Raw genomic sequence first — 115343 nt, 5'->3', positions numbered from 1 at the left:
CAAACCAAGGAAGCCACACACACCGTGAACCGAGATAGCACCAACTGGATCATCAATCTTGATCTTGTCCAAGCCAATAATGCTAAACACCACTAGCGCACCTGCGACCACACCGATAATAACTGAAGCCATTGGTGATGGAGATAGTGGGTCGGCGGTAATCGCGACCAGACCAGCCAGTGCACCGTTGAGGATCATGGTCAAGTCAGCCTTGCCCCATGTAGTCTTACACACAGCCAGTGCAGCAATTGCGCCAGCGGCAGCGGCAGCGTTGGTGTTCAGGAAGATCTGGCCAACAGCCGTAGCATTTTCAAAGTCAGACACCATCAACTGCGAACCACCGTTGAAGCCGAACCAGCCCAGCCACAGAATGAAGGTACCCAGAGTAGCCAACGGCATGTTTGAGCCCGGGATTGGGTGAATAGAGCCGTTTTTGCCATATTTACCCTTACGAGCACCCAGTAGCAAGACACCCGACAAAGCTGCTGCTGCACCGGCCATGTGGACGATACCTGAGCCAGCAAAGTCGCTGAAGCCCGCTTCAGCCAGGAAGCCGCCGCCCCAGGTCCAGTAACCTTCTAGCGGATAGATGAAGCCTGTCAAAATGACTGAGAAAATGAGGAATGACCACAGCTTCATACGCTCGGCAACTGCGCCGGAAACAACAGACATCGCCGTTGCCACAAATACCACCTGGAAGAAGAAATCAGATTCCAGTGAGTGATCAGCCCCTTCAGCCTGTGTACCAATCAGGGCACCAATGGAAGGGATCCAACCCCCTTCGCCGTTATCAACATACATAATGTTGTAACCGACAATCAGGTACATAGTACAAGCGATGGCATACAAGCAGAAGTTTTTGGTTAAAATTTCAGTGGTGTTCTTAGAGCGCACCAAACCTGCTTCCAGCATGGCAAAGCCCGCAGCCATCCACATGACCAGCGCACCAGAAATCAAGAAGTAAAAAGTGTCGAGTGCATAACGCAGTTCACTTACAGTTGTTGCTAGTTCCATAATCTTCGTCCCCTACGCTTAATTCTTATAAAGCTTCTAAATCCGTTTCACCGGTACGAATACGTACTGCATGGTCTAGGTCGTAAACAAAAATCTTTCCATCACCAATCTTGCCGGTCTGGGCTGCCTTTGAAATGGCATCGATAATAGCCTCTAGATTTTCTGCCTGAGTCGCAATTTCCAGCTTAACTTTTGGTAGGAAGTCCACTTGGTACTCTGCCCCACGGTACAACTCGGTGTGGCCTTTCTGGCGACCGAATCCCTTCACCTCAGAAACCGTCATTCCCTCAACCCCAACATCCGCTAGCGCTTCACGTACATCGTCCAACTTAAATGGTTTGATTATTGCGTTGATCACTTTCATTGCCTGCTCCTCAAAACGGAATTCCTTCTCAATCACAGTTCAATAATAAACAAGCAACGTGCCAACTTTTTTAACTCTTTATTTTCAACAGCTTATATAATAGTGTGACTTTGATACAAAAAAGGCCGCACCGTAATAGTGCAGCCTTTTCACCGAAATGAAGCAATAAGCCCCTCAGCCAAGCTGGTTGACTCAAAAACGGGTAACGAATCCGCGCCATGCCGTCAAAACCTGTGCAAAGTCCTCAAAACCGCATACCGCCACAGCCTCTTCATCATAAAAGTCCATGTTGTCTTCCAGCTCCGCATCATCTTCTGAAAACAAGTAATTAGCTTGAACCACAGCCTCATTGTCCTGCAAAGTCAGGGTTAACTCATCGCCAATAATGCGCCATTCCTGAGTGCTGTTTTTCAGTGCACCAAGCTGGGACATCACGGTGTCCATCTTGTCAAAGTCCTTGCCGATCTCTTCCAACAGCCAGCGCCCAAGAGCTTCATGCCCCATAGAGAAAACCGCATGATAGCTACCGTCCAGGGTATTCTTTTTAAAATCGTAATCCATAGCTATCCTCTGTGTGATGTCAGTGATCTAAAGTGCAATGATGGTAAACTCGACTGAAGCAGGGTAATAAACCCGCCTCTTCGCGCAAGAGCGCACATTTTCAGGATCTGACACAAAAATGCAACTCAATGCGACCATTGCCCGACAAATCGTCGAGCGGACGATGAAAATCATCCATTATTCGGTCAATGTGATGGACGAATATGGCCGGATCATTGGCTCTGGCGATCCCAGTCGCCTCAACCAGCGCCATGAAGGTGCTGTACTCGCTATCACTGACAACCGGGTAGTCGAAATTGATCCCGGTACCGCACTGCAACTCAAAGGGGTAAAGCCCGGTATTAACCTGCCTATCGTCTTCCGCGACCAAATTATAGGTGTGGTAGGGGTTTCCGGCACGCCAGATCAAGTGCGTAACTATGGCGAACTGGTCAAAATGACTGCCGAGCTGATCGTCGAACAAGAAGCCTTGATGTCTCAGGTGCAGTGGAACAAACGTCACCGCGAAGAGTTGGTATTGCAGCTGATCAAAGGCACCGAGCTCAATGATACCCAACTGCTCTCCATTGCCCAGAAGCTCGATCTGGATCTGGCCCAACCGCGCATAGCCGCCTTGGTCAAGGTACTCCCTGCAGAAGGCGAGTCACTATCACTCGAACACCTGCAAAAAATGGTGCATCTACTCGAATACCCTGAGCGCGACAACCTGGTCGGAATCCATTCGGTGTCGCTCAATGAGATAGTGGTGCTAAAACCCATCACCCTAGAAGATGCGGGATGGTCACGGGATATCGAGGAAAAACGGATCAACAAGCTGATGCGCCGGGTTGCCAAGGAAAGCCACTTCTCAATCCAGATCGCCCTTGGTGACTACTTTCCCGGTCTACCGGGGTTATCACGCTCGTTCCAAACGGCCCAGGCAACCCTCAACGCCGGTAAAAACGGCGGGGATGTCTTGTTCTACCAAGATCACCTGCTGCCTGTACTCCTCAGCGGGCTCAAAGACGACCCTTGGCGCTACGAGCAATTGGTCAAACCACTCGACGATCTCAAGGCTAATGATCCTAAAGGGACCCTGTTCAAGACCCTTAAGGTATTTTTTGCTCAGAATTGTGATTTAGCTCAAACATGCGAAATGCTCCATATTCACCGCAATACCCTGCGTTACCGGATTGATCGTATCGAGAAGATAACAAAGATAAATTTCAATAGCTTACCTGACAAAACCCGGTTGTATCTCGCCCTTTCATGCTAGTTTAAAAAACCACCAAACTGTGCAACCGCACAAAAAATCAAACCTGAGGTGATGATTTTTCGTCATCTCGCCTAAAGCCAAAAGCCGCTTGCCCGAGTACATTCCACCGCAGTTAGGAATTTTCTTTTTTTCTTTTTTAATTTTGACGTGGAATAGAACATGGTAGAAGTATCAACACTGGGTGCTCTGGCAGCACTGGTAGTGGCCATTAGCCTGATCCTGAAAAAAGTCCCACCCGCCTACGGCATGATCATCGGTGCCCTCGTCGGTGGTATTATCGGTGGTGTGTCACTGACCGATACTGTTAACCTGATGATCGGCGGTGCCCAGGGCATTGTTACCGCAGTACTGCGAATCTTAGCTGCCGGTGTCCTTGCCGGTGTGTTAATTGAGTCTGGTGCAGCGACTTCTATCGCTGAAACCATCGTCAAGAAAGTCGGCGAGACCCGTGCCCTGCTGGCACTGGCCGTCGCTACGATGATCCTGACCGCCGTCGGCGTATTCGTTGACGTCGCGGTTATCACTGTGGCCCCAATCGCACTGGCGATTGCACGCCGTGCCGATCTGTCGAAAATGGCTATCTTGCTGGCCATGGTCGGTGGCGGTAAAGCCGGTAACATCATGTCACCCAACCCCAATGCGATTGCCGCGGCCGATGCCTTCAATGTCCCGCTAACGTCAGTAATGGCAGCTGGCGTGATCCCTGGCCTGTGCGGTATGGCGTTCGCTTACTTCATTGCAAAAAAACTGGTTAACCGTGGCAGCAAAGTCGCCGAGCACGAAGTTGTCGCCGTCGACCATAGTCGCCTACCGAAATTCGGAGCAGCCATTGTCGCGCCACTTATCGCTATCGCCCTATTGGCGCTGCGCCCGATTGCCGGGATCAATGTTGACCCACTGATCGCCCTGCCGCTAGGTGGCTTGGCCGGTGCAGTGATCATGGGCCGCTTCCGTGATACCAACCACTTTGCCGTGTCCGGCCTGACCCGTATGGCACCGGTTGCCGTTATGCTTCTGGGTACCGGTACTCTGGCAGGCATCATTGCCAACTCTGGCCTGAAAGACGGTCTGATTGATCTACTCACAGCCTCTGGGCTGCCGTCTTATCTGCTCGCACCTATTTCAGGCTCGATGATGGCACTGGCAACGGCTTCCACTACTGCCGGTACGGCGGTTGCCTCTAGCGTATTTAGCCACACCATCCTTGAGCTGGGCGTACCTGCGCTGGCTGGTGCCGCGATGATCCACGCTGGCGCCACTGTTATGGATCACATGCCACACGGCAGCTTCTTCCATGCCACAGGTGGCGCCGTTCATATGGATATCAAAGAGCGCCTCAAGCTGATCCCTTACGAGTCAGCTGTCGGCCTGATGATTGCCGTCGTCTCTACCCTCATCTTCGGTGTTTTCGGTTTCTTCGTTTAAGGATTTATCGCCATGAAAATTATTATTGCCCCAGATTCATACAAAGAAAGTTTGACGGCCATGGAAGTGGCAACGGCTATCGAAGCGGGTTTCCGCCAAGTCCTACCGGAAGCCGAATACCACAAATTACCAATGGCTGACGGTGGCGAAGGCACCGTTCAATCTCTGGTTGATGCCACTAACGGCTCTATCATCGAGCAATCTGTAACTAGCCCGCTGGGCGAGCTGGTAGACGGTTTCTACGGTGTGATGGGCAATGGTCGCACAGCAATCATCGAAATGGCAGCGGCCTCAGGCCTGCACCTGGTCGCGCCAGAGCTGCGCAATCCGCTGAAAACCACCACTTTCGGGACCGGTGAGCTGATCAAAGCGGCGCTGGACAACGGCGTCGAGCACATCATCGTTGGTATCGGCGGCAGTGCCACCAACGACGGCGGTATCGGTATGGCACAAGCGCTGGGTATCCGTCTGCTGGACGAAAACAATGAAGAGATAGGTTTTGGCGGCGCTGAGCTGGCCCGTATTGCCACCATCGACAAAACCAACCTTGACCCTCGCCTAGCGACCGTAAAACTGGAAGTCGCCTGTGATGTCGACAACCCACTATGCGGCCCGAAAGGCGCATCGCATATCTTCGGCCCACAAAAAGGTGCAACACCACAAATGGTCGAGCAGCTTGATGCGAATCTGGCCCACTACGCTGGTATCATCAAATCCCAGCTAGGCCGTGATGTAAAAGACATGGCCGGTGCCGGTGCTGCCGGTGGTCTTGGTGCCGCCTTGCTTGGCCTGTTGGATGCGAGCCTGCGTCCAGGTATCGACATTGTGATGGATGCGGTAAACCTAGTGGATGTGTGCGCGGATGCTGATTTGGTGATCACCGGTGAAGGCCGCATCGACAGCCAGACGGTCCATGGCAAAACGCCAATCGGTGTTGCCCGTACCGCCAAGCGCTTCCATATCCCAGTGATCGGTATCGCTGGTTGTCTGGCCGACGATTGCGACGCGGTCTACGACCACGGTATCGATGCGGTATTCAGTGTTACGCCGCGCGCGATGGATCTTCAAACCGCCATGGATGAAGCGGCATTCAACGTCGAGATGACCGCTCGCAACGTTGCCGCCATGCTGACTGTAAGCAAACGCTAGTCCAATCAGAGTAGCAAACGAATATCAAAGGCCGGTACATCTGTATCGGCTTTTCTGTTTGTGCCTGCTTCCCGTACCAGATGGACGAGCCTTGTCGACTTTACGGGAGTTATATCTCCTCTAGCCTATCGCCCATCGCCACGTGCCTAACCCAAAGGTGTTAGCTTCCTCACAGAACCACACATTGATCCGTGTCATTCAGATTAGGGTCATCTCCCTCGTAGTCTAATAGGACAAGCTACTCTTTTTCTCATGAAGGATCCTGTCATGGACAAACTACTTGCTCTCCTATCCGGTCGAAACGGATCTCACCGTATCGAAGACCTGCTACTGCTGTTGCTCCGTTTGGCCATCGGCGGGGCGATGCTGACCCACGGCGTTGGCAAATTAATGAACTTCAGTGAGCTAGCCCCTACTTTTATCGACCCGTTCGGCATTGGCTCTGCCCCAAGCCTGGTGTTGGCAATGCTAGCCGAAGTGCTTGGTTCTATTGCACTGATGCTGGGTATACTCACCCGTATCAGCGCTTTGGTATTGCTATTTACTATGGGGACGGCAGCCTATGCGGTAGGTATGCTAAAAGGCTGGGCGGATGCAGAGCTAGCCTTTATCTATTCACTGGTTTACCTCACCCTGATGATACAAGGCGGTGGTCGTATCGGTCTTGAGCACTTGTGGCTCAGCAAGCGCCGTAAAGCCAAGGCATTGGCGAAAGAGTAAACGGCTTAAACCTTTATTCTTGATACCATAAAAAACGCCTCCAACTGGAGGCGTTTTTATTCGTAGCAGCTTACCCTTAAGCCGGTTGCTGGATGATCACATCATCGGCTTTCTTGGTGTACTGTTCCATACGGTGGAAATTGAGGTAACGGTAGGTATCCGCTGCCGTCGCATCAATTTGCTTGGCGTACTCAAGGTACTCTTCCTTGGTTGGAATACGGCCAAGAATAGCACCGACCGCTGCGAGTTCAGCAGAAGACAGGTAAACATTGGCACCAGTACCCAAACGGTTCGGGAAGTTACGGGTCGATGTCGACATCACCGTTGCCTTGTCAGCGACACGGGCCTGGTTACCCATACACAATGAACAACCTGGGGTTTCGATACGTACGCCAGCGCGACCGAAGATTCCGTAGTAGCCTTCTTCGGTAAGCTGATCTCTATCCATCTTGGTCGGCGGAGCCACCCACAGGCGGGTATCAAGCTGACCACCGAACTTCTCAAGCAGTTTACCTGCCGCACGGAAGTGACCGATGTTGGTCATACACGAACCGATGAACACTTCATCAATCGCTGTCCCCTGCACATCAGAAAGCAGACGTGCATCATCCGGATCGTTTGGTGCACACAAGATAGGCTGGTTGATCTCTGCCAGGTCGATTTCGATAACATGCGTGTACTCGGCATCGTTATCTGCTTCCATCAACTCAGGGTTCGCCAACCACGCTTCCATTGCCGTGATACGACGCTCGATAGTACGGCGGTCGCCGTAACCTTCGGCAATCATCCACTTAAGCATCACGATGTTAGAGTTCAAGTACTCAGCAATCGATTCTTGCGACAACTTCACCGTACAGCCTGCAGCACTGCGCTCGGCTGACGCATCAGAAAGCTCAAATGCCTGCTCTACCGTTAGGTGCTCAACACCTTCGATTTCCAGTACACGGCCAGAGAATTCGTTGATCTTACCGGCTTTCTCTACCGTCAACAGACCTTGCTGGATCGCGTAATAAGGGATGGCATGCACCAAGTCACGTAGGGTGATCCCTTCTTGCATCTCACCCTTGAAGCGCACCAAAATAGATTCTGGCATATCAAGCGGCATCACACCGGTTGCGGCAGCAAATGCGACCAGACCAGAGCCTGCCGGGAACGAAATACCCAGAGGGAAACGGGTGTGTGAGTCACCACCTGTACCCACGGTATCAGGCAGCAGCATACGGTTCAGCCATGAGTGAATAACACCGTCACCCGGGCGTAACGACACGCCACCGCGGTTCATGATGAAATCAGGCAAGGTATGGTGGGTGTTCACATCAATCGGCTTAGGGTAGGCCGAAGTGTGACAGAACGACTGCATGGTCAATTCAGCCGAAAAACCAAGACACGCCAGATCTTTTAGTTCATCACGGGTCATTGGGCCGGTGGTATCTTGTGAGCCTACCGTTGTCATTTTCGGCTCACAGTACGTCCCAGGACGAATACCCTCGACACCGCAGGCTTTACCCACCATCTTCTGGGCCAAGGTATACCCTTTGCCTGAATCTTCAACCGCAACAGGGCGGCGGAACACATCAGATGATGGTAGGCCCAGTGATTGGCGGGCCCGATCAGTCAGGCCGCGGCCAATGATCAGTGGAATACGGCCACCAGCACGCACTTCGTCAATCAGCACATCGGTTTTCAGCTCAAACGTCGATACAACATCATCACTACCATGGCGGCGTACTTCACCCTTGAACGGGTAGACATCAATCACATCGCCCATGTTCAGCGCGGTGACATCCACTTCAATCGGCAGCGCACCCGCATCTTCCATGGTATTGAAAAAGATTGGCGCAATCTTACCGCCCAGGACATAACCACCAGCACGCTTGTTAGGTACATTAGGGATATCGTCACCCATGAACCAAAGCACCGAGTTAGTCGCCGACTTACGTGATGAGCCGGTACCAACAACATCGCCGACATAAACCAGCTGATGACCTTTCGCTTTCAGTGCTTCGATCTGCTTGATAGGGCCAATCGAGCCCGGCTGATCAGGTTCGATACCTTCGCGTTCGTTCTTCAACATCGCCAAGGCATGTAGCGGGATATCAGGACGCGACCACGCATCCGGTGCCGGTGACAGATCATCGGTATTGGTTTCGCCAGTCACTTTGAATACGGTCAGGGTGATTTTTTCTGCCAGCTCAGGCTTGGACAGGAACCACTCGGCATCCGCCCAAGATTGGATCACCTGCTTGGCAAATGCATTGCCGGCTTTCGCTTTCTCTTCGACGTCATAGAAGGCATCGAACATCAGTAGAGTATGGGACAACGTCTTAACCGCAATCGGGGCCAGAGCATCATCGTCAAGCAGTGCAATCAGCGGCTCAATGTTGTAACCACCTTGCATCGTACCCAACAACTCTGCAGCTTTTTCCTTGCTGACGATTGGGGACTGCGCTTCACCTTTAGTCAATGCCGCAAGAAATCCAGCCTTAACGTAGGCCGCTTCATCAACACCAGGGGGAATACGATTTTCCAGCAGATCTAGCAGAAAGGCGTCCTCACCTGCCGGTGGGGTCTTCAGTAATTCAATCAAAGCGGCAACTTGCTCAGCATCGAGCGGCTTTGGAACAACTCCTTCTGCAGCACGTTCTTCGACGTGTTTACGGTAGGCTTCAAGCACGACATATTCCTCATTTTAGGTTTGGCCGCACTGGCCAAACATCCTTGGAAGTGATTGATCTGCCGTTAGCATCCTTGAAGGCAGTGTTACTCCTTCGGTCACATAGGAAATGTTACTATTTCAGCCAACGGAGACCAAAACCGTCTACCGAGCATACCAGATTTAACGTAATATTAAAATCCAGTCGTTTTTCACAACATTCAAAAGTTTTGAATAAATGTAAGGAAGTGTTGACCCAACCAGATTTTTTTCGCCCTTATTTCAGCTTATTACACTACAACGCCCCGCCAAAAAAGACATAAAACGCATGATTTGACTGTTCGGTACGGCCATAAGCCAAGATAAGCGGACCGACGGGCGTGGTGATCCCCGAGTACAGGCTGCCTGCAGTATAGAGCGGGACATCCTTGAAATTCAGATCGGAATTGTTATAGACCCCGCCGTATTCCACTGAGCCACCGAAGAAGACCGAGGATTTGAACAAGCCAAAGTCCTGCTCCGTCAGGTTATAGCGATAAATGGCAGCGGTGAATATTTTGTTGTTGCCCGATAAGCTGTTTTTCGGGATCCCGGACAAATTAAGGAAGCCGCCCAGCTCTTTAGGATCGAGCCGCAGGTCAAAGTCCGAACTCACCCGGCCGTATTCTGCCTTGCCCATGAAGGTATGGTCACCATAGGTCACCGCTCCCTTCCAGTTCATATCAAAATGCACAGAAAAATCATCAAACTCACTCCCATCGAAACGACTTTTGTCATCCGATGCGGCCAACTCGAGTTCAAGCAGGTTACCTTGCTTGGGCAGCATAAAGTCATCCAATGTATCTAGGCTGTAACGGATATAGCCAACCTGACTCTTACGCTTATCAACCCCGAAGTTTGGAAAACCCAATACCTCCGTTTCCCCGCTGATATAACGCATTCCCATCCTGAACTCTTGCCACAGCTTTGGTTGCCAACCGAACGAAGCATCAAAAATGGTATCGGTATAATTTGCAGGAATGAATATATCAATATCTTCTAAAGCAGGCTCTTCCCCAAATAAGGGAATATTGTAATCGGTATTTTTATACTCAGCCGTTATCAAGGAAAACCAGTCATGATCTTTGACAAAAGGCAGGTATAGCCCCGTCGCAATACGCTTGTCCGAGCCATATTCCAGCTCGGTGCGCCACTCAGCCCCAGCGCGGCTAAGCCCGGTGACATTGAACGCCATACCAAAGGAGTAATCAGTACTGTTTTCAAAATCATCTTCAAGGGCAAAACGGAAGTCGATGAAGTTTGGCCCCCAACTTTTCTCCTCCACATTGAGTAAAATGACATTCTCACCGTCAATTTTTTCAATGCGGTAATCGACCCGCTCAAAACGGTCGAGGGCATATAAACTACTTACACTCGCGTCCAACTCCTCCGAGCTAATTGCCTTGCCAGCTTCCAGCTCCAAGCGATCAAGCAGTACACCATCGGCATAGCTACTGTTATTTTCCAACCGGATTTCATCGACCACCCGTTCATCAAGCGGCACCAGATGGCGACGGCGCTTCTGTTTATTATCGACGTAATCCTGGAACCAAGTACTGCGGCCAAGGTGATTTAACTCATCAGCCATAGCCATCACCTCAACATAACCGCTCTCGAAAGCCAGCGGCATACGGGCAAAATCAGCAGTGTTAATGCCGCGGATATTAGGTCGAATAAGGAAGTCTTTATCTGATAACAAGGCAATCTGGCGGTCAGCGTTATAGCGAACCATAAAGTCCGTCAGCTGATCCATGACGGCAAAATAAGTATTCAGCTCATCGCGTTTTTTGAATTCGTTACTGATATCAACCGCAATAATGATATCCGCTCCCATGTTGCGGACCACCTCAATCGGCAGGTTATCGGTGATCCCACCATCAACCAATAGCTTGCCCTTTACCTCCTTGGGCGGCAGTAAACCGGGAATTGACATACTGGCCTGCATCACCTCGGCTAAGTCGCCTTTATCAAGTACCACTGGCTCAAGGTTCTCAATATCCGTAGCGACCGCACGGTAGGGGATCACCAACTGATCAAAACTATCAAATACCGGTAAATTGCCGGAGGTCGAGCGTAGAATCGCCCCCATGGTCTGCCCCTGGACAATCCCCCTCGGTGCTTTCAGCTCCCAAAACCCAAAACCCAGCTCACTCGTGATTTGATAACGATCTTCTTGCTGCTTTTCCCTAACCCGGCGATCACCGCGCATGACCCGATCTTGATAGCCCTGCTCCCAGTCAACACTGGTCAGCAACGCCTCAATCTCATCAGCGCTCATCCCGGTCGCATAAAGGCCACCGACATAGGCGCCCATACTGGTTCCGGCAATGTAATCGACCGGGATCTGCAGATCCTCCAGCGCCTTGAGCACCCCGATGTGCGCTGCGCCCTTGGCACCGCCACCGCCCAGCACGACACCGATCTTCGGCCGCTGCTCGGCAAATGCTATGGAAGCAAAAGGGACACTGAACACGCACAAAAGTGTGACGCTTAGCACTAAAGTTCTATAACAGTACTGCAGATAGCAAAACACACTGTGAGTTGCCACAAATGGCTGTTCTTGAGTCATGGCTACTTATTCCGTGAACGCACGCTAGGTTCACATTTTCAGACAAAACTATAAAGACTGTGACGTTAACCGATTCACAATCAAACAAAAGCTGATCCTGGCAACTGCCAAGCAATTGGCGACCAGCCACTTTGTTACCGACCTTTATCATGCTGGCAAAATGCAAGCAGATGAAAGCAAAATAATCCAGCGTCTGAATGATATCAAAAACCAGTATCAATTGTTCGATGCCTCTATTGCTGATCGTACCAGTAACACTGGTCAACGCCACGATCCAAAGTCACCAGCTGAGTTGCAACCGCTTCGACATAATGCTTCGCAAGATACAACTTCCACCCAATAGTTTTTCAATAATTTGCAAAACTGTACATTCCCATACTCTTCACCCCCGAAACAAACCCAAATAAAACAGTAGCTTGAAATTGTGGTATCAAAGTTGATTAGTGCTAATTAGCTAAGGGGGAAATTTAACAATGGATAAAAAATTTTTACTTTCGGTAGTGCCTTTTTTGTTATTGAGTCACAACGCCAACAGTGCAAGTGCAGCCTTCGATACCTGCCCATACACTGCATTTCTGATGCAGGACTCACAAACCAACATATACGGCGTAAACCTACTGACCGGTGCGTTTCAGACCCTGCAAACGGATGTTGGGCAAACAGGGAACCTCAATGCAGCGGGCTACAATGAAACCGACAACTTCATTTATGCCTTCAACACCACCCAGAAAAAAGTGGTACAGGTTGGCAATGACTTCAAGGCAACCACCCTGCCTGTCACCGGCTTGCCAGATTCGCCTTTTTATGTCGGCGATGTCGCCAATAACACCTACTATCTCTACCGATCGGGGCTGTACACAATTCCACTCGACGAAAACGACCCGAATTACCTCAAGGGCAGAAAAATAGAGGGCAGCGATGGCAGTATGAAGATAACCGACTTTGCCTTCCACCCGGACGACGGCAATATTTATGCGGTCGACAACAAGCAGGGGCATTTCTACCGCATCAACCCAAATGACGGTAGCAAAACCATTTTGGGTAATGCCGGGGTAACAGGAACATTCGGTGCCGCCTACTTCGAGGCCAGTGGCAATTTCTATTTCAGCCGCAATCAGGACGGGATCATTTTTACCATCGATGTCTCGGACCCAAACAATATCGATACAACGGCTGTTCAATTTGCTGCCGGGCCGAAGTCTGGTCTCAACGACGGGGTACGTTGCGCCTCAGCTCCTGTCGAAATTGAATCCATTGATTTAGGCGATGCCCCGGACAGTTATCAGACCTCTGTTGACAATAACGGTGCCCGCCACGATCTCAGCAACAATTCTCTCTTCCTTGGCGGCGTTGCGCCTGACAGTGAATCAGTCGTTGGCACGAGTGATGATGCAACAGGAGTCGACGATGAGGACGGCGTCATCATTACCCCGTTACAAAATGGTGAGCAAGCTATGATCACCGTTACAGCCAATCAAGCAGGCGGCTTTCTTAATGCCTGGATTGACTGGAATAAAGACGGTGATTTCAGTGACAACAATGAACAAATCAGTACAGGTCAGGCATTGTCTGCAGGCATGAACTCATTGGTGGTCAATGTACCTGATTTTGTTACTGCTGGTGAGACTTGGGCGAGATTCCGCCTTAGCAGTGCAGAAAACCTACCCGCGTTTGGTGGGGCGCCCGATGGCGAAGTGGAAGACTACCAAGTCACTTTAGAAAACGCTCAACTTAATATCTCCCGCTACGGACCTTTTACCGCCGCATTTGAAGACAGCTGGCCCCGTGAAGGCGACTACGATCTCAATGATGTAGTGATGCGCTATCAAATCGAGATCAAAACCGATCAAAACGATGATGCCCGCCAGATCAAGATCTCAGGGACGTTGCAGGCCCTTGGAGCCGACTATCGCAACGGCTTTGGTATTCATCTACCACGACTCAGCCGTAGCTCAGTCGATGAAGATAACATTATTTTCACTCGAAACGGGCGTGTGGTTGCCGACTCACCACTAGAAACAGGCCAAGGAAATGCTGTGATCATTATTTCGCAAGATCTCAGTGCTCACGCCCAGACCAGTTGTCGCTTCCATCGTACACGGGAAAACTGCCAAGAGATCGAGAAATTCAACTTCTCTGTCACTTTGCCCCTCATCGCTGGAGTGAAGTCTTGGACCCTGCCGGCAGCTCCATTTGATCCCTTCATTTTTGCAGTCGATGGCTTCAACCATGGCGAAGGTACGTCCGTTGGGCGCGGGCTTGAAATTCATCTGGATGACTACGAGCCAACCGATCTCGGTAATGCCAGCCTTGAGCTGATGGGTAACTACGATGATCGCAGTGACAATGGAATCGGCAGTCTATACCGCACCGAAAATGGCCTGCCATGGGGATTTATCGTCACTGAGACTTGGTCTCACCCACTGGAGCAAGTCGATATGTTATTGGCATACCCTCGGTTTTTCGATTACGCCACAACAGGTGCCCATGTCGACTGGTTTATTAAATCAAAAAGGGTTAGCCAACACCTCTATGGCCTCGAATAACAGCATGGCCCCTAAGAGCAATAGCTTGGAATAGCAATAATTGGAAGAACAGAGGAATTGATGATGAAACAATTTACGCTCTTAATTTGCAGTTGGATATTGGCCTTGGGACTGACCGGTTGTGGTGGTGGTGGAGGCGGTGATGACAGTTCGAATTCAAGCTCACCAGCTTCTTCTTCCGAAAACAGCACCAGCGAAGACGACACGGTGACCATGGCGAGTATCAAGGTAGCACCGGACTATGATTTCACCACTAGTCAGCAACTCGAGGTTAATATCGACCTACGGTCTCTCACCGACCAACGCGTTTATGTCGGCTTTTACCAGCAATGGAGTGGTGATGACAACTCTCCGGTCCCCAATCCAGACTCACAGTTACTGTTGCAGGTCATTGATGATGGCCTGCTTAACCAAACTCTGACGATTGGCAAGCAACAACAGTCATTGTTGATGGTAGTAATGTTCGCCGATACCGGTATCAGCCCTGTTACCGATGTGTTCGCGGTGGATGGCGGTGAGTATGCGTATCCGTAAGACGGCGATGGGCGATGGGCGATGTCCATCCAAACAACCGAATACCACTAACCGCTCTACCTTTTTGTCTAAAGCCGGTTGCCAATAGCCAATAGCCAATAGCCAATAGCCTAAGTAAAAACAAAAAAAGCGCCCTAGGGCGCTTTTTTCATAGTCGTTAGCAAAGTAGCAATTACTTACGCTTAACCGCTTTGGCATTTGGAAGGTCAGTGATTGAACCTTCGAATACTTCTGCAGCCAGGCCAACAGACTCGTGTAGCGTTGGGTGAGCGTGGATAGTTAGCGCGATATCTTCGGCGTCACAACCCATCTCGATCGCTAGACCAATTTCACCCAGTAGCTCACCACCGTTAGTACCAACGATAGCACCACCGATCACGCGGTGCGTGTCTTTGTCGAAGATCATCTTCGTCATACCGTCAGCACAGTCAGAGGCAATGGCACGACCAGAAGCAGCCCAAGGGAAAGTCGCAACTTCATAGTTGATACCTTCAGCTTTTGCTTCTTTCTCCGTCTTACCAACCCATGCGACTTCTGGCTCAGTGTACGCAATGGAAGGAATGACTTTAGGGTCGAAGTAGTGCTTCTTACCAGAGATAACTTCAGCGGCTACATGACCTTCATGCACACCTTTGTGAGCAAGCATTGGCTGGCCAACGATGTCACCGATAGCGTGGATGTGAGCAACGTTAGTACGCATCTGCTTATCAACGTTGATGAAGCCACGCTCGTCAACTTCGATCCCCGCTTTTTCAGCGTCGATTAGCTTACCGTTTGGTACACGGCCGATAGCAACAAGTACTGCATCGTAACGAACGGCTTCAGCTGGTGCTTTCTTGCCTTCCATTGACACGTAGATACCATCTTCACGCGCTTCTACAGCCGTTACTTTCGTCTCTAGCATCAGATTGAATTTCTTCTTGATGCGTTTAGTGAAGACTTTGATGATGTCTTTGTCAGCAGCAGGGATTACCTGGTCGAACATTTCAACAACGTCAACCTGAGAACCCAGCGCGTGGTAAACCGTACCCATTTCTAGGCCGATGATACCGCCACCCATCACAAGTAGCTTTTCTGGTACTTCTTTCAGCTCAAGCGCGTCAGTTGAATCCCAGATACGTGAATCTTCGTGCGGGATAAACGGTAGCTCGATAGGACGAGAACCTGCCGCAACGATAGCGTTATCGAAGTTAACAGTTGTTGGACCGTCTTCGCCTTCAACAACGATAGTGTTAGGACCCGTAAATTTACCGTAACCGTTAACTACGTTAACTTTACGCATCTTAGCCATACCGCCAAGACCGCCAGTAAGCTGGGTAATTACTTTTTCTTTCCAAACACGGATTTTGTTGATATCGGTTTGAGGTTCACCGAATACGACACCGTGCTCAGCCATTGCTTTTGCTTCTTCGATGACTTTAGCAACGTGAAGCAGTGCTTTAGATGGGATACAACCCACGTTCAGACATACACCACCAAGCGTGCTGTATTTTTCGATTAGAACCGTATCCAGACCTAAGTCGGCGCAACGGAATGCCGCAGAGTAACCTGCAGGGCCTGAACCCAACACCACTACCTGGGCTTTAATTTCTTTACTCATCATGACCTCGTTGTAAGTCTTTTATCCCTAACAGGCTAAGTATTCGTGTTCTATTTCTTGTTTCAGCTAGCTAACGATTTTACAGAGGTGTTAACAAACTGAAAAGAAAATTGCTATAGCCTGTGAGCTACACAACACTTCCATGCCCGCTTTTGCAGGCATGGAGGTTGGGCTAAGAAACCTTAAAGTACCAGACGGCGAATGTCAGACAGACACGCGTTCAGGTATGTAATGAAGCGAGCACCTTCCGCACCATCGATCACACGGTGGTCGTATGATAGTGACAGTGGAAGCTGTAGGCGTGGTTCGAACTCTTTACCGTTCCACACTGGCTTCATTTCAGACTTAGATACACCCAGGATACCAACTTCTGGTGCATTCACGATTGGTGTGAATGCAGTACCGCCGATACCGCCTAGGCTTGAGATAGTGAAACAACCGCCCTGCATATCAGAAGCCGTCAGCTTACCGGCACGTGCTTTCTTCGAAATCGCTTTCAGCTCATCAGATAGCTCGTAGATACCTTTCTTGTTCACGTCTTTGAAGACAGGAACAACAAGGCCGTTTGGCGTATCAACTGCGATACCTACGTTCACATACTTCTTCAGGATCAGGCTTTCACCGTCATCAGATAGAGAAGAGTTGAATGCAGGGAAGGCTTCAAGCGCTTTCGCTACCGCTTTCATGATGAACACAAGTGGCGTGATCTTCATGCCAGTATCTTTCTTCGCTTCAATCGCGTTCTGCTCTTTACGGAATGCTTCAAGCGCTGTGATATCTGCGTTGTCCCACTGTGTAACGTGAGGGATCATTACCCAGTTACGGTGCAGGTTAGCACCAGAGATCTTCTTGATACGAGAAAGCTTCTGAACTTCGGTCTCACCGAACTTGCTGAAGTCAACTTTCGGCCATGGCAGTAGACCTAGCGCAGAGCCGTCACCGCTGCCAGATGCCGCCGCACCAGACTCAAGACGCTTAAGCGCTTCTTTCACGAAGCTCTGAACGTCTTCTTTCAGGATACGATTCTTACGACCCGTACCTTTAACCTTGGAGAGGTTAACACCGAATTCACGCGCTAAACGACGAACAACTGGAGACGCGTGTGCGTACTCGTGGTTTTCCTGGAATTCACCCGTTGTAGCTGGAGTTGCTGGAGTAGCTGCCGCAGATGCTGCTGGAGCAGGTGCTGGCGTTGCTGCCGCAGGAGCCGCTGCAGGTGCTGGCGCTGCCGCCACCGGAGTGCCAGCCACTTCAAATACCATGATTAGCGAGCCAGTTGACACTTTGTCGCCTGCTGCAATCTTGATTTCTTTAACCGTACCCGCGAATGGTGCAGGAACTTCCATCGAAGCCTTGTCACCTTCAACAGTGATCAGAGATTGCTCTTCTTCCACTGTATCGCCAACTGCAACCATGATTTCAGTCACTTCGACTTCATCACCGCCGATATCTGGCACATTGACTTCTTTTGCAGCAGAGGCTGCAGGAGCCGCCGCTGGCGCTTCCGCTGGAGCTGCTGCCGCAGGTGCAGAACCTGCAGTTTCGAAGATCATGATAAGAGAGCCAGTCGATACTTTATCGCCTGCTGCTACTTTGATCTCTTTTAGCGTACCGGCAAATGGTGCTGGTACTTCCATTGATGCTTTGTCGCCTTCAACAGTAAGAAGAGACTGCTCTTCTTCGATGCTGTCGCCAACTGCAACCATGATTTCAGTTACTTCAACTTCGTCGCCACCGATATCCGGTACGTGAACTTCTTTAAGTTCTGAAGTCGCAGGAGCCGCTGCTGCTGGAGCAGCAGGCGCGGCTTCAGCCGCAGGAGCAGGTGCTGCAGCGGCAGCCTCTGCTTCGAAAATCATGATTAGTGAACCGGTAGAAACAGTGTCGCCTTCAGCCACTTTGATTTCTTTAACGATACCCGCCTGAGAAGCTGGAACTTCCATAGAAGCCTTGTCGCCTTCGACAGTGATCAGTGACTGCTCTTCTTCAACCTTGTCGCCAACGCTAACAAGAATCTCAGTAACTTCAACCTCATCTGCACCGATGTCAGGTACATTAATTTCGATTGCCATGTTTAATTTGCCTCTTACGCGTATAGCGGGTTGATCTTGTCTGCGTCGATGTCGAACTTAGCAATTGCTTGTGCAACTACTGATTTCTCAACATCACCACGCTTAGCCAGTTCAGTCAGTGCAGCAACAACTACGTAGCCAGCATTAACTTCGAAGTGGCGGCGTAGGTTCGCACGGCTGTCAGAGCGGCCGAAACCGTCAGTACCAAGTACTTTGAAAGACTCAGAAGGCATGAACGCACGAACTTGTTCTGCGTAGTTCTTCATGTAGTCAGTCGCAGCAATAGCGGGCTCAGTACCCATCACTTCAGTGATGTAAGGTACTTTCGCTTCTGCTTCTGGGTGAAGCATGTTGAAGCGCTCTGCATCCTGACCGTCACGTGTTAGCTCATTGAATGACGTCACGGAGTAAACATCAGAAGCAACGCCGTAGTCATCGCTCAAGATCTGTGCAGCTTTGCGTACTTCGTTCATGATAGTACCAGAGCTCATCAGCTGAACTTTGCGCTCTTTTGCAGACTCAGTGCCCGCGTAAGATTCTAGCTTGTAGATACCCTTACGGATGCCTTCTTCAGCGCCTTCCGGCATTGCTGGCATGGCGTAGTTTTCGTTCATTACCGTTAGGTAATAGAACACGTTCTCTTGGTTCTCACCGTACATGCGACGGATACCGTCTTGCATGATCACCGCTAGCTCGTAAGCAAACGTTGGGTCGTAAGAGATACAGTTAGGGATAGTGTTCGCCTGGATGTGCGAGTGACCATCTTCGTGCTGTAGACCTTCACCGTTCAGGGTTGTACGACCAGCTGTCGCACCTAGAAGGAAGCCACGAGCTTGTTGATCACCTGCTAGCCATGCCATGTCACCAATACGTTGGAAACCGAACATTGAGTAGTAGATGTAGAACGGGATCATAGGCAGGTCGTTGGTGCTGTATGACGTTGCAGCAGCAACCCAAGATGCCATTGAACCAAGTTCGTTGATACCTTCTTGTAGAACCTGACCAGAAGTCGCTTCTTTGTAGTAAGAGACTACACCGCGGTCTTCAGGTGTGTACTCTTGACCGTGTGGGTTGTAGATCCCCACCTGGCGGAATAGACCTTCCATACCAAAAGTACGCGCTTCATCACAGATGATCGGCACGATATTCTTACCGATGCTCTTATCTTTCAGAAGGATGTTTAGCGTACGTACGTAAGCCATTGTGGTAGAGATGTCACGCTTTTGCTCTACAAGTAGAGAAGAGAACGCGTCTAGCTCAGGCACTTTGAACTCTTGAGTAAACTTAGGCAGGCGTTTAGGCGTGTAACCATGCAGTGCGTTACGACGAGCATGCAAGTATTCGTACTCAGCCGACCCTTCTTCCAGTTTCAGGTATGGAAGATCTTTGATCTTCTCATCTGAAAGGATGTCTTGTAGGCCTAGACGGTCGCGCAGGTGCTGAACATGAGTCATGTCCATTTTCTTCACACCGTGAGCGATGTTTTTGCCTTCTGCCGCTTCACCCATGCCGTAACCTTTAACAGTCTTAGCGAGGATCACGGTTGGCTTGCCGCCTGTTTCTTTTGCATTGTTGAATGCAGCGAACAGTTTAGATGAATCATGACCACCACGCTTAAGCGCGAAGATTTCGTCATCAGTCATATCAGCAACAAGTGCCGCGGTTTCTGGGTACTTACCAAAGAAGTGCTCACGTACGTAGGCGCCATCTTTCGACTTGAATGTCTGGTAGTCACCGTCGATCGTTTCGTTCATTAGCTGAAGAAGCTTACCGGAAGTGTCTTTCGCTAGCAGAGAATCCCAGTTGCTACCCCAGATAACTTTAACAACATTCCAACCTGCGCCTTTAAATAGGCCTTCAAGCTCTTGGATGATGCTACCGTTACCCATAACAGGGCCATCTAGACGCTGCAGGTTACAGTTGATAAGGAAACATAGGTTGTCCAGCTTCTCACGTGCAGCGAAAGAGATCGCGCCGCGTGATTCTGGCTCATCCATCTCACCATCGCCCAGGAACGCGTAAACGCGTTGCGCTGAAGTCTCTTTCAGACCACGGCCTTCAAGGTACTTAAGGAAGCGCGCTTGGTAGATAGCAGAGATTGGGCCCAACCCCATAGAAACTGTCGGGAACTGCCAGAATTCAGGCATTAGTTTAGGGTGCGGGTATGATGGGATACCTTTACCGTCTACTTCTTGGCGGAAGTTGTCTAGCTGCTCTTCAGTCAGGCGGCCTTCAACAAATGCGCGAGAATAGATACCTGGAGAGATGTGACCCTGGTAGTAAACCAAATCGCCGCCATCAACGTCGTTTGGTGCACGGAAGAAGTGGTTGAAACATACTTCGTAGAATGCAGAGGCGGACTGGTAAGAAGCCATGTGGCCACCTAGGTCCAAATCTTTCTTAGAAGCACGCAGTACAATCATGATTGCGTTCCAACGAATAATGGAACGAATACGGCGCTCAAGTGTTGTATCACCTGGGTATGCAGGTTCCTGTGCCGCTGGGATCGTATTGATGTAGTTGGTTGTCATTCCTGTTGGCATATCTACGCCATCAAGACGAGCCTTGTCCAGTACTTGCTCAAGTAGGTACTGGGCGCGTTCTACACCTTCTTCACGAACCACTGACTCTAGGGCTGCTAGCCACTCTTGAGTTTCCAGTGCATCCACGTCATTTTTCATGACTTCAGACATGCGATCTATCCTTTCGTTGATAATCTACAAAACTAACAATGTCGCGACTGTTTACTAGCGCCCTCGGCTTATATGAGAGGTGCTCTAATCCAGCCCGTCCTTGCGTTGTTGAATGCGGCGAAGAGAGCGTTCTCGTCTACTGTCTTCTCGCGATAAATCCAACAAGGTTTCCTCGATATAAGCCAAATGTGCATGCGATGCTTCGCGGGCCTGTTCGGGCTCACCCGAAACAATCGCTTGGACAATGTTGGCTCGATGATTGCGCACCTTTTCCACCACATCGGGGCGACGGTTCAGGAGCTCAAAGTTTTGTAATACGTTTTGCTCCAGCAGAGGGGCAAGGCTACGGATGATATGGAGCAATACCACATTGTGAGCGGACTCGGTCACCGCTATCAGGTATTGCATCACAGCGGCGGCTTCGGCCGGCATATCACCTTGCTGCTGGGCTTCCTGTATCCGCGCATGGCAGTCACGGATACGGGTAAAATCTTCAGAGTTTCCGCGCAAGGCGGCATAGTAGGCAGCCAGGCCCTCGAGGGCGTGGCGCGACTCCAGTAGGTCTAGCTGGGTCTCTGGATGGGCGGAAAGTAGTTCCAACAGTGGCTCGGAAAAGCTCTGCCATAGCTTTTCGGTCACAAAGGTTCCGCCACCCTGACGGCGCGTGAGCAGTTTTTTTGCCTCTAGGCGCTGGATAGCTTCACGGACAGATGGGCGAGAAACATCGAATTGCTTGGCCAGCTCACGTTCAGGCGGCAGCTGCTGACCCGGGGATAGGATTCCCTCTAGGATCAGGTGCTCTAGTTCCTGCTCGATAGCATCGGAGAGCTTAGGTTGGCGAATTCGTTTATAAGTCATTAGTTATTGATTCTTAGTTGCACTTATTACGTTTCAAGGTAGTCCGGAATGCGGGTAATTGGTATTACCAATTAAACTGTAGTTGGAAATTTTACATAAATAATTGAAGATGTCTAGCAACAACTTGACTGAAATCATAGAACGAGGGGTTATTTAACAAAAATTTCAAATTATGAAAACTTGTTAAAACATGACAAACACTAGTATTCAACAGGGGTTAGAGCAAGATGAGGCGAAGAAACCAACAATGGTCAGACCATTTGTTTGTTACACTTCCTCGCCAATTTCTGCATCAGCCATGCGGCTAAGGGGCGATTATTTGAGCAAAATTGAAGACTTAAAAGCAAGCCAATCAAATGCCAACCCTGGGTCGGTTTTTCGCCCGGGTGCGATAAATTCATGACCAGTGATCCGGCTAGCGTTCATGCGGGGATAGTGATCAAGCAGCACTTGGGTCAGCGCAGCTAGGGTGTCATACTGGGTCTGGGTATATGGCAGGGTATCCGTACCTTCCAGTTCAATTCCGATTGAGTAGTCATTGCACTTGTCACGACCTGCAAATGTCGACACACCAGCATGCCAAGCCCGACAATCAAATGGAACAAATTGAATAATAACGCCATTTCGCATAATTAGACAATGGGCTGATACCCGAAAGCCAGAAATTAACTCGAAATAGGGATGTGCGTCAGGTTTTAGGGTTCCGGTAAACAGCTGTTCGATATAAGGGCCGCCAAATTGGCCTGGCGGCAAACTGATATTATGCACAACAAGCAGCGAAATATCGTCACAGTCCGGTCTGGCATCGTGAAACGGTGAAGGGACATGCTTGACCCCTTCCAGCCAATGCTCTTGGTTGATTGTTAGCATTTTATATCCTTTGGCTCTGGGCTATCTCAAACAGAGTTTAACAGTCCAACGGCGAGTCAAGCTATTGTTCTTGCTTTCGCCCTTCCCATCGCCTATGACGGCTCAGCCTAGGGCCTGATTATCCTAGGATCTCACCTCGCATCGCGGTATGATCAGTACCAGTAACCCGGGAGCGCCTCCCGCCCCGATTAAGCAGCCAAACCTTGCTACGGATTTGTCATGACTCAAATGGAAAAGAAGCACGACAGCGAATCGCGCTTGAATTACCTTAAACAGCAGCTTCCCATCGAAATTACCCGTGCCGTTGCCGACACCCTGCGTGAAGATCTTGGCGGTGAAATTGATGCCAGCCGCGATATTACCGCCAGCCTGATCCCAGAAGGTGCCCAAGGCGTCGCCACCATCATTACCCGTGAGCATGGTATTTTCTGCGGCCAACTGTGGGCCGAGGAAGTATTCCGCCAGCTGGGTGGCGAAGTCTGCATTGAGTGGCATGTTGCAGACGGCGACACGGTCGAGCCGAACCAAACCCTGTGTACCCTGAGCGGCCCGTCTCGTACCCTGCTGACCGGCGAGCGTAACGCGATGAACTTCATCCAGACCCTATCCGGCTGTGCTACAACAGTGGCCGGGTACGCCAAACAGCTAGAAGGTACTCACTGCCGTCTGCTGGATACCCGCAAGACTATCCCGGGCCTGCGCAGCGCACTGAAATATGCCGTCACCTGCGGCGGCGGCTACAACCACCGTATCGGCGTTTTCGATGCCTACCTAATCAAGGAAAACCACATCATCGCCTGTGGTGGCATTGAACAAGCGATCAGCACCGCTAAGCAGCTCAACCCTGGCAAGCCAGTAGAAGTGGAAACCGAATCACTGGCGGAGCTACAACAAGCCATTGATGCCGGCGCCGATATCATCATGCTGGATAACTTCACCACCGACATGATGCGTCAAGCCGTGGCCATCAACGCTGGCCGTGCCGCGCTGGAAAACTCCGGCAACGTCACGCTGGAAACGATTCGTGAATTCGCCCAAACGGGTGTGGACTACATCTCCGTCGGCGCGCTGACCAAGCACCTCAAGGCGATGGACTTGTCGATGCGGTTTAAATAAGCGTAGTCAGTCTTTACGCGAATATCAGAGCAGGCTCCGAATGGAGCCTGTTTTTGTTTGGGGTCACTGGCAGCAAAAACCTACATATTGACAATAAAATCAAAAACTTTCATTCATTACATCCTCTTTACCCTCTCCGTGCTAGCGCAAAGTCACTCGCATTGTTTACTGCAAAGATTGCAAGATCCCACTCATTTATTAGAACCATTTCCCGCAACCTTTCGCAGGCAATAAAACACCATGAATATCAAGCGTATGCTGGCTACACATAAACAGTGATGGTTACAAGACAAGGACAAAACAATGAAAGGACAAAAAGGCTTTACGCTGATTGAATTGATGATAGTGGTGGCGATTATTGGTGTATTGAGTGCGTTTGCTGTACCTGCTTATCAAAATTACACCAAGCGAGCTCATGCCAGTGAGATGCTAAGTGCTACTGCCGCATTTAAAACCGCTGTTGGAATCTGTCTTCTTGATGGTAAAAGTGACTGTTCAAGTGGTAATGGTGGTGTTCCAGCCCAACAACAATTTCAGAAAAGTGCTACAGACGATTTCACTATTGATTCAACAGTGGCCCAGGCAACACTTGGAGCATCAACTGGCACCGTAGTAGCAACAGCTGTAGCAAAAGGCTCTCTTCCTGTTGGAGCAACTGTTGTACTGACCCCTACTTTATCAACTAATGGCGTTGTATGGGAGACTACATGTACAGGTAATGGCAATACAGACTGGTGCCCAGCAAGCTAATGCACACCAACCTCGCTTCTATTCTGCACCAGGCTGAGCTAATCAGCCCGGTGCAGTTGCAACAGGTGATCGATCAGGTACAGGCAGAAAAACTGTCTGTACCTGCTGCCTTGATTGGACTGGGGATCATGACCAGTCAGGACCTAGCCCGTCAGCTGGAAGTGATTTTTGCTGTTGCGCTGGTTGATGCCCACCAGTACGACTATGCCGAGTGCTGCAAAACTCTCAACCTGCGTGACTTAATACTGCGCCACCGAGTACTGCCATTAAGTGCCACCGACAATACCCTGTTTATCGGCCTGTGCGATCCGACCTACCTCGATGCCCTCGATGAATTCCGTTTTGCCACCGGCAAGCATGTCGAACCAATGTTACTCGAACACAAACAGCTTGAAGCAGCCATACGCCGGGTCTACGGCAGCGAGCTCAAGGGCACCGAGCAGCACGCGCCACAACGCGGCATCAGCGACAGTGAGCTGACCGAGCTGGTCGATCTCAGTGATGGCGAGCTGATCGATGACACCACGGATCTCAGCAACGACAGCGCCCCGGTGACCCGTTATATCAACCAAACCCTGCTCGATGCACTGCGCAAACACGCCTCGGATATCCATTTCGAGCCCTACGAAAAGACTTTCCGGATCCGCTTTCGTTGCGATGGGATTTTGCACCAATATGCGACCCCACCAGCGAATCTGTCGCGCCGACTCTCAACCCGTCTCAAGGTAATGTCGCGGCTCGATATTGCCGAGCGGCGGATCCCGCAAGATGGCCGGATCAAGCTCAAACTATCAGAGGCGGTTTCGGTTGATCTACGGGTCTCGACCCTGCCCACCATGTGGGGTGAAAAAGTGGTATTGCGGATCCTCGATGCCAGCAGCAGCAAGCTCGACATTGATCTGCTTGGTTACAACGACGGTCAGAAAAAAGCCTACCTTGCTGCATTGAACCAGCCACAGGGCATGATCCTGATGACCGGCCCGACCGGTAGCGGCAAAACCGTATCACTGTATGCCGGGTTGCGGATCCTTAATACCGAAGCACGCAATATTTCCACCGCCGAAGATCCGGTCGAGATCAACCTGCCGGGGATTAACCAGGTACAGATCAACCCCGCAACCGGCTTGGGCTTTGCCGAAGCGCTGCGGGCCTTCCTACGCCAAGACCCGGATGTGGTCATGGTCGGCGAAATTCGTGATATCGAAACCGGTGGCATTGCGGTCAAAGCTGCCCAGACCGGCCACCTCGTACTCTCCACCTTGCATACTAACTCAGCCGCCGAAACCATCACCCGATTGACCAACATGGGGATCGAAGATTTCAACTTGGCCTCATCGCTCAGCCTGATCATTGCCCAGCGCCTCGCACGCAGGCTGTGCCCGCATTGCAAGGAGCCGGACGATATCGACCCGTTGCTGTGTGCCAAGCTCGACATACCGCCGAATGCCAAACTGTTCAAGGCTAGCTCAAACGGTTGTGATGACTGTAACAAAGGCTATTTGGGCCGAGTCGGCATTTACGAAATCATGCCCTTTTCCCGTCCGCTATCCCAAGCGCTGATGCAAGGTGCCAGCACGTTAGAACTCGAAGACATCGCCTGCCAGCAAGGCATGATCACCCTCAAACAGGCCGGTATCGAAAAACTATGCCAAGGTACCACCAGCTTGGCTGAGCTGCAGCGTGTGCTCCATTTCGTGTAAAGCCACCTGGCTTACACATGCTCACATAGCACCACCTTAAAAGAACACGGACACCTAGCTAAATAAGGACTCCCCATGGCTCAGGAAAGAAAAATACGCTATTACCGCTGGCGCGGGATCAACCCTACCGGTAAGCGCCTATCCGGCATCATGGTTGGCTACCAAGAGCAAGAAATCCGGGCCAAGCTCAATGAGCAACAAATCCAGGCTAAGAAAATCAAACGCTACAAGCCCTCGACGCTGAGCAAGCGGCGCAACCAGTTTACCTCTAAAGATGTCACCGCCATCACCCGCCAACTGGCAACTATCGTCAACTCTGGTGTCCCGGTGGTGCAGGCGCTCAAGCTGATTGCTCATAGCCACAACAAAGCCGAAGCCAGAGCCACGCTAACGATGGTCAGCAATCAGGTCGAAGCTGGCTTAAGTCTGGCCAGAGCCTTGAATACCAGCTCGCCGTTGTTCGATAACTTCTATTGCGATCTCGTCGCCACTGGCGAGCAAACTGGCCATTTAGCACAAGCCTTTGAACGTCTTGCGACCTACCGGGAAAAAAGCGAAGCCATGCGCAAAAAGGTCATCAAGGCGATGATTTACCCCATCATGGTCACGATTACCGCCATCCTTGTTACCTTGTTGATGCTGATCTTCGTGATCCCGCAATTTGCTAATATTTTCAAAGGATTTGGCGCTGAACTGCCGTGGCTCACCCAGAAAATCATTGATGTGTCTAACTTCTTGCTTAGCGACGGCCCCCTCCTTGCACTGGGCTTACTGGCCGTCTCCATACTTGCCGTCATGGCCTACCGTAGGTCAGACAAAAATAAACTTCGGGTCCATCGAGCCCTGCTCGTCTTTCCTATTGTCGGGCCTATCATGCTCAAAGCCGCAATTGCCCGTTTCGCCCGCACCCTTGCCACCACCTTCTCTTCGGGGATCCCGCTACTGTCAGGTATAGAGGCTGCCGGCAAGACCGCAGGCAACCGCTTTATCGAGCAAGCTATTGAAGGCGCGCACAGCAATACGGCTGCTGGTATGCCGCTTCACCTCGCCCTGCGCCACAGCGAAGTTTTTCCCGAGCTGATGCTACAAATGGTAATGATCGGCGAAGAGTCAGGCTCTATTGATGACATGCTTAACAAGATTGCCTTCACCTACGAAAGCGATGTCGACAATACGGTCGATAATCTGGGTAAAATTCTAGAGCCGCTGATTATCCTGTTCCTCGGCGGGGTCATCGGCGGGCTACTGGTTGCTATGTATATGCCAGTGTTCAAGCTGATGAGTGTGGTTGGCTAGACGTAAGGTGCGAGGGCCTAGGCCATGGTCTTCTTGGCTATGGTCTTCAAGGTTTTAGCAACCGCTTTTCCTAGGATCTGCCTTTATCCTCCGGCACGATTCCCCTACAATATCCCCATTGAGTAATATGAGAGTTTTTTCATGACGCTGCTGTCTGTATATCCTTGGTTATTTCCTGTTTTTGCGGCAATTTTCGGATTGCTAATTGGTAGTTTCCTCAACGTGGTGATCCACCGCCTGCCAATTATGATGGAACGCCAATGGAGAGCTGACTGCATCGAGTATTTTCCTGAGCTTGGCCCGCAGCAAGACACCAGTACCTTTAACCTCAGTGTCCCGCGTTCACGTTGCCCTCACTGCCAGCAACAGATCAGCATGTGGGATAACATTCCGGTGATCAGCTGGCTGCTGCTTAAAGGTAAGTGCCGCCACTGCAAAGCCAGTATCAGTGCCCGTTATCCGGCCATCGAAGTGTTGACCGCCGCCGTAAGTACCACTGTCGCTCTCTACCTACCACCTTCGACGTGGTCACTGGCGGTCATTTTATTCAGCTTTGCGCTTATCGCCCTGACCTTTATCGACATCGACAAGATGTTACTGCCGGATCAAATCACCCTGCCGCTAATGTGGGCTGGCTTGATGCTGTCGCTACTGGGGATCTCCCCGGTCAGCCTGCGAGATGCCATTATTGGTGCCATGGCTGGCTACCTATCACTATGGAGCTTGTACTGGGCCTTCAAGTTACTAACCGGTAAAGAAGGCATGGGATACGGTGACTTCAAACTTCTGGCTGCGCTCGGCGCTTGGCTGGGTTGGCAGTTACTGCCGTTTGTCGTGCTGTTTTCCTCTCTGGTCGGTGCTATCTGCGGCATTATCATGCTGCGCCGCCAACAGGCAGACGGCCAACAACCTTTTTCGTTCGGCCCTTATCTGGCGACTGCCGGCTGGGTGGCGATGCTGTGGGGCGAGCCGTTGCTCAATTGGTATCTAACCTCCTACCTAGGGCTTTAATGTATGTCTCTTGTAATCGGATTAACTGGCGGGATCGGTAGCGGCAAAACAACTATCGCTAATTTATTTGCCGCCCAGCACATTGATATCATCGATGCCGATATCGTTGCCCGCGAAGTGGTTGAGCCCGGCAGTGCTGGCTTGCAGGCCATTGTGGAGAGGTTGGGTTCTGACATCTTACTGACAGATGGGTCGCTCAATCGCAGTAAGCTGCGTGAAGCCATCTTCAGTGATAGTCAATTAAAAGAGTGGCTTAACCAATTATTGCATCCGATGATCAGGAAAAAGATGCAGCAGGATATCGCGGCCACCCAATCACCGTATTGCTTGCTGGTTGTCCCGCTTATGGTAGAAAATAACCTTCAGGCAATGACCGATCGCCTGTTGGTGGTCGATGTCGATGAAGCGATCCAGGTTGCCCGGACCCAGCAGCGGGACAATGTCCCTGCCGATCAGGTTCGCCGCATTCTTGCTTCTCAGGCCAGCCGTGAACAGCGCCTTGCTGCTGCCGACGATGTGATCTGCAATAATGGCAATGGTGACAACCTCGAGCAGCAAGTGGCCAAACTGCACCAAGAATACCTGGCGCTGAGCCGCCAGCAAAACAATACACCGCAGTGCTAACTAATTTGGGTAGGTTGATATGCAAGTAAACCGCTTTGAACACCCGTTAAACGAAAAGGTACGAATTTACCTTCGCTTGGAGTACCTGATCCGTCAGATGCACCATGCTAGCGATCTCACCGATCCATGGCAGCATCAGCTATTTTTTCGCGCTCTGTTTGATTTGCTGGAAATTCTCGACCAGATCCAGCTCAAGGCAGAGCTCGCTAAAGATCTGGACAAGCAACGCGGACGACTCAAGCACTGGCTCAACATTGACGGGGTGGATCAAACCGCCCTGCTGGCCCTGCTCGATCAATTGGAGCAGGCCCAACACCAGTTGTTGACCGCCAATCGCCTGGGCCAAGCCCTGCGCGAAGACCGCTTCCTCGGCGGGATCAAACAACGCCTGTCGATCCCGGGAGGCAGCTGCTGCTTTGATTTACCGGCCCTACACCACTGGCTGCATTTGCCGCTTGCTCACAAACAGAGCGATCTGGGCAACTGGCTCTTACAAATCAAAGAGCTAAGTATTGCCCTAAACCTTTGGCTCAAGCTGGTACGAGAAAGCGGCCAGTTCCAAAACCAGGTCGCACGTGGCGGTTTCTTCCAGCATGATACGGATGAAGCCAGCCTGATCCGACTTGATATTTGCCCTAGCCATGGTGTCTACCCTATGATATCGGGACATCGCAGCCGGTTTGCCATCCGCTTCATGCCATTTGAAGAAGGTGCCGGTATTGCCGAGACGATTGAATTTAAACTAGCGATTTGCTGAGGTAACAAGTGACGCAATCCAACACACCAGCCACACCGATCACCGTGGTGAAATGCCCGACCTGCCAAACTGATGTTGTGTGGGGAGAGCATAGCCCGTACCGCCCGTTCTGCTGCAAACGCTGCCAGCTGATCGACTTGGGCGAGTGGGCTGAAGAAGAGAAAGCGATCCCAGGTGCACCGGATATGTCTGATTCCGACGGTTGGTCGGAAGATATGGGATATTGATGTCTGGCGAGGGGCTATGGGCTAGAGGAAGAGCCTATAGAAGCATTACTCACTGATTAAAAAAGGGTGGCTTACTTTTGATAAGCCACCCTTTTATATAGAGCTCACTGGCCGATCGCCTTCAGCCACTAGCCTCGCAAAGTCCCATCAACTTCTCGAGCACGACGTCATTGGCTTCAGGGAAGGCATATTTGACCAACTCATCCAACCGAACCCATTCACTTGGCTGGCCTTCTTTGCCGAACGCCTTGCCTTCAAATGCACGTACCAAAAAGAAATCGAACTTCAACGACTTCTCCGGGTAGTCATGCACCAACGCCATGAAGTGTTCCAGCGTAGTCGCCTGTATGCCGACTTCCTCATACAGCTCCCTAACAACCGCCTGCTCGGCCGTTTCGCCTGCTTCGACCTTGCCGCCGGCAAACTCCCAAAAACCGCCCTTATGGGTCTTAGCAGCACGCTGGGTTATGAATACTTTATCTTGTTCGGCATTAAGAATGATCCCTGCCGATATCCACACCTGTTTCTTTTCCAAAGCCGTTTACTCTCTCATTGCCTGATCATCAGATCTCTTTATTAAGTGAAGCATAAGAAAAAGGCCGCAAAGCGGCCTTTTGTATGAGTTAAGCAACCCGGTTAGTTAATCTTACCGTGGCATTGCTTGTACTTCTTGCCAGAGCCACATGGACAAGACTCGTTACGGCCTACCTTGCGTTCTTCGCGTTGGTATGGTGCAGCTTCATCGCTTTCTTGGCTTTCGTCAGCAATTTGGTTTTCCGCATTCTGGTGCTGGAATTGCTGACGGCGAGCAAGCTCTTCAGCTTGGCGGCGGCGCTCTTCTTCAACACGCTCAACCTCTTCCTGCTGCTGAACACGTACCTTGCTCAGAATCGCAATAACGTCAGATTTCAGGCTTTCCAGCATACCTTCGAACAGTTCAAACGACTCACGCTTGTATTCCTGTTTTGGGTTTTTCTGGGCGTAGCCACGCAAGTGGATACCCTGGCGCAGGTGATCCATTGCCGCCAAGTGCTCTTTCCACAGCGTATCAAGGTTTTGCAGCATTACCGTCTTCTCGAAGTTACGCAGCACTTCCGCACCCACAACGTCTTCTTTATGACGGTAAATTTCAACAGCTTGCTCTACGATGCGCTCACGCAGCGCTTCTTCGTACAGTTTTTCTTCGCTGTCCAGCCACTCCTGGATAGGCAATTCCATATCGTAATCGGCTTTCAGACGCTCTTCTAGGCCTTGGATATCCCACATTTCTTCCAGGGATTGTGGCGGGATGTAGCCATCGATAACAGATTGGATCACGTCTTCGCGGTTCTGTTCGATCATCTCGCTGATATCTTCAGCGTTCATCAACTCGTCACGCAGCTCGTAAACCACCTTACGCTGGTCGTTGGCCACATCATCGAATTCAAGCAGCTGCTTACGGATATCGAAGTTACGGCCTTCAACCTTGCGCTGAGCGTTTTCAATCGCCTTGGTCACCCATGGGTGCTCAATCGCTTCGCCTTCTTCCATACCCAGCTTCTTCATCATGTTCGAAACACGATCCGAAGCGAAGATACGCATCAGGCCATCTTCCATCGATAGATAGAAGCGCGATGAACCGGCATCACCCTGACGACCTGAACGACCACGCAGCTGGTTATCAATACGGCGAGATTCATGGCGCTCGGTACCGATAATGTGCAGACCACCAGACGCCAGCACGGCATCGTGCAGCTGCTGCCAATCGGCTTTGATCTTGGCGATTTGATCGTCTGTTGGGTTATCCAGCTTCGCCACTTCGCTCTGCCATGAACCACCCAGTACGATATCCGTACCACGACCAGCCATGTTGGTTGCGATAGTCACCGCACGAGGCGCACCAGCCTGAGCAACGATATCGGCTTCACGCTCGTGGAACTTGGCATTCAAGACTTCGTGCTTGATACCTTGCTTCTTCAGCGCGTTAGAAAGCAATTCAGATTTTTCAATCGAAACAGTACCAACCAGCACCGGCTGACCTTTTTCGACACGCTCTTTGATGTCTTCACTGATCGCCGCAAATTTCTCTAGCTCGGTCATGTAAACCAAATCACCCATGTCATCACGGATCATCGGCTTGTTGGTTGGCAACACAACCGTTTCAAGACCATAGATAGACTGGAATTCGAATGCTTCGGTATCAGCGGTACCTGTCATGCCTGACAGCTTGGAGTAAAGACGGAAGTAGTTCTGGAACGTGATAGACGCCAGCGTCTGGTTCTCGTTTTGGATCTTCACCCCTTCTTTGGCTTCAACAGCCTGGTGCAGACCTTCAGACCAGCGGCGGCCCGGCATGGTACGACCGGTGTGCTCATCAACGATGATCACTTCATCATCTTTAACAATGTAGTCAACGTCACGCTCGAACAGCACATGGGCACGCAATGCGGCATTAACGTGGTGCAGCAGGCTGATGTTTGCTGGCGAGTAAAGCGTATCGCCCTCTTCCATCATGCCGTGTTGCTTAAGCAAGTCTTCGACAAACTCCTGACCGTTTTCGGTAAGGTGGGACTGCTTCGACTTCTCATCAACCGTGTAGTGGCCTTCACCGCGGTATTCTTCGCTGTCTTCTTGATCCTGCTTCACCAGCTGTGGGATCAGAGTATTGATCTTGGTGTATAGCTCCGAGCTATCTTCGGCTGGACCAGAAATGATAAGCGGGGTACGGGCTTCATCGATAAGGATGGAGTCGACTTCATCGACTACCGCGAAGAAACGCTCGCGCTGTACGCGGTCTTCTGGGCGGAACGCCATGTTGTCACGCAGGTAATCAAAACCAAATTCGTTGTTTGTGCCGTATAGGATGTCGGCTGCGTAGGCTTCTTTCTTCGCCTGAGGCGGCATGTTTGGCACATTAACGCCAACCGTCATACCTAGGAATTCAAATAAAGCGCGGTTGGTTTCAGCATCACGTGCAGCTAGGTAGTCATTCACCGTAACAATGTGCACGCCTTTACCGGTCAGGGCATTGAGGTAGGCTGGCAGGGTCGCTGTCAGGGTCTTACCTTCACCAGTACGCATCTCCGCGATCTGGCAAGCATTCAGTACCATACCACCGATCAGCTGAACGTCGAAGTGGCGCATACCAAACACACGATTGGATGCTTCACGTACGGTAGCAAAGGCTTCAGGTAGTAGCTCGTCAAGGCTTTCACCTTGCTCAATACGCTCGCGGAATTCAACCGTTTTGGCCTTTAGTTCTTCGTCCTGCAAGCTTTCGAATTGAGGTTCAAGCTTGTTGATCTGGTCAACAATTTTGCGCATACGACGCAGTGTGCGGTCGTTACGGCTACCGATAACTTTGGTCAGTAGTTTTGATAACATGGCGTTGCCGTTTTCTCTTAGTTAGTTCAGCCCATCAGGCTGAATTCTTAATTTGAATTTTTCAACCGGGATTATATCAACAAGACGCTAGACTTAGACTTGCGATTAATCATCCCTGTCCCGTCTAAATTCGCCACTGGTGTGACTACGGAAGCCGATACGAAAAACAATGGTTAATGATGATATTGTGGTACAAATTGACCATTTCAAGGGATAAATGAAAACAATACCAGAAATTGAACACCATCGGCTATCCATGGAGGGAAACCTCAGCAGACTTCAATCAGCCAAATACACTTGGTCCAACCCCCTCCCAAGCTAGATATAATAAGCCATATTGGCGATGTCGCCTATGGCAAATGCCCTGACGACGTTTTTCATATTCGAAATATTAGAACTTAACCGCCACTTTTATCCCATAAAGCAGAGTAATGCGTGCTCAACGCTCCAAATACCGTCAACCTACCAAAGCCGAGGCATAAAAAAACGCCGGACAAGGTCCGGCGTTTTTAAAATCTTTTCGCGAGTACAAGGCAATATTACGCCAGTACCATACCTGGTTGAGCAAAGGTAACAGGAACCTGCTGCTCGTCAGTGAAGGTCGCCCACTCATACGCTTCTTGATCAGCAAGTACTGCACGCAGCAGCATGTTGTTTAGCGCATGACCTGACTTATAAGCCACCATTTCACCAATGATGTTATGGCCACACATGTAAAGGTCACCAATGGCGTCCAGTACTTTGTGGGTCACAAGCTCGTTGTCGAAACGCAGCCCTTCATCATTAAGGATACGGTAATCATCAAGCACGATGGCATTATCAAAGCTACCACCCAGACACAGGTTTTGCGACTGAAGGTATTCGATATCACGCATGAAGCCGAAAGTACGGGCACGACTGATATCTTTGACAAATGACTGGCTGGAAAAATCCAGAACCAAACGCTGCTGCTCTGATTCAATCGCCGGGTGATTAAAATCGATAGCGAAATCCAGACGGAACCCGTTAAAAGGACGAAGTTCTGCCCATTTGTCACCATCTTCGACGCGAACAGTTTTTTTGATACGCAAGAAGCGCTTTGGCGTATTCAAGGTATCGATACCAGCAGACTGCAGCAGGTAGATGAACGGGCTTGCACTGCCATCCATAATAGGGATTTCAGGTGCATCAACCTCGATAATTACATTATCGATACCCATTCCTGCCAAGGCAGCGTTAAGGTGCTCAACGGTTGAGATACGTACGCCTTGTTCATTAACCAAGGCTGTACACAACATGGTGTCGCGAACCGAGTCTGCGTCTGCTGGAAAATCAACAGGCGGATTCAAATCGGTACGGCGATAAATCACACCAGTGTTTGCAGCAGCAGGACGAAGAATAAGCGTCACTTTACGGCCAGAGTGAAGTCCCACCCCAGTCGTTTGCACAATGCTTTTCAGTGTACGTTGTCTTATCATCTGCTTGTCTCAACTATTAAATTGCCATCATATCGGCCCTTACCCTTCGTTAAAAAAAAGGCAAGAGCGGATATTATATCACTTTTTAACCAGCTTCCCAAAATATTTGCGCGCTTAGTCAGCTTGCTTGCGCAAAAATGCTGGGATATCAAGGTAGTCGTGATCCGCCTGAGGCTTAGGATTTGCTGCCGTTGCCGCCTGCGGGTTGGCAGAATCAGCTGCCGCAGCAGGCTGGTTCAATGGCGCCGCTTTAGCTTCTTCCGCCGATGCAGGCGCTGCCGCAGGCTTCTCAGAAGCCACAGCCTGTACAGGCTTAGCCGTTCCCGTCACCAAGGTAATGTCAGGCTTGCATTCTTTGCCAATACCCGTCGCCACAACCGTTACTCGTAGCTCGTCAGACATTTCTGGATCCAGCGATGTACCGATAACAACGGTTGCGTTGTCAGAAGCAAACGCCTTCACTGTATTACCGACCGTTTCGAACTCATCCAAACGCATGTCCAGACCCGCTGTAATGTTAACAAGAACACCACGCGCGCCAGCCAAGTCGATATCTTCAAGAAGCGGGCTTGAAATAGCCATTTCCGCCGCTTCTTCAGCACGGTCATCACCAGTTGCAACACCGCTGCCCATCATGGCATGACCCATTTCAGACATAACAGTGCGTACGTCAGCAAAGTCGACGTTGATCATACCCGGGCGGGTGATCAGCTCGGCAATACCCTGTACCGCATTTTTCAATACGTCATTTGCTTTGGCAAAAGCATCCAATAACGTGATACCACGGCCAAGCACTTTGAGTAGTTTTTCGTTAGGGATAGTGATCAACGAGTCAACGTGTTTTGACAGCTCCTCAATACCCTGCTCGGCAAACGCCATGCGCTTTTTGCCTTCGAAGCTAAATGGCTTAGTCACCACCGCAACAGTCAGGATCCCTAGCTCTTTCGCCACTTCGGCAATGATCGGGGCTGCACCAGTACCGGTACCGCCACCCATGCCAGCTGCGATGAAAATCATGTCAGAGCCATCAAGCTCTGCCTTGATCGCTTCGCGATCTTCCAATGCCGAGTCACGGCCAACCTGTGGGTTAGCGCCCGCACCCAGACCTTTGGTGATTGCCCCACCGATCTGGATCACTGTACTTACATTGGTTTTACGAAGTGCCTGAGCATCAGTGTTTACACTGATAAACTCAACACCCTCGATTGATTCACGTACCATGTGATCGACTGCGTTACCACCGCCGCCGCCAACGCCTATGACTTTAATTACTGCTTCGTCAGACATTTCCATCATCGGTTCAAACATGTGTTCTCTCCGTCCATCCTGTTCGCATCAGGTTTAAAATTCTTTTCTTAACCAGCCACTAAGCTTAGAGAAAAAACCAGAAACAGAACGTTTCTGCTCAATTTCACTATCGTCAAATGTCTGACTATCCTTTCCGTAATGCAGTAAGCCTACTGCAGTCGCATAATGTGGGAATTGCACATGTTCGGTCAGTCCTACCATATTCAGTGGTAAGCCGACACGTACCTGGTTGCTGAATACGCGCTCAGCGCACTCCACCAAGCCTTCCATCTGAGCGGCACCGCCGGTCAGGACAATGCCTGCTGCCAGCTGATGCTTAACTCCTGCATTACGCAGTTGATCTTGTACTTCTATCAGCTTCTGATTAACCAACCCCAACAGCTCGCTGTAGCGGGGCTCTATCACTTCGGCCAACGTTTGACTCTGTAGGCTGCGCGACGGACGACCACCAACACTCGGTACATCGACCTTGGCATCTTTGCTAACCAGCTCGCTCAATGCACAGCCATATTTAACTTTAATTTCCTCGGCATCACCCAACGGGGTACCGAACGCATAGGCAATGTCACTGGTCACAACATTACCCGCATAAGGAATCACGGCCGCATGACGCAAAGCGCCACCGGTCCAGACAGCAATATCCATCGTACCGCCACCAATATCAACCACGCATACACCGAGCTCACGCTCATCAGGCGTCAATACTGCATGACTAGCTGCCAAACCGGAGAAAATAAGCTGATCGACTTTGAGTTCACAGCGCTCTACCGCCTTGACGATATTTCGCGCCATGTCGTTATGGCAGGTGATCAAATGAACACTGGCTTCCATGCGTACCCCAGATAAACCAACAGGATTTTTAATTCCCTCTTGATAATCAATAGCAAATTCTTGAGGAATTACATGTAAAACTTTATGTTCATCACTAATTTTTACCGATTTAGCGGTGTGAATGACATTATCAACATCATCCTGAGTGACTTCTTTGTCAGAAATCGGCACCATGCCTTCTTCCGTCTGGCAGCGGATATGCTTGCCTGACAGAGACAGAAATACCGAAGAGATCTGGCAATCTGCCATCAGCTCTGCTTTGTAGATCGCGCCCTGTACCGATTTGACTACAGACTCAAGATCATTCACTCCGCCCTTGTCCATCCCACTGGACGGACTGCTACCTTCTCCGATGACGTTAACTTCGCCATCCGGTAGCACTTCACCGACTAAAGCACTGACTTTGGACGTACCAATATCCAGGCCTACTATCAGTTTTTTATCTGCCGCCTTCGTCATAGCGCCTACTCTTATAGTTCTCTTAAGCCAAACAGGCTGCGGCCGAGCCGATCTATTTGGTTTTGCTTTGATCTGGATCGATGACCCAGCCTACAGCAGCCCCGGTATCATAGCGCAAATCTATGTACTCGATAGCCTGTCCTTGCTGTTCTAATTGCGGGGATAAGGCAATGAAACGTTCGATTCGCTCCATTCGCTCCTTACGCCCTAATTCAAGCCTGACGCCGTTGGTTAACCAAACTCGCCAAGCTCGACGTTCATTTAATGCCAGCGTAGCAATTTCAAAGCCCGCATGCTGTAACCTTGGTTGCATTTCGTGCAACGCAGACAATACTTCTAAACTGGTCCCTTCGGGTCCTGCTAAACCCACCAGCAATTGCCCAGCCTGATCAGGCGATGCCTCGAACACCTCACCGTCCTGATTGACCAAATTATGGCCATTCCAAGACGCTGCGGGATCTTGCTCACCAATAAATACCTTGAGGGTATCCGGCCACTGCTTGCGCACAGCAGCCCGAGCGACCCAGGGCATGGCCTCCAGGGCATGCTGAATGTCATCAACATCTTGGGTCATGAAACTGCCTAGCTGTTCAAGGTGCATTATACCTTCCCGGACATCACCGGGAGTGAGGTAGTGTAACTCACCTTGAATCACCAGCTGTGACAACGGCAGCCGGTTGGCATCTGTCATCCAGTTGATTGCCGCGCTGAAAAGCCAGGCAACAAACCCGATCACAAAGAGAAAAAAAGCCAATCCCCCGCGGTTTTGTAATGATGCCGCAGGAGAAAACGATATTCTTTTTAGGACACTATCAGCCATAAATAGTTTAATCCCGATGTCATAGCCGATAACTAACCAGCAAAAGCGGCAAAGACATTCCCTCACCCTTTCCGCTTTTCACGTAAAGTTGACAGATTATAGCGAGCAAGCTGCAGCTCTCCAACATCTGATAGCCGATTCCTCGCAGATCCTTGGCTATAAGCTTAAATCAAGGCAAAAAACAAGCCAAATATATATTTTTTATACAGCCAAAATTTATTGTTGGCTCATCTGCTCAATATTCAGTTGCATATCTGCTAACTGACGAGCGATTTTGCCAACATCGCCAGCTCCCTGTGTCAGAACCAAATCATCATTTTGTAGAATATTGGCCAAAGCAGATGGCAATGCATCGATATTAGGGACAAAAATCGGATCCAATTTACCACGACCACGAATAGTGCGACACAAAGCGCGGCCATCCGCGCCAGCAATCGGCACTTCACCGGCAGAATACACGTCCAGCATAACAAGTACATCAACTTGCTCGAGAACATGAGCAAAATCGTCATACAGATCACGGGTCCGACTATAGCGGTGTGGTTGGAACACCATGACCAGACGCTTTTCTTCCCAGCCTGCACGGGCGGCCTGAATCGTCACATCCACTTCACTCGGGTGGTGGCCGTAATCATCAACCAGCATCACTTTGCCGTTACCTGTCTCGAAATCGCCAAGATGGTCAAAACGTCGGCCTGTTCCTTCAAACCCAGCCAGAGCGTGAATGATCGCTTCATCGGCAACACCTTCTTCAGACGCAACAGCGACAGCTGCCGTCGCATTCAGGGCGTTGTGCTTACCTGGAATATTCAGTTTGATTTCCAAGGCTGGTTTGTCTTTACGTAGTATAGAGAAGTGTCCCTGCTGACCGCGCTGATCATAATCAACCAAACGCACATCAGCATCTTCAGAGAAGCCATAAGTAATAACCTGACGGCCAATTTTGGGAAGCAGCTCACGCACCACAGGATCATCAATGCACATCACCGCCAAACCATAAAACGGCAGGTTGTGAAGAAAATCGATAAATGTCTGTTTCAGCACTTCAAAGTCACCACCATAGGTATCCATGTGGTCAGCTTCAATATTCGTCACCACACATACCATCGGCTGCAGGTGCAGGAATGATGCATCACTCTCGTCAGCTTCAGCGATCAGGTAACGACTCGATCCCAGCCGGGCGTTAGTGCCTGCGCTCTTGACCAAACCACCATTGACGAACGTTGGATCCAACCCCGCTTCAGAATAGATCTGGGTAACCAGCGCGGTGGTTGTCGTTTTACCATGGGTGCCAGCAATCGCGATACCGTGGCGGTAGCGCATCAGCTCTGCCAGCATTTCCGCACGGCGAACCACAGGTATACGCAGCTCGCGGGCAGCAGTCAGTTCAGGGTTGCTCTGGTCAATGGCGGTCGAGGCCACCACTACACTGGATCCTTCGACATTGGTGGCAGCATGGCCAAAGAAAATCTCCGCCCCTTTTTCTGCCAACCGGTTGGTCACCGCATTTGGCGCCAAGTCTGAACCGCTAACGTGGTAGCCTTCGTTAACCAATACTTCCGCGATACCGCTCATGCCGGCACCACCGATTCCAACAAAGTGGATACGCTCTACGCGGCGCATCTCTGGCACCATGGTTCTAATTTTTGCTAATTGCTGGTTATCCAGTTTACTCATCACTTTGTCTCGTCTTATTATTTTGCCAGCGACTTGATCACTTCCGCCACCCGGCGGTCGGCATCAACAATCGCTGCGTCACGTGCTGCCTGTGCCATCTTGGCCAGCTGTGCACGATCTAATTGCTGTAAGGTGTCAGCCAGACCTTCTACGGTCAACTCGGGCTGCTCAATCATTTTCGCGGCACCGCACTGGACCAAATGGTCAGCATTTAGCGCCTGCTGGCGATCTTTGTGCATGAATGGCACAAACACGGCGCCAAGGCCAGCTGCCGATAGCTCAGAAACGGTTAGGGCACCCGAGCGACAAACAACGATATCGGCCCAAGCATAGGCTGCTGCCACATCATCGATAAATTCGGTGACTCGGATGTTGTTGGCCTGCTGGTTGGCATATTGGCTATAATCCTGCTCAGTTTGGGCCTGAGCACCTTTACCTGCCTGGTGCCACACTGTGACACGATCGCCCAGTAAACCCGCAACTTGAGGCAGAGTTTGATTAAGGATCCGCGCGCCTTGGCTGCCGCCCATTACCAAGATCCGGATAGGGCCATCACGCTCAGCAAAACGTTGCGCAGGCGATGCCAGTGACACCACGTCCTGACGTACAGGATTACCGACAACCTCACTATTCGGGAAGGCACCAGGGAACGCCTGCAGCACACGGGCTGCAATGCGGGACAGCCATTGGTTGGTCAAGCCTGCCACCGCGTTTTGCTCATGCAAGATCACAGGGACACCTGACAACCAAGCGGCAACACCGCCCGGACCACTGACATAGCCGCCCATGCCCAGCACGGCATCTGGTTGCCACGCCTTAATATATTTTCTTGCCTGCATAATCGCGCCGACAATTTTGAAAGGCGCCGCCAACAAGCGGGAAATACCTTGGCCTCGTAACCCTTTGACCTTGATAAAGTCAATATCAATACCGTGTTTCGGTACCAACTCGGCTTCCATACGATCAGCAGTACCTAGCCAGCGGATGTCCCAACCTTCTTGCTGTAACCGCTTGGCGACAGCTAGCCCCGGAAAGACATGTCCTCCGGTCCCGCCCGCCATAACCAGCAGGCGTTTATTCTTGTTCATTGTCATTTTCTTCTACTTCCGGATCCGGCATCGCTTTGGCAGCTATCCGCTGCTCATAATCAATTCGAATCAAAATGGCGACCGCAGTAGCCATAATAAATAAACTTGAGCCACCGTAACTGATCAGCGGCAGGGTCAGTCCCTTGGTCGGCACCATTCCCGCCGCGGCCCCCACATTGACCAAGGTTTGAAAAGCAAACCAGAAGCCAAAGCCAAAGGCGAGGAAGCCACCAAATAGCTGCTCGGTCTGCAGGCAACGGCGGCCAATCATCAGCGCTTTGAAAACCAATGCGAAGATAAGCAGTAAAACGACCGTAACACCGATCAAGCCGACTTCCTCGGCCAGCACTGCAAATACAAAGTCGGTATGCGCCTCTGGCAGGTATTCCAGTTTCTGGATTGAGTTACCAAGACCTTGCCCGAACCATTCCCCTCGTCCGAAGGCCATCAGAGATTGAGTCAACTGGTAGCCACTACCGAACGGATCTTCCCACGGATCCATAAACGAGGTCACCCGTCGCAAACGGTAGGGTTCGAAGACGATTAGCAGACCAATGCCAAAGCAAGCCGAACCAATCATCACAATAAACTGCCACAGTTTGGCGCCAGCAATAAACAACATGCCGACCGTAGTCACGAACATCACCACGAATGAGCCGAGATCAGGTTGTTCTAGCAGCAGAGCACCAAGTAACGCCAAGACCAGCAAGGGTTTAGCAAAACCGACAAACGACTGTCGAACCTGCTCGTACTGCCGAACCAGGTAGCCGGACATGAAGAGGAACAAGGAAAGCTTGGCCACTTCGGCTGGCTGAAGGTTGAAAATCCCCAGCGGGATCCAACGCGATGCACCATTGACCGAACGGCCAACCCCGAGCACCAGCACCAGCAAAACCATAGAGAGGATCAACATTGGCACGCTGTACTGACGCCACTTCTCAAGCGGGATCATCAAAACAAAGCTGGCCAATACCAGTGAGCAAAAAAGGAAAAAACCATGGCGTAGGGCAAAATAGAACGGCATATCCGTCAAGCGGGTCGCAATCGGGACCGAGGCAGATGTTACCATCACCAAGCCAGTCACCATCAAGGCCAACGCAATCCAGACCAACTGTCTGTCATACGGGCTCTGTGCCGCCGGCTTTGTCATCCAATCAAAAAACTGCCCCATCCCTTCCTTTACCGCTCCCGCCATCAGCTTTCCATGCCTACTTGGTGCTGTAATGATAGTGCCAATTCGACAAACGTATCACCACGTACCATAAAGTTAGCAAATTGATCGAGGCTCGCACAGGCCGGCGATAACAAGATCATATCTCCAGCACTGGCTGTTTGCGCAGCCTGTGACATGGCTTGCTCCATCGTCTCGACCACTACAGGCTGGGAGACTAGCGGGGCAAACTGATTTCCATCACGGCCAAAGCAATACAACTGGGTATCTAAGGCTGCCAAGACTGGCGCTAGCTCGGAAAAATCCGCCCCCTTGCCATCACCACCAACCAACAAGTGAAGCTTGCCGTTGAGCTGCAAACCATTAAGAGCTGCCAGGGTACTGGCCAGATTTGTCGCCTTGGAATCATTGACCCACTTCACGCCATGTTGCTCGGCAACGAGCTGACAGCGGTGGGCCAGACCATTATAACGGCGTAGCGCTCGGCAGGCGGCACCACGTTCGATACCAACGGCATCGGCCAACGCCAATGCGGCAAGGCTGTTGGCCACATTGTGGCGCCCTACCAAGGCGATATCGTTACTTGGCATAATAGGCTCACCAGCCACGGCCAGCCATTCTTCACCTTGAAGCATCACCAACCCATAGCGGTCGGTGTGATTTGTCTGACCGTCATTCAGGCCAAAGCTTACCAGATCACCGTTGAAGGCTTTCTGTTCAGAGACTAGATTGTCAGCACCCGGCTGAGTCGCCAGATCGTCGCGGTTGAACACTGCCAATTCGGCATAATCAAAAATACGCATCTTGGCGGCGCTGTACTGCGCCAAGCCACCTGGGTAGCGGTCCATATGATCTTCGGACAAATTCAGGTATGCCGCAGCTTTAAGAGATAGGTTAGAGGTGGTTTCGAGCTGGAAACTAGAAAGTTCAAGCACATATAGGTCATGAACTTGCGCTAGCATATCCAAGGCGGCAAAACCGATATTGCCGCCGACACCGACGTTAATACCGGCTTCTTTGGCCATTTCGCCAACCAAGCTAGTGACAGTGCTCTTGCCATTGGAGCCAGTGATCGCCACCACAGGTTTGTCGACCGCACGGGCAAACAGTTCGATATCACCGACAATCTCAATGCCGGCGGTAGCCGCTTGCTGCAGCTGCGGGGTGGCCAAAGCGATCCCCGGGCTTGAGACAATCAAATCGGCCGCCATCAGCCACTCCATCTGCCACTGGCCACTGCACAGCGCGACTGACTCGGGCAATTGCTCACGGCCAGGAGGGTGCTCGCGGGTATCAATGACCTTGATATCCAATGGCTGAGTCGACCTCAACAAATGGTTCACCACCGACAGGCCGGTCATACCCAGCCCGATCACCACAACCCGTTTAACACCTTCCAAGCCTTTCATTTTATCGTACCTTCAGGGTCGCCAGCGCGATCAGTACCAGCATCAGGGTAATGATCCAGAAACGCACGATCACACGAGGCTCCGGCCAACCTTTCAATTCATAGTGGTGGTGGATCGGTGCCATGCGGAAGATCCGCTGACCACGCAGCTTGTATGAACCAACCTGCAGGATCACCGATACGGTTTCCATCACGAATACACCGCCCATCACAACCAGCAGTAGTTCCTGGCGAACCAATACGGCGATGGTGCCCAGTGCACCGCCTAAGGCAAGCGAACCAACATCGCCCATAAAGACTTGTGCCGGATAGGTGTTGAACCACAAAAAGCCCAAACCAGCCCCGACAATTGCGGTACAAACGACAACCAATTCACTGGCATCTTTCAGGTATGGGATATGCAGGTAGTTAGCAAAATTAACGTTGCCGGTAGCCCAAGCAATAAAGGCCATACCACCCGCAACCATGACGGTCGGCATGATTGCCAAGCCATCAAGGCCATCGGTCAGATTTACCGCATTACTGGTACCAACAATCACGAAATAGGTAAAGACGATGTAGAACAAACCAAGCTGCGGCATAACATCCTTGAAGAATGGCACCACCAGCTGGGTTGCAACAGTATCTTGACCATGAATATACAGAGCAAAGGCCACGCCCAGCGCAATCACCGACTGCCAGAAATACTTCCAGCGCGCGATCAGACCATCGGTGTTCTTGCGAACGACCTTGCGGTAATCATCGACAAAGCCAACCGCACCGTAGCCCAACATGACGGTGAGTACCGCCCAGACATACGGGTTGCTCAGATCAGCCCACAGTAAGACGGTAATCGCAATCGCTGCCAGGATCATGATCCCGCCCATCGTTGGGGTACCACGTTTGCTAAAGTGCGACTCAGGGCCGTCGTGACGGACCACCTGGCCGATCTGCAGCATCTGCAGGCGGGCGATCAGGCGAGGCCCCATCCACAGCGAAATCATCAGTGCCGTCAAGATACTGATAATGGCGCGGAAAGTCAGGTATTCAAACAGGCGAAAAAATGGAAATGTCGATTCCAGTAAGTCAGCTAACCAGTAAATCATTATTTATATTCCTGCAGTGCAACAATCACATCTTCCATGCGGGAGCTACGCGCTCCTTTTGCCAGCACTGTCACTTGGGTGTTATCTTCATTGAGCAAAGGATCAAGCTGCTGCTGCAAAGTCTCGATCAGTGCTGTTTTATCGTTAAAATGTTGGCCGTTGTTCAGCGTACTGACTATTTGGCTGGCACTGCCAAAGGTCATAACCTTATCCAAGCGACGTTCAAGGGCATACTCTGCCACTTCTCGGTGCAGTGATACACTGTCATCGCCCAGCTCGGCCATATCCCCCAACACGAACCAACGCTGCCCTTCAAAGCCAGCCAATAGGTCGATAGCGGCCTTAACCGACGCGACACTGGCATTGTAGGTATCATCCACCAGCCTCAAATTAGGGCACGGTTCAGTAACATCAACACGGCCTTTCACATTGGCCACGCCGCCCAGACCAGCTTGTACCTGCTCCGGGGTTGCGCCCATCGCCATTGCCAACGCTGCGGCAGCAAGGGCATTGGCAACATTATGGCCACCAGCCAGTGTCAAACTAACCGGAAATGTTGCTGTGGGGGTGCGCATTGTAAAGCAAGCACGGCCCATACTGTTAATACTTATATCAACCGCATGAAAATCTGCTTCAGGCTGAGTAGCAGAAAACGTCTGTAACTGATGGTTTTCCAGCATTTGGTGCCACTTATCCTGGGCATTAGAGTCAAGGTTGATAATGGCAACGGCCTCTTTACCTCGCTCTTCTAAACCTTCGAATATTTCGCCCTTGGCTTTTGCCACACCGTCCAGCGAGCCAAACCCTTCGAGGTGAGCGGCAGCCAGGTTGTTGATCAACGCCACCTGCGGCTTGACCAAATTCGTGGTGTAGGCGATTTCTTTTTGGTGATTGGCGCCCAGCTCAATCACCGCAAACTCATGCTCAGGCTCAAGCCGAAGCAAGGTCAGCGGTACACCGATATCGTTATTGAAGTTACCACCTGTTGCCAGCACCTTGCCTTTGAGCGCCAAAATAGCAGCCGCCATTTCCTTCACCGTGGTTTTCCCGCAGCTGCCAGTCAGTGCTACCGTTTTCAAACCATGATGCAGTTCCATTTCAGCCTTAAGCCACGCACCCAGTTGGCCAAGTGCCTTATGGGTATCATCAACCACCAGCTGAGGTAGGTTAACCGGTAAGTGCTTACTCACCAACAAAGCTGCAGCCCCCTGCTCTTTGGCGTTGTGGCAGAAGTCATGGGCATCAAAGCGTTCGCCAATCAGGGCAATAAACAGGGTATTATCCGCGATTTGGCGGGTATCGGTGGATACCGCAGAAATAGTGATGTCATTACCGAACAGTTTTCCACCCAATACATCAGCCAATTGAGAGAGTTGTACCGGGATCATACCTTTGCCTCCAGCAGTTCGGCGACCGTCTCGCGGTCAGAGTAATGAATGGTGCGGCCTGCTAAAATTTGGTAGTCCTCGTGGCCTTTACCCGCCACCAACACGATATCGTCGGTACCCGCTTGGGTAAGTGCCCACTGACACGCTTCACGGCGATCGTGAATCGTTTGGGCCAGCTCCGGCTTTGCCAGTCCAGCCAGCATATCCGCCATAATGGCCGACGGTGACTCGCTGCGCGGGTTGTCATCGGTCAGGATAACCTTATCTGCCAAGTTTTCCGCTGCCAGCGCCATCAAGGGGCGCTTGCCGCGGTCGCGGTCGCCACCACAGCCGAAAATACACCAAAGTTGGCCGTGGCAATGCACGCGCAAAGCCTGCAAGGCTTTCTCCAGCGCATCGGGGGTGTGAGCATAATCAACAACCATCATAGGTTTGTCAGGCTTTTGAAAAACTTCCATCCGCCCTGTTACGGCCTGCAATTGCGGTGCAACAGCCAGCAACGCTGACATCTGATGACCTGTCGCCAGCAGCGTTGCCAGTGACAGTAGTAAGTTAGTGACATTAAACGCCCCGACTAGCGGCGCGGTAAATTGCCCGACTCCCCAGCTTGAATCAAAGGCCACGCTCACACCTTGGGCGCTGTACTCAACCGACTCCAGCCAAAGCTGCTTGCCGGTATGGCCAGCTAGGTGCTTCAGCTCCATGGCGACAGCAACCGCATGCGGTAGATCGGCCAGCCATTCACGACCAACCACATCATCAGCGTTAATCACCGCCACACCACACTGGTGCTCGGTAAACAAGGTTTTCTTGGCCTCGGCATAGCTGGCCATATCACCGTGATAATCAAGATGATCACGGCTTAGGTTGGTAAAGATACTGGCTTTGAATGCTAGCGCTTTTACTCGCCCCTGTACCAAACCATGAGAAGACACTTCCATTGCCGCAAAGCGAGCTCCCTGAGTCGCCATCTGCTGTAATACACAAGGGATTTCAAGTGCACTTCCGGTGGTGTTGGTCGCAGGTTGGATCTGATCTAACAGGCCATTACCCGTTGTTCCCATCACGCCAGCCGGCTGACCCAACAACATCGCCCATTGCGCCAGCAACTGGCTGATGGTGGTTTTGCCATTGGTGCCCGTAACGGCAACAACCTCGATTTGCTCATCAGGAGCCCCATAAAAACGCTTGGCAATGGCCGAGAGCAACTCTCCAAGAAGAGGAAGATAAATCACTGCACCTTCAGTGCTTTGTTCGATATACGGCTGCTCGGTATCGGCTTGTGCCAACACCAATGCCGCTCCGGCCTGTTGCGCCTTAGCAATAAACCGTCGGCCATCAACACTGTGGCCCTTAACGGCGACAAACATCTCACCTGGCTTGATCTGCCGGCTATCGAGGGTCATCCCCGAAATGGAGACCGCGGCCACTGATTCAGGTAGGCAAAGGCCCTCCAGCCATGGCGATAATAGCTCACCAACGGCGTGTAATACTTTAGGTTCCGGCATGGGTATTGCCTCTGTGGTTCACAACGTTTAAATCTTCAAGCGTTCCCGCATCCGGCGGGATATTCAAAATCTGCAATGCACTCTCCATCACTTCGGAGAAAATCGGCGCAGCAATGGCACCACCGTAGTAAGCATCACCCTGGGGTTCGTTGACCACCACGACCATCGCCAACCTTGGGTTACTGATCGGCGCCAGTCCAGCGGTCATCGCAACATATTCATCACTGTAGCCACCTGCAACCGCTTTTTTCGCCGTACCTGTTTTTGCGCCGACCCGGTATCCCGGTACCGCTGCACGGTGGGCACTGCCCCCTTTGTGGGTGACCAGTTCAAGCATATCGAGTAGCTCACGGGTGTTCTCGGCCGACACGACCTGGCGCCCAGGCACAACCGCTTCGGTCTTCAGGATAGAAAGCGGTCGGTTGACGCCCATCGCACCCAAAGTGGCGTAAGCGCGCACTAACTGGATTGGGGTCACCGAGATACCGTAGCCGAAGGAGAGAGTAGCCCGTTCAAAATCAGACCACCGACGGCGGTTGGGGAAAAAACCTTGTGCCTCGCCGATCAGGTTGATCCCCGAGGCGTCCCCCATCCCCACGCTGCTGTACATCCCCAGCACCGCATCGACCGGCATCGCCAACGAAAGCTTGCTCACCCCGATATTACTGGACTTTTGCAGAATTTTGGCGAGATTGGCTTTGCCAACCCGCGAAACATCTCGCACTCGGCTACCACCAATTTGCATCAGCCCGTTGCCGGTATCGATAACGGTATTTTCATCCGCAACACCATTTTCCATCGCAGCCAAGACTACAAATGGCTTGATGGTCGACCCCGGTTCCATGGCATCGGTAATGACCCGGTTACGCATCCTAAAGCTTTGCAACTGATCGCGGTTATTCGGGTTATAAGAAGGCGCGTTAACCATCGCCATTATTTCACCGGTTCGTACATCAACCATCACCACCGATGCGGATGTTGCCTGATAATCGGCGACCGCTTGTTTCACCGCACGATAAGCAACAGCTTGAAGTCGCTGATCGATACTCAGGCTAAGTGACTTGCCCGGCTCACGCTTTTTAAGGGAAATATTCTCAACGACACGGCCATAACGGTCTTTGCGCACGGTACGGCGTCCCGGCTCTCCGGTCAGCCAACCATCATAGGTTCGCTCGACCCCTTCGAGGCCGTGGCTATCAATACCGGTAACACCAACGAGATGCGCGCTGACCTCGCCGGCAGGGTAGAAACGGCGGGATTCATCTTTCAGGCCAACACCGGGTAGCTTGAGCTTACTGACATAAGCAGCCATGGCCGGGCTCACCTGGCGTTGCAAGTAGATAAAACGACGCTTGCTGTTTTTCTCAATGCGGGTCATCAACCCTTGACGATCAATCCCCAAGACATCGGCAAGGGCATACCAGCGCTCGGGCTGGGCCAAGCCATTACGTTTAAAAATCTGCACCGGATCAGCCCATACAGCCTGAACCGGCACACTGACAGCCAGTTGCTCGCCATTGCGATCGGAGATAATGCCGCGGGCAGAAGGCAGAGCCTTGACCCTAAGTGAGCGCAGATCCCCTTCCTGGATCAACTTGCCAGGCTCGAGGACCTGAATATAGGCCGAGCGACCCACAAGGGCCACCAACGCCAAGAATATACATGCGCAAATAACACCAAAGCGCCACGGGATAAATGCCGGTGGCGCTTTTTGTCGACGTTGATTCTGCTTATCAGAACGCTTGATAGGTTTTGTTTTCTTCATTATTTGACAATAACTTCGCTATCACGTGATGGACGTTGCATGTCCATATCCTGTTCGGCTAAACGTTCAATACGGCTATGCTCGGCCAGTGAGCTCTCTTCAAGGATCTGATTACGCCACTCGATATCGAGCTGATCCCGCTCGATCAGCAACTGCTCCTGCTGGGCAATCATTTGACGGGAGTGATGGGTGATCAAAACCACTCCCAATGCAGAAACCAACACCAGAACCAACAATATCATCGGAATACGACCGACAGATAACAGATCCCGGCCTACTATCTGGGCCAGGTTATCTGTAGGTTCCGGTTGTTGCTTCATAGGCGTTCGGCCAAGCGCAGCACTGAACTACGAGAGCGAGTATTACCGCTCACTTCGTTTTGTGACGGTTTAATCGCTTTACTTACCTGCTTGAGATCTGCACTACCCAGTGCCTTGATTTGCTCTTCGGTCAACGGTAAGCCAGCTGGTACTTCCGGCCCTTTACTCTGCTTGCGGATAAAACGCTTCACCATCCGATCTTCCAGCGAATGGAAGCTGATCACTGACAAACGACCGCCGGTTGCCAGAATATTGACCGCACCTTTCAACGCTGTCTCGATTTCTTCTAGCTCACTGTTGATATAAATACGGATCGCCTGGAAGCTGCGCGTTGCAGGGTGCTTGTGTTTATCCTTGAACGGCGAAACATTGGCAATCAGCTTCGCCAACTGGGTGGTACGGGTCAACGGCTCGTTTTCCGGATCTTCTCGGTATGCCACAATGCCGCGGGCGATACGCTTGGCAAAACGCTCTTCCCCGAACTCTTTCAGTACCCAGGCTATATCATCAGCTTCTGCTTCAGCCAGCCAATCCGCTGCCGAGATCCCTGATGTCGGGTCCATACGCATATCAAGCGGCCCATCACGCATAAAACTAAAGCCGCGTTCAGCATCGTCCAACTGCGGGGAAGACACACCTAAATCCAGCAGCACGCCATCCACGCGGCCGATCAAGTCACGCTCTTCCATATATTGCTCCATGCCAGAAAACGGGCCATGGATAATATTAAACCGAGGATCATTAATTTTCTGGGCTTCGGCAATCGCCTGAGGATCACGGTCAATACTGTAAAGGCGCCCGTTTTCACCTAGCTGGGAAAGGATCAATCGACTGTGTCCACCACGGCCAAATGTCCCATCGATGTAGATACCATCTGGTTTGATGGCCAAACCATCAACAGATTCATGAAGTAAAACCGAGACGTGCTCAAACTGTTCAGACATAAGTATTTATTCAGCTCTTGTGAAACCGTACAGTCCGTTATCAACGAACTGGCATAAAATCCAGTAACAGTGGAAATTCATAAACTTAGGCTATTAAAACAATGTTTTAAAAGCATTTTCTGCAATTTCCCACTGCAAAGTGTACGTATTTGATAAAAAAGATGTCAAGCCGAGGGCCGCAATTCTAACAATCACTTGATATTTATTGCGGGGCTAAAACGACAAAAGGTGATGCAAAGCCTCGCAAGAGACCTCACATCACCTTTTGTACTAAAGGGGTGAGTTGGCCGATGAGCCGGGTTCTGTCCCGCTTGCGCGGTGGTAACCATTCCTCTAGGCCTGCAATCACTCACAGGCTCAAGCAACCTACCCGTCCCCAACGCGGGCCACGCCATTAGGGACCTATTTGGTCTTGCTCCGGGTGGAGTTTACCGTGCCACGAACTATTACTAGCCGCGCGGTGCGCTCTTACCGCACCCTTTCACCCTTACCTGTGCACCACTCCGAAGAATGGGCCATCGGCGGTTTGCTCTCTGCTGCACTGGTCGTAGGCTCGCGCCTCCCAGACGTTATCTGGCACCCTGCCCTGTGGAGCCCGGACTTTCCTCCCCCCCGTCAGTCTCCCAAAGGACATCAACGAGGCAGCGGTTACCTTGGCCAACTCAGGCAGGCGATTGTATAGGACTTGGCTCACAGTTACCAGTGAAAAATCCTACAAAATCCAGAGGCGGTTGAAATAACAACAAGATGGCTATAGGCCATTAGTCGAGGTTTTCCAATCCCCACTTATACAGCGCGTTCTTCTTCACTCCGTGGATTTCTGCCGTAAGGGCCGCAGCCTTTTTCAATGGCAGCTCTTTAACCAGCAGACCCAGTGTACGCAGGGCATCAGCCGGCAGATCTTCTTTCTCGGCACGGTGGCCCGCAACCAGCAAGACCATCTCACCGCGGGTACGGTTGCTGTCTTCACCAAGCCAGTCGATCAACTCACCCAGCGGTGCGCCGTGAATTGTCTCGAAGGTTTTGGTCAACTCACGAGCCAAGACCACCTGACGCTCAGGACCCAGTACGGCCAACATATCAGCCAGAGAATCCGTGATACGGTGCGGTGACTCATAGAAAATCATCGTACGCTCGTCATCGGCCAGCTCCTGGAAACGGTCACGACGCCCCTTGCTCTTGGGTGGTAGGAAGCCTTCGAAGCTGAAACGATCAGACGGCAAGCCTGCACCGCTAAGCGCAGTAATAACCGCACAAGGCCCCGGCAGCGGGACAACTTTAACACCCGCCTGACGACAACGATTGACAAGATGGTATCCTGGATCACTGATCAGCGGCGTACCGGCATCGGACACAAGTGCGATACTGGTACCGGCCTGAAGTTTTTCGATCAGATAATCAGCTTTTTGCTGTTCATTGTGATCGTGAAGCGCAAAGGTGCGGGTCGAGATCGAAAAATGGGTCAGAAGGCGCGATGTATGTCGCGTATCCTCGGCGGCAATCAAATCGACATTTGCCAATACGTCCAATGCACGCTGCGTAATGTCCGCCAAATTACCGATTGGAGTAGGTACGATGTACAAAGTTGCGACATCTACCATGCATGAATTGGTCTCACTCATTTGTCTAAGATCTCATCTGCAATTAATATAGAGAGTAATTTGTCACAGTTGAATGAATTCAATGCTCAATTTTACCCATAAGCGTAAAAGTGTATCACGACTGTTAGCCCCTGTAGCCCTTGCCGTGCTTTTGGCAAGCTGTAGTACCTCTAACCAGCCTGTCGTGGCCACCGATATTACAGCTGCCGCTACTGATAGTGCAGCCAATTATCTGATCAAAGCCGAGTCAAGTGAAGGTGCCGAGAGCATCAACTGGAATATCCTGGCGCTCAAAGCGCTAATCAAGGAAGGCCAGTGGAGCCAAGCCAACCAACTTGCCACCCGCCTAGGCCGGATGAACATGGATCCGCTGCAGATGGCAGAATGGCAGTTAGCACGGGCGACCCTGGGCTATCAGCAAGGCCAGCCTAAGGCCGCCCTTGATTCACTGAACTTCCAGCCATGGTGGACCCTGGCCGACAGCCAGTACCTGCGCTACCACATGCTGCGGGCTGAGCTTTTCCGTCAGACCAACCAGCCGCTCAACGCAGCCCGTTCGCGTACCGCACTGGATCAGTACCTGAACAATGACCAGAAAGCCGCGAACTGGCAGAATCTGTGGCAGGACTTGTCCAACTACAGCAATAACCAGCTCCAATCCGTTACCCTTACCGGTGACGAAGAGGTTCTGCGTGGCTGGATCCAGCTGGCGGTGCTGAAAAACACTTACTCCCAGCGCCCAGTCAAACTCAAGGGCATGGTCGAAGATTGGCTGGCCAGTCACCCTTACCACCCGGCGAATCAATACCTGCCAACCGATCTGGACAGCATTATGTCGCTGGAAATAGCCCAGCTCGATAATGTTGCCCTGCTGCTGCCCCTCACCGGCCGTTTCGAGCAATCGGGCAAAGCGGTCCGCGATGGCTTTATCAATGCCATGCTTGACGACACCGGCCGTGAGGCACAAACCGAGCTGACCGTCTACGATACGGAAGCCGAAAGCATGGCAACGATTGTGGCCAAGCTCGAGCAAAGCGGCGTCGAGATGGTGATCGGTCCTCTGCGCAAAAACAAGATCACCGAGTTCCAGCGCTCCAACAGCAGCAACATTGCCCTGTTAGCCCTCAATGAACCAGATCCAAGCCAGTTGACCCAAGAGAATGCCTGCTACTTCTCTCTCTCTCCTGAGCAGGAAGCCGAGCAGGCTGCTCGCCACCTCTTTGCCAAGGGTCACCAATACCCGATGGTATTAGCTCCTGGCAACAGCTTTGGCGGACGTGTCAGCAATGCCTTTATCGAACAATGGCAGCAACTGACCGGCAATACACCGGCAACCCGCCAGTTCAGCTCGCGCAAGCAGATCCAGCAGGAGATTGCCGCGGTATTTGGTTTGACCGATAGCCAAGCCCGCATCAAGCAAATGCAGCAGGTACTGGGAATGGATCTTGAAGCCGAGCCACGTAGCCGCCGTGATACCGATGCGGTGTACCTGATCGCCAATGTCAACGAGCTGACCCTGCTCAAGCCGTTTATCGAAGTGGCCATCAACCCGGATGCCTCGCAACCGAAACTGTACGCCAGCTCACGCAGCTACCCGGATCGTGATGCCAACACATCAGAAATCCGCGGCATCGAGTTTAGCGATATCCCGCTACTTATTGATGCCAACCACAACTTCATGAACCGCTATGAAGAATTGTGGCCGGACAGCCAAAACACCGATGTCCGCCTTCATGCCTTCGGGATGGATGCCTACAAAATGGTGTCCGAGCTGCCACAGATGCGTGTGGTCGATAACTACACGACCCAGGGCAATACCGGCCAGCTCAGCCTGGATGACGAGTGTGTGATCCAACGTAAGCTTAGCTGGGCTATCTATACCGGGAACGGTATTGAGTCCGCTCAATAAGCGTCAGCAAGGGCAAACCTACGAGGCTATGGCCGAGCAGTATCTCTGCCGCCATGGCCTGCAATCTCACACCCGTAACTTCCAATGCCGCAACGGCGAAATAGACCTGATCATGCGCGATAAACAGTGCTGGGTCTTCGTCGAAGTTAAATTCCGTAAAAACAACCATTACGGTTCGGCCGCAGAAGCGGTAAACTGGCGCAAACAGCAACGCGTTAAGCGTGCAGCCTTATTTTGGCTTAAGAAAAATGGCTTCGCCATTGAACACACAGAGTTTCGATTTGATGTGGTATCGCTCGAAGGTATCCCCCCACAGATCGAATGGTTTACCAACATCCTAGTAGAAGGTTAATCCATGCTAGAGAGCATCAAAGAAAGTTTCACTGAAAGCATCCAAACCCAGATTGCCGCCGCCGAGGCTCTGCCAGACGCAATTTCCCAGGCAGCTCAGGTCATGGTGCAAAGCCTGCTCAATGGCAACAAAATCCTCTGCTGCGGTAATGGTGGTTCGGCTGCACACTCGCAGCATTTTGCTTCCTGCCTGATCAACCGCTTCGAGACCGAGCGTCCAAGCCTGCCAGCCCTTTCTCTTACGGCTGATACTACTACCCTGACGGCAGTGGCAAACGACTATCACCACGATGAAATTTTCTCTAAGCAAGTTAGGGCTCTAGGCCAGGCCGGCGATATCCTATTCGTACTGTCGACCAGCGGCAACAGCAAGAATATTATCAAGGCCATGGAAGCGGCCCTGACCCGAGATATGACTATTATTGCCCTGACCGGCAAAGACGGTGGCGAAATGGCAGGCCTGCTCGGTATCCAAGATGTCGAGATCCGCATTCCGTCACAGCGCACAGCCCGGATCCAGGAAGGGCAACTGTTGGTGGTCCATTGCCTGTGTGATCTGATCGACAAGGTCTTGTTCCCCCATCACGAAGGATAAGCTCAACAAGGAAGGTAAACCATGAACTGGCGTTCGCTATTTGTTCTCCTGCTGGCATTCGGCCTACAGGCTTGTGCCGCTTTAGACCCGGCTGACAACCGCTCGGTCACCCAGCAATGGCATGACCAAGAAATCGAAATGGAAGTCGGCGGTCTGGCCAACAAGCCGCCTTACCGACAGCATACCCGGGTAAATGCTATTGCCGTGGAAGGAAAAGTATTGCTGGTCGGCCAGGCTACCGATCAGGCCTACAGCCGCCAGCTCGAACAACAAGTGCGTGAGCTGAAAAACGTCAACACGGTATACAACCAGCTCCAGATCCGCCCATTACCCTTGATGGGTGAAGTCAGCAAAGACAGCTGGCTGACCACCAAGGTTAAGGCCCAGATCATCGGAAGCAAACAGTTGCGGGATGCGACCATCAAGGTAGTCACCGAAGGTCAGGAGGTGTTCCTGCTCGGCTATATCAGCCGTGAGCAGGGTAACGTTGCCGCCGATATCGCCCGCAATGTGTCTGGCGTAAAGAAAGTCGTTAAGGTGTTTGAATACCCTGAGGACTAAGGTTAGCGTCAAAAGAATGGACCCAGAAAAGAAAAACGCAGCGATAGCTGCGTTTTTTTATGCGTTGACTTCACCACGTTTACGGCGTGATTATTTCACTACGCGGAGGCTTGGGCGGCCACGAGGGCGCGGTGGCTCATCATCGGGTTCGGATTCAGATACAGCTTCAGTCACCGCCTCAACAGGCGCAAGCGCTTCCTGAGGTTGCTCTTCAACAATACCTTCCACCTCTTCAATGTCAGCCATATCAGTCGCATAAGCAGGCTCTGGCTCGAACATAGTGCCAGCACCGTTTTCGCGGGCATAGATAGCCATAGCGGCATAAAGCGGGACAATCACCGTATGAGGTCGGCCACTAAAGCGAGCACTGAAGCTGATAGCCTCGTTGCCCAGCTCCAAATTACCGACCGCACGCGGGGCAACGTTCAGGACAATTTGTCCATCACTGACAAATTCCATCGGAACCTTGACACCCGGTAGCGTTGCATCAACCACCAAGTGCGGGGTCAAGTCGTTATCTACCAGCCAATCATAGAAAGCGCGCAACAAATATGGTCTACGCGGTGTCATGTTGTCGATGTCCATCATTAATTGCCAGCCAAACGCATTTCGCGCTCTGCTTCAGTCAACGAGGCCAAGAACGAGTCACGCTCAAATACGCGAGTCATGTAGTTTTTGACTTCTTTGGCACCAGCACCAGTCAGCTCGATACCCATTTCAGGCAGACGCCACAACAGCGGTGCCAGGTAACAGTCAACCAAGCTGAACTCTTCGCTCATGAAGTAAGGGAACTCAGCAAATACTGGGGCAAGAGCCATCAGCTCTTCACGCAGTTGCTTACGCGCTTTATCAGCCTCGTCAGCTGTGCCGTTATTCACTTTCTCAGCCAATGTGTACCAGTTACGTTCGATACGGTACATCATCAAACGGCTGTTACCACGAGCAACAGGGTAAACAGGCATCAATGGCGGATGAGGGAAACGCTCATCCAAGTACTCCATAATGATACTTGCTTGGTAAAGTGCAAGCTCACGGTCAACCAAGGTCGGCACAGAGTTGTACGGGTTTAGGTCAAGCAAATCTTCCGGCAGGTTGTTTGGGTCAACCAGCTCAATTTCAACGCTTACACCTTTTTCTGCTAGTACGATACGCACCTGATGGCTGTAGATGTCAGAAGCATCAGAATACAGAGTCATCACCGAGCGTTTATTGGCAGCAACAGCCATTAACCCCTCCAGTATACTTAAATACACAAAAAGCAACGGGGGCACCGGCCCCCATTGCGAGATTCTAACCCACTAGATTACCTGATCAGTGGACATCACGCCAATATTCTTTCTTCAACAGTAATGTTAGTACAAAGAATATCACGATAAAGCCCATAACCCAGTAACCCATTCGCTGGCGTTCTAATTTCATTGGCTCTGCTGAATATTCGAGGAAATTGACGAGATCACGGACAGCCTCATCATATTCTTCATCGTTCAACTCACCCGTTCCATCAGATTCGATACCAACATATACCTGCACTTCTTCGCCATCAATCAGGCGGGATTCGTACACTTTGCTCGGCACACCTTGCAGCTCTTCCAGCACATGAGGCATACCCACGCTTGGGAAAACCACGTTGTTCACCCCAAACGGACGGCTAGGATCCGCATAGAATGAACGCAGGTAGGTATATAGCCAGTCACTGCCGCGAACTCGGGCCACCATGGTCAAGTCAGGTGCAGGCGCACCGAAAGACGCCGCGGCGTATTCAGTCGGGATCGCATTGATCATCAGATCACCAATCTTGGCTTCAGGATCAAACACCATGTTTTCCATCATCAGATCAGAGGGGATGCCAAAATCCGTTGCGACTCGTTCATAACGCTGGTATTGGGTCGCGTGACAACCGAAACAGTAGTTCATGAAGGTCTGGGCACCACGCTGCAGCGAAGCCTTATCCGTCAGATCATTGCCTGCTTTATCCAACGGCACCGATGGGCCCGCCGCCATAGCCAGAGACGGTAGCAGGGCAAATAGCATTACAATCAACGTCTTCATTTGAATGTTACCCTCTCTGGTAGCGGTTTGGTTGCTTCATTTTTGCTATAGAAGAACAGCAGAACGAAGAACATGAAATACGCAAAGCTGAAGATCTGCGCCATAAGGGTGTACGTCGGGGTTGCTGGCAGTGCCCCCAGAATACCCAATGCAACGAAGCTGATAGTGAACTGGACGATATTGGCCAGGTGAAGCTTGCTGCGATAGCGGTATGAACGCACCTTACAGCGATCCAGCCATGGCAGTAGGAACAGCACAACAATCGAGGCTCCCATCGCAATAACACCCAGCAGCTTGTCCGGTACCGCACGCAAGATGGCGTAGAACGGAGTGAAATACCAAACCGGTGCAATGTGCTCAGGGGTCTTCAGCGGGTTGGCCGCTTCAAAGTTAGGTGGCTCAAGGAAGTAGCCGCCCATCTCTGGGTTGAAAAAGATCACGTAACTGAACAGGAAGGCAAACACCGCCACACCCACCATATCTTTCACCGTCCCGTAAGGATGGAAAGGGATAGAGTCGATAATGTCGTACTTCTTGCTGTAGTAAGAGTGGAACGGGAACTGGGTCTTATAGTCTTCCCCCTTGCTGCCTTTAGGTAACTTGGTTTCGATACCGTCCGGGTTGTTTGAGCCCACTTCGTGCAATGCGAGAATGTGTAGTACAACCAGCAGTAGCAGCACGATTGGCAGCGCAATAACGTGAAGGGCGAAGAAGCGGTTCAGTGTCGCACCGGAGATCACGTAGTCACCACGGATCCACAATGTCAGATCATCGCCGATCACTGGAATGGCACCAAACAGCGAAATAATAACCTGCGCCCCCCAGTAAGACATCTGGCCCCATGGCAATAGGTACCCCATAAAGGCTTCGGCCATTAACACCAAGAAGATCAGCATCCCGAACAGCCACAACAGCTCACGAGGTTTCTGGTAAGAGCCGTAGATCAAGCCACGGAACATATGCAGGTAAACCACGACAAAAAATGCCGAAGCCCCCGTCGAGTGCATGTAACGAAGTAGCCACCCGTACTCAACATCACGCATGATGTATTCTATCGAGGCAAAAGCCCCGTCGCCGGAAGGCACGTAGTTCATTGTCAGCCAGATCCCGGTAATGATCTGGTTGACCAACACCAGCATGGCCAAAGAGCCAAAGATATACCAGAAGTTGAAGTTCTTCGGCATTGGGTACTCTGACAAATGCTTCTTATAGGCATTCATCACTGGCAGGCGTTTTTCAAACCATCCAAGTAATGCATCCATTAGGCATTCTCCTCGTCCTGACCAACCACAATGGTATTATCATCCAGGAATGTATGAGGTGGCACCACCAGGTTCAATGGCGCTGGCACCCCAGCAAAAACCCGGCCCGCCATATCAAATTTCGACCCGTGGCATGGGCAGAAAAATCCAGACGAAATACCATTGACCTGCTCACTGAAGGTATTAGGTAAATAGGTAGGTGAACAGCCTAGGTGGGTACAAATACCGACGGCTAAAAAGATTTCAGGTTTAACTGAACGAAATTCATTCTGGGCATATCCGGGCTGCTGAGGTTCCGCCGAAGACGGATCACGAAGCTGGCCGTCATGGCCACCCAATTCTTTCAAAACAGCGTCGCTACGGCGGACCACCCAAACAGGTTTACCACGCCACTCGACGCGAACCATTTGGCCTTCTTCCAACTTACTGATATCAACTTCAACTGGTGCTCCCGCGGCTTTTGCTCTCGCGCTCGGGTTCCATGATTTGATAAAAGGCACGGCTACAGCGGCTGCACCCAAGCCTCCAACAACCGAAGTCGTCGCAGTCAGGAAGCGGCGTCGGCCGTTACTTACTGGCGCATTGCTCATCCAACATTCTCCCATGTGCTCCCGCTCTGGATTATTATTATGTCCTTGTGCGTCCCTGGAGCTTACGGCTAACTTTCAACGGAAAGAAACAACAGCTCCCTTCCAACCCGGAAGGCCAAAATGGTGATACAAAGCTGTTGCTTATCACGCCAAATGATAAATAAAACCCCACTTTTTGACAAGACAAAGCTACCTTTTCGCAACAAATGTGAGAGGTATGTTCTTTTTGTTATTTTTAATAGTACAAAAGGCTGTTGTATAGCTAATTTAAACTGCTAAAAGGATCAAAGAAAGGCGCGGATATACCGCTAAGCACGGAGGAAATGTTGCTTAGATGTGACGAAACAGGCGGATAATTCAGATAATAAAAAAGCCCAACCCGAAGGTTGAGCTTTTGCACACAGTTTCCAGAATAAATTCTGAAGCGTAAAATTAACGCTTAGAGAACTGTGGACGACGACGTGCTTTACGTAGACCAACTTTCTTACGTTCAACTTTACGTGCATCACGAGTTACATAACCCGCTGCGCGTAGTGCTGGACGTAGAGTTTCATCGTATTCCATAAGTGCACGAGTGATACCGTGACGGATAGCACCAGATTGACCAGTAATACCACCACCTTTAACAGTGATGTATAGGTCAAGCTTCTCAAGCATTTCTACTAGCTCTAGAGGCTGACGAACAACCATGCGAGCAGTTTCGCGACCGAAGTATTCTTCGATGCTACGCTTGTTGATTACGATGTTGCCAGTACCCGGTTTAATGAAAACACGAGCAGCTGAGCTCTTGCGGCGACCAGTGCCGTAGTATTGATTCTCTGCCATTGTCATCTTCCCCAATTAGATGTCTAGAACTTTAGGCTGTTGTGCAGCGTGATTGTGCTCAGTACCTGCGTAAACTTTCAGTTTACGGTACATAGCACGGCCTAGAGGACCTTTAGGAAGCATGCCTTTAACAGCAGTTTCAATAATCATCTCTGGTTTCTTGTCAAGAAGTTTCTCGAAGCTGATAGACTTCAGACCACCGATGTAACCAGTGTGGCGGTGGTACATCTTGTCAGTGCGCTTAGCACCAGTTACTGCAACTTTTTCAGCGTTGATAACTACGATGTAGTCACCAGTGTCAACGTGCGGAGTGTATTCCGGCTTGTGCTTACCACGTAGACGAGATGCGATTTCAGTTGCTAGACGACCAAGAGTTTTACCTTCAGCGTCAACAACATACCAGTCACGTTTTACTGTTTCTGGTTTAGCAACGAAAGTTTTCATGCTAATTATTACCCAAAATTAAATAGTTTCACTTTACAGGAGCAGTATGCTCCCTCTGTACAGAGCCCCAGTCATAACCCCTTCGAGTAGTTGGCACTCCCGGCTTTTGCCGTTACAGGTACGGTGGGTCGCAAGATTATAGGGAAGGGTGGAGAAAAAATCACCTTTTTTTGAAAAAAAATTACGATTTTTTCACTTGACGGGGCTAAGGCCCAAAACTAAAAGTTATCAGCCTCTATTTAGAGCCTTTTTTACAACAATGACCAACCCCTACCTCAGCGGCATTATGGCAGGTGCGCACTGGCTAAATAGTCGTGGCTCTGCATTTCGATCAGTCGTGAACAGCAACGCTTAAACTCGAAAGCCAACCTTTCGCCCTGATACAATTGCGCCAAGCCCACTTCGGCAGAAATAATCAATTTGACGTTGCGTTCGTAGAATTCATCGACAAGGGCGATAAAGCGCCGGGCTGTATCGCTGTCGTCCTCAACCATCTGCGTCACCCCAGACAACAAGACAGTATGGTAGATCTGCGACAGCTCCATATAATCACTCTGGCTACGGGCAGTTTGGCACAGGGTGGAGAAATCAAAATGGATCACCCCCTCTCCTTCATGCCGGATCGGCAGGGCCCGGTTATTGATCTCAATCGTCCCCCCCACTCGATGCTCGCCAGCGGCCAACTGCTCGAAATAATGCAGCATATTGTGTTCAGCCTGTTCGTCTAGCGGGAAATGGTATATTTCAGCCTGCTCCAGCGTTCGCAACCGGTAATCAATTCCAGAGTCCACATTCACCACTTCGCAGTGGGTCTTAATAAGTTCAATAGCAGGAAGGAAGCGGGCTCGCTGTAGGCCATTTCGGTAAAGCTCATCGGGGGGAATATTCGACGTTGCCACCAACGTGATACCCCGGCGGAACAGGGCTTCGAACAGGGTACCAAGGATCATCGCATCGGTAATATCTGAGACAAAAAACTCATCAAAGCAAATAATATCGGTTTCAACACAAAACCGTTCGGCGACAACTTCCAGCGGATCCGACTGCTGCTCCAGCTGTTTCAGCTCCTGGTGAACCCGGTGCATGAAACGGTGAAAATGGACCCGCATCTTGCGTTTTGTCGGTAGGCAGTCATAAAACGTATCGACCAGATACGTCTTGCCACGCCCTACCCCGCCCCAGAAATAGAGCCCTTTTACCGGTGCTGCAGGCTCAGCCGGACGGCGCATCAAACGATCAGCCCAGCTTCTTTGTGGTACAGCCCGTGGGGCCTGAAGCCGGTGATAGAGGTCATCAAGGTGGCCTACGGCCATCGCCTGAGCCGGATCGGCAACAAAGTCGCTGCGCTCAAGGTCGTGTTGATATTTTTGTTGTGGGGTCATCCTTGTTAAGCCCAAACCGTCATTATCCATGTGCGAGATAGTACCATGCTGCTCCATGTACATGTATAGTATCTAAACAAGTTGATGAGCAGATGAAGTTGGTGATCTATTCAGCACCAATTAAATCTCAGTGTTATACAACAGGGATGATGATAAGCGTTTACCGTTTCCCCCGCAGGTACGCCTGCCCCACGGTGCCGTTATCCCCCTGTCCCCATAAAAGAGCAAAAGGAGTTTTTCATGGCTTGGATTTATGCGCTGTTGATTTTCATTGCCGGTGCCATTGTCGGTGCCTTTGCCACGCGGCTGAGCAATAAAGGCTTGAAGCAGCAAAAAGAACTGAAAAAAGAGCTAGAGAAGTCAAAATATGAACTCGAGCAGTTCCGTCAGGAGCTGGTTGACCATTTCGCCCAGAGCTCAGATCTGCTGGATAACATCGCCAAAGACTACAGCAAGCTTTACGAACACATGGCGAAAACATCGACCGAGCTGATGCCGAACCTACCGGCTCAAGATAACCCATTTGCCCGCCGAATCAGTACACTGGAAGCGGTGAAAGACACCAAAGAAGCTCAGGACGAACAGCCACGCGATTACGCCAATGGTGCTACGGGCCTGCTAAAAGACCAAAAACCAGAACCCGTTGCCGACGAGCTAAAGCCTGAAACTGAAGAGTCAAAGGCGAGCTAAAAAAATCTTAGGAACTAAACACCCGTTTTCAAGTCTGAGATAAAGCAGGTATATCAACATACTAGGAAGTGTGCCTGCACTTGGACTTGAAAATCGGAGTTTAGTCATAATGAAAAAAACAATACTTGTTTTAAGCGCCCTGACCATCGGTATCAGCTCTGTTATTACCCCAGTGACGGCAACAGCCGCCCTTCCCCAGTCAGTTAACAACCAGCAGATGCCCAGCCTAGCCCCAATGCTAGAGCAAGTTACCCCTGCAGTCGTCAGCATTGCCGTTGAAGGTAAGCAAGTATCCAAACAGCGTTTACCCGAAACATTCCGCTTCTTTTTCGGCCCAGACTTTCCTGAAGAACAAATTCGAGAGCGCCCTTTCCGCGGTTTAGGCTCGGGAGTGATTGTCGACGCCGACAAAGGCTATATCGTTACCAACCACCATGTAATCGGTGGTGCAGACAAGATCATGGTCCAGCTACATGATGGACGAGAGGTCACCGCCGAACTGATCGGTAGCGATGAAATGTCGGATATCGCCCTGCTCAAGCTGAAAGACGCCAGCGACCTGACCCAAATAAAACTAGCCGACTCCGACAGACTGCGCGTCGGCGACTTTGCCGTCGCCATCGGTAACCCATTCGGCCTCGGCCAAACAGTCACCTCCGGGATCATCTCAGCCCTTGGCCGCAGCGGACTGAATATCGAAAACTTCGAAAACTTCATCCAGACCGATGCCGCCATCAACAGCGGTAACTCTGGCGGTGCCCTGGTCAATCTCAACGGCGAACTGATCGGCATCAATACTGCAATCCTCGGCCCCAATGGCGGCAATGTCGGGATTGGCTTTGCTATCCCGGTCAACATGGTGAAAAACCTGACCGAGCAAATCCTCGAATTTGGCGAAGTCAAACGCGGTATCCTTGGCGTACAAGGCGGTGAGCTGACCTCCGAGCTAGCTGAAGCTTTTGGCTACGAGACCAACCATGGCGCCTTCATCAACCAGGTGATGCCTGACTCCGCTGCCGAGAAAGCGGGCTTAAAAGCCGGGGATATCATCGTATCGGTTAATGGTAAGCAGATCCGCACCTTTGGTGAGCTGAGAGCTAAAATCGCCACCCTGGGTGCAGGCAAAGGTGTGACGCTGGGTATTGTCCGTGACGGCAAAGAAATAGATGTCACCGCTAAGCTGCAGGAAAGCTCCGCCAACAAGGTAAAAGCAGAGAGTTTACATGAGGGTCTGGCCGGTGCTGAGTTCGCCAATACCACATCGAGTGATGGTGCCAAAGGTGTCAAGGTCACTAGTCTGCAGGAGAACTCCGAAGCTGCCCGTTTTGGCCTGCAAGAAGGGGACATTATCCTCGGCGTCAATCGACAAGCCGTCCGTAATCTGGGTGAGCTGAGAAAAGCCCTTGATAAAAAACCGAGTGTACTGGCCCTTGAGGTCAAACGAGACAACAGCGTCCTTTATCTTATCATCCGCTAACCCGCCCCACAGGCAGCCGGCCTGCCCGGCTGCCATATGCCTTTTCTCCCACCACGGAACCAGCTTAGTTCCGACTAAACTTTCATTCATTTATTCAATAAAATACACAGCCAACATTTGGTATCTTGTCTAAGGTAATGATACCCTCTTCGATTATTATCAGTAGTTTATTCACTCAAGGGAGCGAACATGCTGGCTTTTTTGGCTAGATCCATTTTGCTTGGTGTCGTGACAGCCATCGCCCTGCTGCTTATCTTCCCTGCCCTTCGCACCCAAATGTTCGATACGCCTCAGGTATTGGCCCCGGTTGAAGTTAACCAGACCCAAGTTTCTTTTAACTATGCCGTTCGCCGCGCTTCCCCGGCAGTCGTGAATATCTACAACCGCCGCTACAATGCCGAAGACCGCCTGCAACTTAGCACCCAAGGCTTGGGCTCGGGCGTGATCATGAGCGACAAAGGTTATATCGTCACCAACTATCATGTTGTGGCAGAAGCCGATCAAGTTATTGTTGCGCTGCAGGACGGCCGTATCCTCACCGCCCAACTGATCGGTAAAGATCAGCGTACCGATTTGGCGGTGTTGAAAATCCAAGCCGATAATTTACCGGTGATCCCAACCAGTCCTGACTACCGTCCCGCCGTCGGTGATGTGGTGCTGGCAATCGGCAACCCATACAACCTGGGCCAGACCACCACTTACGGGATCATCTCCGCTACCGGCCGCTCGGGAATGAGCTTCTATGGCCGGCAGGACTTCTTACAAACCGATGCAGCCATTAACGAAGGCAACTCTGGTGGTGCCCTAGTCAATACCCGCGGCGAGCTTGTCGGGATCAATACGGCTTCCTTCCAACAGACAACGGATATTGAAACCTACGGTATCTCGTTTGCGATTCCCTATGAGCTAACCCAGAAAATCATGGATAAGCTGATTGCCGACGGGCGGGTTATTCGCGGCTATATTGGCTTGGAAGCGCGGGATATCAACCCTGTCATGGCAAGGCTATATGATGCCGAGCAGATCAGCGGGATCATCGTTATGGGTATGGATCCTAACGGCCCGGCCGCCAACGCTGGCTTCAAAGTGCAGGATATCTTGATAGAGATTGACGGTAAACGGATCACTGACCGCCGTAACGTACTGGATGTCGTTACCGAACTCCGCCCAGGTACTGAAGTCGAGATGAAAGTACTACGCAACGGCAAGCCGACTAACCTGACAGTGAAAATTGGTGATGAACCAAGTGGGTATTAAAAACTCAGGCTAGGGGCGATAGGCTATAAGGTCCGAAAAAAAGACACAAAAAAACCAGCCGAAAGGCTGGTTTTTTTGTGTCATTCAAACGGTAATTATCATTACTCGCTAAAACGCTCGATGTTCATGCCTAGGGCGCTGAACTTGTCTTCAATATGCTCGTAGCCGCGGTCGATGTGATAGATACGATCAACTATCGTCTCACCTTTCGCGATGCTACCGGCAATCACTAGGCTGGCAGAGGCACGCAAGTCCGTGGCCATTACCTGAGCACCGCTCAGGCCATCGGTATCACCACAGATCACCGTGTTGCCTTCGATTTCTGCATGAGCACCCATACGGATCAGCTCAGGGATATGCATGAAACGGTTTTCGAAAATCGTTTCAGTAATGATCCCCGTTCCTTTCGCCATCAAATTCAACAACGAGAACTGCGCCTGCATGTCTGTTGGGAAACCTGGATGCGGCGCCGTGCGGATATTAACGGCTTTTAGCTCACGGTCAGTCATGTCTAAGCTGATCCAGTCATCACCGGTTTCAACCTTAGCGCCGGCTTCTTCAAGCTTGGCCAACGCCGCTTCCATCAATGATGGACGGGCATTGCGACACATGATCTTACCGCCAGAGACAGCAGCAGCAACCAAGAATGTACCGGTTTCGATACGGTCAGCGACGACTTCGTGGTAGCCGCCACCCAAACGCTCAACACCTTCGATAGTGATGGTATCGGTCCCGGCACCAGTAATCTTCGCACCCAGCGTATTGAGAAAATCAGCCGTATCGACAATTTCCGGCTCGCGGGCCGCATTTTCGATAACGGTTGTGCCTTCGGCCAGTGTTGCCGCAGACATGATAGTCACGGTCGCACCCACGCTGACTTTATCCATCACAATATGGGCACCTTTCAGGCGACCATCAACCGAGGCTTTCACATAACCTTCTTCCAAGGTGATTTCTGCACCTAGCTGCTCAAGGCCGTGGATATGTAGATCCACAGGACGAGCACCAATTGCACAGCCGCCCGGCAGAGACACCTGGCCTTGACCGAAACGAGCCACTAGCGGGCCCAGCGCCCAAATTGATGCACGCATGGTTTTCACCAACTCATACGGCGCACAGAACTCATTGACCGGGCCAGCATCCACATGGACTGAACCATTTCGGGAGACTTTGGCGCCCAAGCGGCTCAGTAGTTCCATGGTGGTGTCGATGTCACGTAACTTTGGCACATTCGCGACTTCTACCGGCTCTTCGGCCAATAGGGCTGCGAACAAAATAGGCAATGCTGCATTCTTAGCACCAGAAATGGAGACTTCGCCACTCAATGGGCCACCGCCCTGGATTCGAAACTTCTGCATCATTACCTCTTAAGACAGGGACATCAATTTTTTGTCACGCGCCCATTCTTCAGGCGTGTACGTTTTGATGCTCAACGCATGAATTTCATTCGCTGCGATCTGCCCCATCAGCGGGCCGTAGATAGCCTGCTGTTTTTTAACACGGTTCATACCTTCAAATATGGCGCCAACGGCAATCACTTCGTAGTGGCTGCCATCGCTCTTGACGATCACTTCGTCAAGTTCCAGAGCATTTTCTAGAATATTCTTAATTTCAGAGATTTCCACAAGCTATCCTCTTTCGCTGCTCATTCAATGCAAGCAGCTAACATTGACTCAACGTGACTCAGACGAAGCAGCGTGACAAGCTGCTCTGGCACATTCAATATTTTCAGCTCAGCCCCATTCAGGCTCAGCTGTTGGTATACGTGCAGCAACATCACCATGCCAGCAGAGTCGATCCGCCCAACCGCCGCCAGATCAAGCTGTACAGCGCTATCTTGCGGCATCCATTCATGGCGTTGCTGCCAAAAAGCTGGAACTGTGTCACGTTCCAATGCCCCTGACAAGTGGTAAAGACCATTTTCCTGAGCTTGCCACCCAATCTTTTGCTTAGTCATTGTTTTCTGACTCACGACGGATTGGCTTGGCCGCTAAGCGCTTCAGATCTTGGGTCACAGCATCAACACCCTGGCTGCGCAGCTGACCACTCCACTCACTCTGTTTAGTCGAGATCATGCTGACCCCTTCAGCCACCATATCAAAGCCTTGCCATTCGCCAATTTTCTTGTTCTTACGTAACTTGAAATCCAGACGGATAGGTGGGCGCTTGGTATCAACAATATCTACACGGACAGACACCACAGTGCGATTGTCCGGGATCGATTTTGGCGACTCGATTTCAATGTCCTGATCCGTATACTGGGTCAGCACTTGAGCATAAGAGGCAACCAGGTAGTCAGTGAACGCGGCCACAAAGTTATTACGCTGCTGCTCCGTGGTTTTTTTCAAGTTAGGACCCAATACCTTATAAGCGGCATAGCGAGTATTGATATAAGGCAGCAACTCTTGCTGCACGATGGTGCGCAAACGTTCAGGATTTTGCTGGATCGAACTCTGCTCCGACTTCAAGCGGGCAAACGTTGCCTTCGATACCTGCTCCATCATAGTGTAGGGGTTGCTCTTGTCGACCACAGCAGCCTGCGAAACCAGCGGCAAGCAGATAAACATCATAAGTACATAACGAAACCATTTCATAAGTGTGCTCTCTTAGTTACTGTCTTCACCGATGCTATACAACACCTGGCCAATCATATCTTCCAAAACGAGTGCGGATCGGGTGTCCTCAATCAAACCACCATCTGTAAGCATCTCAATGCCTTCATCAACAAAGCCAGGGGAAATCCCAAGGTACTGCTCGCCCAATAGGCCAGAGGTCAAAATGGCGGCCGAGCTCGTCTCAGGGAAATACCCAAATTTTTTCTCTATCGCCAGGGTCACCACCGGCACATAGGTTTCCGCTTCTAAACTAATCTTAGTGATTTTCCCCACCGTCACCCCACCAACCTTGATCGGCGAGCGAACTTTCAAGCCGCCAATATTGTCGAAATGCGCCTCAAGGGTATAGGTGTCCGATCCCCCCAAGTTCTGTACATCGGCAACCTTGAAGATCAACACCAGTAGGGCTGCAAAGCCAGCCAATACAAAGCTGCCTACCCATAATTCTAGTTTTTTCGCTTGCTGCATCAGTTTTTTCCCTGTTGTATTACCGCATTGCGGCTTTATCAGTTGCCAAACATCATGGCGGTAAGGACGAAATCCAAGCCCAGCACAGCCAAAGACGAATTCACCACGGTACGGGTCGTTGCCCGACTGATCCCTTCGGATGTCGGTGCCGCATCGTACCCATTAAATACCGCAATCCATGTGACGGTAATGGCAAACACCACAGACTTGATAATGCTGTTACCAATATCGTAACCAAGGTCGACCGAAGACTGCATCACCGACCAGAAGCTGCCGTAATCAATCCCTTTCCAATCTACGCCTACCAGCTGACCGCCCCAGATACCGACAGCGCAGAACAGCATCGTCAGCAGCGGCAACGAAATGACACCGGCCCAAAAACGCGGTGCAATCACCAGACGTAGAGGATCAACGGCCATCATTTCCATACTCGACAGCTGCTCGGTGGTTTTCATCAAGCCAATTTCAGCCGTCAATGCCGAGCCAGCCCGTCCGGCGAACAGCAAAGCGGTCACCACCGGCCCCAACTCTCGCAGCAAAGACAAAGCAACCATTTGGCCAAGGCTGGTTTCGGCCCCGAAGTCCACCAGCACAATATAACCTTGCAGACTCAAAACCATGCCGATGAACAGGCCTGAAACCAAAATAATCGCTACCGACAGCACACCGACCGAATACAGCTGTCGCAGCAACAGCGGGAACATCCTGCCAGGTTGAGGCCGACTAACCAGCGCGCCGTAAAGTACCAGTGTTGCCCGGCCCATAGTCTGGAATATATCCAGCGCCCGCCGGCCCTGACGGGAAACAAACTCAGTGATCATGCTTGCTGCTCCTTGCCATCACTCGCAAACAAATCCTGCTCCATTGGCAAGGCAGGATAGCGGAACGGCACCGGCCCATCGGCGTAGCCATCAATAAACTGGCGAATACGTGGATCGGGATTATCCAATAGCTGCTGCGGCGTGCCCTGACCAATAATCTGGCTACCAGAAAGAATATAGACATGATCGGCAATACTCATTACCTCAGGCACATCGTGGGAAACAATCACCGATGTAATACCGAGCGCCAGGTTAAGATCGCGGATCAGCTTTACGATCACGCCCATAGTAATCGGGTCTTGGCCGGCAAAAGGTTCATCGTACAAAATAAGATCGGGGTCAAGGGCTATCGCCCTTGCCAGTGCGGCCCGCCGGGCCATACCACCAGAGAGTTCACTCGGCGTTAGCTGAGCTGCTCCTCTAAGACCAACGGCCTCAAGTTTGAGCAGTACCAAGGTACGCAACAAATCTTCCGGTAACTCTGTATGCTCGCGCAGCGGAAAGGCCACATTGTCAAACACCGTCATGTCAGTGAACAACGCCCCGGACTGGAATAACATGCTCATTTTCTTGCGTGCTTGATACAGCTCGCTTCGGCTAAGGGTTGGTATATTCCAGCCGTCGAACCAGATATCGCCGCTATCCGGTAAGATCTGTCCCCCAATAAGCCGTAGCAAGGTGGTCTTTCCGATCCCTGAGGGCCCCATGATCGCCGTCACTTTGCCCTTCGGTACATCCAGCGACACATCATCGAAGATTTTCCGCTCACCACGGGAGAAAGTCATATGCCGGATGGAAACCAACGTTTCTGTCTGCTCCATAGTTACCTTATTTTGGCCGTCCTGCCTGTCCAATTACCCACCTGCTATCATAACAAGCGACATTATATGAATAGAATTAATTAGTTATCTTTATGTCTTTGATGATAGGTAGAATATGCTAGCAACTCAAGAGATGAACTGTAAGAAGTCTGTGATTTCTCGGTCCGGTTGACAATTACAGTGTACGCCAAGCCCAAAACGCCTCCCCTCTTTGAGTCGGATCCGTCCCGCCCTGTTCAGGCTCTTCGCCAAGGACATAAAAATCCTCCTCTATTAATCAATTTCTCACCCCTTTTGCTTTCTTTTTCATGACCGAACCGTCAAAATTGGTCTCTTATATTTATCACCCCCAATTGGATCACAGTCCCACACCCGGCATGCAGTAGTGATTCAATCCAGCACACTTTTACAAAAGGGATAACAATGCTCGAAGCCATCGTGTTTCTCTGTATCGGCCTAACCTTACTGGTATGGAGCGCAGATCGACTTGTTTATGGCGCTGCGGCGCTTGCTAAAAATTTTGGTGTTACACCACTTGTCATTGGCATGACTATCCTTGCCATGGGCTCTTCCGCCCCTGAAATGATGGTCTCGGCAACCGCTGCTCTGGACGGCAAAACAGACACCGCTGTCGGAAATGTGCTGGGCTCAAATATCGCCAATATTGCCCTTATCCTCGGTATTACTGCACTGATCAAGCCGCTGTCTATAAGCTCTGGTATCATCCGCCGCGAACTGCCGTTAATGATGACTGTGACCCTTGTCGCTGGTGTGCTGCTGTGGGATAACCACCTTGGCTTCTTTGAAGGTGTTCTTCTCGTTGTCCTGTTTGTTCTCTTTTTGCTAGCAATGCTGAAAATCAGCCGTAATGCCAAAGCAACCGGTGGCGATCCACTTGTTGAAGAGCAAGAGTCAGAGATCCCAGACGGTGTCAGCAACCCAAAGGCCATCATGTGGACTCTGATTGGTTTGGTTCTACTCCCTTTTGCTGCGAGTATGCTGGTTGATTCGGCCGTGACCATTGCCAAATTTTTCGGCATGAGCGATCTGGTGATCGGCCTGACGATTATTGCCATTGGTACCAGCTTGCCTGAATTGGCGGCGTCTGTTGCCAGTCTGTTCAAAGGCGAAGATGACATGGCCGTCGGTAATATTATCGGTTCCAACGTCTTCAATATTCTGGCAGTAATGGGGATCCCAGGGCTACTTAACCCATCAAACCTAAGCCCGCTAGCAATGGGGCGTGACTACTACGTCATGCTGGGTGTATCAGTATTGTTGGTACTAATGGCTCTTGGAAAGCGTCGTCGAATCAACCGGGTAGAAGGTTTCATCCTGCTGGCAACGTTTATCGCCTATCAAGGTTATCTGTTTTATAATCTAGCGGCCTAATGGAGAGGAATAGTATGTCTACAGCGTTTGATTATTGCGAAATTGGCCGTAAAGTTATTGAAATTGAAGCCGATGCGCTCAAAGGGCTAACCCATTATATTAATGGTAGCTTCACTGAGGCTTGTCAATTGATCAGCAACAGCAATGGCAATGGCAAAGTTATTGTCATGGGGATGGGGAAATCCGGTCATATTGGAAATAAAATGGCGGCGACCCTAGCCAGTACTGGCACACCCGCCTTTTTTGTCCACCCAGGAGAAGCCAGTCATGGCGACTTGGGAATGATCGAGAAAGGCGATGTGGTGCTTGCGATTTCCAACTCTGGAGAGGCGTCTGAAATCCTGACCCTGCTGCCTGTGATCAAACGCTTGGGCATTCCACTGATCAGCATGACCGGCAAACCGGAATCCAGTATGGCAAAGCTGTCGCAGATCCACTTGCAGATCACCGTCAACAAAGAAGCGTGCCCGCTCAACCTGGCACCGACATCCAGCACTACCGCAACGTTGGCGATGGGCGATGCTCTGGCCATCGCCTTGATGGAGGCCCGCGGTTTTACTGCTGACGACTTCGCCCTATCCCACCCGGGGGGCGCACTGGGCCGTAAATTACTGCTACGTATCAGTGATATCATGCACACCGGTGAACGTCTGCCGGCAGTCAGTGAGCAAGCGCTGATCAAAGATGCATTATTGGAAGTCTCTCGCAAAGGCTTGGGAATGACGGCTATCATTGATAAAGAGCAGCAACTGCTTGGTATCTTTACCGATGGTGATCTTCGTCGCCTGCTGGATAACCGTGTTGATATCCACAACACGGCTATCGGCGAGGTGATGACCCGCAACCCAGTGACAATCCGCGCTGACGTGCTTGCTGCCGAAGGCCTGAAATTGATGGAAGATCGCAAAATAAGTGGCATTCTAGTAACCGATAACGGTGTATTGGTCGGCGCGCTAAACATGCATGATCTACTGAAAGCGGGAGTGATGTAATGCAAATAGATACCCTATACGGCCCAGTCAGCCAAGCTGTATTTTCCCACGCCCGCACTATTCAGCTACTGATCTGCGATGTTGACGGTGTCTTTTCTGACGGCCGTATCTACATGGGCAATGATGGCGAAGAGCTAAAAACGTTCCATACCCGCGATGGCTATGGCATTAAATCCTTGATGGGGGCCGGTATCGAAGTGGCCATTATCACCGGCCGCAAATCAGCAATTGTCGAAAACAGGATGTCGGCTTTGGGTATCAAGCATGTCTATCAGGGGCAGGATAATAAATTAGCCGCCTACGAAGACATCGTTGCCAACCTAGGCATCGCTCCGGAAAACACCGCCTATATTGGCGATGATCTGATTGATTGGCCGGTAATGGAAAAAATCGGTCTTTCCGTCTGTGTTGCCGACGGCCATCCCCTATTAGCCCAGCGTGCAGACTTTGTCACCCGTATCCAGGGTGGATTCGGTGCCGTTCGCGAAGTGTGTGATCTGATCCTTGAAGCCCGAGGGGAATTGGACAAACATAAAGGCTTAAGTATATGACCTTACAGCGGCTACTCTATGCACTGTTGATTGTCATCTGTGCATGGACAGGCTATTACCTGCTTGAAAAGCACTGGGCAGAGGACATCCAAGTTGCCCCGGATACAGAGAAACCGATTTTCACTGGCAAGTCTGTTGTCAATACGTCCTACAATGAGTCAGGGCTGCGCAGCTACCAGATCGATGCCGATTACCTTGAGTACTTTAGCCAGAGCGGCAATACAGACTTTATCGAGCCAGTGTTGTGGGTCTATAAAGACGGCAGTGAAACCGAATGGCGGATCAGCTCCAATGAAGCACGGCTGGACAAAAAGCATATCTTGCAAATGACCGGTAATGTTCGTATTTTCAACTTGTTGCCTGACTCAGCTGTTCGCGTTATCCAAACCGACACCTTGCGGCTGGATTTGGTTAGCAAGGACTTCGACACGCCGGATCATGTCATTATTACCGGTGATTCCTTCCAAAACGAAGGAACAGGCATGAAAGGCAACATGGACCGTAACATCGCCACCTTATTAAATAATGTAAAAGGTAGATATGAAGCGCTATAAATTAATGACCCTGCTCTGCCTGTGCCTGAGCACAACCAGCTGGGCACTGAGTAATGACACCGAGCAGCCTATCTATATCGACTCAGACAACCAAGAGTTAGATATTCAGAAGAATATCGTTACCTTCACCGGCAATGTCATCCTACGCCAAGGCAGTATTGATATCCGTGCCGACAAAGTGGTAGTCACTCGCCCTGGCGGTCAAGAAGGTCAAGAAACCATTGATGCTTTCGGCAATCCGGCGACATTCCACCAGCTGATGGATGACGGCAAGCCAATAGATGGCTCCGCCAAAAAAATGCGCTATGAGACTGCCACCGAATTCCTCAAGATGACCGACGAAGCGGTTCTGATTCAGGAAGGCAGCGAAATTAAAGGTAACGTGATCAGCTACCGCATCGACCAGCAGAAGTTGGTGGCCGAAAGCGGCAAGAAACAGCGCGTCACGACAATCCTTCAGCCGAACCAGTTGAACAACGACAAGAAGTAACCATGCTATGGCAACCTTAAAAGCACAACACCTAGCCAAAAGCTACAGCGGCCGCAAAGTGGTTTCTGATGTCAGCCTAGAGGTCAAATCGGGCAAGATTGTCGGTCTACTTGGGCCCAACGGTGCCGGCAAGACCACCTCTTTCTATATGATTGTCGGCCTAGTTGCCCGTGACGAAGGTACCATCACCATTGATGATACCGACATCAGCCTACAGCCGATGCATAACCGCTCGCGAATGGGGATTGGCTACTTGCCGCAGGAAGCATCGATCTTCCGCAAGCTATCGGTCCACGATAACCTGATGGCGGTACTGCAAACCCGCAAAGAGCTGTCAAAACTTGAGCGTCAGGAAAAACTGGAAGAATTGTTAGATGAATTCAACATACAGCACATTCGCAATAGCTTAGGTATGGCACTATCAGGGGGTGAACGACGCCGGGTGGAAATTGCGCGAGCATTGGCTGCTAACCCGAAATTCATCCTTCTCGATGAGCCTTTTGCCGGCGTTGACCCTATATCTGTGATCGATATCAAGAAAATCATTGAACATTTGCGCGATCGTGGCCTTGGCGTACTGATCACCGATCATAATGTAAGGGAAACTCTGGATGTCTGTGAGCAAGCTTACATTGTTAGCCAAGGGCAACTGATTGCCCACGGTACGCCATCAGAAGTACTCAATGACGAACATGTAAAACGAGTCTATCTGGGCGACCAGTTCCGTCTATAGTTAATTTATAAAGGCTTTTTTGAAGCCGTGATGGACGCAGAGGGTTCACTCACCATTTTGGGTACTAGGCAGCAAAAACCAGCGATAAATATAAAGGTACATACAATAATATGAAAACCTCGCTCCAGCTTAAAATTGGTCAACAATTGGCAATGACGCCGCAACTGCAACAGGCCATCCGCTTGTTGCAGCTATCAACTCTGGATTTACAGCAGGAGATCCAGGAGGCATTGGATGCAAACCCGTTACTAGAGCTGGAAGAAGGGACCCAAGAATCGACCAACGACGAAAGCGACGGCAATTCGACCACAGCCGAGACCACCGATAACAACAGCGATGACGGCCTGTCTGAGGTCGCTGACGCTGACTCATTTGACACATCCGATGCTATCGAGCAGCGAGAGATGCCAGAAGATCTTCCGGTCGATACCACATGGGACGATGTCTACAGTGCCAGTACTGGCAATACCGGTATCGCCTTAGATGACGACATGCCGGTATATCAAGGCGAAACCACCGAAAGCCTGCAGGACTACCTGATGTGGCAGGTTGATCTGACCCCGTTTAGCGAGACCGACCGTACGATCGCAACGTCCATTATTGATGCCATCGACGAAAAAGGCTACCTCACCTGCTCGGCCGAAGATATTCTCGATAGCCAAGGCGATGACGATGTCGAGCTCGATGAGGTGGAAGCCGTCCTCAAGCGTATCCAGCAATTTGACCCGCTGGGCGTGGCCTCTCGCAACCTGCAGGAGTGCCTATTGCTTCAACTGGCAACTTTTGAGCCGGATACCCCTTGGCTCGCTGAAGCCCGGATGTTGCTGACCGATTACATCGGCCTGTTGGCAAATCGTGATTACCGCCAGCTAATGCGTGATACCAAGCTCAAAGAGCCTGAACTCAAGCAAGTGATGCAGTTGATCCATGGTTTGGAACCTCGACCGGGCAACCGCGTCGTTACCTCAGAGACCGAATATGTCGTCCCTGATGTCTCGGTATTCAAAGATCACGGCAAATGGGTCGTCACCATCAACCCAGACAGCGTGCCGCGGATCAAAGTCAACGAACAGTATGCGGCTCTGAGCAAGAGTACCCGCAATTCAGCTGACAGCCAGTTTATCCGTACCCATTTGCAAGATGCAAAATGGCTGATAAAAAGCCTGGAAAGCCGCAACGAAACCTTATTGAAAGTCGCCCGCTGCATTGTCGAGCACCAACAGGACTTCTTCGAATATGGCGAGGAAGCCATGAAGCCTATGGTACTCAACGATATTGCGCTGGCGGTCGATATGCATGAATCCACGATATCCCGCGTGACGACGCAGAAATACATGCACACGCCGCGTGGGATTTTTGAATTGAAATACTTCTTCTCCAGTCACGTTAGCACCGATAACGGTGGCGAGTGTTCATCCACCGCTATCCGGGCCTTGGTAAAAAAACTGGTTGCCGCCGAAAATCAGGCCAAACCATTAAGTGACAGCAAGATAGCGACATTACTGGCGGAACAAGGGATCATGGTAGCAAGACGAACCATTGCTAAATACCGTGAATCGCTGGGCATTCCGCCGTCCAATCAGCGAAAACGTCTGCTCTAACAGACGCCACAAGAAGGAAGATGTCTATGCAAATCAATCTCACTGGCCACCATGTAGAAATTACTCCATCCATGCGTGAGTACGTGGAGACGAAGTTCAATAAGCTAGAGCGGTTTTTCGATAAAATCAATAATGTCCATGTCATCCTGAACGTAGAGAAACTCCAACAAGTTGCTGAGGCGACGCTGCACATTAACTCAGGAGAAATCCACGCAAAAGCGGATTCTGAAAATATGTATGCCGCTATTGATGCATTAACTGATAAACTGGTTCGTCAACTTAACAAACACAAAGATAAGCTCAACAGCCACTGAATCATGCAACTGAGTAATGTATTGAGCCTGGACTGCACGAAAAGTGCAGTCCCCTGCTCCAGTAAAAAGCGCGCCTTGGAAATCATCAGCGAAGTTGCTGCCAAGCACCTAGACCAAAACCCCCAGCCGCTGTTTGAGTGTATGCTCAGCCGTGAAAAAATGGGCAGTACCGGTATCGGCAACGGTATTGCGATCCCGCATGGCCGGATCAGCAGCAGCGATCAAGCCATTGCCATACTCATCCAGTGTCAGGATCCTATCCAATTCGACGCTATCGACAACCAACCTGTGGATCTGCTATTTGCCTTGCTTGTTCCTGACGAGCAGTGCCAGCAGCACCTCAAGACTCTGTCCTGCATGGCGGAAAAGCTAAGCAGCAAACAGGTCTGTAAGCAGCTACGCACCGCAAAAAGTGACGAAGAGCTTTATCAAATCCTCACCAGTGATTCATAATGATCGCCACACTCTCCATGAATGTTAAGGATTGCCAGCCATGATGTTAATGGTCGTAAGCGGACGCTCAGGCTCAGGAAAATCCATCGCCCTACGGGTATTGGAAGATCTGGGATACTATTGCGTTGATAACCTTCCGGTTAACCTACTCCCTCAGTTCATTGAGACCCAACAAGGCAACCAGCAAAACATTGCCGTCAGTATTGATGTACGCAATATGCCGGAAGATCCTGAAGAAATCAGCCATACCTTGGACACCCTCGGTGACGACGTCGATGTCAATGTGATTTACCTTGATGCCGATGACAAGACGCTGGTCAAACGCTACAGCGAAACCCGTCGTCTGCATCCGCTCTCACGCCATGGTATGACTCTTGAGCAGGCCATTTTGTCGGAAAGTACCCAGCTTTCCAGCCTCAAGGCCCGAGCCGATTTAGTGATAGATACCACCACCAAATCAATTCATGACTTGAGTGAAACGGTCCGCTCACGGGTGCTTGGCCGCGAATCGCGCGAGCTGATCATGGTATTCGAATCCTTCGGCTTTAAGCACGGCCTGCCCAACGACGCCGACTATGTGTTTGATGTCCGCTTCTTGCCGAATCCACACTGGGTCCCTGAGCTTAAGCCACTGACCGGTTTGGATCAGGAGGTCAAAGACTACCTGTCGGGCCATGCCGAAGTCAGCCAGCTCATCTACCAGGTACGTAACTTCATCGAAACCTGGTTGCCAATGCTGGAGAAAAACAACCGCAGCTATATCACCGTAGCCATTGGTTGCACCGGTGGCCAGCACCGCTCGGTCTATATTACCCAACAACTGGCGGAGTATTTCCGCTACGAAGGCCATCAAGTTCAGGTTAGGCACCGCACGCTGGAAAAAAGCAAATAATGACCATTTTCTCTCGCGAACTGTTTATCAAAAACCGCCTGGGCCTTCATGCCCGGGCTGCCATCAAACTGGTTGAGTTGGCACAAAGCTTCGAATCTAGCATCACGATTAGCAATGGCGAAAAGAGTGCCACCGCCGACAGTGTAATGGGGCTACTGATGCTCGAGTCAGCCCAAGGCCAGCAGGTACTGGTCTGCGCCGAAGGCGGCGATGCCGAGCAAGCGATTAATGCGGTCAGCACCCTGATCGAAGCGGGCTTTGACGAAGAAAATTAACCGTATCAAGCCACTGCCAACGCTAACAGGCAGCATACTCCCCCCCACTCATTACCGGCAACCCATCCGCTCGTGCAATAATTCATCAATTCCTCTCACATCTGGTGAGACACACCCCGATGATTACGTTAAAATTCAGATTATTGCGCTGTTATACCATCTAGTCATCCGCCATTTGCAAGACGGGTGCGCGGTGGTATTTCACATCTGAGTCATTTGGGGTACTGCAAACAATGGCCGATGTCATCGATCAAGATCAAACTCATCAAACGCTGCAAGAAGTCAACCAGGCGCTTGAAAACGGCATGTTTGTCCATGTCCGCCGTATGCTCCAGAATATGGAGCCGGAAGATATTGCCCACCTGCTAGAGGCCTCTCCGCCCAAAGAGCGTCAAGTCCTGTGGCAACTGACCGATCCCGAAGAGCAAGGCGAGATCCTTGACGAGCTATCAGAAGACGTCAAAGACGGCATTGTTGCCCAAATGGCACCGGATAAGCTGGCTGCTGTTACCGAAGGGATGGAAACGGATGATGTCGCCTACGTTCTCCGTAGTCTGCCCGACAGCAAGTACCAAGAAGTACTGGCCCAGATGGATGCCACCGATCGGCACCGGGTAGAAAAAGCACTGGCCTATCCGGAAGAAACGGCCGGTGGGATCATGAGCACCGACTTCATTACCATCCGCGGCGATGTCACCGCCGATGTCGTACTTCGCTACCTGCGCATGAGAAGCGAGCTGCCAGAAGCCACCGATGCCCTGTATGTTGTCGACCAGAACGAGAAGCTGATCGGCCATTTGTCACTGGCGACCCTGATCACTACCCAGCCTGATATCGAAGTCCATGATGTGATGGACGACGCTGACGAGGCGATTCCGGTCGATATGGATGACGGCGAAGTCGCCAACCTGTTCGAGCGCCGTAATTGGTTGTCGGCCCCGGTTGTTGATACCAACAACCAGCTCGTCGGTCGTATTACGATCGATGATGTGGTCGATATTATCCGTGAAGACGCTGAACACTCGATGATGAGCATGGCGGGTATGGATGATGACGAAGATACCTTTGCACCGGTAGTCAAGTCGGCCAAGCGACGCAGCATCTGGCTAGGTGTCAACGTACTGGCCGCGCTGGCCGCTGCATCGGTCTCCAACCTGTTCGAAGAAACCCTAGAGCAAATGGCGGCCATTGCCATCTTGATGACCATCGTACCTTCAATGGGCGGTGTTGCCGGAAACCAAACCGTTGCATTAGTGATCCGCGGTTTAGCCGTTGGACACATCGGAGAATCCAACACCCGCTGGCTGTTGAGCAAAGAAGCTCGGGTCGGCCTGCTCAACGGTATTCTTTGGGCTGCGATTATTGGTGGTGTGGTGGTGTTCTGGAAGGGAAACCTGCTACTGGGCGCCATTATCGCCGGCGCCATGCTCACCAACCTGCTGGTCGCCGGTGTTGCCGGGGTCTGTATTCCTATCATGCTCAAGAAAATGAACATCGACCCGGCATTGGCAGGCGGAATGGCTCTGACAACCATCACCGATATCATTGGCCTGTCCGTCTTCCTCGGCTTAGCAACGCTATTTCTTGTCTGAATCATTTCTGTAACGGCTAAGCCCGAAAACCGACATAAAAAAAGCGAGAGCAGACATGCTCTCGCTTTTTTATGGCGAGTTCCTGAATCCTAGAACCGAGAACCTAGAACCTAGAACCTAGAACCTAGAAACAGCTCTCTCTAGGAGCGAGGATCTATCTCCTAGGATCCCTAGGGTTATTCACCCGCGATCTTCATACTATCAAGTAGCATTGAACCGGTTTGGATCTGGCTGCGGATTTCGGTATCAGTGCCAATCGCCACGATATTCTGCATCATATCTTTAAGGTTACCGGCAATCGTAATTTCACTGACCGGGTATTGGATTTCACCATTTTCTACCCAAAAACCAGCTGCACCGCGGGAGTAATCACCGGTCACGATATTTACGCCCTGGCCCATCAATTCAGTCACCAACAGACCGCGATCCATCTTCTTGAGCATCTGCTCGAAGCTCTCACCCGTCGAGTTCACCAACCAGTTGTGGATACCACCGGCATGCCCGGTCGGCTGACGGCCAAGTTTACGGGCAGCATAACTCGTCATCAGGTACGATTGCAGACGACCATCCTGGATAATCTCTAGATCTTTGGTCGCCAAGCCTTCGCTATCAAATGGCGTACTGGCCATACCGCGCAAGATATGAGGACGCTCGCTGATGTTGAGCCACTCAGGGAAGATCTGCTCACCCAACTTATCAAGCAGGAAGGTCGATTTACGATATAGGTTAGAACCGCTGATCCCCATCACCAAGTGGCCAAACATACCAGTAGCAATATCGGCAGCAAACATCACTGGCGCTTCACGGGTTGACAATTTCTGTGGATCAACACGGCCAGCCGTTCGTTCAGCAGCATGCCTGCCAACCGTTTCCGGCGTCCATAGCTCACTTGCATGGCGTGCCGTGGTGTAGCTGTAGTCACGCTCCATCTCACCGTTCTTGCCTTCGGCAATCACACAGCAACTGATACTATGACGGCTTGAGGCATAGCTCGCCAGCATGCCGTGGCTATTACCATAGACGCGGATCCCATAGTGACTGTCATAGCTAGCACCGTCGCTCTGCTTGATACGAGGGTCAAACTCCAGTGCTGCCTGCTCAGCACGTGCCGCAATCTCTGCAGCATGATCTGGCTCAGGCTCATCTGGGTGGAATAGATCCAAGTCAGGAATATCCTTAACCATCAGCTCTGCAGGGCCAGGGCCGGCAAACGGGTCTTCTGATGTATAAAGGGCAATATCCAATGCCGCCGCAACCGTCTGGGAAATGGCCTTCTCACTCAAATCCGACGTTGAAGCGCTACCTTTACGCTGGCCACGGTAGACCGTGATACCCAGAGCACCATCGCTATTGAACTCAACATTCTCGACTTCGCACATCCGGGTCGATACGCTGATCCCTGTGGTTTTATTAATCGCGACTTCCGCTGCATCGGCTTGTTGGCCAGCAACTTCTAGTGCTTTTGCCACTGCGGCCTCTAGTTCCACACGCTGCTGGGCAACCTGTTCTCTCACGTCCATACTTATCGTCTCAAAAATGGCCATTCCGTTCTGGTCCGCTTGGCAGCGTGAAGGATAAGCCAATGAATTTGGTATTACTCTTAGGATAACACTGCATTGGTGGAATTTGCGCCCCAAATCACGATTAAACTGGTAAAATAAAAACCAAATGCAATCGTCATGAGCCTGTTATGAGCCGTAAAAACCAAAAAGCCCCATGGGAACCGGAAGAAGAAATCATCTGGGTAAGTAAATCCGAGATGAAACGCGACATGGATGCCCTCCAGAAGCTAGGTGAACAGCTGGTTGAGCTTAAACCTAATGCACTCGCCAAAGTGCCTCTTGATGAAGAGCTGCTAGAAGCGGTTAAAGACGCCCAGCGCTTTAATAAAGAAGCGCGCCGCCGTCAACTACAACGCATCGGTAAACTGATGCGCCAAGTAGAAGTTGAGCCAATCCAAGCAGCATTGGACAAGCTAAACAACAAGCACAACCAAGCAACAGCCGAACTAAAGAAGCTTGAGCAAAAACGCGACAAGCTAATTGAAAACGGCGATAGCATGATTAACGCTATCATGGTTGATCACCCAGACGCTGATCGCCAGCGTCTACGCCAACTTGTTCGCCAAGCTAACAAAGAAAAGGTCCAGGGTAAGCCAGCTAAAGCGTACCGCGAAATTTTCCAGTACCTCAAAGCGCTGTACCTGACTGACTAAGCAGCCGCTTTGTTGTTTGTTGATACGCCAATACAAAAAAGCCAGCTTTCGCTGGCTTTTCTTTCAACCAACCTGGATCAGTCGTTGATCAAGTATTTATGTCGGTTGGTATTATTGAGTTCCGCCCACCGTCATAGACTCTATTTTCAGGGTTGGCTGTCCCACGCCAACAGGGACACTCTGGCCGGCTTTGCCACAGACGCCGACACCGCGGTCAATATCCAAGTCATTACCAACCATAGACACCTGCTGCATCGCTTCGATACCACTGCCGATCAGGGTCGCGCCCTTGATTGGACGGGTGATCTTACCGTTTTCAATTAGGTAGGCTTCCGATGCCGAGAACACAAACTTGCCCGATGTAATATCGACCTGGCCACCACCGAAGTTCGGCGCATAAACACCTTGCTTAACGCTGGCAATGATCTCTTCCGGCGTATGTTCACCTGGCAACATGTAGGTATTGGTCATACGTGGCATTGGCAGGTGCGCATAAGACTCACGGCGACCATTACCCGTTGGAGCCACACCCATCAAGCGAGCGTTGAGTTTATCTTGCATGTAACCCTTGAGCTTACCGCCCTCAACCAGCACGTTATACTGACCCGGCGTACCCTCATCATCGATATTGATCGAGCCACGGCGATCAACCAAAGTACCATCATCAACAATAGTACACAGGCTAGATGTCACCTGCTGGCCCATCTGGCCCGAGAACATCGATGAGCCTTTGCGGTTGAAATCCCCCTCCAGACCATGGCCAACCGCTTCATGCAACAAAACACCCGGCCAGCCCGCGCCTAGAACAACCGGCATAGTACCAGCCGGCGCCGCATCGGCATCGATATTGATCAGTGCCTGGCGGATCGCCTCATCGGCATAATTCAGGGCAACGGTTTTGCCATTGCCTTCATCGGTTTGGAAATACTCATAACCATAACGGCCACCGCCACCGGCACTGCCGTGCTCACGCTTGTCACCTTTTTCAATCAATACACTGACAGAAAGACGAACCAACGGACGGATATCTGCCGCATAGGTGCCGTCCAACGCGGCAACCAACACCTGCTCATACACCCCGTTGATACTGACAGAGACCTCTTTGACCAAAGGCTCCTTGGTACGGATATATCGATCGATTTCCTCAAGCAGGGCAATCTTCTGGTATTTATCGAAGCTATCCAGAGGGTTAACCGGTGCATAGATCTCTTGTGCAGTAACAGGTGCAAACGCCTTTACCTGACCGTTACCACCACTGCGGGTAATACCGCGGGCCGCCTTGGCACTTTGTTGCAGGGCTAGCTGACTGATTTGATCGGAATAGGCAAAGCCGGTCTTTTCCCCCGACACTGCCCTGACACCGACACCGCGGTCAATGTTAAACGAGCCGTCTTTAATGATGCTGTCTTCAAGCACCAAAGACTCATGCCAGCATGACTGGAAGTAAATATCGGCATAATCGACATTACGTGCCGCTACCAGCCCCAGTAATTGGTTTAGTTCTTCACGTCCCAACCCGGACTGGGCCAGCATTGTGTTTTCTACAGTTTCCAGCGTCATTTAATTTGCTCTTATATTCATTGCCAGCCGGCCCCTCTGCCGGTCAGCCCTCACGTTGCTGAACACTGAATCTTGCGTGTTCAACAAGCGGCATGTTTGTTCGGATCGCCTTGCTCAAATCAAGATCGACATCGGCTAACATCACTCCAGTCCCCTGTTGCTGACAGGCAACCACCTGTCCCCAAGGATCAACAATCATCGAGTGACCCCAGGTCTCCCGATGCTCATTGTGCTCACCCCACTGGGCAGCAGCGACGATCCAACATTGAGTTTCAACGGCACGGGCACGGAGCAGTAATTCCCAGTGAGCTTTACCGGTCACTTTGGTAAATGCAGCAGGGACGACAATAATATCCGCCCCCTGCTCGCGCAGGGCAGCATATAGTTGCGGGAACCTGACATCATAACAGATAGATAAACCAATGTTGCCAAACGGCGTGGCGATCACCTTGGTTTCACGCCCAGCACGGAAGGTGTCGGACTCACGGTAGCTATGGTGGGCATCGTCAATTTCCACATCAAACATGTGTAGCTTGTCGTAATGCCCTTGAAGCTGCCCCTGATCATCAAACAGCAAGGCTGTGGAAGTGATGGCACCATCGAGCTGACGAATAGGCATCGAGCCAATCAACACCCAGATCCCCAGCTGCTTTGCCAGTGCGGCGACTTCGGCCTGTAACGGACCTTCGCCGAGGAACTCAGCATGGGCTCTGTAATCCTCGCTAGAACCGAACACCAGACAATTTTCCGGTGTCACAACCAGTTTTGCCCCCTGCAGCTGCAAACCTTTGAGTTTCATCTTCAGGTGCTTAAGGTTAGTCTGCGGATCAGCCCCTGAAGTCATTTGTACAATACCGAATTTAGCCATCTGCATTCTCCCTCATGCCGTCAGTCGGCCACCAACAAGAATGGCCATACTACGGGTATTGTTATTATTTTGCTTCCTTATCCTTGCCTTCCAGCATTTCAGAAACATTATACTCGCCAGTAAAACGCGACTGCTCTGTGACGACCGGAGAGTCAATCGGCCCTTTCACCACGTAGTTCACTTGAGTAAATACATCCAAAACAGGCGAGAGTGCGGTTGAAATAGCAAAGACATAAATTGCCGTTTGAGGTGCTACCGCAAACGCGGTCAAAACTGGAATTCCTGATGTAAAATCAGGGGTAAACCTCACCTTCGCATCCACGGTCTCATTGACAAGATTAGCACTTCCGCGGATAAACATGTCACCCGCTAGAGCCTGCATCTTAATATTGTCCGTTGCGAACAGGCCATTTTCAATGCGGCCGCTACCACGGATGTAGTTAAATGCCAGCCCTTCATCAAAAATCCCTGAGAAATCAAGCTGCATCCGGCGGATCAGCGAATCAATACTGAATAGGCCCAGTAAACGCCCTGCCCCTCCGATATCGCTAATTACCCCCTGCCCGGTTTCTGATTTCAGCTCACCGGTCAAGGTCTCGCGGTGCATCGACCAAGGCGCACCCTGCCACTGGATTGAGGCATAAGTGCTAAATTTAGCGCCCTGGATCCCACCAGAAATACCAAAGCGCCCCATCAGATCTGAGCTGTTCTGACCATCAATATCAAAGGCTATTTGAGTTTCACTGCGGTCACCATCAAGGCTCCAGTGACCATCAAGGTTGAGCGACGTGGCACCTGAATCCACGGTAAAGTTGACCAGCTCCAGCATATTGCCTTCCCGGCGCAACTTACCGGATACCTCACCAAGGCGATAGCCCTGTAGCCAGGCATCACGGAGCACCAAGTCAATCTCCGGCATATTAGCCATCATGCTGCGATCAAAGTCGGTCGCTGCTGGAATATCACGCTGAGGCTTATATCGCTCCTTGATCTTAGTGTCATCCACCTGCGGTAAATTCAAGTGGAAGGTGTCGATAACCAAATCCAACGGCTGCCCCTGAGGCCAACGAGCGAGTCCTTTCGCCTCCCGACTGTCGAGGCGGATCTGCCACGTTTCACCACGCTTATTCGCCGACAAGTCAACCCTGTTCCAATCCAGTGAGGCCAGTTTAAGCTGACGAACCTTGGCACCGATACGGGAAGGGGTAGGAATATCCGGCTTCACTGATGCGCTACCGGAAACAGCCTCCGCTTCAACGTTGTCATGAACAGCCGAAATTAAATCAGCCCAGCGGTCGCCATCAACCTTATCGGCCACAATATCCAGGCCGTGCTCTCCGTGTTTAAGCGGACGCAGCGCGGTACTACCAACGGCCATCTGGCTGGCATCAATATTGAGCTTCTCACCGGTAAGGTTAATCTTAGCTTGGTAGAGTACATCCGGCAGTATTGCCTTACCGACCAAGGCCTGCCCGTTACCAGCCACATCAAGCTTAAACGCATCAGGGCTACCTGATTTCAGTGCCAGCGGATAGGGTAATGAACTAACAGCATCGGCCAAGGCCGCTTCAATCCCGACCTGATATTTAAAACCGGTATCGTTGAGATCAACGCCAACGCTACCTTGCCAGCGGGTGCGGCCCTTCACCTTGGCCAACAACGGATCCTGTACCTGTTGTTGCAGGGTTTCAATTTGCCAATCACCACCGAGAGCAACATCAACCCGGTAGCCATCCGCCACGCTGTTCCCGGTAAAGCCCACTGTAAGCGGTTGCGCCAGCAAGTTTGCAGTCAGTGTCTCCGCCGACACCTTGTCATCATCAAACGTAATAGTTCCGCTCGCCCCTTCAAGGGTGAGCGGCGGCGCCTCAAGCTGTACTTGGTTATCGGTCAGCTCGGCACTGCCCCAGGCCCTGACATCGGTGCCGTCAAACGGAATATCGAGTTTGAACTGTGAGGTAACGGGTCCACCGACCTGCACCGTCGTCAGCGCCGCCCCCACCGAGTCCACTAGCGGGGTCGCCAACATATAATCACGTACCTGCTCGCCTTCAGCTGCCACATCAACCTTCAGTTTCAAGTGGCCATCACTGCTGAGCTCAGCATCACCGGTCACCCGGGATGCCGTCGCGCCCATGGTTTTGGCATGCGTCGCATCGAGGTACATAAAATCATTTTCAAACAGCAGATCAAGCTTAAGATCGGTCAGCTCTGGCCAGGCGGTATCAAAACTGAACGTGCCGTTACGCAGCGGGACATAGGCCTGAAAAACACCGTCATGATTGCCGTAAGGGAAATCGGACAGCTCGCCATACCACAGCAGTTGGGCTGACTTAGCCTGACCGCCGCGGATCGCTGCCGACAGATAATCAGTCAAGCTGCGGCCCAGCGCCAAGGTGGGTAGGTAACGCCAGGTTTCACCGGCATTATTCAGGCTCGCTTCACCGTAGAATGACAACCACGACGGCGCCTCAGCCGGGAAATCTAACCTAAATTGCCCATCAACTTTTAGGTGTGGGGTGGCGACATCAATTTTGTCACTCCACAAGCGCCAACCGTCGTCGCCCACCTGCCAGTAGGCAGTCACATCCGCTGCATCAATTTTCAGCGGTGCCTGGAAGACATCACCATAAGGTAATTCATCGTCTTGTAGGTTAACGACCGCGCGGCCACCTTGGGTGTTACCCGCCACAGTAGCATCCAGTTTGTGGATCCCCGGCAGTAGCTCCCACTGCTTAACCCCCAACTGACTGACATGAAAAGAGAACTGTGGCGCATCATCACCTTTAGCTGCGACCCGAATATCGCTGATCTGGCCCGATGGCTGCAATGTCGACAGCACATCAACCAGCGCACTATCATCCGGCAAGAATGTGATAAATGGCTGCAGATGCTCAAGAGAAAGGTGAGTAGCCGCTAACTGCCAGTCGCTGGGTAACCAGCTTGCCGCAATATCAAAAGCCGGCCATTGTGCTTTATCAGTCTCCAGTACCATTTGGTCGCTGTCGATCCGCCAGCCCGGCTCACCGCTTTCATTTTCCAGAGGCAGAAGCTTGACCAGCCCCTGCTTGACTCTAAACTGGTGTTTATCTTCGCCCAACTGCCAGCGTAGGAAGCTATCATCGAGCTTGACCAAGCTCTGCTGCAAGGCACCATTGGATAACGTCAGCCACACTTCGGCATTAAGGTTACTACCAGTGATATTGGTATCAGTCAGGTGCTGCTTGTTTAGCCACGGGGTTACAGAAAGATTACGCGCCTGAAGGTAGATGTCACCGGACATCTTGGCCCAAGAGCGGTTATCGGAGAGGTTAGCAATCACTTGCATTTGGCTAAAGTGGGTGTCTGCAATGCTGACAATCCCTTCCGCCCGGCGTTGGCGGTTATGGGTGTCCCACTTCAACTGCTGAATATCGACTGTCAGCTTCTCATCAGCCGGAGACAGCAGGGTGATATCTGAGTTACGGACAGAAAACTGCCCCAGCTGCACAAACAGCAATTCTTCCAGCCGCTCAATGGTTGCCATCTGGCTTTGCTCTGAGCTAGCGGCTTTATTGCTGTCACTGCCGGATAGGCGGGTAAGATCCAAGCTCAATTCATCGATCCGAATATCTTGGAATACCGGGCTAAGGTTAAGCACCGATCCCAGCATATCGAGCTGCATCGAGACATCACCGACCTTAACCAGCGACTCGGGAGCCCCCGGTAAATTGACCTTAACCCCCTGCAGTACCAACGATGGGCCGAGATTGCGCCAATGCCCCTCGACCAACTCAACGTCAAGATCCATATCGATTTGATCGGAGGCCCATAGGCGGATCGGCTCACGGTATTCATTGAGCTGAGGAAGATAAAAACGTAGACCGCTGATCGCAACAGCGGCCAGTACTAACACCGTCAGTACCAGCCACATTAATCCACGTGCCAGTCGAACTGGAACTGTTGTCACGCTATTGCCCCGCTTTACATCATCACGACATCAAACTGTTCTTGTATATACAGAGGCTCAGCTTTGACTTTGACCTGCTTACCGATGAAAACCTCTAGTTCAGCAAGCGCATGGTACTCATCGCCCGCCAGCACTTCAGCCACAGCCGGAGACACATATACTACAAACCTATCCGCATCGTAGGCACGGTTGACTCGAGTAATTTCGCGCAGAGTTTCATAACAGACACTTTCGACGGTTTTCACTGTTCCGCGCCCTTCACAGGTCGGGCAGGTATCGCACAATACATGCTCGATACTCTCGCGAGTCCGCTTACGCGTCATTTCAACCAGGCCCAGCTGGGTAAAACCATTAATGTTGGTCTTAACCCTATCGTAGGACAAGGCCTGCTCCAGCGCCACCAACACCCGGCGACGGTGATCATCGTGAGCCATATCGATAAAATCGATAATGATGATCCCGCCAAGGTTGCGCAATCGCAACTGACGAGCAATAGCCTTAGTCGCCTCGATATTGGTGTTGAAGATGGTTTCTTCAAGGTTACGGCGGCCAACAAAAGCACCAGTGTTAATATCGATAGTCGTCATCGCCTCGGTTTGATCGATGATCAGATAACCGCCCGATTTCAGCTCGACCTTACGATCAAGCGAGCGCTGGATTTCATTCTCGGTATCGAACAAATCAAAGATTGGCTGCTCGCCGGCATAGTATTCCAACTTTTCGCTCAGCTCTGGCACAAACTCATCGGTAAACTCCTTGAGTTTCTCGAAGCCCAAGCGGGAATCGACCTGAATACCATCGAGCTCGGTACCAACAAAATCGCGCAAAATACGCTGTGCCAGCCCCAGTTCACCGTATAGCATGGATTTTGGTTTATATTTCGCACGACGCTCAAGGACTTTACGCCACAGGTGCTTGAGGAAGGCGGCATCTTGTGCCATCTCCTCATCGGTCGCCCCTTCGGCAGCGGTACGAATAATAAAGCCACCCAGATCATCGCAGTACTCATTGACTACCGCTTTCAGGCGCTCGCGCTCAACCTCACTTTCAATGCGCTGCGACACACCGACATGGCTTGCCCCAGGCATAAACACCAAGTAGCGAGAGGGTAGCGTCACATCGGTTGTCAGACGCGCACCTTTGGTACCTAGCGGATCTTTAACCACCTGCACCACCAAGTCTTGGCCCTGGCGAACCAACTCTGAAATATCGCGAACCTGAAACTGTTGCTTTTCGTTTTCTGCCACACACTCGGTGTGCGGAACAATATCTGACGCATGCAGGAACGCTGCTTTTTCAAGGCCAATATCAACAAAGGCAGCCTGCATCCCCGGTAACACCCGGCTGACGCGCCCTTTATAGATATTGCCAACAATCCCGCGCTTGGATTCGCGTTCGATATGGACTTCCTGAAGGCTCCCTGCCTCGATCATGGCGACACGAGTTTCACTCGGGGTCACGTTAATTAGCAGCTCTGTGCTCATGGTTGCCTCTAATTTGATAAACCTAAAAAGTCTTGAACCATGATGTCGGTTTCCACCAAAGGTAACCCCACCACAGCGTAATAACTGCCATCGATACGTTCGACGAACTTACCGCCGATCCCCTGAATGCCATAGCTTCCTGCTTTGTCCTGCGGCTCACCACTGTGCCAGTAGTCTTCGATTTCTTTTTCTGACAGTGTCTTGAACCACACGTCGGTAACGACCAAGCGCGTTTCTCGACGCTCATCACTGGCCACGGTCACTGCCGTCATCACCTGATGGCGCTGACCTGACAACAGGCGCAGCATCTGCTGGGCGTCGTCAAAGTCCTTGGGTTTTTCCAAAATACGCTCGCCCGCGACCACAATAGTATCAGCCCCCAATACCGGCGCCCTACCATCGACCACCGCAACCCCAGCCAGCGCCTTGTCTACCGACAACCGCTGGACATAATCTGCTGGCGATTCGCCAGCCTGGTGCAGCTCTTCAACATCTACCACGACCCGCTCAAACTGGTAGCCGAGCTGGGTCAGGAGTTCTTTACGGCGCGGAGAGCCCGAGGCCAAATATAATTGCGGTGTCGACATGATATCATTCATTTGGTTTTGTGTGATAAATCAATGCGATCCACTCAAGCTCGTTCGATGTGTCTGTTTACACCCTAGCACTGAACGGATCCCATTGGGAGACTAATTTAACGAATTGAGAGCTTACGTCGCATCCGTCGCAGCAGCAGAAATAACCATGGCCATAACAAGAAGTTAAGTAACACAGCCCACAGTCTTTCAGGGTCAAAAGTGATCACCGATACTAAGTATTCGGCCCAGAATTCGACCAACTTACCACCGAGTGTCAGTAAGGCAACCAGCAGGGCCTGCTGCCATAATGAGAGATTACGCAATACCTGGAAGTTAAGTGCGACGATGTAGCACAGTACTGACATCATCAAGCCACGTACCCCTAACGTCGAGCCGAGCATCAAGTCCCACAGCAAGCCCAGCAGTAATGCCGTCCCGACGTTCACCCGGTGCGGCAACGCCAACACCCAGTAAAAGGCAACCAGCACTACCCAGGAGGGACGGAAAGGCTCCAGCTCTCCTGGCCAAGGAGCAGCTTGCAAAATCAGCGCAATTAAAAACGACAGCCAAATCCACATTCGGCCGTTAGCGCGACTATTCGCCACTATTGAACTCTCCTTCAGTCAAGGTTTCACGCGGAGTTGGCCATACCAACAGCAGATAACGCAGACGATCAAACTGTACGGTTGGCTTCGCCTTTATCTGAGCAAACGGACGTTTGTTATCAAACGAAAACTCAGTCACGTTGCCAACCGGATACCCTTCTGGGTAACGGCCACCCAAACCAGAGCTCACCAGCAAGTCACCCACTTCGATGTCGGTACTGCTTGGCACGTGCTCCAGCTGGATCTGATCTATCTGGCCACTGCCAGAAGCAATGACCCGAATATCATTGCGGACTACCTGAACCGGGATCGCATGAGTTGGGTCAATCAGCAACAAGACCCGACTGTTGTGGGCGCCCACATACGAAACCTGGCCGACAATCCCCTTCTCGTTGATCACTGGTTGGCCTTCGTAGACACCGTCTACCCGTCCCTTATCGATCATCACCTGATGACTGTAGGGATCTGAATCAACAGCCATTACCTCGGCGATTAGCTTTTTCTCATCGCGAACAAACGGCGAGCCTAGTAGCTCACGCAGGCGCTGGTTTTCTTGTTTTAGCTGCTCGAGCAGCAATACGTCACTCTGCTGAACCAGCAGATCACGTTGCAAAGCTTTGTTTTCTGCCAGCAGACGCCGGTGCGAGCTGAACTGTCCGGATACACCACCGAGCAAATCACGCGGCAAATTGGCCGCATATTGCAATGGAGAGATAGCTGAATTGAGTAGGTAACGGACGTTGGCAAAGGCGTCAAGACGACTGTCGGCTAGCATAAGGCCAACCGACAGTAAAATGGCAAGAAACAGGCGCAGTTGCAGGGAAGGCCCCCTGCCAAAGATAGGTTTCATGTAACACTATAACCTGTTTGTCGATATGCCCGGGCGGGCATTATTCTTCGCTGAATAGATCGCCACCGTGCATGTCGATCATTTCCAGGGCCTTGCCGCCGCCACGGGCAACACACGTTAGCGGCTCGTCTGCCACTACCACTGGAATACCGGTTTCTTCGGTCAATAGACGGTCAAGGTCACGCAACAGCGCACCACCACCAGTCAGTACCATACCGCGCTCAGAGATATCCGACGCTAGTTCTGGTGGACACTGCTCTAGTGCAACCATAACGGCAGATACGATACCTGTTAGCGGCTCTTGCAGCGCTTCTAGAATTTCGTTGGAATTCAGGGTAAAGCTGCGTGGTACACCTTCGGCTAGGTTACGGCCGCGAACTTCAATTTCACGCACTTCGTCACCCGGGTAAGCCGAGCCGATTTCGTGCTTGATACGTTCAGCGGTTGCTTCACCGATCAGGCTGCCGTAGTTACGGCGTACATAGTTGATAACCGCTTCATCGAAACGGTCACCACCGATACGCACAGACGATGAGTAAACCACACCGTTTAGCGAGATCACTGCGACTTCTGTCGTACCACCACCGATATCGATCACCATTGAACCGGTTGCTTCTGATACTGGCATGCCAGCACCGATCGCCGCCGCCATTGGTTCATCGATCAAATATACCTCACGGGCACCTGCACCTTGGGCAGATTCACGGATAGCACGGCGTTCAACCTGAGTAGAGCCACAAGGAACCGCAACTAGAACTCGTGGGCTTGGACGCAGCAGGCTGTTGTCATGCACCTGCTTGATAAAATGCTGAAGCATTTTCTCAGTAACATAAAAGTCCGCGATAACACCGTCTTTCATCGGACGGATTGCCGCGATATTGCCCGGAGTACGCCCCAGCATCTGCTTGGCGTCGTGACCGACTGCGGCCACACTCTTTGTTGCTCCGGCACGATCCTGACGGATCGCTACTACTGATGGTTCATCCAGTACGATGCCCTGTCCTTTGACGTAAATAAGGGTATTGGCTGTACCCAAGTCAATAGACAGGTCATTAGAAAACATGCCACGAAGTTTTTTAAACATAGTCTTCGGCTAATCCTGCAAGCTCACAAATTCGTTAAATTGCGCTAAATGTATCAAGGGGGGCGGATCGAGACAAGGTAAGCTTTGTCAAACCTGCCACAGATCGGCATTTTATTTAATCGAGCATTGTATTAATGCCTTTTTCACCGCGGTAGAGCACGCGGTCGTTACCTCGGAAGGCACCAAAGGTCACTGTCGAGTGCGGGCTCTCATCACCTTTACCACGCCAGTCGAACGTCAACCATGGCTGATAATTGCTATGGTCACTGGAAGGTCCGCCTTCACAACGGATTTCAGGTTCATTATCTATCGCTTTAGGCTTATCGCTAATCACTTTCTGCCAAAAACGTACCTGCTCACGGTAAATCAATGGATTACCGTCATCATCTTTTGCGTTTGTTGGCACCGCAACAAACTCGCCGGAGCGGATATCCCCTGACTCTACATGTCCAGAGCCTTGAGTGTACGAGGCGCTTGTCACGGCAGTGTCAGATTGGGAAATAATTTGTTTGCACGCTAGCTGGCCATTAAAGGCAGCACGGCTGTCTTGGGTGTTCCTCACCCAATCTGTCAAAGGACTGTCCCAATACTCAACCCGAAGTGGGATCGACAATTCACTGTCGAAGCGGCCGGAGACACCATCTAGTGCCATACGGCCATAGCGAGTATTAAACGTTGCAAATTCCATTACCCCCCTAGAGTCAGCATCAGTGCAACCATCCTTACTCAGATCGCACGGGAACAGCTCGTGATCGACTTCAATGCCCGGGTAGCCAATAGAATTTGCCTCATTGACGCCCATACTCTCCCGCATAATACCCAACGCAACATCATAGGGGCCGTCAGGCTCAGTGGTGACGGCCTTATCTTGTGAAGCGGCACTTTTGACATCCCGCTTAAAGGCCAGGGTAAACCAATCCACCGTAATGTGTGCATTATTCCAGTTTTTATTCCAACTGCTAGGTAGCCCTCCCCAATCAATTCGCCCACCTAAATCATTGACCTTTCCACGTTCGACATTGGTATCTATCGCAGCAATCTCAATGGCGACCTGCTTTGGAGGCGCAAAGTGTCCGTAGTTTTGGGTTGGCTCCCCTGCAGCATTCTGTGCTTCGACCTTGAATTGAGCAGTAAACGGCTGGTTCATATAAACAAATGATTGGCTGTCAGGGTATTTTTTACCACTTTCAACAGAGACAATAGTAAAAGAATCAGGGTAGAAGCGACCAACCGGACGATAGCCCATATTCATAGTCATTCCCAAATAATCACCCAAAGTCGAGGCCTGCAATTGAATACTGCCTACTTCATCCCAGCTGGCGGAAAAGTCATTGCTTTGTACGGCCTCATTGCTCAATGGTGTACTGCTCAAGTTACCGCTAATCGCCCCATCTTCAGTTGGCGAATGCGGTTTGACCCCTTCCCCTGAAGGGATGGAAAGTGCCACTGTCGCTTTCGGTGCATCACTGGCGTAGAAGTTCGGTGTGATAGCCCTTTGGCATAGATTGCGACTATCCACCATTGCGGTAGCATTGCCACTGTCATCGATATCATTGTTAGCATTATCGCTCTCAAACCAAATCACGGGTTTAACCTTGGTCTGGAATACTTCGCCCGCGGAAATGAATGCGTCACCGTTGTATGCCGTTCCGGTTGCCAGCTCAACAGCGTGAGCACCAGCATTACACAAAGCAAATGTGTAAGGGCGACTTTGAACCAATACCGACCCAGTTAATCCCTGCCAACCTGTTGGCAACTGCTTGATCTGCGAAGACTCGCCACCGATAGAAGCCAAATCACAGCTGTCCTTAGTACACTTAGGATCAGATAAAGTCAGCGTCATCTCACCGGCATCGTCGTATTTGACAGGGATACCACTGGCGACACCATCAACAAAGGCGAATTGGCCCTGCGAGCCTTGCCAAGTTTTAATGTCTGTACCCGCGGTATTTTGCAGCACAACTTTATCGTTACGGCTATTGCTCGTTGCAGGCTTGTCGTATTTTGTTTTGATGTCCAGCGTTTTGTTTCCAGAATATTCACTGATAACAGAATCACCGGTATCACAGGCCATCGCCTTCACTGTGATTTCCGCAGGCCTTCCGGCGACTAGCCGCAAGGGGTTAGGTGTGATAACAAAGCCCCCTGGTAAAAACTGATACCGACCAACCGGAGGATTACCGCTGAGACCGTCAATGGTTGCCGTTAACTCTAGTTCACCGAGATAGTCACTCTTGAACCACAGCTGTTTTTTGTTGTTATCAAGCGCACTCACCGGCACCGTAAAAGGTACCCCATCTTGAAAAGGCTGGCCGTAATTACTCCCTTCCAGCGCCGAGGTCGACCAAACCCCAGAAGCCGACTGTCCAGACTTAGCCGTAATACTGACCGTGATACCACCGTCAAAGGTATCCCCGCCAGCATCGTCAGGCGCTAGGCTGAACAACACCTCCTGGCTCTCACACAACATGTTCTGTTGCCAATCAGGGGTTATGTCCAAAGTGAAATCTGGCGTGGTGTCAAAACAAGAGCTGTTGCCGTTGATCACTGCCGTCGGGATATACTTACTGCTATTCATCTCCAACCGGGCCGCCGTCACCGCGCCGGTAATTGATGTAACCTCACAATCATTATCACTTTTACAATCTCCACCAGCCAAGGTTACTTCAGATTGTGAATAGACCAAGCCTGTTATAGAGCTACCTTTACTCAAATAAACATTGGTATCCTCAATGTTTTTGCCTTCATGAGCATATAGTTGTAACGAATCCGGCTCACCACTTTGCGGGCCCATTGTAGAGAAATCAGCTAGATTCAAATTCTTGGTATGAACAATGACATTACCGTGAGTAACAATATGACTTGCCGAATTAATCCGTATCTCTTCAAACCAATAAGTGCCTTCATATAAATGCAAGGCCGCCCCATTATTTAGTTCCAATAAACGAATACGCTCACCAGCCCCATTGCGAAGCTCTTCAACCTTATCGGTGGCATTCCCCATATAAAATGTGCCGTACTCTTCAAGAGTATTATCTTGACCATAATCAGGCGCGTTCTGATCCGTAACCACGAAGTCGCCGAGTTCAACCTCTGTGGCCCACTTATCAGGCTGTGCATTGGTAGGGTAGAGACATGCTTGACCATCACAAGCGGTAGACGTGCCATTCGATGTCGTGTTAAACCACAGGTAATGCCCACCATTCTCTTGGTAAGTACCATTAATCAAAGCCAAATGATGGAGTTTGGCTTGATAATTACTGCGATCAGTCCAAGTCTGAGCAGGTCCAGGGAATACTTCACACGTTGCTTCGCTCGCCTTACGCTGGAAAGCCATATAACCAATGTCCTCGCTAAGATGCTTACGCTCAACGCTGTTAAGTTTCCCTTCGTTTAGATCTTCATCATTTACAAAACTTACGTTATAACCGTCACTCCCAGACGGCCCCAGTCGACATAAACGGATCCAGCCACCATTGTTGCCTTTGCGTGAATTTTTCGAGGCGATAATAAAAGGCTCACTGGAAAAACCAGATGGTACCGATGTCGTTGCAGCACATTGGCGTAGCGTAGGTTCAGTCACTTGATCGAACTGCTTCAAGCCGTTAACCAAGGTATTCAGGGTTGCCCCCGCCCCCATCGCAAACTGCAAGCCTTTATGACTCCCTTGCCCCTCAGCGACGATATATGCCACCTCTTGCGCTTCGCCACCATAATGACCGCCACTCGCCAGCTCAGAGCGATCCAAAGCAACAAAAACCCTGTTCAAGTCTTGCTGTACTGCAGTCACCACTGGCGTAACCCAACGCTGCTGAGAACCTATGTCAGTCTGGCCATTTCCTTGCAGGCTAAGCAGTACCCCTGGATTATTAAACGCGGCATTATAATTTACCGGTGATGATACATCCTGTAGGTTATTGTTGTTGACGCCATTGCCTCCCACCAAGTACCGACTGATCTCAACAGTGCCAGCTTGTATCCGCCCCTTATCACCAAAATTCAGCGTTCCGGGCTCAATGGCAAAATATCGCACTTTATCCATCGGTACCGTTTCCAAACAGTAGTTACTCTTCGTGTTGGGAGAGCATATATTTCCAACTGACTTGAGCTCGATCCCACTTCTCATCGGAGCAATATATTGCCGGAACGTAGCACCGGTTTTAGTTACATTGATAAGGCGCAAGGTAGAAGGTGCATCCCGGCCATCTCCCTCTTCGATCGTGGGCATCAGAAACACCAGAGGTTTAGTGCTAAAAGGCTGATCAAATTTAATTTCACAGCTTTTTGCTGCCCCAATACCGATACAATCAGCAATTCCCTGATCTGATAACTGGTACTCACCAAAACGGAATTCCAACGCTGAAGCCGGAGGAGCGATTACCAGCATCAATAACCAAAGACAGAGTTTAATGGCCCTCATGGTAATGCAATCTCCAAGTCCTTCGCCCACACTTCTTGGGTACGGGTCGTTGAAAACTGCCCACTGCCGCAAGTTGCCGTGCTTTCTAATTGATATTTATTGGCTGGCTGGCCATTTTCTTTGTAGCTATAGGTTTTACAGATAACCTGTAATTTCTGGCACGAAAACAACTCGGCGTCTTTATTGAAATCGTAAGTTTGCTCACAGGCCAAAGGTTCTGATACCGTTTTCCCGAGCGGGAACAATTTGCTCAAGACAATGTCGTTGCCTGAGTGGGCGGCATACCAAGCTCGGGTCGCGAACACTTCGCGGGCAGTAGTATCCTGCCCGGACCAATCAATACGGATCATCGCAGCGGCAAAGGCCCCCATCACGGTAATAATAAATAGCGATACCACTAACGCGCTGCCGCGCTGCCTGCTATAGAACATTGATCACCTGCACTGTATGTTCGTAGCTAAAGCGTTCACCTGTCCGGCCATCTTGGAATGCCAAGTTAATGTGAACCATGCTGTTGTTTTCCAACCCCTTGCCATTCACGGCGACATCAAAGCCAGAAACCTGCTCGGCTATCACTACGCTGCTGTTTCCAAACTTACGCCTTAGCACATTGGCCTCCAAGCAGAATGATACCGGCAAGCCGTAGGCGTAAGCACGATTAGCCGGAGAGCGGTTCTCAAGCGGTGCAGTGACATTCACTAACACCGTCCCATTGCCATCCGGCCCAGCATCTACACGGTTGATTTTAAAAGGTTGCTCGGCATACTCGGCTGAATTACCCAACCCCGCTGCCAGTGCCAATTTGTCACTGCTGGATATTGTCTGCCACTGCTCAGCCGTACCGATAATCGGCACTAACTCAACACTCATTGTTCGAGTATTGCCAAGGGTAAAACCTGCGTAATAAATAGGATAAAAGCTGATACAGCTTCCCGTTGATGCAAGGCTATTGGGAGCGGCATGACGAATCTCACGAGTCATTTTTTCGAGGGCAAAACGGGCCTGAGACTGGACACGGTCACGGCTAACCGTACTGACATAACCCTCTGCGCCAAACTGAAGGTAACTGCCTATAGCCAAAGAGATAATACCGAGGATCACCAAAGCAATAACCATCTCCATCAGCGTGAAACCTTGGCTTTTTCTCATCGAAAATGGTTTCGTAGTCAGCATCAGTAGTTACTCCGGTAGGCAACAAAATCAAACTTGCCGTAACGACCGGTATCGACTTCGACCACAATTCGCTTGTGCTGATGGGGATAAGTCGAGTTTTGCGAATCCGCCGTGTTGAAGCGATTGTCATAGCGGATATCGACCTTCACTGTCATATTACGGTAAGTGTCCGCTTCAGCCACCTCCTCACCAGTGAGATTTTCTATCGCTCCGCGCCAAGGAAACTGGCTATCACTGTAACGGTCATAACAAAGCGATAAATCGCCCCAGCAACCATGAAAATCATCGACATCATTGGCAATCGCCACGACCAACCCTTTCCCTGCAGGCAGTGAGCTGCCCGGCACCACGTAGTCGAAGTACTCACTCGCTTTATCTATCGGCCAGACACCTTGCTCATTTGGCTCACTGCAGGTATAGGCGATTCCCTCATGGGTTTCACCACAACGCACCACGCTATCGCCGAACGGGTCTGTATTTTCATCGAACTTGCGCGAGAGAATTTCATTGAGAAAGGCATTGCCGATCGCCGCGGCACGGGCTTGGTAATAAGGCGCGGCAGATCGTTCAACCTGCGGGAACAAAAAACTGGTCAGGGTCACCATGGCAATGCCGAGGATCACTATGGTGATGATGCCTTCAATCAAGGTAAAACCGCCCTGCTGACGAGGCGAATTTGGCAAACGAGATAGGCGAGAAAAGCGAGGCTTAGAGGGTACAATCATTAATAAACCCCTCGCTATTGATACACAAACTGGCTTGCTCGCCATTGCGTGAAGTGATCGTCACCTGACAATTTGATACCGTGCAAATGCGCTGCAATTGCTGATTATTAACCACCGAAGGGCGACCGAGCATATCAAAGTAAATGGCAGCGGAGCGCTGCGGGTTTACCCCATCAAACAAAGCAAACTTAACCATATCGTGATCAAAAGTCAGCTTACGAGTAGAGTGGCTATTGCTCGCGCAGTTTTCTGATCCAAACTCTGTGGTACTTATGTGGAGAGCAAGGCAGCTATTTGGATTAGCCGGATTTATCGGGCTGTTCATTCCCACCAGTTGAATTTGACGGGCGAGGGAAATCGCTTGGTCACGGGCCAGCACCGCATCAAAACCACTGCGACCAAACAGACGCGAAGCGGCCGTCACACTGATAATGCCGACCAGCACGATAACAATGATAAGTTCGAGGAGCGTAAAGCCGGCGCTTTTGGCGTAGGTTTTTCCGTAATGTCGGGGCATTAATCACCCGGGAGGTTATTGTTGGTCTCTATTTATTTAGGGCAATAATCGAAACTATCACCCTGAATAAATAGCGCTCCGAGGAGCGCTAAATCTAATTATTTACAAGCATCTTCAGGGACAGTCACAGTAGCACCAGCTGCTGAGGTTGCCTGGGAGTACTGTACATAACAATTAAAGTCACCAATTGGATTTGGAACAGTTTGATTAGCAAAAGTATATTTAATACTTTTGGAACCTACATCCGCTTTCGCGTCAAACGCTTTCCATTCATCAGTATTACCAATACCGTCAACTACCAACGCTAAAGCAGCAGACGTTGCATCAGGATAACCATAGATAAGATCAAGCTCACCACCTGGTAGATTAATTTTACCAGTAGCTCCTTCCTGGCCTTCAATTGCAGCTTTACCGTAAGTAATACCGCCGGCACCATTAATCGCACCTTTTAACCCTTGCAGTGAAGAGTTACGTGCATCATCTTGCAAGTTCAAAAAACGTGGCGCTGCTGTCACGGCGAGAATACCCAGAATGACAATTACCACAACCATTTCAATTAGCGTAAAACCGCCTTGACGTTTCATAATTTACTCCAACTTATTTTAATGTAACTTCAACTTGGCCCTTTGCTGGCTTGTAGCTGAAGTAATGCCCTGAGGTAATATTGTTTGTTGTACCTTGAGAGTTTGCTGACGCTAGCTGATAGTAACGGCATTCTTTATTGACACCAGAGCTAGCATCGATAGCATAAAATTGATTCTTACCATCAACAGCCTCTGCCGAGTCACTAGTCACTTGAGGAGGATTCTGTAGTAACTCCTCCATCAACCATACGCAGTCAGTCTCATCAATATCGTTAATTTGATTCTGATTGGCAGAAACAGGATAACCTTCGCCAGTCAAGAAACTATCTTTTGATTTTGTAGAAAGATAAAATTCAGTGCCGTCGTAATTAACACGATTAAATTCACCTTGTACTGGACGACCGTAAGCTTCCCACTGCGCACGAGCAGACAGAACCGCTGTCGCATAACCACCCGCGACACCTTCAATTTGTGCTTTTTTAGCTTCATCCGTGACGTTCAGGAATCGCGGTAGGGCGGCAACTGCCAGCAGGCCAACCACGATAATGACGATCACCAATTCCACCAACGAAAAACCGGCTTGTTTCTTCATCTTTACTTACCCTTTTTTTGTTTTTGTCAAATCGACGTCACCACTACTCGGGAAGCGTCAAAAAACCGTTGGTGTGTATTGTCTCATTTTCATAAAATAATGCTAGCCATTTTCCGTTAGTAATTTGGAAATAACACGAATTATAACGTTCTGATCTCACTTTCTTTTTATCAACAAGGTTGATGTAATCGATCGACGCACGCCGTGAAGACAATAAGTCCCACATTTCTGCGCAATCAATATGCTCATTTCGGATAATTATGGGCCAACCATAACGGGTAAATGAATATTCGATACCATTGGCTTGCGAGTGGCTAGGTTTATTTTCCAGCTCCCACTGCTGGCGTATTGCCGATGCACTTCGGCTCATGGTTTGCGCCAACAATTTGACCTTGGTACGTTCAGCCTCTTCATGGACCTTATGCCACTCCACAAGCAATACCCAGATCATCAAGAAAATGACACCGCCCCAAAGAAACCAACGCACATGGCTGGAGAACTTAGGGTTAGCCACCGCGTGCAACATCGAGCAAACTCCACATTGGCAGGAAGATCCCCAGCGCCAGTACCAGCACCATAATAGCAACGATAAACAGTAAGATAGGTTCTATACGTGCAGTCAGTGTTTTGAGATCGTAATCGACCTCTCGATCGTAGAAGTCCGACACCTCAAGCAACAGCTCATCAACTTGACCAGTCTCTTCACCGACGGCGATCATCTGAAGTACCAAAGGGGTAAACACCCCAGACTGGCGAGCCATAGCAGTAATACTGCTACCGCTTTCGATACCGTTTTTCATCTCTATCAGGCGGTTTTCTAGGTAGTTGTTACCCAGCGATTCTGCCGACATCTGAATCGCCTGATTGAGCGGTACACCAGCGCGTATCATTAGTGAGAAAGTCCGGGAAAAACGCGATAGCTGAGCGCGATTGATGATATCGCCCACAATTGGCACTTTTAACCGCAGTTTATCCCACTTTTCCCCGCCAGCAGGGGTTTGACGCCACGCCTTAAGACCAATCCAACTTACGACAACAGCACCGATCATCAAGGGCCAGTAATGAACAAAGACGTTCGAGGTTGCAATCAGGATCCGGGTCGGCAACGGCAGCTCAACCCCGAAACGGCTAAACATAGAAGCAAACTGCGGGATCACTTTGATGTTCAGTACCGACATCGCTAGGGTGATGGCGATAAGGACGAAAGTCGGGTAACGCATCGCCGATTTGATCCGGCGACGGGTTTCCATTTCCTGCTCGAAATACTGCGCCAACTGCAGCAAGGTCTCGTCCAACCGACCGGTGTTTTCACCGACGCTGATCATCGATACAAACAGTTCGGAGAACACTCTTGGGTGGGCTTTCATCGACGCTGACAACGACTTACCGTTAGTCAACTCGACGACGACTGCATCCAAGGTTTCGCGCATCAAAGGATGACTAGCACTCTGACCCAAACCTCGTACCGCACGGAGCAAAGGCACACCGGCTTTGGTCAGACTGTATAATTGGCGGCAAAAGATCACCAAGACCTCGAGCGGGATCCGGCTTTTAAACAAACGGTTTAAATCAAGGCCTGACGATTTGGCTTTGCCTTCGCGAATTTCCAGCGGAATAATACCCTGGCGCATCAGGATGTCTGCGGCGGCATCTTGCGACGCGGCATCGAGCTGCCCACGCTTGATGCCACCTTGGGCACTGCGGCCGCGGTAATTAAATACTGCCATGCTTTTTTCCTGCTAACCGTTACAACATGAAACTATTGTGTTCGTCGCCTTCACCGAGCACCAGCACTTCATCCAAGCTGGTGACGCCTTGCTGCGCCAACTCCATGGCTGACTCAATAAGCGGTTTATAGCCCGTTGACTGACGGGCTATCTGGCTAAACAACACAGCATCTCCGCCGCGAAGTGCATCCATCATATCCGGGCGCATTTCCAATAATTCGAACACACCAATACGGCCACGATAACCGGTAAAGTTACAAGTCTGACAGCCACGTCCTTTAAGGAATCTAGCGTCCCCCAAATGCGGAAACCTTGCCATCAACCACTGCTGCTTGGCCGGTTCAAGATCATGCTCGGTCGCGCAATCTTTACAGACCCGCCTTACCAGACGCTGGGCCAATACTGCCCGCACCGCACTGGCAACCAGATAACCCGGTGCTTCCATATCGATCATCCGCAAGGCACTGTCTATGGCATCATTGGTGTGCAGGGTTGAAAGCACCAAGTGGCCGGTTAGGGCTGAACGCAAGCCAATTTCCACCGTTTCCTGATCACGCATCTCACCGACGAGAATAATATCGGGATCCTGGCGCAGGAAAGTACGCAGAATCGACGAGAAACTCAGGCCAATCTTGCTGTTAACTTGAACCTGATTGACACGTGGCAAGCGGTATTCCACCGGATCTTCGGCGGTGATCAGCTTCTTACCCGGCTGGTTGAGCTCGCTCAGTGCGCCATATAAGGTGGTGGTTTTACCCGAACCGGTCGGTCCGGTAACCAAAATCATACCGTGCGGCCGGCGCAACTGGCGGCGTAAGCGCTGCAAGATGTCATCGGGCATGCCGACTTGCTCGAGGCTGAGGATCCCTGCCGACTGATTGAGCAAACGCATCACAACCGATTCGCCGTGCTGAACCGGCATGGTCGAAAGACGCACGTCGACCGACTGACCGCGCACCGACAGGTTAAAGCGGCCATCTTGTGGCAAGCGCTTTTCGGAAATATCCAAGCTCGCCATCAATTTCAAGCGCAATACCAAAGCCGATGCAACACCGGACTCTTTAAGTAGGGTTTCGTGCAGCACGCCATCAATACGCTGGCGGATCCGCAGTACATCGCTGTCAGGTTCGATATGGATATCCGAAGCGCCGACCTGAATTGCATCTTCAAACAGTGAGTTGATCAGCTTTACAACAGTGACTTCATCATTGTCGTTATTGTCCAGACCAAAGGAGTAGTCTGAGTGATGCTGGTGTTCAGCCTGCAGTTGCTCGGCAAAAGAAACTATTTCTTGGGTGCGGCGGTAATAGCGGTCAAAAGCGGTGATTAACTGGCGCTCAGAGGCAATTACCAACTCGATGCGATACTGTCCCAGCTGATCATACACCGCTTCCTGCGCAGCCAAATCAGCCGGATCACTCATGGCAACCCGCACCATACCGTCCTGCTCACTGAGCACCAGTGCTCGCAAACGGCGGGCATGGACTTCGGCCAGCAAAGCGACCGCATTGGTATCAACGGTCAAACGATTCAAGTCGACCAGCGGAATATCCAGCTGACGAGAAAGGAACTGCAGCATCTGCTGTTCACTCAGAAAGCCTAGGCTGATCAGGGTGTCACCCAGCTTGCGGCCGGTAGACTGCTGGTTGTCCAGCGCCTGATCAAGCATGTCAGGAGAGACAATGCCTTCTTCTATCAGCAGATCGCCAAGGCGTTTACGTAATCGAAGTGCCATGGTTACCCCTTCATACTGGCCAGTACGGCCAGACGTTGACGAATGAACTGTTGCGTCTCATCGGAGAACTGCCCCATACGCAATGCTTGTTGATAAGCTTCCTCGGCTTGATCCCGATCTTGCCCACGCTCAAGCGCGACCCCGAGCCCCAGCCACCAGCGGCCATCATAAGGCTCGGCTTTGACTAGGCTCTGATAACTGCTCAGTGCCAGCTCATTCTGGTTAAGTTGCTGGGCCAATGCTCCGCGCATCGCCAAATAGCCGCTATGAGTGTTGCTTGGTAACTGGCTCAGTACATTCAGAGCTGCCTGCTGCTGCGATTCATTGACCAGCAACTTGGCCATGGTTAAACGTAAATCCGCTTGGTTAGCATCCAAGGACAACCCTTTTTGCAGTGTCGCTATCGCACGGCGAGTATCCCCCCTACCGTAATGCAGCGCCGCCAACTTCTGGCGTGCCGTTATCCATTCAGGCTGGTATTTGATCGCAGATTCCAGGTAACCAATGGCCTTGCGGCTATCCCCTTGCTTGAGGGCTTTTTCTGCTTTGCTGTATTCAATCTGGGCCAATTGGCCGGCATCGAGCTCGACGGTTTCAATCATCAAGCTTTCATCGCCGTCCATCATATCTACGCCGTCGATTTGATGGGTTTCACCGTCAGCACTTGATGACACTGCGGGCTCTGGCATTGCAGGTTTTCCCGTGACTGGTTGAGTCACAACAGGTTCAGGCGCTTTGGGTTTAGACGCTTTGGGTTTAGGCGTTTCGGATTTAGACGCAACAGGTTTAGGTGAAACAGTCTTGGATACTTCAGCTTTTAATGCTTTAGTCTTTACTACAGGGACGGGGGCCTCTTTAGGAGGTTGAGCCGGAGCTGGTTTGGCGGCGGCCTTAGGCACTGCTTCGACAGTGGATGTCGATTCAACCTGCGCTAGATCAGGCTGCGCCGCAGGCTTTTCTGCAACAACGGGGACCTCTGCCACTAATGCAGCGGGAGCCGCTTCCACCGGCGCAACCGGATTGACCGCCATTACGACCTCACCAACGGGATCATTACTTGTCCACAACTGCCAGCCGCCAATACCTATCACGATACCCAAGCTCAGTACGCCAAATGTTGCCCAAGGTGTTAGGTTTGTTTGCTTTACGGGCTTAATCGTTGCTGGCTTTATCTCACTGCGCGAGATAGCCGATTCTTGACCTTGCCCCTGCTGGCGACTTAACGCACTCAGCTTTTTATTCAGTTCACTCATCGGTTATTGCCATCCCCATAATACCGGGTATGTCCATTTCGGTTGGCGCGCATCTAAGGTATCGCGGATCGCCACGAGTACCTCGTTGCGCTCAACCATCAATTTGTTTTCGCTGTATGCGGCAATCAAGGCCTTGTGACACAGCTGATTAATCAGCCGCGGAATACCGCCACTGGCTTGCCAAACCGCTTTGCCCTGTGGCAAGGCAAACAACTCGCGTTCGATACCTGCGGTGTGTAAGCGGTGCTCGATATAAGCGAGTGTTTCGGCTAAATTCAACGGCCTTAATTCACTGCGGAATGTGATTCGCTGACGGAACTGGCGCAGCTCATGCCTAGCAAGTTGATTATCGAGCTCAGGCTGACCCAACAGTACAATGTGCAGCAACTTTTCTTGCTCGGTTTCCAAATTACCCAACAGGCGAATCGCCTCCAGGGCATCATCCGGCAGCGCCTGTGCTTCATCAATTAACACCACTACGGCTTTGCCTGCCGCTTTTCGCGCTACCAGCGCTTGCTGCAACCTGTCGGCCAGTAAGCTGTTATCGCCTTCGCCTTCCAGCCCCAATTCACGAGACAGCGCAATTCGTAGCGCGGTGCCACTCTCTGCCGGTGTCGGCAAGTAAGCCAACTCAAAATGTTCAGGCAGCTGATTGATCAGCATCCGACAGACCAAGGTTTTACCCGTACCCACTTCGCCGGCAACCTGGATGATCCCCTCGCCCATCCCCAGCGCGGCCAAGGTGGTGTCGATAGCCTCCAAGTGCGGAGGCAAGGCATGGAAAAAGTGTGTGTTGGGTGTCAGGCCAAAAGGCGCTGACACCATACCAAAATGCTCGAGGTACATGGCTTAGCCCTCTTCGGGGAACCACTCGTTGATCAAGGCGCGGGAGCGTTCCACTTCCTGCTGCCAGGTCTGCTCGCCGACAACAGTAGGCTTAAGCAAGATCACCAGCTCTGTTTTGGTTTGTAGCTTGTTCACGTTACGGAACAGGTGGCCCAACATGGGGATATCACCCAGTAGTGGCACTTTAGAGACTTGATCCGTCGTCGCTGATTTCATCAAACCACCAATCACAACAACATCACCAGAGCGGGCGTGGATCACCGAATCCGATTCTCGGATAGAGCTCTTTGCTAGAGGTAGCTGATAAGTACCGAAGGTATCACCCAAGGCAATGTCGCGAACCTCAGTTTCAACATCGATAACCGCAGGGTGAACGTGCAGTAATACACTGCCTTCATCACCAATTTGTGGGGTGACATCCAATGATATCCCAGAGAAGAACGGGGTTAATTCGATATCCGGTGATGCCGTGCCACCATCACTGTTGACCTCACCACCCGACACGTCGGTGACAAAATACTGATCGCTACCAACTTTGATTACGGCTTTCTGGTTATTGGCAGCGGTAACTCTCGGGCTGGACAGCACATTCAGATCGCCTTGGGTATCAAGGAAGCTCAGTACTGCATCGAAGTTGCCGTCAGAGATGGTAATGTTGGTTTGGCCGCCCAGTAACGCGGCAATAGGATCTGCACCCGGCAAGGTCGGAATATTACCGTTAGAAATGTCGCCACGGCCAAAAATAATGTCGGTGCCGCCAATCGACTTGGTGATGTTGCTCCAGTTGATCCCTTGCTGATAGCCATCACTCAGGGTGACTTCCATGATTTTGGCTTCTAACACCACCTGACGCTTGAGGCGTTGCTGGGAAATACCAAGGAATTCTTTCACTTCACGCAGCTCGTTCGGGTAAGCACGTACCGAAATCAAACTCGCCTGAGGTGAAACAACAATACTGCGCCCCTGGCCACTACCAATCATCGCTTGCACAGCTTTTTCAAGTTGCGTCCAGAAATCACTTTCCGACACCGTTTCGATGGTCGTACCGCCCGTTGTGGTACTTGAGCTGTTGTTACTACTATTATTACTGCTGTTATTGCCAGAGTTACTGCTAGAGCTGCCAGAGTTACCGGAATCGCTATTGGTAATGGAGCCGGTTGTCAGTGATGTCAGGGACACACCGCGACGCTTTAGCTGAAGGTAATCAACCGGGATCACTTCGGTGCGAAGAGTTGCTGGGAAGACTTGGATAATGTTGCCCTTGCGGGTGGTGTTATAACCGTAAATGTCAGAAACCACAGACAACACTTCATCAAGCGTAACGTCACGGAGGGTCAGGGAAATACGGCCCTGAACCTCTGGGTGGATCACCATATTAAATGGCGTGCCTTTGACTAGGCTGCCGAAAAAGGCTTTGGCATCGACATTGCGGGCATTGACCCGAAAGCGCTTTTCAAGCACCGACTGGCTGGCATAGTCCATCCCATCGAGACCCGGCATCAAATCATTGCTGACTGCCGTCGGCAGATCCATCAACGGTCGACTATTGGCTTCGTTGGCGGCCTGATTCAGAGCACCTTTGACTTCCACCGGATCACGGTGTCCCATATTGGTCGAGCATCCTGCCAGGGAAGCCATGACAACGGCAATTATTAATCCACGCATGTTTACCACTTATTGTTTACTCTGACTTTATGTTATCGGCGAACATTTCCAGTCGCCATTGTCGACCACCCCGCTGCAAGATAACGAAGTCATCCGTCACCTGGCTGAGGGTATAACCGCTGATCCGCCCGCCGGTCCCGACAGACACACTGTTAAGAATCGCCCAGCATGCCTGGCCATCCTGATCGCAAAATATGCCCTGCAATTGAGGGAGGCGCACCCGTGATGAGGTAGCTTTGACCACTGGTGCCTGCCAGCCCAATGGCGCAGTAGGATCCTGCGCGGCCTGTGCCAGTGGCATCATCAACCATGCCACGGCCACCATAACTAATCTAACCACCAATAAAGTCCTCGCTAATACCGAGTGTGTAGACTTCCAACTTGATATCTGCCCAAGGGTAGTTATCCACTTGGTAGTCCATGCTGCGCCAGTAATACTGGACAGGCAACGCTTCTAGTTGCTCAAGGTAACTGATCAAATCAAAATAGCGGCCGCGCAATGTCAGCCTAACCGGGTGGATGAAGTAGCCTTGATCTTCCCCACCAACCAGCTGGACTGGCGGCAGTGATTCAAGTGAAAGCAACTTGAGCTTGCGCGAATGCTGGAGCACTTGTTCCATCAACGCCGACATCTTTGCCGGGGTAACCAAGCTGGATACCCGGCCATCCAGCAGGGCATCAAAATCGGTATTCTGTCGCTCCAGTTCGCTGATTTGCTCATCAATGTCGGCGTCTGGATCGCCTTTAAGCTTGCGCTCCATCACGAGTAGCTGATTCGTGTTAGTTATCAGGGCATTTTTCACTGACTGAAGCTGCCTCTTAGCGGCATCGACGGCTTTGACCTGCGGTTCGATAATGACCACAAAGCCAACAAACAGCAGGGCTATCCAACCCGACAAGGCAATCAGCCATTTTTCGCGCTTGGTCAGCAGTTCAAATTTGTCACATAACGTCTGCCACTGGCTCATTGGGCAACTCCTGGCGTAACAGCCTGCGCTGCTGGCTGGTTGCGCTCTGCCAGCAACTTGAAGGTCACGATATTTTGTTTGTTTCGACCCAAGGACATCAATTTAAAGCGGCGATCCGACAGCGATGGGTACTGCTTAAACATCTGCAACCAAGCGGGAACCGCATCCGGCGTTCGCGCCAACCCTTCCAGGTTAAGCTGCGGCCCTTTCACCCGCAGGTGCTGGACTGAAATATCGCCACTGGCCGCGGCCGAGAGTTGCTGCATCATGCCGGCATAACCGACTTGCAAGCTGCTGTCATGCAAGGCTATTGCCTCAAGCGCTGCCCGCTTATTGGCAAGGTGCTGTTCCAGCCCATTGGCAACATCCACTTTCAGCTGACTTGGCAAATGCTTTGTCAGTGCGGCTTTGGCCCGTTCGACCTCGGCGGTTTTCTGTTGCAGGAGCTGCTGCTCTGAAGCCAGCTCCTGCTGTTGTTGGTAGCTCTGCCAACTGAACCAGCCAGCCAATGCAGCCAAAATGGCGGTGATCGCAACCCAGCTCATGACAATATTGGGCAAAGTCAGCAGATCAAGTTTCGGTTTGAGGGCATCGCTGTAAAAGTTAATTCCCACATGCTCTGGCTCAATGACGGCACAATAGGCAACACGGGCAGCATTGCTCGCCAAAGACGGATGAGAAGGCGTGACAGGCTCAACGTTGACATTGAGACGCTGGCTCAGCGCTAGGGCCAGTTCACTGTCATCATCATCATCGCAAGATATCAATAACTGGGTGATGGGAGCGTCACGTAATTGGGCGCTGAGAAAGTCGAGCGAGCGCTGCAGCTCCAGTGCCAAGCCGTCAAGCTGTAAGCCCTTTTCCAATGACGGGCTATCATCATCAGCCAACAATGGTACGCTGAAACCGCGCAGCTGGCGCTGGAAGCACAACAGCTGATGCTTGAAGGCAGACAATTGCAGGTTGGTTTTACCACGACGGTGCAGCACCAATTGGCTGCGTTCAAACGCCGTTATCTGCCCCCATACCACCTCTTCAGCGGAAACAGATATCAATTCACAACCGGCCTCCCGGCATGCTCTTTCCAGCGGCTCAATCTGTTTTTTCTGGGTAGAAAAGGCCTGCAGGCGATCTTTCAGCGGCGCAACAAAACCATCAGCCACTAGCTCCATCGGCGATTCATTAACCAGCTCTTTGACCAAAAACGGCAAGGCCGTTGGGTATTCTTCCCGCGGTAGCTCTGGCTTATCTATCAGCATGCTTTGATATAAACCATGGCCAAGGACAAGACGGATATTAGCGCCTTTGAGCTGGTGCTGTTCAATCAGAGATTTAATGGCATTAGGCCACCCTACAAGCCCGATCACAGACCGCTCATCGGTGATCCATGCTTTATTTTCCTGATACACCAAGGCCACGGTGTCGGCAAACAATGCCATCCCTACAACAGGAGAATGTGTCTTCTTCCTAAATAACTTCTTCACTATCATTTCAGGCTACTTGGCTTTAACAGACTTATATCAGGAGATATGGCAAGGCTTTAACTATTTTGACCATGAGGTGTCAATATTTTGACCATTATAATGATAAATCTCATAATGAATAGTGATTTTTTGCTCTATCCAGCGTTTTTTCCAAACAATTTCCGTGAGTTATTATCCTGGGTAAGATCATGTTCGGCTGACATTTCAGGCGAAAAGTAGCGACCTTGACCGCCATTGACTCCTAGTTGCTTGAGAACCTGCCACTCACTGGCATTTTCAACACCCACCGCAATAACCTTAACGTCCGAATCTGCACAGGCTCCCAACATACTCCTGACGAATAGCTGATTTTCCTGACGGAGGTTTATTTCGCGCACCAAGCTGCGGTGCAATTTGATGTAATCAGCGCGGATATCCTTGATGTAGTGAGTACTGACAATGGTACGACCGGCCTGATCGACCACCAGCTTACAGCCGAGTCCCACCAACATTCGGGTGACTGGGCGCATTGCATCAAGATGTTTGACCAACCCCCCTTCGGGGATTTCAAACGACAACCGATTGAGTACCGTACGCGGCGTCTGTAGCAGCTCATCCCGTAGCCATTTGACAAAACTTTTCTCCAGTAAGGCTTCAACACTGAGGTTGACGGAAATCGACTCGGTCACCGGCTCACTCTTGAGCATATGCAGCACCTTGGTCACCACGCACCTATCCATCCGGGCATTGAAACCCACTTGTTCGACAGCAGTAAGAAAACGTGACGCTTTGATCAGCATGCCGTTTTCATCACGGATACGGGACAGCAACTCACGATGCAGAGGACTGCCATCAACCATCTGTACCGGTTGCTGATACAGTACCGGGCCACCGCTATTAAATATTGCATCAAGCAAGGTACGCCAGCGCACACTGCCACGGGCATCTTCAAACTGCTGGTCCTTTTTAAAGGCATACCAACTATTCGTTCCCTGCAACTGGGCACTACGCAGGGCCATATCTGCTTCATCCATGATCCGGCCACGACGCTCACCGCTGGCACAGAAGGTCACCCCGATATGGCACCAGTTATCCGGCTCCAGAGGCGCGGGCGGTGATAGCCTGTCCAGTGCATTCATCAACGCATTGCTGAACTGCTTAACCTCTTTCACTGACTGCTGAGGCAACAAAATCGCAAACTCAGCATCGAAATAACGCGACAGTACTGTATCTGGGTAACGCTGGATCAGGTTAGACAAGATCCCCCCCACATCCTGGACTAGCTCATCGGCCTCGGCCTTGCCCTTATCGGCCAGCAACTCCTCCCAATCAGTAATTCGGATCAGGATAACCGCACCGTGGGTTTCCTGATCTTGCAACATCGATTGCAACCGGCTATCGAACAACACTCGGTTAGCCGCCCCAGTCAGCTGATCAAGGAAGGTGTGGGTACGGATAAAGGTATCGAAACGGCTTCGCTCCTGTCGTGCATCCTTGAGTTCGGCGATCATTTTGTCCAACGCAAGGCTGGCCGTTGCTGGCCACTCCCGCTCATCACCCACTTCGTTCTCTTCGACCCGCCCGGCCAATATCAGCCGGCCGCGGTGCTCAAGCAGTTCCGATCCCTCTAGCTGGCGTCGTAGCCAGTCCATCCCCCAGACCAGCCCCAAGATGATGATAGCGATCGCCAGACTTATCGACGACATGGCCCCTATCGAATAGGTAAACTCGGTATAAGGCGGGAGCGACTTCATGGTGACGGTGAAGCCGGGATTATGTTCAAGTTCGTAGCGGCTTTCATGGAGGATGCTAGGATCTGCAATCGGTTGTAGCCCCTTAAAGGAATAAACGGCCCCTGCGACGCTGCCTACCTCAAGCTCAACCACATTACTGGCCTTAAGCAATTTAGGCAGCCAACGTGAAATGGCCTGCGAACCCTGCGGATCAGCCAGCTCTTGGTCGATCACTTCCACAACACCATCAAGATAATGAGTGAGATAGTCCTGTCCTAACTTGCGAAAACTCACCGCCCCGCCAATAAAAATGACGAAAATTGCACAAATCACAATTAACGTAACAAAGGCAACCAGACGGTTGGTTAAGCGCATCCCTGAAGCTTTTCTCATAAGCAGCCAAAAAAAATCAATAAGTCAAACAGATACCTCGCCATTTCACATTTCTGCAAGGCGAAGAAACGGTGGTATATTGCAAGCAAAATACCATTCTATTGATCGTACTGTCAGTGCTAAAGTCGACAAATTAACAATTTTGCAAAAACAAACAGGATTAGAAACAGTCTGAACCGAGCGTAAACTCATGGTAGTGTAGGGAAAACGGCCATTTCGGCTCCCCACTAGCGCTATAGGGTTAATTACGACATGGATTGGATCACCTGCACAAAAAGCTTTGTTACCGTCGTCGACCAGGGCTCCCTCGCTCAGGCCGCCACCAAGCTCAATACTTCCAGCTCTGCACTGTCCAAACGATTGGCTTGGCTGGAAAAGCAGTTGGGTGTGCAGCTGCTCAAACGCACCACCCGCAGTCTCACCATGACCGATGCCGGCCGCCTTTTCTACCAACGCAGTGCACGCTTGCTCGATGACTGGCACCAGATGCTGGCAGAGACCACCTCGACCTACGGTGAGGTCAGCGGCGTATTGCGGATTGGTGCGCCGCTAGCCGTCGGAAGCCGCTTGCTGGTGAACTACCTGGCCGAATTTATTGAGGTCTACCCCAACATCCAAGTCGAACTCCATACCAATACCCCGGGCCAGTTGCCGGACCTCAACCTGGATGTGTTTATCAGCAGGGAGTTAACCGACTTCAACTCGTCGAGTTACATTGCGACAAAGCTGTTCAACTATAGCAATGGCTTCTACGCCTCTCCTTCGTACCTCGAAGGTAAGCCGCTAATTGAGAGCCCTGAACAATTGGCGCAGCACAACTGCCTGATGTACGGCACCCATGGCCATGAACAAGAGCACGTGTTTGAAAACGACATTCGACTGCGACTCAAAGGGAATTTTACTACCCAGAACCCCGAAGCCCTGGTAGCGGCGGCCGTTGCAGGTATGGGGATCATTCTATCGGGTGAGAATACGGTCAAAAGAGAGCTGCTCAAGGGCCTTTTGGTACCGGTATTGCCTGAGCTGAAACAACCCGTGAATTCAGCCTATGCCTACTACCCCAAGCTTGACTACAACCATGTCAAAACCAAGTTGTTCATCGATTTTATCAAAGCCAAGTCCAGTCCGGCAGAGCGCTAAACTCAACCCTCAGCCAATATGATTTAGATAATAAAAAGCCCCGCATTAGCGAGGCTTAATATTTTGGGTCAACGACCTATCAACACAGCAAGTGCCTCAGAAGGGTTCCGCTCACCTTACTGACTGACCGACCGAGCTAAAGCACTGTTTTTAAATGAGTAGTAGTTAAAACTCATTAAAAGTGTAAAGGTTTTCGTTAAGTTTTGTCATTTACAGACCCAATTCTTTACAAAAACCAACAGCGAAATCATCGGATGTCATTCTTCAGAGAGTGTCATCACCATTTGGCTTTTCACCAGATAACGATGCGATTATAACATTAAATGACCAACTTTCCTCACAGACTTAGCGAAAGAGAAGTTAACTCTACAAATCAAAATGGGTTATCTACATACCACGCCAAGTGCAACTTGGTGCGCTTTGAAATCAAATAGCTTCACTGTCTGAGGGAGAACCTTCTCCCAGTTGAAGGCACTAATTCAATGACCACACAATTTGGTTTGATGTGACACCATACTAGGTGATTTTTAAAAAGGCTTGAGATTCATAGCTCCATCTACCATGTCGGACATCAGCTAGTTTGTTAGTAAGCGGGTAATTCTACCCACCTAGCTATTGAAGGGCCCTTTGCTATAGGGCAGCAGATCGCTGATATCACAGCCCG

Annotated in this window: 104 protein-coding genes and 1 other RNA gene (1 of these 105 running past the window's edge); 36 read left to right on the top strand and 69 right to left on the bottom strand. The window is 51.0% G+C overall.

Annotated elements, in window-relative coordinates; genetic code table 11:
• The 3 genes from amtB to NHN17_RS03920 all read right to left on the bottom strand — a co-directional run.
• A protein-coding gene (gene amtB, locus NHN17_RS03930) for an ammonium transporter AmtB (RefSeq protein WP_255040830.1) crosses the window boundary here: on the bottom strand, positions 1–1014 show its 5' portion. 216 nt of this gene lie to the left of the window's left edge; only the first 1014 of its 1230 coding nucleotides appear in the window; the start codon lies at positions 1012–1014; the stop codon falls past the left edge of the window.
• Between the two features lie 25 nt (positions 1015–1039).
• Positions 1040–1378: a P-II family nitrogen regulator gene (locus NHN17_RS03925; protein ID WP_255040829.1), complete on the bottom strand. Its 339-nt coding sequence runs from the start codon at positions 1376–1378 to the stop codon at positions 1040–1042.
• A gap of 192 nt (positions 1379–1570) precedes the next feature.
• Complete coding sequence (locus NHN17_RS03920; protein ID WP_255040828.1) at positions 1571–1939, bottom strand: YacL family protein; 369 nt, start codon at positions 1937–1939, stop codon at positions 1571–1573.
• A gap of 118 nt (positions 1940–2057) precedes the next feature.
• Here NHN17_RS03920 and NHN17_RS03915 point away from each other — a divergent pair, with 118 nt between their 5' ends.
• The 4 genes from NHN17_RS03915 (at position 2058) to NHN17_RS03900 (ending at position 6488) form a co-directional block, all read left to right on the top strand.
• Entirely contained in the window at positions 2058–3194 is a 1137-nt protein-coding gene (locus tag NHN17_RS03915; RefSeq protein ID WP_255040827.1) for a sugar diacid recognition domain-containing protein, read from the top strand.
• A 159-nt stretch (positions 3195–3353) separates the two neighbouring features.
• On the top strand, positions 3354–4619 hold the full coding sequence (locus NHN17_RS03910) for a GntP family permease (RefSeq protein ID WP_255040826.1): 1266 nt from the start codon (positions 3354–3356) through the stop codon (positions 4617–4619).
• A gap of 12 nt (positions 4620–4631) precedes the next feature.
• Positions 4632–5768 (top strand): glycerate kinase, encoded by a 1137-nt coding sequence (locus NHN17_RS03905; RefSeq protein WP_255040825.1) that lies wholly within the window; start codon positions 4632–4634, stop codon positions 5766–5768.
• Between the two features lie 267 nt (positions 5769–6035).
• Positions 6036–6488, top strand: a complete 453-nt coding sequence (locus tag NHN17_RS03900; RefSeq protein ID WP_255040824.1) for a DoxX family protein — start codon at positions 6036–6038, stop codon at positions 6486–6488.
• A 76-nt stretch (positions 6489–6564) separates the two neighbouring features.
• Here the strand turns inward: NHN17_RS03900 and acnB are convergent, their stop codons facing one another.
• Complete coding sequence (gene acnB / locus NHN17_RS03895) at positions 6565–9162, bottom strand: bifunctional aconitate hydratase 2/2-methylisocitrate dehydratase (RefSeq protein ID WP_255040823.1); 2598 nt, start codon at positions 9160–9162, stop codon at positions 6565–6567.
• Between the two features lie 274 nt (positions 9163–9436).
• Positions 9437–11749 (bottom strand): patatin-like phospholipase family protein, encoded by a 2313-nt coding sequence (locus NHN17_RS03890; protein WP_255040822.1) that lies wholly within the window; start codon positions 11747–11749, stop codon positions 9437–9439.
• Positions 11750–11909: 160 nt separating this feature from the next.
• Here NHN17_RS03890 and NHN17_RS03885 point away from each other — a divergent pair, with 160 nt between their 5' ends.
• The 3 genes from NHN17_RS03885 (at position 11910) to NHN17_RS03875 (ending at position 14829) form a co-directional block, all read left to right on the top strand.
• Positions 11910–12092, top strand: a complete 183-nt coding sequence (locus NHN17_RS03885; protein WP_255040821.1) for a hypothetical protein — start codon at positions 11910–11912, stop codon at positions 12090–12092.
• Between the two features lie 130 nt (positions 12093–12222).
• Positions 12223–14295, top strand: coding sequence for an LruC domain-containing protein (locus tag NHN17_RS03880; RefSeq protein WP_255040820.1), 2073 nt, complete (start codon positions 12223–12225; stop codon positions 14293–14295).
• 60 nt (positions 14296–14355) lie between these two features.
• Positions 14356–14829, top strand: coding sequence for a hypothetical protein (locus NHN17_RS03875; RefSeq protein ID WP_255040819.1), 474 nt, complete (start codon positions 14356–14358; stop codon positions 14827–14829).
• 172 nt (positions 14830–15001) lie between these two features.
• On the opposite strand, the gene lpdA is transcribed toward NHN17_RS03875, so the two are convergent.
• From lpdA to ampD, 5 genes are all read right to left on the bottom strand, one after another.
• Positions 15002–16429 (bottom strand): dihydrolipoyl dehydrogenase, encoded by a 1428-nt coding sequence (gene lpdA, locus NHN17_RS03870; protein ID WP_255040818.1) that lies wholly within the window; start codon positions 16427–16429, stop codon positions 15002–15004.
• Between the two features lie 182 nt (positions 16430–16611).
• A complete protein-coding gene (aceF, locus tag NHN17_RS03865; protein ID WP_255040817.1) occupies positions 16612–18501 on the bottom strand; it encodes a pyruvate dehydrogenase complex dihydrolipoyllysine-residue acetyltransferase in 1890 nt (629 codons plus the stop codon).
• A 14-nt stretch (positions 18502–18515) separates the two neighbouring features.
• Positions 18516–21194 (bottom strand): pyruvate dehydrogenase (acetyl-transferring), homodimeric type, encoded by a 2679-nt coding sequence (aceE, locus tag NHN17_RS03860; protein ID WP_255040816.1) that lies wholly within the window; start codon positions 21192–21194, stop codon positions 18516–18518.
• 84 nt (positions 21195–21278) lie between these two features.
• Positions 21279–22052, bottom strand: coding sequence for a pyruvate dehydrogenase complex transcriptional repressor PdhR (gene pdhR / locus NHN17_RS03855; protein ID WP_255040815.1), 774 nt, complete (start codon positions 22050–22052; stop codon positions 21279–21281).
• A gap of 315 nt (positions 22053–22367) precedes the next feature.
• The gene (gene ampD / locus NHN17_RS03850; protein WP_255040814.1) at positions 22368–22922 is read right to left on the bottom strand and encodes a 1,6-anhydro-N-acetylmuramyl-L-alanine amidase AmpD; all 555 of its coding nucleotides are present in this window, start codon (positions 22920–22922) and stop codon (positions 22368–22370) included.
• 228 nt (positions 22923–23150) lie between these two features.
• Here ampD and nadC point away from each other — a divergent pair, with 228 nt between their 5' ends.
• The 8 genes from nadC (at position 23151) to yacG (ending at position 30403) form a co-directional block, all read left to right on the top strand.
• A complete protein-coding gene (nadC, locus tag NHN17_RS03845) occupies positions 23151–24038 on the top strand; it encodes a carboxylating nicotinate-nucleotide diphosphorylase (RefSeq protein ID WP_255040849.1) in 888 nt (295 codons plus the stop codon).
• Between the two features lie 303 nt (positions 24039–24341).
• Complete coding sequence (locus NHN17_RS03840; protein WP_255040813.1) at positions 24342–24788, top strand: pilin; 447 nt, start codon at positions 24342–24344, stop codon at positions 24786–24788.
• The gene (gene pilB, locus NHN17_RS03835) at positions 24788–26488 is read left to right on the top strand and encodes a type IV-A pilus assembly ATPase PilB (protein WP_255040812.1); all 1701 of its coding nucleotides are present in this window, start codon (positions 24788–24790) and stop codon (positions 26486–26488) included. Before NHN17_RS03840 ends, pilB begins: the two co-directional genes overlap by 1 nt.
• Before the next feature lie 75 nt (positions 26489–26563).
• Positions 26564–27784: a type II secretion system F family protein gene (locus NHN17_RS03830; protein ID WP_255040811.1), complete on the top strand. Its 1221-nt coding sequence runs from the start codon at positions 26564–26566 to the stop codon at positions 27782–27784.
• Positions 27785–27925: 141 nt separating this feature from the next.
• Positions 27926–28795 carry a prepilin peptidase gene (locus NHN17_RS03825; RefSeq protein ID WP_255040810.1) on the top strand — a complete coding sequence of 290 codons (870 nt, stop codon included), beginning with the start codon at positions 27926–27928 and terminating at the stop codon, positions 28793–28795.
• Positions 28796–28798: 3 nt separating this feature from the next.
• Positions 28799–29419, top strand: coding sequence for a dephospho-CoA kinase (gene coaE, locus NHN17_RS03820; protein WP_255040809.1), 621 nt, complete (start codon positions 28799–28801; stop codon positions 29417–29419).
• 19 nt (positions 29420–29438) lie between these two features.
• A complete protein-coding gene (gene zapD, locus NHN17_RS03815; RefSeq protein WP_255040808.1) occupies positions 29439–30176 on the top strand; it encodes a cell division protein ZapD in 738 nt (245 codons plus the stop codon).
• An 8-nt stretch (positions 30177–30184) separates the two neighbouring features.
• Positions 30185–30403 carry a DNA gyrase inhibitor YacG gene (gene yacG / locus NHN17_RS03810; protein WP_255040807.1) on the top strand — a complete coding sequence of 73 codons (219 nt, stop codon included), beginning with the start codon at positions 30185–30187 and terminating at the stop codon, positions 30401–30403.
• 121 nt (positions 30404–30524) lie between these two features.
• On the opposite strand, the gene mutT is transcribed toward yacG, so the two are convergent.
• From mutT to rsmI, 18 genes are all read right to left on the bottom strand, one after another.
• A complete protein-coding gene (gene mutT / locus NHN17_RS03805; RefSeq protein ID WP_255040806.1) occupies positions 30525–30938 on the bottom strand; it encodes an 8-oxo-dGTP diphosphatase MutT in 414 nt (137 codons plus the stop codon).
• Positions 30939–31039: 101 nt separating this feature from the next.
• Positions 31040–33766, bottom strand: coding sequence for a preprotein translocase subunit SecA (secA, locus tag NHN17_RS03800; protein ID WP_255040805.1), 2727 nt, complete (start codon positions 33764–33766; stop codon positions 31040–31042).
• A gap of 539 nt (positions 33767–34305) precedes the next feature.
• The gene (gene lpxC / locus NHN17_RS03795; RefSeq protein WP_255040804.1) at positions 34306–35223 is read right to left on the bottom strand and encodes a UDP-3-O-acyl-N-acetylglucosamine deacetylase; all 918 of its coding nucleotides are present in this window, start codon (positions 35221–35223) and stop codon (positions 34306–34308) included.
• 114 nt (positions 35224–35337) lie between these two features.
• A complete protein-coding gene (gene ftsZ / locus NHN17_RS03790; RefSeq protein ID WP_255040803.1) occupies positions 35338–36531 on the bottom strand; it encodes a cell division protein FtsZ in 1194 nt (397 codons plus the stop codon).
• 33 nt (positions 36532–36564) lie between these two features.
• The gene (gene ftsA / locus NHN17_RS03785) at positions 36565–37821 is read right to left on the bottom strand and encodes a cell division protein FtsA (RefSeq protein ID WP_255040802.1); all 1257 of its coding nucleotides are present in this window, start codon (positions 37819–37821) and stop codon (positions 36565–36567) included.
• A gap of 52 nt (positions 37822–37873) precedes the next feature.
• Entirely contained in the window at positions 37874–38641 is a 768-nt protein-coding gene (locus NHN17_RS03780; protein ID WP_255040801.1) for a cell division protein FtsQ/DivIB, read from the bottom strand.
• A gap of 216 nt (positions 38642–38857) precedes the next feature.
• Positions 38858–40318, bottom strand: a complete 1461-nt coding sequence (gene murC, locus NHN17_RS03775; protein WP_255040800.1) for a UDP-N-acetylmuramate--L-alanine ligase — start codon at positions 40316–40318, stop codon at positions 38858–38860.
• A 17-nt stretch (positions 40319–40335) separates the two neighbouring features.
• A complete protein-coding gene (gene murG / locus NHN17_RS03770) occupies positions 40336–41406 on the bottom strand; it encodes an undecaprenyldiphospho-muramoylpentapeptide beta-N-acetylglucosaminyltransferase (protein ID WP_255040799.1) in 1071 nt (356 codons plus the stop codon).
• A complete protein-coding gene (gene ftsW / locus NHN17_RS03765; RefSeq protein ID WP_255040798.1) occupies positions 41393–42601 on the bottom strand; it encodes a cell division protein FtsW in 1209 nt (402 codons plus the stop codon). The genes murG and ftsW overlap by 14 nt, the downstream gene beginning before the upstream one ends.
• Positions 42601–43986, bottom strand: coding sequence for a UDP-N-acetylmuramoyl-L-alanine--D-glutamate ligase (gene murD / locus NHN17_RS03760; RefSeq protein WP_255040797.1), 1386 nt, complete (start codon positions 43984–43986; stop codon positions 42601–42603). The genes ftsW and murD overlap by 1 nt, the downstream gene beginning before the upstream one ends.
• Position 43987: 1 nt before the next feature.
• Complete coding sequence (mraY, locus tag NHN17_RS03755; protein ID WP_107350029.1) at positions 43988–45070, bottom strand: phospho-N-acetylmuramoyl-pentapeptide-transferase; 1083 nt, start codon at positions 45068–45070, stop codon at positions 43988–43990.
• A complete protein-coding gene (murF, locus tag NHN17_RS03750) occupies positions 45070–46458 on the bottom strand; it encodes a UDP-N-acetylmuramoyl-tripeptide--D-alanyl-D-alanine ligase (protein ID WP_255040796.1) in 1389 nt (462 codons plus the stop codon). Before murF ends, mraY begins: the two co-directional genes overlap by 1 nt.
• The gene (gene murE, locus NHN17_RS03745) at positions 46455–47966 is read right to left on the bottom strand and encodes a UDP-N-acetylmuramoyl-L-alanyl-D-glutamate--2,6-diaminopimelate ligase (protein WP_255040795.1); all 1512 of its coding nucleotides are present in this window, start codon (positions 47964–47966) and stop codon (positions 46455–46457) included. The genes murF and murE overlap by 4 nt, the downstream gene beginning before the upstream one ends.
• Complete coding sequence (locus tag NHN17_RS03740; protein WP_255040794.1) at positions 47953–49731, bottom strand: penicillin-binding transpeptidase domain-containing protein; 1779 nt, start codon at positions 49729–49731, stop codon at positions 47953–47955. Before NHN17_RS03740 ends, murE begins: the two co-directional genes overlap by 14 nt.
• Positions 49731–50051: a cell division protein FtsL gene (ftsL, locus tag NHN17_RS03735; protein WP_255040793.1), complete on the bottom strand. Its 321-nt coding sequence runs from the start codon at positions 50049–50051 to the stop codon at positions 49731–49733. The genes NHN17_RS03740 and ftsL overlap by 1 nt, the downstream gene beginning before the upstream one ends.
• On the bottom strand, positions 50048–50995 hold the full coding sequence (gene rsmH, locus NHN17_RS03730) for a 16S rRNA (cytosine(1402)-N(4))-methyltransferase RsmH (protein WP_255040792.1): 948 nt from the start codon (positions 50993–50995) through the stop codon (positions 50048–50050). The genes ftsL and rsmH overlap by 4 nt, the downstream gene beginning before the upstream one ends.
• Positions 50996–51270: 275 nt before the next feature.
• Positions 51271–51660: RNase P RNA component class A (rnpB, locus tag NHN17_RS03725), an RNA gene on the bottom strand.
• 96 nt (positions 51661–51756) lie between these two features.
• A complete protein-coding gene (rsmI, locus tag NHN17_RS03720; protein ID WP_255040791.1) occupies positions 51757–52617 on the bottom strand; it encodes a 16S rRNA (cytidine(1402)-2'-O)-methyltransferase in 861 nt (286 codons plus the stop codon).
• A 61-nt stretch (positions 52618–52678) separates the two neighbouring features.
• On the opposite strand from rsmI, the gene NHN17_RS03715 reads away from it, so the two are divergent.
• From NHN17_RS03715 to NHN17_RS03700, 4 genes are read left to right on the top strand one after another with little or no spacing between them, the layout of a single operon-like run.
• Entirely contained in the window at positions 52679–54505 is a 1827-nt protein-coding gene (locus tag NHN17_RS03715; protein WP_255040790.1) for a penicillin-binding protein activator, read from the top strand.
• The gene (locus NHN17_RS03710) at positions 54489–54857 is read left to right on the top strand and encodes a YraN family protein (protein WP_255040789.1); all 369 of its coding nucleotides are present in this window, start codon (positions 54489–54491) and stop codon (positions 54855–54857) included. Before NHN17_RS03715 ends, NHN17_RS03710 begins: the two co-directional genes overlap by 17 nt.
• Positions 54858–54860: 3 nt before the next feature.
• Complete coding sequence (locus tag NHN17_RS03705; RefSeq protein WP_107350038.1) at positions 54861–55451, top strand: phosphoheptose isomerase; 591 nt, start codon at positions 54861–54863, stop codon at positions 55449–55451.
• Between the two features lie 21 nt (positions 55452–55472).
• Positions 55473–56012, top strand: a complete 540-nt coding sequence (locus tag NHN17_RS03700; protein ID WP_255040788.1) for a BON domain-containing protein — start codon at positions 55473–55475, stop codon at positions 56010–56012.
• Between the two features lie 90 nt (positions 56013–56102).
• Here NHN17_RS03700 and sspB read toward each other — a convergent pair whose 3' ends face one another.
• From sspB to zapE, 8 genes are all read right to left on the bottom strand, one after another.
• The gene (gene sspB / locus NHN17_RS03695; RefSeq protein WP_255040848.1) at positions 56103–56597 is read right to left on the bottom strand and encodes a ClpXP protease specificity-enhancing factor; all 495 of its coding nucleotides are present in this window, start codon (positions 56595–56597) and stop codon (positions 56103–56105) included.
• A 2-nt stretch (positions 56598–56599) separates the two neighbouring features.
• Positions 56600–57238: a stringent starvation protein SspA gene (sspA, locus tag NHN17_RS03690; RefSeq protein WP_107350041.1), complete on the bottom strand. Its 639-nt coding sequence runs from the start codon at positions 57236–57238 to the stop codon at positions 56600–56602.
• An 85-nt stretch (positions 57239–57323) separates the two neighbouring features.
• The gene (locus tag NHN17_RS03685) at positions 57324–58061 is read right to left on the bottom strand and encodes a cytochrome c1 (protein WP_255040787.1); all 738 of its coding nucleotides are present in this window, start codon (positions 58059–58061) and stop codon (positions 57324–57326) included.
• The gene (locus NHN17_RS03680; RefSeq protein WP_255040786.1) at positions 58058–59323 is read right to left on the bottom strand and encodes a cytochrome b; all 1266 of its coding nucleotides are present in this window, start codon (positions 59321–59323) and stop codon (positions 58058–58060) included. The genes NHN17_RS03685 and NHN17_RS03680 overlap by 4 nt, the downstream gene beginning before the upstream one ends.
• Entirely contained in the window at positions 59323–59913 is a 591-nt protein-coding gene (gene petA, locus NHN17_RS03675; RefSeq protein WP_255040785.1) for a ubiquinol-cytochrome c reductase iron-sulfur subunit, read from the bottom strand. Before petA ends, NHN17_RS03680 begins: the two co-directional genes overlap by 1 nt.
• A gap of 432 nt (positions 59914–60345) precedes the next feature.
• Positions 60346–60738: a 30S ribosomal protein S9 gene (gene rpsI, locus NHN17_RS03670; protein ID WP_107350045.1), complete on the bottom strand. Its 393-nt coding sequence runs from the start codon at positions 60736–60738 to the stop codon at positions 60346–60348.
• Positions 60739–60753: 15 nt separating this feature from the next.
• Positions 60754–61182 (bottom strand): 50S ribosomal protein L13, encoded by a 429-nt coding sequence (gene rplM, locus NHN17_RS03665; protein WP_255040784.1) that lies wholly within the window; start codon positions 61180–61182, stop codon positions 60754–60756.
• 284 nt (positions 61183–61466) lie between these two features.
• Positions 61467–62564, bottom strand: a complete 1098-nt coding sequence (gene zapE / locus NHN17_RS03660; protein WP_255040847.1) for a cell division protein ZapE — start codon at positions 62562–62564, stop codon at positions 61467–61469.
• 240 nt (positions 62565–62804) lie between these two features.
• Between zapE and zapG the strand changes: the two genes are divergently transcribed.
• From zapG to degS, 3 genes are all read left to right on the top strand, one after another.
• Positions 62805–63254, top strand: coding sequence for a Z-ring associated protein ZapG (gene zapG, locus NHN17_RS03655; RefSeq protein ID WP_255040783.1), 450 nt, complete (start codon positions 62805–62807; stop codon positions 63252–63254).
• A gap of 109 nt (positions 63255–63363) precedes the next feature.
• Positions 63364–64731: a Do family serine endopeptidase gene (locus NHN17_RS03650; protein ID WP_255040782.1), complete on the top strand. Its 1368-nt coding sequence runs from the start codon at positions 63364–63366 to the stop codon at positions 64729–64731.
• A gap of 189 nt (positions 64732–64920) precedes the next feature.
• Positions 64921–65988 (top strand): outer membrane-stress sensor serine endopeptidase DegS, encoded by a 1068-nt coding sequence (gene degS, locus NHN17_RS03645; RefSeq protein WP_255040781.1) that lies wholly within the window; start codon positions 64921–64923, stop codon positions 65986–65988.
• Positions 65989–66089: 101 nt separating this feature from the next.
• Here degS and murA read toward each other — a convergent pair whose 3' ends face one another.
• From murA to mlaF, 7 genes are read right to left on the bottom strand one after another with little or no spacing between them, the layout of a single operon-like run.
• The gene (gene murA / locus NHN17_RS03640; RefSeq protein WP_255040780.1) at positions 66090–67346 is read right to left on the bottom strand and encodes a UDP-N-acetylglucosamine 1-carboxyvinyltransferase; all 1257 of its coding nucleotides are present in this window, start codon (positions 67344–67346) and stop codon (positions 66090–66092) included.
• 9 nt (positions 67347–67355) lie between these two features.
• On the bottom strand, positions 67356–67613 hold the full coding sequence (ibaG, locus tag NHN17_RS03635; RefSeq protein ID WP_255040779.1) for a BolA family iron metabolism protein IbaG: 258 nt from the start codon (positions 67611–67613) through the stop codon (positions 67356–67358).
• Positions 67614–67633: 20 nt separating this feature from the next.
• Entirely contained in the window at positions 67634–67945 is a 312-nt protein-coding gene (locus NHN17_RS03630) for an STAS domain-containing protein (protein WP_255040778.1), read from the bottom strand.
• The gene (mlaC, locus tag NHN17_RS03625; protein ID WP_255040777.1) at positions 67938–68582 is read right to left on the bottom strand and encodes a phospholipid-binding protein MlaC; all 645 of its coding nucleotides are present in this window, start codon (positions 68580–68582) and stop codon (positions 67938–67940) included. Before mlaC ends, NHN17_RS03630 begins: the two co-directional genes overlap by 8 nt.
• A 12-nt stretch (positions 68583–68594) precedes the next feature.
• Positions 68595–69071 carry an outer membrane lipid asymmetry maintenance protein MlaD gene (mlaD, locus tag NHN17_RS03620; protein WP_255040776.1) on the bottom strand — a complete coding sequence of 159 codons (477 nt, stop codon included), beginning with the start codon at positions 69069–69071 and terminating at the stop codon, positions 68595–68597.
• 38 nt (positions 69072–69109) lie between these two features.
• Positions 69110–69892: a lipid asymmetry maintenance ABC transporter permease subunit MlaE gene (gene mlaE / locus NHN17_RS03615; protein WP_255040775.1), complete on the bottom strand. Its 783-nt coding sequence runs from the start codon at positions 69890–69892 to the stop codon at positions 69110–69112.
• Positions 69889–70713 (bottom strand): phospholipid ABC transporter ATP-binding protein MlaF, encoded by an 825-nt coding sequence (gene mlaF / locus NHN17_RS03610; RefSeq protein WP_255040774.1) that lies wholly within the window; start codon positions 70711–70713, stop codon positions 69889–69891. The genes mlaE and mlaF overlap by 4 nt, the downstream gene beginning before the upstream one ends.
• Positions 70714–71136: 423 nt before the next feature.
• Between mlaF and NHN17_RS03605 the strand changes: the two genes are divergently transcribed.
• From NHN17_RS03605 to mgtE, 12 genes are all read left to right on the top strand, one after another.
• Positions 71137–72105: a calcium/sodium antiporter gene (locus NHN17_RS03605; protein WP_255040773.1), complete on the top strand. Its 969-nt coding sequence runs from the start codon at positions 71137–71139 to the stop codon at positions 72103–72105.
• A 14-nt stretch (positions 72106–72119) separates the two neighbouring features.
• Entirely contained in the window at positions 72120–73097 is a 978-nt protein-coding gene (locus tag NHN17_RS03600; protein ID WP_255040772.1) for a KpsF/GutQ family sugar-phosphate isomerase, read from the top strand.
• Positions 73097–73648 (top strand): 3-deoxy-manno-octulosonate-8-phosphatase KdsC, encoded by a 552-nt coding sequence (kdsC, locus tag NHN17_RS03595; protein WP_255040771.1) that lies wholly within the window; start codon positions 73097–73099, stop codon positions 73646–73648. Before NHN17_RS03600 ends, kdsC begins: the two co-directional genes overlap by 1 nt.
• Positions 73645–74202, top strand: a complete 558-nt coding sequence (gene lptC, locus NHN17_RS03590) for an LPS export ABC transporter periplasmic protein LptC (protein ID WP_255040770.1) — start codon at positions 73645–73647, stop codon at positions 74200–74202. The genes kdsC and lptC overlap by 4 nt, the downstream gene beginning before the upstream one ends.
• The gene (gene lptA / locus NHN17_RS03585) at positions 74189–74692 is read left to right on the top strand and encodes a lipopolysaccharide transport periplasmic protein LptA (RefSeq protein ID WP_255040769.1); all 504 of its coding nucleotides are present in this window, start codon (positions 74189–74191) and stop codon (positions 74690–74692) included. Before lptC ends, lptA begins: the two co-directional genes overlap by 14 nt.
• Positions 74693–74699: 7 nt before the next feature.
• Positions 74700–75425: an LPS export ABC transporter ATP-binding protein gene (gene lptB, locus NHN17_RS03580; RefSeq protein ID WP_255040768.1), complete on the top strand. Its 726-nt coding sequence runs from the start codon at positions 74700–74702 to the stop codon at positions 75423–75425.
• 110 nt (positions 75426–75535) lie between these two features.
• Positions 75536–77026, top strand: a complete 1491-nt coding sequence (locus tag NHN17_RS03575) for an RNA polymerase factor sigma-54 (RefSeq protein WP_255040767.1) — start codon at positions 75536–75538, stop codon at positions 77024–77026.
• Positions 77027–77052: 26 nt separating this feature from the next.
• Positions 77053–77340 carry a ribosome hibernation promoting factor gene (gene hpf, locus NHN17_RS03570; RefSeq protein ID WP_255040766.1) on the top strand — a complete coding sequence of 96 codons (288 nt, stop codon included), beginning with the start codon at positions 77053–77055 and terminating at the stop codon, positions 77338–77340.
• Positions 77341–77343: 3 nt separating this feature from the next.
• The gene (gene ptsN / locus NHN17_RS03565) at positions 77344–77793 is read left to right on the top strand and encodes a PTS IIA-like nitrogen regulatory protein PtsN (protein WP_255040765.1); all 450 of its coding nucleotides are present in this window, start codon (positions 77344–77346) and stop codon (positions 77791–77793) included.
• A gap of 40 nt (positions 77794–77833) precedes the next feature.
• Positions 77834–78685 carry an RNase adapter RapZ gene (rapZ, locus tag NHN17_RS03560; protein ID WP_255040764.1) on the top strand — a complete coding sequence of 284 codons (852 nt, stop codon included), beginning with the start codon at positions 77834–77836 and terminating at the stop codon, positions 78683–78685.
• Positions 78685–78960 carry an HPr family phosphocarrier protein gene (locus NHN17_RS03555; protein WP_255040763.1) on the top strand — a complete coding sequence of 92 codons (276 nt, stop codon included), beginning with the start codon at positions 78685–78687 and terminating at the stop codon, positions 78958–78960. Before rapZ ends, NHN17_RS03555 begins: the two co-directional genes overlap by 1 nt.
• Positions 78961–79193: 233 nt before the next feature.
• Positions 79194–80552 carry a magnesium transporter gene (gene mgtE, locus NHN17_RS03550; protein WP_255040762.1) on the top strand — a complete coding sequence of 453 codons (1359 nt, stop codon included), beginning with the start codon at positions 79194–79196 and terminating at the stop codon, positions 80550–80552.
• 176 nt (positions 80553–80728) lie between these two features.
• Here the strand turns inward: mgtE and pmbA are convergent, their stop codons facing one another.
• The gene (gene pmbA / locus NHN17_RS03545; protein WP_255040761.1) at positions 80729–82072 is read right to left on the bottom strand and encodes a metalloprotease PmbA; all 1344 of its coding nucleotides are present in this window, start codon (positions 82070–82072) and stop codon (positions 80729–80731) included.
• 170 nt (positions 82073–82242) lie between these two features.
• Between pmbA and yjgA the strand changes: the two genes are divergently transcribed.
• Positions 82243–82767: a ribosome biogenesis factor YjgA gene (gene yjgA / locus NHN17_RS03540; RefSeq protein WP_255040760.1), complete on the top strand. Its 525-nt coding sequence runs from the start codon at positions 82243–82245 to the stop codon at positions 82765–82767.
• Between the two features lie 111 nt (positions 82768–82878).
• On the opposite strand, the gene tldD is transcribed toward yjgA, so the two are convergent.
• The 25 genes from tldD to csrD all read right to left on the bottom strand — a co-directional run bounded on the left by tldD (position 82879) and on the right by csrD (position 113539).
• Entirely contained in the window at positions 82879–84327 is a 1449-nt protein-coding gene (gene tldD, locus NHN17_RS03535) for a metalloprotease TldD (RefSeq protein ID WP_255040759.1), read from the bottom strand.
• Positions 84328–84370: 43 nt separating this feature from the next.
• Complete coding sequence (locus tag NHN17_RS03530; RefSeq protein WP_255040758.1) at positions 84371–85195, bottom strand: carbon-nitrogen hydrolase family protein; 825 nt, start codon at positions 85193–85195, stop codon at positions 84371–84373.
• A gap of 64 nt (positions 85196–85259) precedes the next feature.
• The gene (locus NHN17_RS03525; RefSeq protein WP_255040757.1) at positions 85260–89144 is read right to left on the bottom strand and encodes a YhdP family protein; all 3885 of its coding nucleotides are present in this window, start codon (positions 89142–89144) and stop codon (positions 85260–85262) included.
• A gap of 14 nt (positions 89145–89158) precedes the next feature.
• Positions 89159–90628 carry a ribonuclease G gene (rng, locus tag NHN17_RS03520; RefSeq protein ID WP_255040756.1) on the bottom strand — a complete coding sequence of 490 codons (1470 nt, stop codon included), beginning with the start codon at positions 90626–90628 and terminating at the stop codon, positions 89159–89161.
• 8 nt (positions 90629–90636) lie between these two features.
• The gene (locus NHN17_RS03515; protein ID WP_255040755.1) at positions 90637–91215 is read right to left on the bottom strand and encodes a Maf family protein; all 579 of its coding nucleotides are present in this window, start codon (positions 91213–91215) and stop codon (positions 90637–90639) included.
• 107 nt (positions 91216–91322) lie between these two features.
• Positions 91323–91811, bottom strand: a complete 489-nt coding sequence (gene mreD / locus NHN17_RS03510) for a rod shape-determining protein MreD (RefSeq protein WP_255040754.1) — start codon at positions 91809–91811, stop codon at positions 91323–91325.
• Positions 91801–92661 carry a rod shape-determining protein MreC gene (gene mreC / locus NHN17_RS03505; RefSeq protein ID WP_255040753.1) on the bottom strand — a complete coding sequence of 287 codons (861 nt, stop codon included), beginning with the start codon at positions 92659–92661 and terminating at the stop codon, positions 91801–91803. The genes mreD and mreC overlap by 11 nt, the downstream gene beginning before the upstream one ends.
• Before the next feature lie 40 nt (positions 92662–92701).
• The gene (locus NHN17_RS03500; protein WP_107350074.1) at positions 92702–93745 is read right to left on the bottom strand and encodes a rod shape-determining protein; all 1044 of its coding nucleotides are present in this window, start codon (positions 93743–93745) and stop codon (positions 92702–92704) included.
• A gap of 115 nt (positions 93746–93860) precedes the next feature.
• Positions 93861–98165 (bottom strand): DUF6701 domain-containing protein, encoded by a 4305-nt coding sequence (locus tag NHN17_RS03495; protein ID WP_255040752.1) that lies wholly within the window; start codon positions 98163–98165, stop codon positions 93861–93863.
• Positions 98162–98596, bottom strand: coding sequence for an MshP protein (locus NHN17_RS03490; protein WP_255040751.1), 435 nt, complete (start codon positions 98594–98596; stop codon positions 98162–98164). The genes NHN17_RS03495 and NHN17_RS03490 overlap by 4 nt, the downstream gene beginning before the upstream one ends.
• Complete coding sequence (locus tag NHN17_RS03485; protein WP_255040750.1) at positions 98586–99338, bottom strand: PilW family protein; 753 nt, start codon at positions 99336–99338, stop codon at positions 98586–98588. The genes NHN17_RS03490 and NHN17_RS03485 overlap by 11 nt, the downstream gene beginning before the upstream one ends.
• The gene (locus tag NHN17_RS03480; RefSeq protein ID WP_255040749.1) at positions 99338–100063 is read right to left on the bottom strand and encodes a type IV pilus modification PilV family protein; all 726 of its coding nucleotides are present in this window, start codon (positions 100061–100063) and stop codon (positions 99338–99340) included. The genes NHN17_RS03485 and NHN17_RS03480 overlap by 1 nt, the downstream gene beginning before the upstream one ends.
• Positions 100047–100580, bottom strand: coding sequence for a prepilin-type N-terminal cleavage/methylation domain-containing protein (locus NHN17_RS03475; protein WP_255040748.1), 534 nt, complete (start codon positions 100578–100580; stop codon positions 100047–100049). The genes NHN17_RS03480 and NHN17_RS03475 overlap by 17 nt, the downstream gene beginning before the upstream one ends.
• A 98-nt stretch (positions 100581–100678) precedes the next feature.
• A complete protein-coding gene (locus tag NHN17_RS03470) occupies positions 100679–101164 on the bottom strand; it encodes a type II secretion system protein (protein WP_255040747.1) in 486 nt (161 codons plus the stop codon).
• 13 nt (positions 101165–101177) lie between these two features.
• Positions 101178–101756 (bottom strand): prepilin-type N-terminal cleavage/methylation domain-containing protein, encoded by a 579-nt coding sequence (locus NHN17_RS03465; RefSeq protein ID WP_255040746.1) that lies wholly within the window; start codon positions 101754–101756, stop codon positions 101178–101180.
• A gap of 43 nt (positions 101757–101799) precedes the next feature.
• On the bottom strand, positions 101800–102282 hold the full coding sequence (locus tag NHN17_RS03460) for a hypothetical protein (RefSeq protein WP_255040745.1): 483 nt from the start codon (positions 102280–102282) through the stop codon (positions 101800–101802).
• Positions 102263–103483, bottom strand: coding sequence for a type II secretion system F family protein (locus NHN17_RS03455; protein ID WP_255040744.1), 1221 nt, complete (start codon positions 103481–103483; stop codon positions 102263–102265). Before NHN17_RS03455 ends, NHN17_RS03460 begins: the two co-directional genes overlap by 20 nt.
• A 19-nt stretch (positions 103484–103502) precedes the next feature.
• The gene (locus tag NHN17_RS03450) at positions 103503–105218 is read right to left on the bottom strand and encodes a GspE/PulE family protein (protein WP_255040743.1); all 1716 of its coding nucleotides are present in this window, start codon (positions 105216–105218) and stop codon (positions 103503–103505) included.
• A gap of 2 nt (positions 105219–105220) precedes the next feature.
• Positions 105221–106471 (bottom strand): tetratricopeptide repeat protein, encoded by a 1251-nt coding sequence (locus NHN17_RS03445; RefSeq protein ID WP_255040742.1) that lies wholly within the window; start codon positions 106469–106471, stop codon positions 105221–105223.
• 3 nt (positions 106472–106474) lie between these two features.
• Entirely contained in the window at positions 106475–107317 is an 843-nt protein-coding gene (locus NHN17_RS03440; protein WP_255040741.1) for an ExeA family protein, read from the bottom strand.
• Positions 107318–107320: 3 nt separating this feature from the next.
• Positions 107321–108982: a pilus (MSHA type) biogenesis protein MshL gene (gene mshL / locus NHN17_RS03435; protein WP_255040740.1), complete on the bottom strand. Its 1662-nt coding sequence runs from the start codon at positions 108980–108982 to the stop codon at positions 107321–107323.
• A 16-nt stretch (positions 108983–108998) separates the two neighbouring features.
• Positions 108999–109322 carry an MSHA biogenesis protein MshK gene (locus NHN17_RS03430; protein ID WP_255040739.1) on the bottom strand — a complete coding sequence of 108 codons (324 nt, stop codon included), beginning with the start codon at positions 109320–109322 and terminating at the stop codon, positions 108999–109001.
• Positions 109315–109950: an MSHA biogenesis protein MshJ gene (locus tag NHN17_RS03425; RefSeq protein ID WP_255040738.1), complete on the bottom strand. Its 636-nt coding sequence runs from the start codon at positions 109948–109950 to the stop codon at positions 109315–109317. Before NHN17_RS03425 ends, NHN17_RS03430 begins: the two co-directional genes overlap by 8 nt.
• The gene (locus NHN17_RS03420; protein ID WP_255040737.1) at positions 109947–111440 is read right to left on the bottom strand and encodes a PilN domain-containing protein; all 1494 of its coding nucleotides are present in this window, start codon (positions 111438–111440) and stop codon (positions 109947–109949) included. The genes NHN17_RS03425 and NHN17_RS03420 overlap by 4 nt, the downstream gene beginning before the upstream one ends.
• Positions 111441–111568: 128 nt before the next feature.
• Positions 111569–113539 carry an RNase E specificity factor CsrD gene (gene csrD / locus NHN17_RS03415; RefSeq protein WP_255040736.1) on the bottom strand — a complete coding sequence of 657 codons (1971 nt, stop codon included), beginning with the start codon at positions 113537–113539 and terminating at the stop codon, positions 111569–111571.
• Between the two features lie 252 nt (positions 113540–113791).
• Between csrD and NHN17_RS03410 the strand changes: the two genes are divergently transcribed.
• Positions 113792–114679 carry a LysR family transcriptional regulator gene (locus NHN17_RS03410; RefSeq protein ID WP_255040735.1) on the top strand — a complete coding sequence of 296 codons (888 nt, stop codon included), beginning with the start codon at positions 113792–113794 and terminating at the stop codon, positions 114677–114679.
• The last annotated feature ends 664 nt before the right edge of the window (positions 114680–115343 follow it).

It is taken from the genome of Photobacterium pectinilyticum (assembly GCF_024357955.1).
GTDB lineage: Bacteria > Pseudomonadota > Gammaproteobacteria > Enterobacterales > Vibrionaceae > Photobacterium > Photobacterium pectinilyticum.
The sequence above is the reverse complement of the archived record's forward strand: the minus strand, read 5'-3'. Positions and strand labels throughout refer to the sequence as shown.

What these genes read in the sequence shown, in the direction of transcription:
- NHN17_RS03840 (WP_255040813.1), top strand. Translation starts at nt 24,342, where the DNA reads ATGAAAGGACAAAAAGGCTTTACGCTGATTGAATTGATGATAGTGGTG.
- NHN17_RS03715 (WP_255040790.1), top strand. Translation starts at nt 52,679, where the DNA reads ATGCTCAATTTTACCCATAAGCGTAAAAGTGTATCACGACTGTTAGCC.
- NHN17_RS03915 (WP_255040827.1), top strand. Translation starts at nt 2,058, where the DNA reads ATGCAACTCAATGCGACCATTGCCCGACAAATCGTCGAGCGGACGATG.
- tldD (WP_255040759.1), bottom strand. Translation starts at nt 84,327, where the DNA reads ATGACGCTGGAAACTGTAGAAAACACAATGCTGGCCCAGTCCGGGTTG.
- mreC (WP_255040753.1), bottom strand. Translation starts at nt 92,661, where the DNA reads ATGAAACCTATCTTTGGCAGGGGGCCTTCCCTGCAACTGCGCCTGTTT.
- NHN17_RS03445 (WP_255040742.1), bottom strand. Translation starts at nt 106,471, where the DNA reads ATGAGTGAACTGAATAAAAAGCTGAGTGCGTTAAGTCGCCAGCAGGGG.
- ftsW (WP_255040798.1), bottom strand. Translation starts at nt 42,601, where the DNA reads ATGGCGGGAGCGGTAAAGGAAGGGATGGGGCAGTTTTTTGATTGGATG.
- secA (WP_255040805.1), bottom strand. Translation starts at nt 33,766, where the DNA reads ATGTTATCAAAACTACTGACCAAAGTTATCGGTAGCCGTAACGACCGC.
- ftsZ (WP_255040803.1), bottom strand. Translation starts at nt 36,531, where the DNA reads ATGTTTGAACCGATGATGGAAATGTCTGACGAAGCAGTAATTAAAGTC.
- zapG (WP_255040783.1), top strand. Translation starts at nt 62,805, where the DNA reads ATGGCTTGGATTTATGCGCTGTTGATTTTCATTGCCGGTGCCATTGTC.
- NHN17_RS03880 (WP_255040820.1), top strand. Translation starts at nt 12,223, where the DNA reads ATGGATAAAAAATTTTTACTTTCGGTAGTGCCTTTTTTGTTATTGAGT.
- pdhR (WP_255040815.1), bottom strand. Translation starts at nt 22,052, where the DNA reads ATGACTTATAAACGAATTCGCCAACCTAAGCTCTCCGATGCTATCGAG.
- NHN17_RS03885 (WP_255040821.1), top strand. Translation starts at nt 11,910, where the DNA reads ATGCAAGCAGATGAAAGCAAAATAATCCAGCGTCTGAATGATATCAAA.
- rpsI (WP_107350045.1), bottom strand. Translation starts at nt 60,738, where the DNA reads ATGGCAGAGAATCAATACTACGGCACTGGTCGCCGCAAGAGCTCAGCT.
- NHN17_RS03440 (WP_255040741.1), bottom strand. Translation starts at nt 107,317, where the DNA reads ATGTACCTCGAGCATTTTGGTATGGTGTCAGCGCCTTTTGGCCTGACA.
- degS (WP_255040781.1), top strand. Translation starts at nt 64,921, where the DNA reads ATGCTGGCTTTTTTGGCTAGATCCATTTTGCTTGGTGTCGTGACAGCC.
- petA (WP_255040785.1), bottom strand. Translation starts at nt 59,913, where the DNA reads ATGAGCAATGCGCCAGTAAGTAACGGCCGACGCCGCTTCCTGACTGCG.
- rapZ (WP_255040764.1), top strand. Translation starts at nt 77,834, where the DNA reads ATGATGTTAATGGTCGTAAGCGGACGCTCAGGCTCAGGAAAATCCATC.
- lpdA (WP_255040818.1), bottom strand. Translation starts at nt 16,429, where the DNA reads ATGAGTAAAGAAATTAAAGCCCAGGTAGTGGTGTTGGGTTCAGGCCCT.
- murD (WP_255040797.1), bottom strand. Translation starts at nt 43,986, where the DNA reads ATGAAAGGCTTGGAAGGTGTTAAACGGGTTGTGGTGATCGGGCTGGGT.
- NHN17_RS03825 (WP_255040810.1), top strand. Translation starts at nt 27,926, where the DNA reads ATGACGCTGCTGTCTGTATATCCTTGGTTATTTCCTGTTTTTGCGGCA.
- aceF (WP_255040817.1), bottom strand. Translation starts at nt 18,501, where the DNA reads ATGGCAATCGAAATTAATGTACCTGACATCGGTGCAGATGAGGTTGAA.
- NHN17_RS03630 (WP_255040778.1), bottom strand. Translation starts at nt 67,945, where the DNA reads ATGACTAAGCAAAAGATTGGGTGGCAAGCTCAGGAAAATGGTCTTTAC.
- ftsA (WP_255040802.1), bottom strand. Translation starts at nt 37,821, where the DNA reads ATGACGAAGGCGGCAGATAAAAAACTGATAGTAGGCCTGGATATTGGT.
- lpxC (WP_255040804.1), bottom strand. Translation starts at nt 35,223, where the DNA reads ATGATAAGACAACGTACACTGAAAAGCATTGTGCAAACGACTGGGGTG.
- murA (WP_255040780.1), bottom strand. Translation starts at nt 67,346, where the DNA reads ATGCAGAAGTTTCGAATCCAGGGCGGTGGCCCATTGAGTGGCGAAGTC.
- ftsL (WP_255040793.1), bottom strand. Translation starts at nt 50,051, where the DNA reads ATGAAGCAACAACCGGAACCTACAGATAACCTGGCCCAGATAGTAGGC.
- NHN17_RS03475 (WP_255040748.1), bottom strand. Translation starts at nt 100,580, where the DNA reads ATGCCCCGACATTACGGAAAAACCTACGCCAAAAGCGCCGGCTTTACG.
- zapE (WP_255040847.1), bottom strand. Translation starts at nt 62,564, where the DNA reads ATGACCCCACAACAAAAATATCAACACGACCTTGAGCGCAGCGACTTT.
- NHN17_RS03910 (WP_255040826.1), top strand. Translation starts at nt 3,354, where the DNA reads ATGGTAGAAGTATCAACACTGGGTGCTCTGGCAGCACTGGTAGTGGCC.
- pmbA (WP_255040761.1), bottom strand. Translation starts at nt 82,072, where the DNA reads ATGGACGTGAGAGAACAGGTTGCCCAGCAGCGTGTGGAACTAGAGGCC.
- NHN17_RS03925 (WP_255040829.1), bottom strand. Translation starts at nt 1,378, where the DNA reads ATGAAAGTGATCAACGCAATAATCAAACCATTTAAGTTGGACGATGTA.
- NHN17_RS03890 (WP_255040822.1), bottom strand. Translation starts at nt 11,749, where the DNA reads ATGACTCAAGAACAGCCATTTGTGGCAACTCACAGTGTGTTTTGCTAT.
- NHN17_RS03680 (WP_255040786.1), bottom strand. Translation starts at nt 59,323, where the DNA reads ATGGATGCATTACTTGGATGGTTTGAAAAACGCCTGCCAGTGATGAAT.
- NHN17_RS03515 (WP_255040755.1), bottom strand. Translation starts at nt 91,215, where the DNA reads ATGTCGACACCGCAATTATATTTGGCCTCGGGCTCTCCGCGCCGTAAA.
- NHN17_RS03780 (WP_255040801.1), bottom strand. Translation starts at nt 38,641, where the DNA reads ATGGCTGATAGTGTCCTAAAAAGAATATCGTTTTCTCCTGCGGCATCA.
- nadC (WP_255040849.1), top strand. Translation starts at nt 23,151, where the DNA reads ATGGAAAAGAAGCACGACAGCGAATCGCGCTTGAATTACCTTAAACAG.
- NHN17_RS03420 (WP_255040737.1), bottom strand. Translation starts at nt 111,440, where the DNA reads ATGATAGTGAAGAAGTTATTTAGGAAGAAGACACATTCTCCTGTTGTA.
- NHN17_RS03555 (WP_255040763.1), top strand. Translation starts at nt 78,685, where the DNA reads ATGACCATTTTCTCTCGCGAACTGTTTATCAAAAACCGCCTGGGCCTT.
- NHN17_RS03920 (WP_255040828.1), bottom strand. Translation starts at nt 1,939, where the DNA reads ATGGATTACGATTTTAAAAAGAATACCCTGGACGGTAGCTATCATGCG.
- NHN17_RS03485 (WP_255040750.1), bottom strand. Translation starts at nt 99,338, where the DNA reads ATGCTGACTACGAAACCATTTTCGATGAGAAAAAGCCAAGGTTTCACG.
- mlaD (WP_255040776.1), bottom strand. Translation starts at nt 69,071, where the DNA reads ATGCAGCAAGCGAAAAAACTAGAATTATGGGTAGGCAGCTTTGTATTG.
- NHN17_RS03465 (WP_255040746.1), bottom strand. Translation starts at nt 101,756, where the DNA reads ATGAAGAAACAAGCCGGTTTTTCGTTGGTGGAATTGGTGATCGTCATT.
- rsmH (WP_255040792.1), bottom strand. Translation starts at nt 50,995, where the DNA reads ATGTCTGAACAGTTTGAGCACGTCTCGGTTTTACTTCATGAATCTGTT.
- yjgA (WP_255040760.1), top strand. Translation starts at nt 82,243, where the DNA reads ATGAGCCGTAAAAACCAAAAAGCCCCATGGGAACCGGAAGAAGAAATC.
- coaE (WP_255040809.1), top strand. Translation starts at nt 28,799, where the DNA reads ATGTCTCTTGTAATCGGATTAACTGGCGGGATCGGTAGCGGCAAAACA.
- mlaC (WP_255040777.1), bottom strand. Translation starts at nt 68,582, where the DNA reads ATGAAATGGTTTCGTTATGTACTTATGATGTTTATCTGCTTGCCGCTG.
- murE (WP_255040795.1), bottom strand. Translation starts at nt 47,966, where the DNA reads ATGCCGGAACCTAAAGTATTACACGCCGTTGGTGAGCTATTATCGCCA.
- NHN17_RS03530 (WP_255040758.1), bottom strand. Translation starts at nt 85,195, where the DNA reads ATGGCTAAATTCGGTATTGTACAAATGACTTCAGGGGCTGATCCGCAG.
- NHN17_RS03575 (WP_255040767.1), top strand. Translation starts at nt 75,536, where the DNA reads ATGAAAACCTCGCTCCAGCTTAAAATTGGTCAACAATTGGCAATGACG.
- NHN17_RS03460 (WP_255040745.1), bottom strand. Translation starts at nt 102,282, where the DNA reads ATGTTGCACGCGGTGGCTAACCCTAAGTTCTCCAGCCATGTGCGTTGG.
- mraY (WP_107350029.1), bottom strand. Translation starts at nt 45,070, where the DNA reads ATGATTTACTGGTTAGCTGACTTACTGGAATCGACATTTCCATTTTTT.
- NHN17_RS03650 (WP_255040782.1), top strand. Translation starts at nt 63,364, where the DNA reads ATGAAAAAAACAATACTTGTTTTAAGCGCCCTGACCATCGGTATCAGC.
- mlaF (WP_255040774.1), bottom strand. Translation starts at nt 70,713, where the DNA reads ATGGAGCAGACAGAAACGTTGGTTTCCATCCGGCATATGACTTTCTCC.
- rng (WP_255040756.1), bottom strand. Translation starts at nt 90,628, where the DNA reads ATGAGCACAGAGCTGCTAATTAACGTGACCCCGAGTGAAACTCGTGTC.
- hpf (WP_255040766.1), top strand. Translation starts at nt 77,053, where the DNA reads ATGCAAATCAATCTCACTGGCCACCATGTAGAAATTACTCCATCCATG.
- mlaE (WP_255040775.1), bottom strand. Translation starts at nt 69,892, where the DNA reads ATGATCACTGAGTTTGTTTCCCGTCAGGGCCGGCGGGCGCTGGATATA.
- NHN17_RS03740 (WP_255040794.1), bottom strand. Translation starts at nt 49,731, where the DNA reads ATGAAGAAAACAAAACCTATCAAGCGTTCTGATAAGCAGAATCAACGT.
- NHN17_RS03705 (WP_107350038.1), top strand. Translation starts at nt 54,861, where the DNA reads ATGCTAGAGAGCATCAAAGAAAGTTTCACTGAAAGCATCCAAACCCAG.
- NHN17_RS03600 (WP_255040772.1), top strand. Translation starts at nt 72,120, where the DNA reads ATGTCTACAGCGTTTGATTATTGCGAAATTGGCCGTAAAGTTATTGAA.
- zapD (WP_255040808.1), top strand. Translation starts at nt 29,439, where the DNA reads ATGCAAGTAAACCGCTTTGAACACCCGTTAAACGAAAAGGTACGAATT.
- NHN17_RS03455 (WP_255040744.1), bottom strand. Translation starts at nt 103,483, where the DNA reads ATGGCAGTATTTAATTACCGCGGCCGCAGTGCCCAAGGTGGCATCAAG.
- NHN17_RS03700 (WP_255040788.1), top strand. Translation starts at nt 55,473, where the DNA reads ATGAACTGGCGTTCGCTATTTGTTCTCCTGCTGGCATTCGGCCTACAG.
- NHN17_RS03605 (WP_255040773.1), top strand. Translation starts at nt 71,137, where the DNA reads ATGCTCGAAGCCATCGTGTTTCTCTGTATCGGCCTAACCTTACTGGTA.
- murG (WP_255040799.1), bottom strand. Translation starts at nt 41,406, where the DNA reads ATGAACAAGAATAAACGCCTGCTGGTTATGGCGGGCGGGACCGGAGGA.
- NHN17_RS03905 (WP_255040825.1), top strand. Translation starts at nt 4,632, where the DNA reads ATGAAAATTATTATTGCCCCAGATTCATACAAAGAAAGTTTGACGGCC.
- lptC (WP_255040770.1), top strand. Translation starts at nt 73,645, where the DNA reads ATGACCTTACAGCGGCTACTCTATGCACTGTTGATTGTCATCTGTGCA.
- ptsN (WP_255040765.1), top strand. Translation starts at nt 77,344, where the DNA reads ATGCAACTGAGTAATGTATTGAGCCTGGACTGCACGAAAAGTGCAGTC.
- NHN17_RS03875 (WP_255040819.1), top strand. Translation starts at nt 14,356, where the DNA reads ATGATGAAACAATTTACGCTCTTAATTTGCAGTTGGATATTGGCCTTG.
- NHN17_RS03685 (WP_255040787.1), bottom strand. Translation starts at nt 58,061, where the DNA reads ATGAAGACGTTGATTGTAATGCTATTTGCCCTGCTACCGTCTCTGGCT.
- aceE (WP_255040816.1), bottom strand. Translation starts at nt 21,194, where the DNA reads ATGTCTGAAGTCATGAAAAATGACGTGGATGCACTGGAAACTCAAGAG.
- ampD (WP_255040814.1), bottom strand. Translation starts at nt 22,922, where the DNA reads ATGCTAACAATCAACCAAGAGCATTGGCTGGAAGGGGTCAAGCATGTC.
- NHN17_RS03490 (WP_255040751.1), bottom strand. Translation starts at nt 98,596, where the DNA reads ATGTTCTATAGCAGGCAGCGCGGCAGCGCGTTAGTGGTATCGCTATTT.
- NHN17_RS03410 (WP_255040735.1), top strand. Translation starts at nt 113,792, where the DNA reads ATGGATTGGATCACCTGCACAAAAAGCTTTGTTACCGTCGTCGACCAG.
- NHN17_RS03500 (WP_107350074.1), bottom strand. Translation starts at nt 93,745, where the DNA reads ATGTTTAAAAAACTTCGTGGCATGTTTTCTAATGACCTGTCTATTGAC.
- csrD (WP_255040736.1), bottom strand. Translation starts at nt 113,539, where the DNA reads ATGAGAAAAGCTTCAGGGATGCGCTTAACCAACCGTCTGGTTGCCTTT.
- mshL (WP_255040740.1), bottom strand. Translation starts at nt 108,982, where the DNA reads ATGCGTGGATTAATAATTGCCGTTGTCATGGCTTCCCTGGCAGGATGC.
- murF (WP_255040796.1), bottom strand. Translation starts at nt 46,458, where the DNA reads ATGATCCCGGTACAACTCTCTCAATTGGCTGATGTATTGGGTGGAAAA.
- mgtE (WP_255040762.1), top strand. Translation starts at nt 79,194, where the DNA reads ATGGCCGATGTCATCGATCAAGATCAAACTCATCAAACGCTGCAAGAA.
- lptA (WP_255040769.1), top strand. Translation starts at nt 74,189, where the DNA reads ATGAAGCGCTATAAATTAATGACCCTGCTCTGCCTGTGCCTGAGCACA.
- NHN17_RS03900 (WP_255040824.1), top strand. Translation starts at nt 6,036, where the DNA reads ATGGACAAACTACTTGCTCTCCTATCCGGTCGAAACGGATCTCACCGT.
- sspA (WP_107350041.1), bottom strand. Translation starts at nt 57,238, where the DNA reads ATGGCTGTTGCTGCCAATAAACGCTCGGTGATGACTCTGTATTCTGAT.
- sspB (WP_255040848.1), bottom strand. Translation starts at nt 56,597, where the DNA reads ATGGACATCGACAACATGACACCGCGTAGACCATATTTGTTGCGCGCT.
- rsmI (WP_255040791.1), bottom strand. Translation starts at nt 52,617, where the DNA reads ATGAGTGAGACCAATTCATGCATGGTAGATGTCGCAACTTTGTACATC.
- NHN17_RS03425 (WP_255040738.1), bottom strand. Translation starts at nt 109,950, where the DNA reads ATGAGCCAGTGGCAGACGTTATGTGACAAATTTGAACTGCTGACCAAG.
- NHN17_RS03450 (WP_255040743.1), bottom strand. Translation starts at nt 105,218, where the DNA reads ATGGCACTTCGATTACGTAAACGCCTTGGCGATCTGCTGATAGAAGAA.
- kdsC (WP_255040771.1), top strand. Translation starts at nt 73,097, where the DNA reads ATGCAAATAGATACCCTATACGGCCCAGTCAGCCAAGCTGTATTTTCC.
- NHN17_RS03470 (WP_255040747.1), bottom strand. Translation starts at nt 101,164, where the DNA reads ATGAAACGTCAAGGCGGTTTTACGCTAATTGAAATGGTTGTGGTAATT.
- lptB (WP_255040768.1), top strand. Translation starts at nt 74,700, where the DNA reads ATGGCAACCTTAAAAGCACAACACCTAGCCAAAAGCTACAGCGGCCGC.
- murC (WP_255040800.1), bottom strand. Translation starts at nt 40,318, where the DNA reads ATGAGTAAACTGGATAACCAGCAATTAGCAAAAATTAGAACCATGGTG.
- NHN17_RS03480 (WP_255040749.1), bottom strand. Translation starts at nt 100,063, where the DNA reads ATGATTGTACCCTCTAAGCCTCGCTTTTCTCGCCTATCTCGTTTGCCA.
- pilB (WP_255040812.1), top strand. Translation starts at nt 24,788, where the DNA reads ATGCACACCAACCTCGCTTCTATTCTGCACCAGGCTGAGCTAATCAGC.
- NHN17_RS03495 (WP_255040752.1), bottom strand. Translation starts at nt 98,165, where the DNA reads ATGAGGGCCATTAAACTCTGTCTTTGGTTATTGATGCTGGTAATCGCT.
- rplM (WP_255040784.1), bottom strand. Translation starts at nt 61,182, where the DNA reads ATGAAAACTTTCGTTGCTAAACCAGAAACAGTAAAACGTGACTGGTAT.
- NHN17_RS03830 (WP_255040811.1), top strand. Translation starts at nt 26,564, where the DNA reads ATGGCTCAGGAAAGAAAAATACGCTATTACCGCTGGCGCGGGATCAAC.